The 115343-nt window shown below is 35.7% G+C and carries 112 protein-coding genes, 8 tRNA genes, 2 rRNA genes, 3 pseudogenes and 1 riboswitch (2 of these 126 running past the window's edge); of the genes and pseudogenes, 27 read left to right on the top strand and 98 right to left on the bottom strand.

The features are described from left to right. The 11 genes from NKG37_RS07900 to NKG37_RS07850 all read right to left on the bottom strand — a co-directional run. Positions 1-936, bottom strand: partial view of a hybrid sensor histidine kinase/response regulator gene (locus tag NKG37_RS07900; RefSeq protein ID WP_169187679.1) — the start only. It extends 1770 nt beyond the left edge of the window; the window shows 936 of its 2706 coding nt (coding positions 1-936); it begins with the start codon at positions 934-936; its stop codon lies off the left edge, out of view. Positions 937-1341: 405 nt separating this feature from the next. Next, positions 1342-1947 carry a precorrin-2 dehydrogenase/sirohydrochlorin ferrochelatase family protein gene (locus tag NKG37_RS07895; protein ID WP_040342651.1) on the bottom strand — a complete coding sequence of 202 codons (606 nt, stop codon included), beginning with the start codon at positions 1945-1947 and terminating at the stop codon, positions 1342-1344. Further along, complete coding sequence (locus tag NKG37_RS07890) at positions 1928-2695, bottom strand: sirohydrochlorin chelatase (RefSeq protein WP_224427561.1); 768 nt, start codon at positions 2693-2695, stop codon at positions 1928-1930. Before NKG37_RS07890 ends, NKG37_RS07895 begins: the two co-directional genes overlap by 20 nt. Further along, positions 2695-3465: a uroporphyrinogen-III C-methyltransferase gene (cobA, locus tag NKG37_RS07885; RefSeq protein WP_016201374.1), complete on the bottom strand. Its 771-nt coding sequence runs from the start codon at positions 3463-3465 to the stop codon at positions 2695-2697. The genes NKG37_RS07890 and cobA overlap by 1 nt, the downstream gene beginning before the upstream one ends. Positions 3466-3583: 118 nt before the next feature. Continuing rightward, a complete protein-coding gene (gene cysC / locus NKG37_RS07880; RefSeq protein WP_101729100.1) occupies positions 3584-4189 on the bottom strand; it encodes an adenylyl-sulfate kinase in 606 nt (201 codons plus the stop codon). A gap of 14 nt (positions 4190-4203) precedes the next feature. Continuing rightward, entirely contained in the window at positions 4204-5352 is a 1149-nt protein-coding gene (sat, locus tag NKG37_RS07875) for a sulfate adenylyltransferase (protein ID WP_016201376.1), read from the bottom strand. A 64-nt stretch (positions 5353-5416) separates the two neighbouring features. Beyond that, positions 5417-6493 carry a sulfate permease gene (locus NKG37_RS07870; RefSeq protein ID WP_016201377.1) on the bottom strand — a complete coding sequence of 359 codons (1077 nt, stop codon included), beginning with the start codon at positions 6491-6493 and terminating at the stop codon, positions 5417-5419. A 19-nt stretch (positions 6494-6512) separates the two neighbouring features. Next, complete coding sequence (locus NKG37_RS07865) at positions 6513-7229, bottom strand: phosphoadenylyl-sulfate reductase (protein ID WP_016201378.1); 717 nt, start codon at positions 7227-7229, stop codon at positions 6513-6515. A gap of 230 nt (positions 7230-7459) precedes the next feature. After that, positions 7460-7606, bottom strand: a complete 147-nt coding sequence (locus NKG37_RS07860; RefSeq protein WP_016201379.1) for a YezD family protein — start codon at positions 7604-7606, stop codon at positions 7460-7462. Between the two features lie 187 nt (positions 7607-7793). Continuing rightward, a riboswitch (SAM riboswitch) is annotated at positions 7794-7900 on the bottom strand. Between the two features lie 225 nt (positions 7901-8125). Continuing rightward, positions 8126-8713 carry an ECF transporter S component gene (locus NKG37_RS07855; protein ID WP_224427563.1) on the bottom strand — a complete coding sequence of 196 codons (588 nt, stop codon included), beginning with the start codon at positions 8711-8713 and terminating at the stop codon, positions 8126-8128. A gap of 187 nt (positions 8714-8900) precedes the next feature. Continuing rightward, entirely contained in the window at positions 8901-9794 is an 894-nt protein-coding gene (locus NKG37_RS07850; RefSeq protein ID WP_016201381.1) for a LysR family transcriptional regulator, read from the bottom strand. A gap of 742 nt (positions 9795-10536) precedes the next feature. Here NKG37_RS07850 and NKG37_RS07845 point away from each other — a divergent pair. Then, on the top strand, positions 10537-12360 hold the full coding sequence (locus NKG37_RS07845; protein ID WP_016201382.1) for an assimilatory sulfite reductase (NADPH) flavoprotein subunit: 1824 nt from the start codon (positions 10537-10539) through the stop codon (positions 12358-12360). A 31-nt stretch (positions 12361-12391) separates the two neighbouring features. Next, positions 12392-14116, top strand: a complete 1725-nt coding sequence (cysI, locus tag NKG37_RS07840) for an assimilatory sulfite reductase (NADPH) hemoprotein subunit (RefSeq protein WP_169187674.1) — start codon at positions 12392-12394, stop codon at positions 14114-14116. On the opposite strand, the gene NKG37_RS07835 is transcribed toward cysI, so the two are convergent. After that, entirely contained in the window at positions 14033-14596 is a 564-nt protein-coding gene (locus tag NKG37_RS07835) for a hypothetical protein (protein WP_254416048.1), read from the bottom strand. The two genes, cysI and NKG37_RS07835, sit on opposite strands and share 84 nt — an antisense overlap. A gap of 346 nt (positions 14597-14942) precedes the next feature. On the opposite strand from NKG37_RS07835, the gene NKG37_RS07830 reads away from it, so the two are divergent. Further along, positions 14943-15563: a cupin domain-containing protein gene (locus NKG37_RS07830; RefSeq protein WP_101729105.1), complete on the top strand. Its 621-nt coding sequence runs from the start codon at positions 14943-14945 to the stop codon at positions 15561-15563. Between the two features lie 22 nt (positions 15564-15585). Next, entirely contained in the window at positions 15586-16482 is an 897-nt protein-coding gene (locus NKG37_RS07825; protein ID WP_101729106.1) for an SDR family oxidoreductase, read from the top strand. Positions 16483-16536: 54 nt separating this feature from the next. On the opposite strand, the gene NKG37_RS07820 is transcribed toward NKG37_RS07825, so the two are convergent. The 4 genes from NKG37_RS07820 to NKG37_RS07805 all read right to left on the bottom strand — a co-directional run bounded on the left by NKG37_RS07820 (position 16537) and on the right by NKG37_RS07805 (position 22090). Then, positions 16537-18582, bottom strand: coding sequence for a beta-galactosidase (locus NKG37_RS07820; protein WP_302183214.1), 2046 nt, complete (start codon positions 18580-18582; stop codon positions 16537-16539). An 18-nt stretch (positions 18583-18600) separates the two neighbouring features. After that, entirely contained in the window at positions 18601-19461 is an 861-nt protein-coding gene (locus NKG37_RS07815) for a galactooligosaccharide ABC transporter permease GanQ (protein WP_254416047.1), read from the bottom strand. Position 19462: 1 nt separating this feature from the next. Next, positions 19463-20752: a sugar ABC transporter permease gene (locus tag NKG37_RS07810; RefSeq protein ID WP_169187670.1), complete on the bottom strand. Its 1290-nt coding sequence runs from the start codon at positions 20750-20752 to the stop codon at positions 19463-19465. A 69-nt stretch (positions 20753-20821) separates the two neighbouring features. Continuing rightward, positions 20822-22090, bottom strand: coding sequence for a galactooligosaccharide ABC transporter substrate-binding protein GanS (locus NKG37_RS07805; RefSeq protein WP_169187669.1), 1269 nt, complete (start codon positions 22088-22090; stop codon positions 20822-20824). Positions 22091-22367: 277 nt separating this feature from the next. Here NKG37_RS07805 and NKG37_RS07800 point away from each other — a divergent pair, with 277 nt between their 5' ends. Beyond that, complete coding sequence (locus NKG37_RS07800; protein WP_016201390.1) at positions 22368-23360, top strand: LacI family DNA-binding transcriptional regulator; 993 nt, start codon at positions 22368-22370, stop codon at positions 23358-23360. Positions 23361-23560: 200 nt separating this feature from the next. Beyond that, a complete protein-coding gene (locus NKG37_RS26265; protein ID WP_367976419.1) occupies positions 23561-24055 on the top strand; it encodes a CBO0543 family protein in 495 nt (164 codons plus the stop codon). Here NKG37_RS26265 and NKG37_RS07795 read toward each other — a convergent pair. From NKG37_RS07795 to NKG37_RS07775, 5 genes are all read right to left on the bottom strand, one after another. Next, a complete protein-coding gene (locus NKG37_RS07795; RefSeq protein WP_040342661.1) occupies positions 24052-24759 on the bottom strand; it encodes a YjjG family noncanonical pyrimidine nucleotidase in 708 nt (235 codons plus the stop codon). The two genes, NKG37_RS26265 and NKG37_RS07795, sit on opposite strands and share 4 nt — an antisense overlap. 84 nt (positions 24760-24843) lie before the next feature. Continuing rightward, the gene (locus tag NKG37_RS07790; protein ID WP_169187668.1) at positions 24844-25320 is read right to left on the bottom strand and encodes a DMT family transporter; all 477 of its coding nucleotides are present in this window, start codon (positions 25318-25320) and stop codon (positions 24844-24846) included. A gap of 5 nt (positions 25321-25325) precedes the next feature. Then, positions 25326-26039 (bottom strand): Crp/Fnr family transcriptional regulator, encoded by a 714-nt coding sequence (locus NKG37_RS07785; RefSeq protein ID WP_101729110.1) that lies wholly within the window; start codon positions 26037-26039, stop codon positions 25326-25328. A 12-nt stretch (positions 26040-26051) separates the two neighbouring features. Next, positions 26052-26477, bottom strand: coding sequence for a DMT family transporter (locus NKG37_RS07780; protein WP_016201395.1), 426 nt, complete (start codon positions 26475-26477; stop codon positions 26052-26054). A gap of 173 nt (positions 26478-26650) precedes the next feature. Beyond that, positions 26651-27292: an FMN-dependent NADH-azoreductase gene (locus NKG37_RS07775; RefSeq protein WP_101729111.1), complete on the bottom strand. Its 642-nt coding sequence runs from the start codon at positions 27290-27292 to the stop codon at positions 26651-26653. A gap of 195 nt (positions 27293-27487) precedes the next feature. On the opposite strand from NKG37_RS07775, the gene NKG37_RS07770 reads away from it, so the two are divergent. Then, entirely contained in the window at positions 27488-27943 is a 456-nt protein-coding gene (locus NKG37_RS07770) for a GNAT family N-acetyltransferase (protein WP_169189587.1), read from the top strand. A gap of 125 nt (positions 27944-28068) precedes the next feature. Here NKG37_RS07770 and NKG37_RS07765 read toward each other — a convergent pair whose 3' ends face one another. The 5 genes from NKG37_RS07765 to NKG37_RS07745 all read right to left on the bottom strand — a co-directional run bounded on the left by NKG37_RS07765 (position 28069) and on the right by NKG37_RS07745 (position 31354). Then, complete coding sequence (locus tag NKG37_RS07765) at positions 28069-28434, bottom strand: YybH family protein (RefSeq protein ID WP_224427568.1); 366 nt, start codon at positions 28432-28434, stop codon at positions 28069-28071. A gap of 61 nt (positions 28435-28495) precedes the next feature. Next, positions 28496-29002: a GNAT family N-acetyltransferase gene (locus tag NKG37_RS07760; RefSeq protein ID WP_169187666.1), complete on the bottom strand. Its 507-nt coding sequence runs from the start codon at positions 29000-29002 to the stop codon at positions 28496-28498. Positions 29003-29126: 124 nt separating this feature from the next. Then, positions 29127-29609: a GNAT family N-acetyltransferase gene (locus NKG37_RS07755; protein ID WP_254416046.1), complete on the bottom strand. Its 483-nt coding sequence runs from the start codon at positions 29607-29609 to the stop codon at positions 29127-29129. Between the two features lie 166 nt (positions 29610-29775). Further along, positions 29776-30282, bottom strand: a complete 507-nt coding sequence (locus NKG37_RS07750; protein ID WP_169187664.1) for a GNAT family N-acetyltransferase — start codon at positions 30280-30282, stop codon at positions 29776-29778. A 166-nt stretch (positions 30283-30448) separates the two neighbouring features. Next, complete coding sequence (locus NKG37_RS07745; RefSeq protein ID WP_169187663.1) at positions 30449-31354, bottom strand: NAD(P)/FAD-dependent oxidoreductase; 906 nt, start codon at positions 31352-31354, stop codon at positions 30449-30451. A gap of 293 nt (positions 31355-31647) precedes the next feature. On the opposite strand from NKG37_RS07745, the gene NKG37_RS07740 reads away from it, so the two are divergent. Further along, positions 31648-32175: a sigma-70 family RNA polymerase sigma factor gene (locus NKG37_RS07740; protein WP_169187662.1), complete on the top strand. Its 528-nt coding sequence runs from the start codon at positions 31648-31650 to the stop codon at positions 32173-32175. Beyond that, positions 32165-33292, top strand: a complete 1128-nt coding sequence (locus NKG37_RS07735; RefSeq protein ID WP_224427570.1) for a hypothetical protein — start codon at positions 32165-32167, stop codon at positions 33290-33292. The genes NKG37_RS07740 and NKG37_RS07735 overlap by 11 nt, the downstream gene beginning before the upstream one ends. A gap of 70 nt (positions 33293-33362) precedes the next feature. Here the strand turns inward: NKG37_RS07735 and hflX are convergent, their stop codons facing one another. Further along, positions 33363-34619, bottom strand: a complete 1257-nt coding sequence (hflX, locus tag NKG37_RS07730) for a GTPase HflX (RefSeq protein ID WP_254416045.1) — start codon at positions 34617-34619, stop codon at positions 33363-33365. A 470-nt stretch (positions 34620-35089) separates the two neighbouring features. On the opposite strand from hflX, the gene NKG37_RS07725 reads away from it, so the two are divergent. Next, on the top strand, positions 35090-35449 hold the full coding sequence (locus tag NKG37_RS07725) for a MerR family transcriptional regulator (protein WP_224428284.1): 360 nt from the start codon (positions 35090-35092) through the stop codon (positions 35447-35449). Continuing rightward, positions 35449-36411 (top strand): SDR family NAD(P)-dependent oxidoreductase, encoded by a 963-nt coding sequence (locus NKG37_RS07720; RefSeq protein ID WP_212121812.1) that lies wholly within the window; start codon positions 35449-35451, stop codon positions 36409-36411. Before NKG37_RS07725 ends, NKG37_RS07720 begins: the two co-directional genes overlap by 1 nt. A gap of 218 nt (positions 36412-36629) precedes the next feature. Here the strand turns inward: NKG37_RS07720 and NKG37_RS07715 are convergent, their stop codons facing one another. Next, a complete protein-coding gene (locus NKG37_RS07715; RefSeq protein ID WP_205835557.1) occupies positions 36630-36851 on the bottom strand; it encodes a nucleoside triphosphate pyrophosphohydrolase family protein in 222 nt (73 codons plus the stop codon). Between the two features lie 16 nt (positions 36852-36867). Then, a complete protein-coding gene (locus tag NKG37_RS07710) occupies positions 36868-37467 on the bottom strand; it encodes a DNA-3-methyladenine glycosylase I (RefSeq protein ID WP_224428285.1) in 600 nt (199 codons plus the stop codon). Between the two features lie 406 nt (positions 37468-37873). Here NKG37_RS07710 and NKG37_RS07705 point away from each other — a divergent pair, with 406 nt between their 5' ends. Together NKG37_RS07705 and NKG37_RS07700 are read left to right on the top strand one after the other, a co-directional pair. After that, on the top strand, positions 37874-38788 hold the full coding sequence (locus tag NKG37_RS07705) for a helix-turn-helix transcriptional regulator (protein ID WP_254416044.1): 915 nt from the start codon (positions 37874-37876) through the stop codon (positions 38786-38788). Positions 38789-38876: 88 nt separating this feature from the next. Beyond that, the gene (locus tag NKG37_RS07700) at positions 38877-39215 is read left to right on the top strand and encodes a Cif family virulence factor (protein WP_169187656.1); all 339 of its coding nucleotides are present in this window, start codon (positions 38877-38879) and stop codon (positions 39213-39215) included. 59 nt (positions 39216-39274) lie between these two features. On the opposite strand, the gene brnQ is transcribed toward NKG37_RS07700, so the two are convergent. From brnQ to NKG37_RS07685, 3 genes are all read right to left on the bottom strand, one after another. Further along, on the bottom strand, positions 39275-40603 hold the full coding sequence (gene brnQ / locus NKG37_RS07695; protein ID WP_169187655.1) for a branched-chain amino acid transport system II carrier protein: 1329 nt from the start codon (positions 40601-40603) through the stop codon (positions 39275-39277). A 101-nt stretch (positions 40604-40704) separates the two neighbouring features. Continuing rightward, positions 40705-41250, bottom strand: a complete 546-nt coding sequence (locus NKG37_RS07690) for a GNAT family N-acetyltransferase (RefSeq protein ID WP_016201427.1) — start codon at positions 41248-41250, stop codon at positions 40705-40707. Beyond that, complete coding sequence (locus NKG37_RS07685) at positions 41247-41735, bottom strand: GNAT family N-acetyltransferase (protein ID WP_101729121.1); 489 nt, start codon at positions 41733-41735, stop codon at positions 41247-41249. Before NKG37_RS07685 ends, NKG37_RS07690 begins: the two co-directional genes overlap by 4 nt. 118 nt (positions 41736-41853) lie before the next feature. Between NKG37_RS07685 and NKG37_RS07680 the strand changes: the two genes are divergently transcribed. Next, positions 41854-42330, top strand: coding sequence for a DsrE/DsrF/DrsH-like family protein (locus NKG37_RS07680; RefSeq protein WP_016201429.1), 477 nt, complete (start codon positions 41854-41856; stop codon positions 42328-42330). A 76-nt stretch (positions 42331-42406) separates the two neighbouring features. Here the strand turns inward: NKG37_RS07680 and NKG37_RS07675 are convergent, their stop codons facing one another. Further along, positions 42407-43276, bottom strand: coding sequence for an aminoglycoside 6-adenylyltransferase (locus NKG37_RS07675; protein ID WP_169187654.1), 870 nt, complete (start codon positions 43274-43276; stop codon positions 42407-42409). Positions 43277-43528: 252 nt separating this feature from the next. Next, positions 43529-45103, bottom strand: a complete 1575-nt coding sequence (locus NKG37_RS07670) for a DNA translocase FtsK 4TM domain-containing protein (RefSeq protein WP_101729123.1) — start codon at positions 45101-45103, stop codon at positions 43529-43531. Positions 45104-45473: 370 nt separating this feature from the next. Between NKG37_RS07670 and scfA the strand changes: the two genes are divergently transcribed. Further along, complete coding sequence (gene scfA / locus NKG37_RS07665; protein WP_016201432.1) at positions 45474-45623, top strand: six-cysteine ranthipeptide SCIFF; 150 nt, start codon at positions 45474-45476, stop codon at positions 45621-45623. Positions 45624-45748: 125 nt separating this feature from the next. Then, complete coding sequence (gene scfB, locus NKG37_RS07660) at positions 45749-47158, top strand: thioether cross-link-forming SCIFF peptide maturase (RefSeq protein WP_169187653.1); 1410 nt, start codon at positions 45749-45751, stop codon at positions 47156-47158. Positions 47159-47229: 71 nt separating this feature from the next. Here scfB and NKG37_RS07655 read toward each other — a convergent pair whose 3' ends face one another. From NKG37_RS07655 to NKG37_RS07615, 9 genes and pseudogenes are all read right to left on the bottom strand, one after another. After that, positions 47230-48033, bottom strand: a complete 804-nt coding sequence (locus tag NKG37_RS07655; RefSeq protein WP_016201434.1) for an ABC transporter ATP-binding protein — start codon at positions 48031-48033, stop codon at positions 47230-47232. Then, positions 48033-49064, bottom strand: a complete 1032-nt coding sequence (locus NKG37_RS07650) for a FecCD family ABC transporter permease (protein WP_040342676.1) — start codon at positions 49062-49064, stop codon at positions 48033-48035. Before NKG37_RS07650 ends, NKG37_RS07655 begins: the two co-directional genes overlap by 1 nt. After that, positions 49061-50095 carry a FecCD family ABC transporter permease gene (locus tag NKG37_RS07645; RefSeq protein ID WP_016201436.1) on the bottom strand — a complete coding sequence of 345 codons (1035 nt, stop codon included), beginning with the start codon at positions 50093-50095 and terminating at the stop codon, positions 49061-49063. The genes NKG37_RS07650 and NKG37_RS07645 overlap by 4 nt, the downstream gene beginning before the upstream one ends. Next, complete coding sequence (locus NKG37_RS07640) at positions 50096-51145, bottom strand: iron-siderophore ABC transporter substrate-binding protein (RefSeq protein WP_101729126.1); 1050 nt, start codon at positions 51143-51145, stop codon at positions 50096-50098. It abuts the gene before it with no gap. 42 nt (positions 51146-51187) lie between these two features. Continuing rightward, positions 51188-51655, bottom strand: coding sequence for a hypothetical protein (locus NKG37_RS07635; protein ID WP_016201438.1), 468 nt, complete (start codon positions 51653-51655; stop codon positions 51188-51190). Positions 51656-51701: 46 nt separating this feature from the next. Next, positions 51702-51875, bottom strand: a pseudogene (locus NKG37_RS07630) (DUF3885 domain-containing protein); the annotation flags it as partial. An 804-nt stretch (positions 51876-52679) separates the two neighbouring features. Next, positions 52680-53234 carry a CBO0543 family protein gene (locus NKG37_RS07625; RefSeq protein ID WP_224428577.1) on the bottom strand — a complete coding sequence of 185 codons (555 nt, stop codon included), beginning with the start codon at positions 53232-53234 and terminating at the stop codon, positions 52680-52682. A gap of 208 nt (positions 53235-53442) precedes the next feature. Next, on the bottom strand, positions 53443-54960 hold the full coding sequence (locus NKG37_RS07620) for an SIR2 family NAD-dependent protein deacylase (protein WP_254416043.1): 1518 nt from the start codon (positions 54958-54960) through the stop codon (positions 53443-53445). A 128-nt stretch (positions 54961-55088) separates the two neighbouring features. Then, on the bottom strand, positions 55089-55979 hold the full coding sequence (locus NKG37_RS07615) for a PDDEXK family nuclease (RefSeq protein ID WP_254416042.1): 891 nt from the start codon (positions 55977-55979) through the stop codon (positions 55089-55091). 260 nt (positions 55980-56239) lie between these two features. Between NKG37_RS07615 and NKG37_RS07610 the strand changes: the two genes are divergently transcribed. After that, on the top strand, positions 56240-56665 hold the full coding sequence (locus NKG37_RS07610; protein WP_224428460.1) for an SRPBCC family protein: 426 nt from the start codon (positions 56240-56242) through the stop codon (positions 56663-56665). A gap of 219 nt (positions 56666-56884) precedes the next feature. On the opposite strand, the gene NKG37_RS07605 is transcribed toward NKG37_RS07610, so the two are convergent. The 6 genes from NKG37_RS07605 to NKG37_RS07580 all read right to left on the bottom strand — a co-directional run bounded on the left by NKG37_RS07605 (position 56885) and on the right by NKG37_RS07580 (position 64664). Further along, positions 56885-58477: a UvrD-helicase domain-containing protein gene (locus tag NKG37_RS07605; protein ID WP_224428461.1), complete on the bottom strand. Its 1593-nt coding sequence runs from the start codon at positions 58475-58477 to the stop codon at positions 56885-56887. Further along, positions 58458-60383 (bottom strand): ATP-dependent nuclease, encoded by a 1926-nt coding sequence (locus tag NKG37_RS07600; RefSeq protein ID WP_254416041.1) that lies wholly within the window; start codon positions 60381-60383, stop codon positions 58458-58460. Before NKG37_RS07600 ends, NKG37_RS07605 begins: the two co-directional genes overlap by 20 nt. A 146-nt stretch (positions 60384-60529) precedes the next feature. Next, complete coding sequence (locus NKG37_RS07595; protein WP_224428463.1) at positions 60530-61213, bottom strand: hypothetical protein; 684 nt, start codon at positions 61211-61213, stop codon at positions 60530-60532. Between the two features lie 50 nt (positions 61214-61263). After that, positions 61264-62100 (bottom strand): hypothetical protein, encoded by an 837-nt coding sequence (locus NKG37_RS07590; RefSeq protein ID WP_169187650.1) that lies wholly within the window; start codon positions 62098-62100, stop codon positions 61264-61266. Between the two features lie 217 nt (positions 62101-62317). Continuing rightward, positions 62318-63160 (bottom strand): type II restriction endonuclease, encoded by an 843-nt coding sequence (locus NKG37_RS07585; protein WP_254416040.1) that lies wholly within the window; start codon positions 63158-63160, stop codon positions 62318-62320. Positions 63161-63317: 157 nt separating this feature from the next. After that, on the bottom strand, positions 63318-64664 hold the full coding sequence (locus NKG37_RS07580; RefSeq protein WP_254416383.1) for a DDE-type integrase/transposase/recombinase: 1347 nt from the start codon (positions 64662-64664) through the stop codon (positions 63318-63320). A gap of 251 nt (positions 64665-64915) precedes the next feature. Between NKG37_RS07580 and NKG37_RS07575 the strand changes: the two genes are divergently transcribed. Next, entirely contained in the window at positions 64916-66232 is a 1317-nt protein-coding gene (locus tag NKG37_RS07575) for an ISLre2 family transposase (RefSeq protein WP_254415264.1), read from the top strand. Between the two features lie 295 nt (positions 66233-66527). Here the strand turns inward: NKG37_RS07575 and NKG37_RS07570 are convergent, their stop codons facing one another. Together NKG37_RS07570 and dcm are read right to left on the bottom strand one after the other, a co-directional pair. After that, positions 66528-66986 (bottom strand): EcoRII N-terminal effector-binding domain-containing protein, encoded by a 459-nt coding sequence (locus NKG37_RS07570; protein WP_169187648.1) that lies wholly within the window; start codon positions 66984-66986, stop codon positions 66528-66530. Next, positions 66973-67959 carry a DNA (cytosine-5-)-methyltransferase gene (gene dcm / locus NKG37_RS07565; RefSeq protein WP_107921316.1) on the bottom strand — a complete coding sequence of 329 codons (987 nt, stop codon included), beginning with the start codon at positions 67957-67959 and terminating at the stop codon, positions 66973-66975. The genes NKG37_RS07570 and dcm overlap by 14 nt, the downstream gene beginning before the upstream one ends. Before the next feature lie 118 nt (positions 67960-68077). Here dcm and NKG37_RS07560 point away from each other — a divergent pair, with 118 nt between their 5' ends. Further along, on the top strand, positions 68078-68377 hold the full coding sequence (locus NKG37_RS07560; RefSeq protein WP_254416039.1) for a hypothetical protein: 300 nt from the start codon (positions 68078-68080) through the stop codon (positions 68375-68377). 207 nt (positions 68378-68584) lie between these two features. Here NKG37_RS07560 and NKG37_RS07555 read toward each other — a convergent pair whose 3' ends face one another. Next, complete coding sequence (locus NKG37_RS07555; protein ID WP_169187647.1) at positions 68585-68908, bottom strand: hypothetical protein; 324 nt, start codon at positions 68906-68908, stop codon at positions 68585-68587. Positions 68909-69492: 584 nt separating this feature from the next. On the opposite strand from NKG37_RS07555, the gene NKG37_RS07550 reads away from it, so the two are divergent. Then, on the top strand, positions 69493-70899 hold the full coding sequence (locus NKG37_RS07550; protein WP_254416038.1) for a PAS domain S-box protein: 1407 nt from the start codon (positions 69493-69495) through the stop codon (positions 70897-70899). Between the two features lie 165 nt (positions 70900-71064). On the opposite strand, the gene NKG37_RS07545 is transcribed toward NKG37_RS07550, so the two are convergent. From NKG37_RS07545 to NKG37_RS07535, 3 genes are all read right to left on the bottom strand, one after another. After that, the gene (locus NKG37_RS07545; protein WP_098798126.1) at positions 71065-71616 is read right to left on the bottom strand and encodes a CBO0543 family protein; all 552 of its coding nucleotides are present in this window, start codon (positions 71614-71616) and stop codon (positions 71065-71067) included. Positions 71617-71707: 91 nt separating this feature from the next. Next, on the bottom strand, positions 71708-72721 hold the full coding sequence (locus NKG37_RS07540; RefSeq protein ID WP_098798127.1) for a DUF3231 family protein: 1014 nt from the start codon (positions 72719-72721) through the stop codon (positions 71708-71710). Positions 72722-72981: 260 nt separating this feature from the next. After that, the gene (locus NKG37_RS07535) at positions 72982-73302 is read right to left on the bottom strand and encodes a helix-turn-helix domain-containing protein (protein ID WP_098798128.1); all 321 of its coding nucleotides are present in this window, start codon (positions 73300-73302) and stop codon (positions 72982-72984) included. A gap of 370 nt (positions 73303-73672) precedes the next feature. On the opposite strand from NKG37_RS07535, the gene NKG37_RS07530 reads away from it, so the two are divergent. After that, positions 73673-74248, top strand: a complete 576-nt coding sequence (locus tag NKG37_RS07530) for a CBO0543 family protein (protein ID WP_169187645.1) — start codon at positions 73673-73675, stop codon at positions 74246-74248. Between the two features lie 109 nt (positions 74249-74357). Here NKG37_RS07530 and NKG37_RS07525 read toward each other — a convergent pair whose 3' ends face one another. From NKG37_RS07525 to NKG37_RS07500, 6 genes are all read right to left on the bottom strand, one after another. After that, the gene (locus NKG37_RS07525; protein ID WP_169187644.1) at positions 74358-74828 is read right to left on the bottom strand and encodes a hypothetical protein; all 471 of its coding nucleotides are present in this window, start codon (positions 74826-74828) and stop codon (positions 74358-74360) included. Positions 74829-74844: 16 nt separating this feature from the next. Continuing rightward, positions 74845-75057 (bottom strand): DUF3231 family protein, encoded by a 213-nt coding sequence (locus tag NKG37_RS07520; protein WP_254416037.1) that lies wholly within the window; start codon positions 75055-75057, stop codon positions 74845-74847. Between the two features lie 4 nt (positions 75058-75061). Then, positions 75062-75856 (bottom strand): DUF3231 family protein, encoded by a 795-nt coding sequence (locus tag NKG37_RS07515; protein ID WP_254416036.1) that lies wholly within the window; start codon positions 75854-75856, stop codon positions 75062-75064. Between the two features lie 219 nt (positions 75857-76075). Continuing rightward, positions 76076-77191: an IS4 family transposase gene (locus tag NKG37_RS07510; RefSeq protein WP_254416035.1), complete on the bottom strand. Its 1116-nt coding sequence runs from the start codon at positions 77189-77191 to the stop codon at positions 76076-76078. Positions 77192-77393: 202 nt separating this feature from the next. Then, a complete protein-coding gene (locus tag NKG37_RS07505) occupies positions 77394-78251 on the bottom strand; it encodes an STAS domain-containing protein (RefSeq protein WP_169187643.1) in 858 nt (285 codons plus the stop codon). Between the two features lie 241 nt (positions 78252-78492). Next, the gene (locus tag NKG37_RS07500) at positions 78493-78798 is read right to left on the bottom strand and encodes a hypothetical protein (RefSeq protein WP_169187642.1); all 306 of its coding nucleotides are present in this window, start codon (positions 78796-78798) and stop codon (positions 78493-78495) included. A 346-nt stretch (positions 78799-79144) separates the two neighbouring features. Here NKG37_RS07500 and NKG37_RS26035 point away from each other — a divergent pair, with 346 nt between their 5' ends. Further along, positions 79145-79969, top strand: coding sequence for a methyl-accepting chemotaxis protein (locus NKG37_RS26035; RefSeq protein WP_302183213.1), 825 nt, complete (start codon positions 79145-79147; stop codon positions 79967-79969). A 119-nt stretch (positions 79970-80088) separates the two neighbouring features. Here NKG37_RS26035 and NKG37_RS07485 read toward each other — a convergent pair whose 3' ends face one another. The 10 genes from NKG37_RS07485 to NKG37_RS07440 all read right to left on the bottom strand — a co-directional run bounded on the left by NKG37_RS07485 (position 80089) and on the right by NKG37_RS07440 (position 85838). Further along, a complete protein-coding gene (locus NKG37_RS07485; RefSeq protein ID WP_169187640.1) occupies positions 80089-80454 on the bottom strand; it encodes a hypothetical protein in 366 nt (121 codons plus the stop codon). Positions 80455-80722: 268 nt separating this feature from the next. Then, positions 80723-81016, bottom strand: coding sequence for a hypothetical protein (locus tag NKG37_RS07480; protein WP_169187639.1), 294 nt, complete (start codon positions 81014-81016; stop codon positions 80723-80725). Positions 81017-81169: 153 nt separating this feature from the next. Next, positions 81170-81403: a hypothetical protein gene (locus NKG37_RS07475; protein WP_169187638.1), complete on the bottom strand. Its 234-nt coding sequence runs from the start codon at positions 81401-81403 to the stop codon at positions 81170-81172. A gap of 129 nt (positions 81404-81532) precedes the next feature. Then, positions 81533-81838 (bottom strand): hypothetical protein, encoded by a 306-nt coding sequence (locus NKG37_RS07470; protein ID WP_169187637.1) that lies wholly within the window; start codon positions 81836-81838, stop codon positions 81533-81535. A 122-nt stretch (positions 81839-81960) separates the two neighbouring features. Continuing rightward, positions 81961-82398 carry a hypothetical protein gene (locus tag NKG37_RS07465; RefSeq protein ID WP_169187636.1) on the bottom strand — a complete coding sequence of 146 codons (438 nt, stop codon included), beginning with the start codon at positions 82396-82398 and terminating at the stop codon, positions 81961-81963. 41 nt (positions 82399-82439) lie between these two features. Beyond that, the gene (locus tag NKG37_RS07460) at positions 82440-82955 is read right to left on the bottom strand and encodes a hypothetical protein (protein WP_224428551.1); all 516 of its coding nucleotides are present in this window, start codon (positions 82953-82955) and stop codon (positions 82440-82442) included. A gap of 94 nt (positions 82956-83049) precedes the next feature. Next, a complete protein-coding gene (locus NKG37_RS07455) occupies positions 83050-83571 on the bottom strand; it encodes a hypothetical protein (protein ID WP_169187633.1) in 522 nt (173 codons plus the stop codon). A gap of 719 nt (positions 83572-84290) precedes the next feature. Beyond that, positions 84291-84554: a hypothetical protein gene (locus NKG37_RS07450; RefSeq protein WP_254416034.1), complete on the bottom strand. Its 264-nt coding sequence runs from the start codon at positions 84552-84554 to the stop codon at positions 84291-84293. Between the two features lie 677 nt (positions 84555-85231). After that, positions 85232-85483 carry a hypothetical protein gene (locus NKG37_RS07445; protein WP_169187631.1) on the bottom strand — a complete coding sequence of 84 codons (252 nt, stop codon included), beginning with the start codon at positions 85481-85483 and terminating at the stop codon, positions 85232-85234. A 91-nt stretch (positions 85484-85574) separates the two neighbouring features. Continuing rightward, positions 85575-85838: a hypothetical protein gene (locus tag NKG37_RS07440; protein WP_254416033.1), complete on the bottom strand. Its 264-nt coding sequence runs from the start codon at positions 85836-85838 to the stop codon at positions 85575-85577. A 221-nt stretch (positions 85839-86059) separates the two neighbouring features. On the opposite strand from NKG37_RS07440, the pseudogene NKG37_RS07435 reads away from it, so the two are divergent. After that, positions 86060-87621: pseudogene (locus NKG37_RS07435) on the top strand (IS3 family transposase). A gap of 130 nt (positions 87622-87751) precedes the next feature. Here NKG37_RS07435 and NKG37_RS07430 read toward each other — a convergent pair. From NKG37_RS07430 to NKG37_RS07420, 3 genes are all read right to left on the bottom strand, one after another. Continuing rightward, positions 87752-88075, bottom strand: a complete 324-nt coding sequence (locus NKG37_RS07430; protein WP_224428346.1) for a hypothetical protein — start codon at positions 88073-88075, stop codon at positions 87752-87754. Positions 88076-88233: 158 nt separating this feature from the next. After that, positions 88234-89133, bottom strand: a complete 900-nt coding sequence (locus NKG37_RS07425) for a tyrosine-type recombinase/integrase (RefSeq protein WP_224428345.1) — start codon at positions 89131-89133, stop codon at positions 88234-88236. Between the two features lie 423 nt (positions 89134-89556). Beyond that, positions 89557-90021 carry a hypothetical protein gene (locus NKG37_RS07420; RefSeq protein ID WP_169187628.1) on the bottom strand — a complete coding sequence of 155 codons (465 nt, stop codon included), beginning with the start codon at positions 90019-90021 and terminating at the stop codon, positions 89557-89559. Positions 90022-90286: 265 nt separating this feature from the next. Here NKG37_RS07420 and NKG37_RS07415 point away from each other — a divergent pair, with 265 nt between their 5' ends. Beyond that, positions 90287-91729, top strand: a complete 1443-nt coding sequence (locus NKG37_RS07415; protein WP_169187627.1) for a TOTE conflict system archaeo-eukaryotic primase domain-containing protein — start codon at positions 90287-90289, stop codon at positions 91727-91729. 349 nt (positions 91730-92078) lie between these two features. Here the strand turns inward: NKG37_RS07415 and NKG37_RS07410 are convergent, their stop codons facing one another. Next, positions 92079-92537 (bottom strand): hypothetical protein, encoded by a 459-nt coding sequence (locus tag NKG37_RS07410; protein WP_169187626.1) that lies wholly within the window; start codon positions 92535-92537, stop codon positions 92079-92081. Positions 92538-92817: 280 nt separating this feature from the next. Between NKG37_RS07410 and NKG37_RS07405 the strand changes: the two genes are divergently transcribed. Both NKG37_RS07405 and NKG37_RS07400 read left to right on the top strand, forming a co-directional pair. Beyond that, positions 92818-93042, top strand: coding sequence for a hypothetical protein (locus NKG37_RS07405; protein WP_169187625.1), 225 nt, complete (start codon positions 92818-92820; stop codon positions 93040-93042). A gap of 114 nt (positions 93043-93156) precedes the next feature. Continuing rightward, complete coding sequence (locus NKG37_RS07400; RefSeq protein WP_169187624.1) at positions 93157-93510, top strand: hypothetical protein; 354 nt, start codon at positions 93157-93159, stop codon at positions 93508-93510. A 160-nt stretch (positions 93511-93670) separates the two neighbouring features. Here the strand turns inward: NKG37_RS07400 and NKG37_RS07395 are convergent, their stop codons facing one another. Genes NKG37_RS07395 through NKG37_RS07380 form a run of 4 tightly spaced genes read right to left on the bottom strand, consistent with a single transcriptional unit; the run spans position 93671 to position 100231 of the window. Beyond that, a complete protein-coding gene (locus NKG37_RS07395) occupies positions 93671-95578 on the bottom strand; it encodes a TnsD family Tn7-like transposition protein (RefSeq protein ID WP_169187623.1) in 1908 nt (635 codons plus the stop codon). A gap of 6 nt (positions 95579-95584) precedes the next feature. Next, positions 95585-97237, bottom strand: a complete 1653-nt coding sequence (locus NKG37_RS07390; RefSeq protein WP_169187622.1) for an ATP-binding protein — start codon at positions 97235-97237, stop codon at positions 95585-95587. Continuing rightward, complete coding sequence (locus NKG37_RS07385) at positions 97230-99389, bottom strand: Mu transposase C-terminal domain-containing protein (RefSeq protein ID WP_224428342.1); 2160 nt, start codon at positions 99387-99389, stop codon at positions 97230-97232. The genes NKG37_RS07390 and NKG37_RS07385 overlap by 8 nt, the downstream gene beginning before the upstream one ends. Next, complete coding sequence (locus NKG37_RS07380) at positions 99380-100231, bottom strand: TnsA endonuclease C-terminal domain-containing protein (RefSeq protein ID WP_169187620.1); 852 nt, start codon at positions 100229-100231, stop codon at positions 99380-99382. The genes NKG37_RS07385 and NKG37_RS07380 overlap by 10 nt, the downstream gene beginning before the upstream one ends. A gap of 543 nt (positions 100232-100774) precedes the next feature. Between NKG37_RS07380 and NKG37_RS07375 the strand changes: the two are divergent. Further along, a pseudogene (locus NKG37_RS07375) lies at positions 100775-101139 on the top strand (YnfA family protein). 661 nt (positions 101140-101800) lie between these two features. Here NKG37_RS07375 and NKG37_RS07370 read toward each other — a convergent pair. The 19 genes from NKG37_RS07370 to NKG37_RS07280 form a co-directional block, all read right to left on the bottom strand. Further along, positions 101801-102172, bottom strand: a complete 372-nt coding sequence (locus tag NKG37_RS07370) for a hypothetical protein (RefSeq protein ID WP_169187619.1) — start codon at positions 102170-102172, stop codon at positions 101801-101803. A 948-nt stretch (positions 102173-103120) separates the two neighbouring features. Next, a complete protein-coding gene (glmS, locus tag NKG37_RS07365; protein WP_101729169.1) occupies positions 103121-104923 on the bottom strand; it encodes a glutamine--fructose-6-phosphate transaminase (isomerizing) in 1803 nt (600 codons plus the stop codon). A gap of 92 nt (positions 104924-105015) precedes the next feature. Further along, positions 105016-105261: a hypothetical protein gene (locus NKG37_RS07360; protein WP_169187609.1), complete on the bottom strand. Its 246-nt coding sequence runs from the start codon at positions 105259-105261 to the stop codon at positions 105016-105018. Positions 105262-105575: 314 nt separating this feature from the next. Then, positions 105576-106928, bottom strand: a complete 1353-nt coding sequence (glmM, locus tag NKG37_RS07355) for a phosphoglucosamine mutase (protein ID WP_254416032.1) — start codon at positions 106926-106928, stop codon at positions 105576-105578. 42 nt (positions 106929-106970) lie between these two features. Continuing rightward, complete coding sequence (locus NKG37_RS07350) at positions 106971-108293, bottom strand: CdaR family protein (protein ID WP_254416031.1); 1323 nt, start codon at positions 108291-108293, stop codon at positions 106971-106973. Continuing rightward, positions 108286-109110, bottom strand: coding sequence for a diadenylate cyclase CdaA (cdaA, locus tag NKG37_RS07345; RefSeq protein ID WP_101729171.1), 825 nt, complete (start codon positions 109108-109110; stop codon positions 108286-108288). The genes NKG37_RS07350 and cdaA overlap by 8 nt, the downstream gene beginning before the upstream one ends. A gap of 304 nt (positions 109111-109414) precedes the next feature. Beyond that, the gene (locus tag NKG37_RS07340) at positions 109415-110065 is read right to left on the bottom strand and encodes an anti-sigma factor family protein (RefSeq protein WP_254416030.1); all 651 of its coding nucleotides are present in this window, start codon (positions 110063-110065) and stop codon (positions 109415-109417) included. Positions 110066-110084: 19 nt separating this feature from the next. Further along, on the bottom strand, positions 110085-110648 hold the full coding sequence (gene sigW, locus NKG37_RS07335; RefSeq protein ID WP_016201458.1) for an RNA polymerase sigma factor SigW: 564 nt from the start codon (positions 110646-110648) through the stop codon (positions 110085-110087). A gap of 596 nt (positions 110649-111244) precedes the next feature. After that, positions 111245-112141 (bottom strand): arginase, encoded by an 897-nt coding sequence (gene rocF, locus NKG37_RS07330; protein ID WP_254416029.1) that lies wholly within the window; start codon positions 112139-112141, stop codon positions 111245-111247. Between the two features lie 230 nt (positions 112142-112371). Beyond that, positions 112372-112444 (bottom strand) — tRNA-Lys (locus NKG37_RS07325). A gap of 2 nt (positions 112445-112446) precedes the next feature. Next, positions 112447-112521, bottom strand: a tRNA-Gln gene (locus NKG37_RS07320). A gap of 44 nt (positions 112522-112565) precedes the next feature. Next, positions 112566-112649, bottom strand: a tRNA-Tyr gene (locus NKG37_RS07315). A gap of 29 nt (positions 112650-112678) precedes the next feature. Next, positions 112679-112754: transfer RNA gene (locus NKG37_RS07310), tRNA-Thr, on the bottom strand. 28 nt (positions 112755-112782) lie between these two features. Further along, positions 112783-112858 (bottom strand) — tRNA-Val (locus NKG37_RS07305). A 4-nt stretch (positions 112859-112862) separates the two neighbouring features. Continuing rightward, positions 112863-112937: transfer RNA gene (locus NKG37_RS07300), tRNA-Glu, on the bottom strand. A gap of 17 nt (positions 112938-112954) precedes the next feature. Beyond that, positions 112955-113027, bottom strand: a tRNA-Thr gene (locus tag NKG37_RS07295). 28 nt (positions 113028-113055) lie between these two features. Continuing rightward, a tRNA-Asn gene (locus NKG37_RS07290) sits at positions 113056-113130 on the bottom strand. 11 nt (positions 113131-113141) lie between these two features. Next, positions 113142-113258, bottom strand: a 5S ribosomal RNA gene (gene rrf / locus NKG37_RS07285). 271 nt (positions 113259-113529) lie between these two features. Next, a 23S ribosomal RNA gene (locus NKG37_RS07280) occupies positions 113530-115343 on the bottom strand; it runs 1123 nt beyond the window's last position.

Here is a 115343-nt window from a genome sequence, read left to right as displayed (position 1 = left end):
ATAAAAGATACCATATTGGGCACCAACTGCTGGTGTTATTTTGCTAATAAAGTAGTCTGCAAGAGATTCCATTGTTTCTGCCATAGAAAAATTCGTTGTAATTTCTGCCAATTGTGAATCAAGCCAACTTTTCTCTTCTGCCTTTGCACGGCTTTCTATTTCATCCTGAGAATAATTTTCTAAAGTTGTTACCATTTCATTAAAGGCACGGGAAATTTCTCCTATTTCATCCTTTGACGCAACCTTTAATCGTGGGAATTTTATACCTTTTTTGTAGGATATACCAGACATAACAGTAGTAACTTGGCGCAAATTTTTCGTTAATCCTCTAATTAAATAGATAGCTAGCGCTATACTGCATACGACCCCGACAATAATATAAATATACGTCATCAGTACAACGATATCATATGTTTTTTTCGAATTTTCTAGGTCATCCTGCATTTCTTGAATCTGTACTGTATAAAGGGAACTGGCAATTTGCAGTAATCTATTTTTTTCATCATTTTCTCTGACCCAAAAATTTGTATTCATTTTTTTATTTTCAGCTTCTATTATCTGTTGCCCTTTTTCTTCAAATGGTTCGTAAAGGATTTCAAATTTTATTAAAAGATCCTGCGCCTCTTCTCTTTTATCATTCTCTGTTAAAAAATTATGTGCTTTGTTTATTTCCTTTCTTGTATCTTCCATATGTCTCATCGTTATATCATTGAGCGTTTTAGAAGATTGGGAGGACAATTCATAAAGTTGCCTGCTTAAATTATTCACTTCATTCTTTAATGTATAAGCAGCATTTATTCTTTCAGTTTTGTCATGGACAAGTAGATGCATTTTGTCATTTTGCTGTCGAAGCATACTCAGGAGTACAATAATTAGAATGGTGATTAAAATAAAGATAATTCCTAAACCAAAATAAAGCTTTGTACTAAATCTCATGTATCCTCCTATCAATCTACAGTTTAAAAGGCGAAGCTTGGAAGATTATTTTTTTATAAAGTGAAACTTCCTTCAGTGGGGTTCCTTCCTCCCCCACTGATGGTTAGTTGAACCAATCGGACCTTTACGGACAGTTGATCTCCCACTTCTCTTCCTCGCATACTCATAAGCTTGAGGGGAGTCTTACTGTCCGTTAAGAGTGGGAAAAACAATGAAGACTTTTTAAAGTTATGTAAATAATGCCATTATAAGAAAATTATATGTTAAATAAGGAAATGACACAATATGATAAATGGATGAAACTAGGAGTAACAGAGATGGAGAACAACATAATACTTGGAGACAAAAAGTAATTTTTATAAAGGGTACTAAAGTATTAAAAAACTCCTAAACCTGGTTATCTGTTTAAAGGTTTAGGAGTTTTTCATAATAAATATGTCTTAAAGTTGCCGATTCTTTATAAGCATCATCTAATATCTCTCCTAAGATAGCATCAGAAACTTCCGGAGAAAGTGACTTTTTCTTTATAAGAGTACGAACCTCAAATAAAAAATCAATATACGCAATATAATTATCATCATACGTATGCTGCCATTCTTCCTTTATCTTCTTTGCGAGTTTCGGACTTGCCCCATTAGTGGAAACAGTTAAATGAAGACGCCCCTTTTTAAAGCTAGCAGGAAGCTGACAATTTCCTTCTTCATAGGAGGAAGCATCATTAACCAAACTAATTGATTTAAGTTGTTGGGAGATACGACGATTTTCTTGCGAGTCATTAGTTGCTGCAACGGTTAGAAAGGCTTCGGCAAAATCCTCTTCCATTCCTTTTCTTCTAACCAACTTTATTTCTCCGTTTTTTGAAAGTTCTTCTATTTCACTACAAACTTCAGGGCTAATCACTGTTACACTTGCCCCTTCCGCAAGAAGCATTCTTACCTTTCGATAAGCAATCTTGCCACCACCTACTACTACACAATATTTATCCTTTATATCAACTAGTAATGATAGCATATTCGTTACCAACACTCATTTCTTCTATTCTTTCTTTTAAAATCTCTGCAATGAATGGATCATAGCCTAAATAAGGAGCCAACACGTATTCCTTATCAATACTGTTCATTTCTTTGATTGTCTTTTCCATTGATTTCATTAAAATCCCCGTAAAAAGAAGATAGGGAATCACTAATATATGGCGGTAGGAAGAATGTTCTGCCATTTGAAGCGCTTCTTCAAAGCTAGGTTGTGCTGCTGTTAAATAACAATCTTGTACATCAATCCGATCTACTTGTTTTTCGATTAAAGATGCGATTTTACCTAAATCCCGTTTCACATCTGGATCACTACTGCCACGCCCAACAAGAACGACATGGATCTTTTCATCGTTTTTTTTGTAAAGGGAATTATTTCTGATTTTATCTGACACAATTTCAACCATTTGAGGATGAACACCAATCGGCCTGCCATATTGTATGTGGACGTGCGGATATTCCAATGAAAGCTTTTCTAATACTTCTGGAATATCCTTTTTAGCATGGGCCGCTGTAAGCAGCAGAACCGGTATAATACGAATAGTAGTAGCACCTTTTTCTACGCAATTTCGAAATCCTTCTTCTATGGAAGGTTCCGACAACTCTAAGAAAGAATATTCTTGTATGCCTTGAAATTCATTTGTCTCCATACACTTCTTAACAAATGAGATAGCCTGCTCGCTTGCCTCTTTTACTCTGCTTCCATGACATATATATAATACTGCTTCCATTAAACTACCTCTTTCGGAATGGTTTCTCCGAAGCTTTCCTCAAACCATTGGATTTTCTCTCTCATTTTTACTACTTCGCCAATCACAATCATACATGGATTTTCAATCTTCCCTGTTTCTGCATCCTCTATTACATGATACAAGTCCGTTATAATTGTTTTTTGTTTAAAGGTTGTTCCCCAATTAATTAATGCAACTGGTGTAGTGCTATTTTTTCCAAAAGACAGAAGCTTTGACTGAATATATGGTAGATTTTTCACTCCCATATAGATGGCCAGAGTATCAATTTGAGAAAGTGCCTCCCATTTAATATGGTCTTCCTCTCCATTTTTCATATGTCCTGTTACAAACGCAAACGAAGATCCATAGTTACGATGAGTCACCGGGATACCTGCATAACTTGGCGCAGCAATGCCTGCAGTAATGCCTGGGACTATTTCAAAAGGGATCTGATTTTTTGCTAATTCTTCGGCTTCTTCTCCACCTCTTCCAAATACAAAAGGATCACCGCCTTTTAGCCTTGTTACGATTTTGCCCTTTTTGGCATGTTTGACCAAGGTTTGATTGATCAACTCTTGCTTCATGGCATGATGATGCGGCAGCTTACCGCAATAAATCAGTTCAGCTTTGGGTCTGGCATATTCTAATAACTCTCGATTTACTAAGCGATCATATAAAATAACATCTGCATTTTTGATACATTTTAGTCCTTTTACCGTTATTAAATCTGGATCTCCTGGTCCTGCACCTACTAGGTATACCTTCCCCATTTTATCCACCCTTCTTGTTGTTTCTTTATAGGATCAATTAAAAAAGTGGGGAAAGGAAATAACGATGAACGGAAAGTAATTATCTTGACTTTCGCCCAAGTTTCTCCTTTTCCCTACATTAAGAGATATAATAACCTTTTCCTTTTAAATATTGTACGATTTGTTCCACACACTCTTCAATAGAATGTTTTTCGGTATCCACTATTATTTCTGGATGAGCCGGTTCCTCATACGGAGAACTAATCCCTGTAAATTCTTTAATGATTCCTTTTCTTGCCTTCTCATATAATCCCTTTGGATCTCGAGCCTCACAAGCCTCTATCGAACACTTTATATATACTTCAATAAACTCATTATCTTCTAATAAAGCCCTTACTCTATCACGATCTTCTTGAAATGGAGAAATGAAGGCAGTTAATACTACTTGGCCACTGTCTACAAACAGCTTGCTGACTTCTCCTATTCTTCTGATATTTTCTTTACGATCCTCATCTGAGAATCCTAAGTCTTTATTAATTCCAAAACGAATATTATCTCCATCTAACACATAGCTATTTGTTTGTTCTTCAAATAATCTTTTGGCAACAGCATTCGCAACCGTTGATTTTCCGGAACCAGATAACCCAGTAAACCATAATACATAGCTGTGATGCTTGTTTCTTTCTCTTCTTTCCTTCTTTGTTACAGCATGGTCATGCCATGTAATATTTGCACTTTGGCTCAAAAGTTCTCTCTCCTTTAAGAATGAATTTCTTGTTTCTGCAATCCTTTGATCAACACTTCCACTACTTCTTTACGGCTAAATGTACTTGGTGGAATCTCTCCATTTCTTAAAAGTTCACGAACCTTCGTACCAGATAAAATTTCATGATGCTCACTGCCATGTGGACAAGTCTTTGTGGAAGCCATGTTTTCGCATTTCTTACAATAGAAACTATGTTCAAAGAATAATAGATTAATTCCTAGCTCTTCTTGTGTAAATTGATCGAAAATTCTTTGGGCGTCATAGGTTCCATAGTAACTTCCGACACCAGCATGATCACGACCTACAATAAAATGAGTACAGCCATAATTCTTTCTAACCATGGCATGGAACACTGCCTCTCTCGGCCCTGCATAACGCATAGCTGCTGGGAATACTGCTAGGAAGACACGATCCTCTGGATAGTAATTTTTTAATAGTACTTGATAACTTTCCATACGTACATCGGCTGGAATATCATCCGCTTTTGTTTCTCCTACCAATGGGTTTAAAAATAAACCATCCACTATTTCAAGGGCTGATTTTTGGATATATTCATGGGCACGATGAACAGGATTTCTTGTTTGGAATCCGACTACTGTCTTCCACCCTTTTTCTGCAAACACTGCTCTCGTTTCCGCCGGGTCTAAGTAAAAGCTACTAAAATCTGTTTTTTCTACTTTCTTTAAAAGATTAATTGGGCCGCCAAGATAAATATTTCCCCGGTCATACATTTTCTTGACACCAGGATGTGCTAAATCATCGGTACGATAAACGGAAACAGCCTCTTTATTTTTATCAGGAATATAAATATCCTCCACTGTAAGTACACCATACACTTCTCCTTGATGTACTAATTTTACGGTTTCGTGAAGTTCAATAGTTTCTGATTGTTCTTTTGAAATAGGCAATGTAATAGGAATACTCCACACTTCTCCAGTTGACAAGTGCATGTTATCTACCACTGCTTCATAATCTTTTTGTGATAAAAATCCTGTTAGTGGGCTATACGCTCCGTTGCCAATCAACTCCAAATCACTAAGTGCAATAGTGTCTATTTCTAGTTCTGCCGTGAGTTTAGATACATCAAAATTAGGGTTGTATAAATTAATTAATTTTCCACCATGTGGTTGGCTTAGTGACATTTTTAGCACACCTTTCTTTTTTCGACTATTTTAGTAGTTAACTTTTTTTACTAAGTTATTAATTTTAAATACCGCCACCGTCTTCATAAATAGTACTGTTATCTTCACGAATGGTTTTCATTAAACTTATAATTCCAAGTGTAGCAATACATACACTAAGAATGATAAGAACACTATAGATATCTGCTTTAATAAATAATTGAACCAAGCTATACGAAATAACTAGTGATAAAATTGGAGAAACAAGCCATACCTTAAATATTCTTAACACCAATTTCTTTTTCAGTATCTCATATCCATTCTTAGAAACACCTATTCCTATAATTGCAGAGCTAGTTACTTGTGTTAACGGAACTGGTATTCCAAAGATAGACGCAATCATTACTAATGTTGCACCGGTTCCTGAGATTAATCCTCCTTCAAGCTTGCTAAATTGAACAATTTTCTTTCCATTTGTCTGTAATACTCTACCACCTAAGAAAAAGGCGCCAATTGCAATAAAGAATCCTCCAATAACTACTCCTGTATTCATCGATATGAGATTGGCACCAACTAATGGGCCAATAGAGTTTGCAACATTGTTCATTCCTGCTGAGAATGCTTCAAAGCACCCAATGATAATGACAAAAATCGATAAATATTTTTCATTGTTTGGATTGCGGATCCATTCATTTTGATCCTCTAGCTTCCTTATATATTTCCCAGCACCTAAGGCGATAAAAAAAGAAACAATAGGAACTAAAATCCAAAAGAAAACAATCCATAAAATATTAGCAATATACAAACTTTTGAAGGCCACACCTACTCCTACTACACTACCAACTGTAATTTCACTTGTTGATAGGGGAATCCCCATTATATTAGCAATAAATAAGGAGAGAGCCGCTGATGATAAAATGATTAAGACGATTTTGGCATCAAGGATATCACTTGGAATGAGCCCTTCCCCAACCGTTTTTACTACTTCGCTTCCTCCAATAACAGCGCCTAGAAAAATGGCAACCCCACATATGAGAAGAGCAACTCTTTTTTTAGGAATGGCGCCAGATCCATATGCAACACCAAGACTTGCTGCTGCACCACTCGCGCCAATGTTCATTGCAAAAAACAATGACATAATACCTGCTAAAATAACGATCATATCCCTATACCTCTACTCCTTATTGTAAGTGTAACCCACATTCTGTTTTGCCTTTTCCTGTCCATCTTCCAGATCGTAAATCATCCATATTAATGGCAGGCTGTGTACATGTCCTGCAGCCAATGCTAGGATATCCCTTATCGTGAAGAATATTGTAATCTAAAGAATTCTTATGGGCATATCTCCAAACATCTTTCCATGTCCAATGAATAAGCGGACAAACTTTAACGGACTTGAATTTATTATCTTTATTAAAATATTGCGTATTTTTTCTTGATTCGGATTGTTCTCTTCGAAGGCCTGATATCCAAGCAATCGGTTCAGACAATACTTCATTTAAAGGAATAACTTTACGAATCTCACAGCATTTATTTGGATTTGATAACCAAAGTTCATCTCCATATTGAGCAGCTTGTTCTTCCAATGTAATCGCTGGTTTTTTCATTTCAATTTGCAAATCTGGATACCGTGTTTTTACTTTTTCAATTAATTTATATGTTTCATCAAAATGTACATCTGTGTCTAAAAAGACAATATGTGCATCTTTTTTTATTTTGGAAATTAAATCGATTAGGACAATTCCTTCTATTCCAAAACTACATGCATAGACAATATCATCTTCGTACGTATCATAAGCCCACTTTAAAACCTCTAAGGCTCCCTTTGTTTCCGTTTCACTTGAAAAGTCAACAGGAGGATACGTATCAATAGTTTCATAAGTTAATAATGGACTCATAAAAAAACCCTCCAATCTTATTAGAAAAACGTTAATACCTATTTAAGCAAGGGCAAAAGCCGCTAGTCCCTTTTACCAAACACTAGTTCAACTATCACGGATTATGTGACAATTAACACAAAAAGGCAGCTTTAACCCACTTTCTCAGTTAAAGTTGCCTCTAGTTTTCTAGTCAGCCTCTTTATAAAACGCCTTAATCAGAATATTCCCTCATAACAGGCTACTACCACTTATTTTCCTAAGCGTATTTTTTCATTTTTTTCAATTTGGATTATTTTCCCGTCTTGTATCACTAATGTGACAGATCCAAATTTCATGGTTTTTAGAATTGCCTCTAATTGAGTTTTCACTTTGTCTAGCTGATTTGTTTCCCCCACCAACAAATCCCTCCTTAAGAAAGGTGAAATCTTTATAAAACCTTTTGAATAGCCCTTATGCCAGACATTTTTTGATATCCAATACTCTTACCAAATGGCTGTTTGAATTTTTAGCGTTTAGAAATAGACAAACCCAAAAGATAAAGAAATCCTTCCCATTCGGAAAGATTGTAGGTACTTATTCCTTACCTTATCTTTCAAAATGGTTATCCATTTTGTTGGATTTAGCACCTTGCCTGTGAGCAGGTTGCCGGACTTCTTTGGGCCAATTCCCTCAGTCTCTCTTGATAAGCATCGTTATTTTCTAAATTTTATCATAATTGTTATTATTGTCAATAAGTTTTACTAGTTGTTTAGTCGGAATTATTTTTGGTATCTCCTAGTATTTAAGAAGGGAGATACTCTCTCTCATTATATAAAATAAGATTTTACTAGTGCATGACCAAACTTAAAAATGACCCTTTTTCTTTTGCAAAAATAGCTGATTAGCACTAGGCTACATCAGCTATTTTCCATTTCTTATTTCTTTCTTATTTTTAATAATGGCTTGGCAATGATTGGCGTTAAAATACCTGATAAAATCGCTTCTGGGACCCCATTTGTACCAACAACGGCCAAGATTGCGGGTAGAAGTTTTTCTACATTCACTCCAATAGCATTTGCATAAGGTTCTCTTACAAATAAATAGACAAAGCCAAGCACAAGAATAGTATTGGTTAAGGACCCAATAACACCAGATATACTCATTGCTAAAGTCTCATTCATTCTGTCTTTCAGTACTTTATAAAATAAGATTCCTGCTACAACTCCAATCATTACTCTTGGAAAAACAGATATCAATGGATTTGTGAAAATTATCGGTGCTAGGGCACTTGTTGGAAAAGTGAATGCGCGAATAAACGTGATAACTCCCCATACTCCTCCGATAATCGCGCCATCTAATGCTCCTAAAACAATCGCCGCGATAATAACGGTAACCGGAATGATTGTTAAGCTTAGTGCAGGAGTCGGGATATATCCTAATATCGGAACGAAAGTTTGAATAATTATAATTGCTGAAAGCAGTCCTAGTAGAACCAAGCGAGTTGTTTTATTTTTTTTCTTCATCTGCGAGTAGTTCTCCTTATTAGAAAAAGGAAGGTTCATCACTTTTTCTTCTATATAATAAAATTCCTTTGTTATCATACTACAAACGCTAGTCATTTTTCTATGATTATAGAAGGAATTTCTGCTTTTTCCTTTATAGGATGGAACTAATTACTTCCAGTTATACATTTCACCTAGACAATGTTACTTACTCTGTATAAGGAAATGTCGCTTTAAGAGTTTCCATAAATGTAAGAACATTTTGCTTCTCCTTCATAATTGGAGCAAATAGATAGGATAATCTTCTTGTAAAACGAGTATTTACTACTGGGATAATACACAGGTTCCCATTCTTTACATCTCTTTCTATTACACTTTTGGATAAAAGAGATAAGCCATACCCATTAATAATGGTTTCCTTAATTCCTTGATTACTGCTAATTGTCAAAAATGATTTTGCTCTTAGTCCATTGGAACGAATAACATGATTCAAGTATTCCCTTGTCCCCGATCCGACCTCTCTTGTAATCCATGCTTGATCATGGAGTTCTGAAATCGAAACTTGCTCTCGCTTTGCTAGCGGGTGATGGACAGATGCAACAATAAATAACTCATCCTCCATAAAAGGCACAACCTGCAATTCCTTATTGTTTGTCTGTCCTTCAATTAAGCCAATATCTACTTCATACAATCTTACCGCTTCCACAATTTCCTCCGTATTCCCAATCGTTGCTTGTATTTGCAACTCAGGATGCTGCTGTTGCAAATCAAGTAATAAAGAAGGGAGTATATATTCACCAATTGTAAAGCTCGCACCTATTTTAAGCTCCCCTTTTATCGCATGATGGTGCTCTGTAATATGCTGTCTTGTCTGCTCATATAAGCGTATCATCTGAACCGCACAATCATATAGCATTTGACCTGTTGGGGTTACCTTTAGATACTTGGGTGAGCGGTCCAGTAATTTTGTTTGAAATTCTTTTTCGAGATTTTTTATATGCAAACTAACACTTGGCTGTGACATCAGCAACATTTCTGCTGTCTTTGTAAAATTTTTCACTTCAACAAGTGTTACAAATGTTTTTAAGGCATCATACTGCATGATTTTTTCCTCCATATGGTTTAACTAGTTTAGATGAGTTGTTACTTCCGCTTTTTTGAATGAGAAGGATAGTAGCCAATTATTAAAATTACTAATAGTTGCAATTATTTATATGTATTTTACTAATTCCTTTATTTGCAGTAAAGTACAATTAGAATACGTATCATATGAGGATGGTTTAGGCGTTTTTCTTTGTGCTTGGCTTGGTTTTGGCGTTTTAACGTCTTGTCGCCTATCCAACTTTCAGTCACTAGTTAGATAAATCTACTATTAGATGGTGATTCTAAAAGACATCTATCCAATCCTTAGCTTTTGGAATAGATGAAAGGCTTTTAGAAAAGGCTTTTTTCTAAAGGATTGTTGTTTTATCAATCGAAAAAAAAGAATTAGTTGGAAAAATGGAGCAGCCGAAATACACGAAGAGGCCACGGGGATTAGCGAGACAGCCTGAGACCCCGGAGGCGAAGCTGAGGAGGCTCAGAGCGAGCCCCACGGAAAGCGAAGTGTATTCCGGCTACGGGTAATCGCAACAAACTTTACGAAAACAACCTTAGAAAAACATTATTCCACTGCTTGTTCCAAATAGTAACAGGCTTCTTTTGTTTTTCTAATCCGATTTGTCTGATAGGATTAATAAATATACAGTGACAATCCTCCCTTTTCATTATAAAATGAATCTCAAGAATTATCTTACTAATCAAACAATGCCAAGAAACGTTATTATCTATGCGAGGTGAAAGTGTTGCAGCTTCAAGTAATAAACAGCCCATTTAATCAAGAACAAACTGAATTATTAAACAGCCTATTACCAACTTTAACAGAATCACAAAAAATTTGGCTAAGTGGCTATTTATCTGCTTCCACGACAACAGTGGCAACAGCAGAATTACCTAACTTAACAACTGAAATAACAGAACAAAAGGCAGCAAAGCCAATTACCAAAGACATTACAATTCTTTTTGGTTCTCAAACAGGCAATGCACAAAATCTTTCCAAAAATCATGGTAACCGTTTAAAAGAAAACGGATTTAATGTTACTGTGCAATCAATGAGTGACTTTAAGCCTAATAATCTTAAAAAAATACAAAATCTTCTTATTATTGTTAGTACACATGGCGAAGGTGACCCGCCAGATACAGCAATAGCATTCCACGAATTTCTACATGGAAAACGCGCACCAAAGCTAGAGGGTCTCCAGTACTCCGTATTGGCGCTTGGCGATAGTTCTTATGAGTTCTTTTGTGAAACAGGCAAACAATTTGATAAGCGTTTAGAGGAATTAGGCGGAATCAGACTTTACCCACGTGTAGATTGCGATCTTGATTATGATGAACCGGCAAATGAGTGGTTTGAAGGTGTAGTAAGTGGCTTAAATCTCCAATCGAAGTCAACAGTCACCAATACAGTAAATACAGCACCAACATCTGTCCAAGATTCTGGCTACTCCCGCACCAATCCGTATTATGCTGAAGTACTTGATGTCATTAATTTGAATGGTCGCGGTTCAAATAAAGAAACATTCCATGTTGAACTTTCTCTTGAGGATTCTGGAATTTCCTACGAACCAGGCGATAGCCTTGGAATATTTCCAAACAATGATCCAGAGCTGGTCGACCTTTTAATAAAAGAGCTAGACTTCTCACCAACAGAAAGTGTAACGATCAATAAACAAGGTGAAGTGCTCGCTTTTCGTGAAGCTCTATTAACCTACTACGAAATTACCGTTTTAACAAAGCCACTATTACAAAAGTTTTCCGCAATAACAGCTAATAAGTCTTTAGCTGCATTGCTAGGTAAAGGAAACGAGGAAAAATTAAAAGATTATATGAATGGTCGAGACTTATTAGATCTTATCCGTGAGTTTGGTCCATTAGACACAAATGCTCAAACATTTGTATCCTTGCTTCGTAAGCTGCCTACTCGGCTTTATTCGATTGCCAGTAGCTACAAAGCAAATCCTGATGAAGCACATTTAACAATCGGGGCAGTTCGTTACCACGCAAACGGAAGAGATCGCAATGGCGTTTGTTCGGTTCAAATAGCAGAACGTATCCAGCCAGGTGATAAGCTGCCTATCTATATCCAAAACAATGAAAATTTCAAACTTCCTGAAAATCCAGAAACACCTATTATTATGGTCGGACCTGGAACAGGCGTTGCCCCATTCCGTTCTTTTATGCAAGAAAGAGAGGAAATTGGTGCACAAGGAAAATCGTGGCTATTTTTTGGAGACCAGCATTTCGTAACAGACTTTCTCTATCAAACAGAATGGCAAAATTGGCTTAAGGATGGCGTGTTAACGAAATTGAATATCGCTTTTTCTCGAGATAAAGCAGAAAAGGTTTACGTTCAGCATCGTATGCTTGAACATAGCAAAGAGCTATTTGAATGGCTAGAGGACGGGGCAGTTCTCTATATTTGTGGAGATGAAAAGCATATGGCACATGATGTACATCAAACACTTCTTGCTATTATTCAAAAAGAAGGCCAAATGTCTTTAGAAAAAGCGGAAGAATATGTAGCAGCTATGATTCAAAACAAGCGTTATCAACGTGACGTTTATTAATTAATTTTTACAGGAAAGGAGTTTTCTATAAATGGCTAAACAAGTATTAAAAGCACCAGATGGATCACCAAGTGATGTGGAACGAATTAAAGAAGAAAGTAATTATTTACGTGGCACATTAAAAGAATCCATGGAAGAAGAAATAAGCTCTGGTATTTCAGAAGATGATAACCGTTTAATGAAATTCCATGGCAGTTATTTGCAGGATGACCGTGATATTCGCAATGAAAGAGCTAAACAAAAGCTAGAGCCTGCCTACCAATTTATGCTCCGTGTTCGAACTCCAGGTGGAGTAGCAACACCTGCTCAATGGTTGACAATGGATGATTTAGCTCAAAAATATGGAAATCATACATTAAAATTAACCACACGCCAAGCTTTCCAAATGCATGGCATTTTAAAATGGAATATGAAACAAACTATTCAAGATATTCATCAATCCTTGCTTGATACAATTGCTGCTTGTGGAGACGTAAACCGTAATGTTATGTGTAACCCAAATCCGTATCAATCAGAGTTACATAGTGAGGTTTATGAATGGTCTCAAAAATTAAGTGATCATTTATTACCTCGTACACGCGCTTATCATGAACTTTGGTTAGATCAGGAAAAAGTTGCTTTCTCTCCAACAGTGGAGGAAACTGAAGTAGAGCCAATGTACGGAAAACTTTACTTGCCTAGAAAATTTAAAATTGGTATTGCCGTTCCTCCTTCCAATGATATTGATGTTTTTTCTCAGGATCTTGGGTTTATTGCTATTACAGAAGATCAAAAATTAGTTGGATTCAATGTAGCAATCGGCGGTGGGATGGGAATGACTCATGGAGACAAAGCAACTTACCCTCAGCTTGCAAAAGTGATTGGGTATTGTACTCCAGAGCAAATTCTTGAGATTGCTGAAAAAGTAATTACGATCCAACGTGATTACGGTAATCGTTCTGTTCGTAAAAATGCTCGTTTCAAATATACCGTGGATCGCCTTGGTTTAGAGAATGTAGTAGAAGAACTAGAAAATCGATTAGGTTGGAAGCTACAAGAAGCAAGAGAATTCCGCTTCGATCATAATGGAGATCGCTATGGCTGGGAAAAAGGCATCAAGGGAAAATGGCATTTCACTTTATTTGTGGAAGGCGGTCGTATTAAAGATTATGAAAACTATCCTTTAATGACCGGATTACGTGAAATTGCTAAAGTACACACTGGAGATTTCCGATTAACTGCCAATCAAAACCTGGTTATCGCTAATGTTTCAAGCCGTAATAAAAAGAAAATTGCTAATTTAATAGAACAATACGGCATAATGGATGGAAAGCTTTTCTCTGCTCTACGCCGTAATTCAATCGCTTGTGTATCACTACCAACTTGCGGACTAGCCATGGCCGAAGCAGAGCGATATTTACCAGTATTAATTGATAAGATTGAGAAAATTATTGATGAAAATGGATTGCGCGAAGAAGAGATTACCATTCGTATGACTGGCTGTCCTAACGGCTGTGCCCGCCATGCTTTAGGAGAAATTGGTTTTATCGGGAAAGGTCCCGGAAAATACAATATGTATTTAGGAGCTGCCTTTAATGGAAGTCGCTTAAGCAAACTCTATCGCGAAAATGTTGGCGAGGAAGAAATCCTTTCAGAGCTCCGTGTGCTGCTCCCTCGTTATGCAAAAGAACGCCTAGAACATGAACATTTTGGAGATTTTGTCATACGCGCTGGCGTTGTTAAAGAAGTAACAGATGGAACTAATTTTCACGATTGATTGTTGAATAGTTGACACCACTTTAATCATTTTTGATTGGGTGGTGTTTTTTTGGATTGAGGTTGGTGGTGGGGTATCGTTATGTTTGGCTGGTTTGGCTGATATTTTCATTGTTTGGCTGATTTCCTTGCTGCTTTGGCTGATATTTTCGATGTTTGGCTGATTTCTTTGCTGCTTTGGCTGATATTTTCGGAGTTTGGCTGATTTCCTTGCTGCTTTGGCTGATATTTTCGATGTTTGGCTGATTTCCTTGCTGCTTTGGCTGATATTTTCGATGTTTGGCTGATTTCCTTGCTGCTTTGGCTGATATTTTCGATGTTTGGCTGATTTCCTTGCTGCTTTGGCTGATATTTTCGATGTTTGGCTGATTTCCTTGCTGCTTTGGCTGATATTTTCGATGTTTGGCTGATTTCCTTGTTGCTTTGGCTGATATTTTCGATGTTTGGCTGATTTCCCCACCGCTTTGGCTGATATTTTCATTGTTTGGCTGATTTCCCCACCGCTTTGGCTGATATTTTCATTGTTTGGCTGATTTCCCCACCGCTTTGGCTGATATTTTCATTGTTTGGCTGATTTCCCCACCGCTTTGGCTGATATTTTCATTGTTTTGCTGATTTCCCCACCGCTTTGGCTGATATTTTCATTGTTTTGCTGATTTCCCACCGCTTTGCCTGATATATCTATATTTTCATGAGATTTTCCACCATTGCATTTCAGTCCACTATAAAACAAACTAATTTTCCACTCATAGGCCAACCTAATTTTGTATATATTTAAGCTTGTAATACATGAAAAATTCTCTACTAAACAACTAGGAGGCTACATTATGTCTGTTAATCCAGCTTCTCCTTCCTTTCAGCTCTTTGGCGATTCAACTCAGTCTGTGAATTATAAAAGGGATTCCTATAATTACATTACACAATTATTTTCTGATCAATTACCAGCTATACATACTGGGTTATTCAATGTGCATCTAAATCAAGGAATCATCGTACAGCCGCACTGGCATACAAATGTAAATGAACTTGTTTTTGTCATTAGCGGGGAAGTAATAACATCTGTCTTCAATCCTTTTACGCAAAGTATTATGACTTATCATGTAAAACCAGGGCAGGCTTCTCAGTTCCCTAAAGGATGGTTTCACTGGATTGTTGCATTGAGAAACAATACTCATTTTCTTACTATTTTTGATCAACCAACACCGGATATTGTTTATGGCTCTGATTTTCTCCGCTTTTTGCCTAAAGAGATTGCTAACAGAGCTTATTGTGTAAATGAAGCGGCTTATGCAAATGCGATTGCACCTATTAATCAATCCACTATTCTTGGACCACCACTAAACTGTAATCAACATGGCGGCACAATGAACCATCCACACCATGTCACGCAGCCTTCACCTACTACCCATCCTTATATTGATCTCTCCCCTCCGCCTACCCCTTATTAAATGTGATTTGGAGGTTAACACCGTGACGAAGAAAAAATATTATGGATCGGAAACAAAATGTGAAGAGATGAAATGGACTTTTCCGCCTCAACACCAAACAAGACAGCCTGGCTTTGAATACCTTATGGAACCCCTTCCCATTTTTGATAATCCCAATTATATTGGAACAGGTAAATTAAAAGGTCGTACCGCTATTATATCCGGGGGAGATAGTGGCATCGGAAGAGCGGTGGCAGTGGCCTTTGCAAAAGAGGGGGCAAATATCGTTATCTCTTATTACGATGAGCATACAGATGCAGAAACAACGAAACAGGCAATCGAGCATTACGGCAGTTCATGCTTGCTTATTCCAGGAGACTTACGAAGAAAAGAACACTGTGAATTCATTGTGCAAAAAACGTTAGAGGCGTTTGGAAAAATCAATATTCTAGTAAATAATGTAGCTGTCCAATTTTTACAAGAGGACTTAATGTCAATAACAGATGAACAATGGGAATTGACCTTTGATGTTAACATTCATTCCTATTTCCATTTAACAAAAGCCACCTTACCTCATTTAAAAAAAGGAGCTAGCATTGTCAACACGACGTCAGTTGTTGCCTATATCGGTGCAAGTAAAATGATCGATTACGCAACTACAAAAGGTGCGATTGTTAGCTATACAAGAGCACTCGCTAATAATCTTGTAAGCGAAGAAATTCGAGTTAATGCGGTGGCTCCAGGTCCATTTTGGACACCAATCCAGCCTGCAACCAAACCTGCCGAAAGTATTGCCATTTTAGGTACGGATGTACCAATGAAGCGCGCTGGCCAGCCATATGAAATCGCCCCGGTATATGTGCTACTTGCCTCCGATGACGGTTCTTATATCACAGGGCAAACAATTCATGTAAACGGTGGTGCGATGGTTGCTACTTAGGAACTAGCAAAAAGGACGACAGTACTTCCCTGTCGTCCCTTCATCATCAGCAAATTACTTTTCTTTTCTCAATACCATTACTTCATAAGGGGAAAGCTCTACATGCTCATCTATTGTTTCCTGTGTAAGCAAATCATAGAAGGATTCCTTTAACATAATGGTTTGCTTTTGTTCGGTAAAATTCATCACAAAGAAGTAATAGTAATCGTCTGATTCTCTTGTTTGAACAGACACACCTTCTTCATGCAAAATGTTAGTTTCTGTATGAAGCTTTACTTCCTGTTGAATTTCTTCATAGAGATCGTCTAAAAAGGACTGTTCTGTTCTAGCCCCTATAAAATAAGTTTTTCCTTTACCATAGCTGTTTTTTACAACTGCAGGATTTCCTTGATAAAAGTCTTCCATATAAGTTGCTAAAACATCTGCTTCCTTATTTTCAAAAATAGTACAGTAATCCTTTATTTCATATTGCTTTCCATTATAAATAAGCGCATTTCGATCTTTTGGATAAAGTGTATCTGTTTCTTTTACTTCCATGCCAAATATACGTTTTAATGGGGCTGGCCACCCTGATAGATGTGCAAGATCCGTATCATCGACAAGACCACTAATATAAGAACTTACTAATGTCCCTCCATTAAAAACATAGCTTTCTAATTTAGAAATAGTCTCGTCAGACATCATATAAAGCATTGGAGCAATAACTAAATCATAGGAAGCAAGCTCTTGATTTAATGTAACTATATCGACACTAATATCCTTTTTCCAAAAACTTTGATAATGCTTTTGCAACGTTTGAGGATATTGCTTTGTTGAATCGGAGAATCCTTGTGCATCGTTTAAAGCCCAGTTATTTTCCCAATCATATACAATTGCTACTCTTGCTTGTTTATGCGTTCCCTTTACTTCAGCAATCTTCTCTAAAGCTCCACCAACTGCTGAAACCTCTTGAAAGACTCGATTCGTTTCACTATTATCATGATCCACTACTGCCCCGTGAAATTTCTCAGAGGATCCTCTTGATTTTCTCCATTGAAAATACAGAACACTGTCTGAACCATGTGCAATAAATTGCATGGAGGATAGCAAATGCATACCAGGTCTCTTCGTTTTATTCACATCATGCCAGTTGACGCCACTTGGTGTACTTTCCATAATGAGAAAAGGCTGTTGTTTTAAAGAGCGATACAAATCATTGATAAAACCAACTTTTGCAGCTAAGTCCTTTGTTTCCTCCCAATCATTGTGCCAAGCAGGATAGCAATCCCAACTAACAATATCCACATGCTTTGCAAACTCACTATAATTCAAACTTTGAAAGGGTATTAAATCATGCGTGTCTGCCATAAAGTTTGTTGTAATAGGGAGAGATGGAGAGATTTCCCTTAATGGCACTATTTCATGCTTGTAAAAATCAATTGTTTGGTCAGTGACAAAACGCTTCCAATCTAAATTCAATCCATGTACCATACTCTCTCCAATAGAAGAAGGCGATTCAATTTCCGACCACTCAGTAATCGTATGGCTCCAAAACGGTCCCCACCAAGCATGATTTAGTTTTTCCAATGTTTCATACTTATCTTTTAACCAGCTGCGGAAGTTCGCTTGGCAAAAATCACAATGACAGTCACCACTAAATTCATTAGAAATATGCCACATTAGTAATGCAGGATGATTTCCATAACGTTCTGCTAGTTTTCTATTAATGATGGCAACTTTTTCTCGATAAATGGGAGAAGAAAAGCAATGGTTATGACGTCCCCCCTGCAACATTTTCGTACGCTTCTCAGAAGTTCTTAATACCTCTGGATATTTTTTCGACATCCATGCTGGTCTTGCCCCACTTGGTGTTGCCAAAATTACTCTTCCGCCCATTTTGTGAATAGCATCGATTCTTTCATCGAGCCAACCAAACTGAAATTCACCTTCTGTTGGTTCAAGTGCACTCCACGCAAATACGCCCAATGTGAATGTATTTGTTTTGGCTTGTTTCATCAGTCGTAAATCATCTTTCAGTATTTCTGGATAATCGAGCCATTGATCCGGATTGTAATCCCCACCGTGTAACAAGCGATTATCTGCTACTGTTCTAAATGTCATCTTTTTGCCCTCCGATACTTATCCTTTTGTTCCACCCGCTGTTAATCCAGATACGAAATGTTTCTGTAAAGCTACAAATACAATTGCAACAGGAATACTAATGAGAATAGCCCCTGCCGCAAAGGTTGTATAGCTTGCTCCCATTTTATCGCTGACTAATTTATAGAGCCCTATTGGAAGTGTATAGTACTCTGGATTTCTCAAGATTACCGACGATATCGCAAAATCACCCAATGGAGCAGTAAATCCGTTCATCGCAACTACTGCCAGCATCGGCCGAGATAAAGGCATGAGTATTCTCCAAAAAATCCTTGTGTTGCTAGCACCATCAATCTTCGCACTCTCGTCCAAATCCAATGGGATGGAATCAATATATCCCTTCATTAAATACGTATTCATTGGTATTTGACCGCCGACATAAATGAATATTAACAACCAGTGACTATTGATTAATCCAAGCATTTGCGCTAAAACAAAAATCGCGATTAAAGCGGAAAACTGTGGAATCATCTGTAATAACAAAAATAGCATGAGACCATTTTTTCTTCCCTTAAATCGGAAACGGGAGAAAGCGTAAGCTGTATAGGATACACATAAGATGGAAAAAACCATCGTTAGAATACTAATTTTCATGGAATTCATATACCATTTTCCATAATATAGAGTACCTTCCTGTTGGAATAGGTCTTTATAATGACCTATCGTTGGATTATCAGGGACAATACGCGTACTCACCAAGCTATTTCCAGGATTAAAGCTTGCACCAATGGTCCAGACTAACGGATAAATGATAGCAGCACATACAAAAAGTAAAAGAAGGTAAGTCAGCGTCATTCGAATCGTCCGCTGTTTTTTGATACTGACTATTTTTTTCGTCATCTTATTTTACCTCCTTAAACGAATTCGTTCTTCTGAATTGCCATAAAGCAATGCTAATAACAAAAATACTTAGTAGAATCGTTAATGCAGCAGCAAGCGCATATTGACTGTTCTGCATCGTTAATTTATATATCCAAGAAACTAAAATATCTGTACCGCCTGCAGTGGAGCCTGGAACTGCTGGCCCTCCAGCATTAAACAAATATATAATATTGAAGTTATTAAAATTGAACGTGTATTGCGTAATGATAATTGGTGCCATTGCATATAAAATTAACGGCAAGGTGATATTCTTAAATTTTTGAATAGGCGATGCTCCGTCAATAGTAGCTGCTTCATACAAATCATCTGAAATAGATTGAAGTACCCCTGTTGTTACAATAAATATATATGGGAACCCTAGCCAGCCTTGAATAAGCAACAATGCAAGTCGCGTCCAATTCGGACTTGTTAGCCAAGGGATGGCATCTATTCCAAGGAATGCCAAGATAGAATTGTTAATTGCTCCAAAACTATCATTAAACATTCCAGCAAAAACTAAAATCGTAACAAATCCAGGAACTGCCCATGGCAATACTAAAATGGTCCGAAAGAATTTTTTAAAGCGTAATTCCTTCTGGTGAACGACCACTGCTAAGAATATCCCAATTGCTACTTGAAGCGTTGAGGCGATTAATGTCCAAATTAATGTCCATCCTAATACATCAAAAAAAGTAGCACGCCATATATCAACGGTAAATATTTTCTTAAATGTCTCCAGCCCTACCCAATCCACTAAGTTAGCTGGTGCTGAGTGATATAAATCGTAATTAGTAAACGCAAGGGCAAAACAAAATAGAATAGGAAAAATAACGGAGAAAACAAGTAAAATAAAGGCTGGACTTGTAATGATATATGGATAGCCTTCTGCCAAAAGAACTTGATACTGCTCTTTTATAGAAGGAATATCAAAGCCTTCTTCTCTCCTCTTTCCGATCGCATAAGCATCTTTTATATTAAAGTAGTAAAATGCTAATCCGAAAAAAATTACAATTAAAGCGATGATCCCTTCTGCCAGCAAGAAGATCGAATTATCCCGGGGTACTTGTTCACCAAGTGTAACAATCCCCCAAAGCCCCATATTAAATAAATCCTTAAAAACAATAATAAATGCGATAGAAAAGACAAGGAAGAATGCTCCCTTACCCCACTGCTTATTATAAAACTGTCCTAATCCTGGAATAATGGATAATAACGCAGCCTTTTTCGCAAACTTTGTATCCTTATCAACTGTATTTGCCTGGAAGCTCATACCTAAACTTCACCTCTCTCCTTTTAAAAGGGACGAGTAATTTTTCGTACTGTCCCTTCTTGTCTCAAGTTAGTTTCCACTATTCGCAGCAATAGAACCTTTAATTGTTTCTACTGCCGTAGTTAGAGCTTCTTCTGGTTTTGCTTTTCCAGTAGCAATCGTTTGAAGTGCAGAGTCAACAGGTTGCCAAACTGCATCCATTGCTGTAATGCCTGGTGTTAGTTGAGAATATTGAGATTGATTGGCTACCGCCTTCGCATTTTCACTTTCTGTTACAGCTGGATCCTCTGCCAATGCTTTCACTGCTGGGACCTCTTTCGTAATTTCATAACGTGTTTTCGAATTTTCTTCATTCGCTAAAAACTTTACTAACTCTTCCGCTAACTCAGCGTTTTTGCTATATGTGCTTACGTTATAGCTTTTAACTCCGATAAAGGAGCCCATATGCTCTCCATTCGCTAACATTGGAAGTTCCGTTACCCCGTAATTGATGCCTGCTTTTGCATATGGTTCTAAATTCCATGGTCCAGAAATAACTGCCGCTGCTTTTCCTTCTGTAAATAGAGAGTCTAGAACGTTAATACCTTGCTCACCGATAATGCCTGATGGGAATAATCCGTCTTTATAGAATTTAGAAATATATTCTGCTCCATCGATAGCTCCATCGTTCGCTAAGCCAATATCCTCTGGATTATAAGTGCCAGAACTATCCTGCCCGAATACATAACCGCCATATCCGCTTAAAACACCATTTGCATAATAGATTTGATCCCATAATGCCAATAATCCATAATTACCGTCCTTTGTTACACTTTTAGAGAACTCGTACCATTCTTCGGTGGTTTTAGGCAATTGGTCTTCACTCACTAAGTCCTTGTTATAGTATAAAATGGTTGTTTCTACTGCTTTAGGAAGCCCGTATACTTTACCATCTACAATTTGAGAATCCATCGCTGCCTCTGTATACGATGCCTTAAGGGTATCATCCACTGTGATTTCTTTTAAAATCCCTTCTGTGACAGCTGTTCCAATTTGATCAGCGGGAATCGTAATAACATCAGCACCTGTGCCTGCAGGACCGTCTAATCGTAAATCCTCTAATTGATCTGCATATGCTTTTTCTTCCACTTTAATTTTCACATTATTTTCTTCTTCAAATTTTTTAATTGCATCTGCAATCCCATCGGATTTACTTTGATCTTCCCATACAAGGAGATCATATCCATTATTATTTTTCTTGGAAGATGTATCGTTATTTGTTTCACCAGACGGTCCACAACCTGCTAGTGCCAAAGCTAAAGAACTACTCAAAAGTATTGTTGTCAGCCTTTTTTTCATCTTTTTTTCCACCCTTTGCTTTAATATTTTCCTGAAAACGTTTTCTAACAAAAGGATACTACACATCTATTTCTTTGTAAATATATTTAGTAACATTTTTTATTTAATAAGTAACGATTCAACACCAAATAAATTTAACCTTCTTATAAAAACCAATCAATCACTTTACTTACCATAGAACAACCGAAGGAAAACAATTTACTAAAAAACATTACTAATTTATTAGTAAATAGCTTATAATGAAAGTATTGTAGAACAGTGCTTTTAGGAGGTTTACATGGTCACCATTAAAGATATTGCAAAAAAAGCAGGTTTTTCTCCATCGACCGTTTCAAGATTATTGAACAATGATTCAACACTTTCCATTTCTCCAGAAACTAAGAAGAGAATTTTAGATACGGCGCTTGAATTAGGCTATGAAAGAAAAAGTATTCAACCATTAATAGAAAAAGTAGCACTCCTTTACTGGATCACGGAAAAAGAGGAGCTAGAAGATGTTTATTTTAAACAAATGCGATTGGAATTGGAGAAAAATGCTCTTAATCATAATATAGAGTTGCATTTGTTTAAACACGAAGATGGCGTCAAAAGTATTCCTAATGATATATCCGGCTTTATTGCTGTAGGTGCATTTTCAACAGAAGAGATACAAAAACTAAGAAAGAAAACAAAAAGGGGGGTTTTCATTGATACAAACCCCGTTCCAGATTTATATGATGCTGTTCTGCCGGATACAGTAAGAATTACAAAAAAGGCAATTGATTACTTTATTGAAAAAGGACATCAAAAAATCGGATTTATCGGGGGAACATACCACAACCCTGATACAAATGAGGATGAAATGGATATTCGGGAAATTACTTTTCGTACATATATACAGGATTTAGGATTACATGATGAAAAGTACATATTTGGCGAAAGGCATTTCTCTGTAAACGATGGCTATACTGTTACGAAAAAAGTAATTAACGACTTAAAAGAAGAGTTACCGACTGCCTTTTTTATTGCTTCAGATCCGATTGCAGTTGGAAGTCTCCAAGCTTTTAATGAATATAATATATCGATTCCAAACAGAGTTAGTATCATAAGTGTTAATAATATTAGTGTCGCAAAGTATGTATCACCCCCTTTGACTACCTTTCATATTGATATACCTGAACTTTGCAAGACAGGGGTTTCCTTGCTTTTGGAGCAAATCTTAGATCAGCGAAAAATACCAAAGACCGTTTTGCTTCAATCGGAATTAATTGAACGAAAAAGCGCATTATAAAGAAACCTTCCATAAGTGGGGGTTTTACCTTATCCCCCATAATGGTTAGTTACTCTTATCGGACCTTTACGGATTAAGAGTAAGCTAAAAAGACAAAAAAAGCATCTATTCGGATGCTTTTTTTCATATTTTCTTGCTATCTGGGTAAGATAATAAAATCCTATCACGACCAGAAGGAAGGATAATTTGCAACTAGACGGGTGATTATAGTGGAACGGAAGATATTAAGATTTCTCTTATTTTTGGGAATTGGGCTTTTACCAGTTATTTTTAGAAAAAAACCAGTAAAGGATTGGTTTCTGGTTTTCTTTTTTAAAGGCTATGTGTCCAGCTTTATTGATAGTATTGTTACTACTGAAAAATGGCTTAATTTCCCTGTTCGATTTCTCCCCAAAAATTTTCAAATCAATATTTTATTTGATTATCTGTTATTCCCAATCACTTGCGTCGCTTTTAATCAAATAAGTTATCATTCCAAAATACCTGGAATTATACTCAAATCCTTTTACTTTAGTATTCCAATGACTATCTTGGAAGCTCTGTTCGAAAGATACACAAATTTAATAAAATATAAAAAGGGCTGGCATTGGTATCATACTTTGTTGACAGAAACATGTACTTTCTTACTTTCCAGAACTTGTCTTGGCATTATTCAAAAATTTGATAAGGAAGACAAAAAACAATCGATCCATTAATGGTCCGATTGTTTTTCTCGTTCAAGAAGAACGAGCAGCTCTTGAAGACTTGTGATTTCGTATGTTGGTTGCACATCTAAATTATTTTCCTTTTTCAATGGATTGACCCAGCATGTATCAATTCCTGCATTGTAACCGCCTTGTATATCGGCGCTTAATGAATCACCAATAATTAAAGTAGACTCTTTGTTGATCTGTGGAATTCGCTCAAAGCAATAATCAAAGAACTCCTTCATTGGCTTTTGATAGCCAGTGTCTTCTGAGACAAATACTGCTTTAAAATATGGGTATAGTCCAGAGGATTTTAAACGCTTCTCTTGCGTTTTAGATATACCATTGGTCACAATATATAAATCAAAATGATTTGAAATCTTTCGTATTAGATTAAGCGCTCCATCTAGTAACTGACTTCCTTCTCCTAAATACGCACGATAGCTTTGCTGTAATAAAACGCCGTCTACTTTCTTGCCCAGCTTTTCAAAGAAGAGCGTAAATCTTGTATTGACTACCTCATCACGCGTAATTTCTCCTCCTTCAAACGCCTTCCATAGACCTTGATTTAGCTCTTGATACTGCTTTTTCCATTCATCACTGTATGATATCCCTTGTTCCTGTAGCAATAAGCGAAAAGCTTGATCTTCTGCAGCTACAAAGTCTAATAAGGTATCATCCACATCAAAAAGCAAAGTTTGATAGTACTTTATGTTCCTTTTTTCCTTAGTTGCTGGAGTCGTATTTAGCATTGTCTCTCCCTTATTATTCAATAATCCCTGCATAAAAATCCTCTCCTATCTTTTCACCAGTTCTTTCACTGGCTGTTTCTTCTCTGATGTTCCACCCATTTTAAAAACAAGGATTCCACCGATAATGACCAATACTCCAATTAACTGCTTTGAAGTAAATGGAACTTTATCTAATCCCAATAAACCGAAGGAATCAAACAGCAAAGCAAAAATAAGCTGAGAAGATAAGGAGATCGAAACAGCATATGTTGCCCCCAAATGTCTAATCCCCTTTGTCATACAAACAACAACACCGACCCCGATAATTCCACTAAACCAGTACCATGTCTGCATATTTTCTAAATGAAAAAGTCCTGTTCCTTCCGTAATAAAGCCCAGAATAAAAGACGCAATAAACCCTAACGCTAACACAAGCGTTGTAGTAGCCCAAAGGCCCGCCTTCTGATTTACTCGATTATTAAATATATTTTGCAACCCAACAAGACTACCGCTAATAAAAGCAATAAGTAAGCCATAAATCATATTTTTTATTCACCCAATCCTTCTTCATAAATACTTTTACCAGCTAAATTTGTTAAACCATCACGATTTTTCACCACAATAAACCCTTTTTTCCGTTCAATCAAGCCATCCTGACAAAATTGCTGTATCACTCTGTTTAAATGACGGTAACTAGTACCAATTAGATTGGCTGTATCTTTTAGGTTAATCTTATTACGCTCCGTATCATATAATGGATCCTCCTTATCAAAGGAAACAGACAATAAATAACTAGCCAATCTTACTTCGACTGGATAAAATAAATTGAAGCGCATCGAACTTGATTTGATATAAAACTTCTTCGTGATAATATCCAACAAAAACTGTAAAAAGGGTGCATAATCGCTCACATATTGTTTTAAATGTCGTTTATGAACACCGATCATCATTACGTCTGTTATAGCTTCCACTGTATTAAGAATATCCGTATCTCTTATATATTCCACGTCGCCTACCATTTCCAATGGCGTTTTAAAAGAAAGGATTAATGTTTTTCCTTCCGCTGTAGTTGTATATATTTTAATTTTCCCATCCACCAAAATATAAATATATTCAGCCGTCTGCCCTTGTGTACAAATAAACTCCCCTTGTTTAAAGGCATAAAGGTGTAAATGCTCTTTCAACTTCTCAGGAAAAATTGCTTCTAATTGAAATGTGCGAATATATTCTTCTACCTGTTCCAGATTACCAATTACTTTCATGAATGGTTCTCCTTACATTTTTAATAAAAGAACACCTATTATCATCATACCAATGCCAATAAACTGCGGAGCCTTCATTTGCTTTTTTTCTAATCCGAACCAGCCATTGCTATCTATTATAAAGGTCATAAATAGCTGTGCAATTAAAGCCGTTGAGATTGTTAATGTAGCGCCCACTAAATGCATCGCTGTAATCGTACTAAAAATAATAACTGATGCAAAAGATCCTCCAGCCAAATACAGCGGCTTTACTTGTTTATATTTTGAAAAGGTTTCTTCTTTAACAAGCAATAAGATTAAAAAGGCAAGTACAAACCCGGTAAATTGTGTAATTGCAGCTGCCTGCCATGAACCAATATCTTGGCTAATTCTTGCATTTGCCACTCCTTGTAGAGTAATAAATGCACCACCCATAAATGCAAATAAAATACCTCTCATTTGTTCGACCCCTTGTTATTTAATTTCCTTTTTAAAGATAATCGAATTCTAAAAATAGGAAAAGGACATATGTCCTAAATATGCCCTTTTCCTAGTATAATCTTTTTTCCATAAAAAAACCCATCTGAAAAATAAATTTCAGACAGAGTTTAGCTTGCTATCTTATCTATTAATTAAACAGTTTGTGCTACTAATTTAGTTCCAGCAGCAGTTACTTTTTGTAGACCTTCTTCAATGATAGAAGCAGCTTTATCAGGCATTGCATTATGACCTTCGATAATCACTTCGTCAATGATTTCCATTCCGAATACGCCGCCAAATACAGCACGCATATAGTTAACTGCCATTTCAGATGAAGCAGCTTCTGGAGTAGAATAAATGCCACCACGAGCATTTAAAAGAATTGCTTTTTTATCTGTCATTAATTGGATCATGTTACCCTCTGCATCAAATTTAAATGCAAAGCCTGCAGCATATACATAATCAATAAATGTTTGTAATTTAGCTGGAATAGTTAAGTTCCAAAGTGGGAATGCAAAAACTACTACATCAGCAGCTGTTAAAGCATCCATCGCTTTTTGTTTAGCAGCTAATAAGCGTTGTTCGATATCTGTTAATTCTTCTCCGCTTTGTACTTTACCAAAAGCATCAAATAATTCTTGACCAAAGTAAGGAGTATCTTCTGCATATACATCATATACATTTACATTAAGGTTTTCAGCACCTTTAATAGACTCCATAAACGTTTCATACATTTTGCTTGATACAGCTTCAGAAGCTGGACGATTGTTTGCTTTTACTACTAAGATATTCATTTTATTTCATTTTCCTTTCCCTATTTCAAATTGAAATCTAATGTGAATATAATAACAAAAAAAATACCTCAAAGGCAAACATTTTTAACTAAAGATATTTCCATTAAATATTTCCAATTAAAATGCACATAATTCATTCCACTGGAACAAGTAAAAAAGTAGAATAGTATTAAATAAATAGAAAGGTTGATGGGGATGAAAATTATTATCGATCATGTTACATCAAAAGAAGTTATTGCTTTATTAGAAGATCATTTACATAGCATGACCCTCCACTCACCGCCTGAAAGCATACATGCTCTTGATGTAGAAGGATTGAGAAAACCAGAAGTAACTTTTTGGAGTGCATGGGAAGACGGGGAGCTAACTGGCTGCGGTGCGTTAAAGGAACTTAATAACAAGCATGGAGAGATAAAATCGATGAAAACATCTCCTCATCACTTACGCAAGGGCGTAGCGAAAAAATTACTTGTCCATATTATCACAGAAGCCAAAAATCGTGGTTATAGCCGATTAAGTTTAGAGACAGGTTCCATGGATGCTTTCTTGCCTGCTAAAAGACTATATGAAAATTTAGGATTTCAGTATTGCGGCCCGTTTTCGGATTATGTGGAAGATCCGAATAGTGTGTTTATGACGTTGAAGTTATAACAGGGTGCCAGTTTTTTCAATCATAATCCGATGATTTTGTACTGAACATGAAGTCGGCCACTCAGTTTTTCTTCGAATCTTGATGAGACGATAGTAAACTGAGTGGTCCTCTTTTATCAATTTCATTAGATGCTACTCAAGTGTTCATGAATAATTTTCCAATTTCGTTCACTATCTTTTACAAAAACATTTGTTGCTCGTCCACTTCCTTTTATAAATTTCCCTTTAAAATATCCTTCATAATGATAATTGTAAATACATGTTGCCGAGTCATTCTCCACAACTAGCCACTGTACATCTGCGGCTGAATACTTTTCTTCCTTAATCGTATCCCATGCAATCTCAAAATATTTTTTTATTTCTTCCATACCTGTACATGTTTTATCTGTAAACCAATATACCGCTTTTGGATGTAATAATCGTTCAACATTTTCGAAGTTATGAGTGTTTGTCGCGTCAATATATTGTTTTAATAGATTAATAGGGCTCATTTTAAAATAACTTCCCCTTTCTGCTTTTTATTTTCGGTATATTTTCTGAGATGTAGCTAACTTATTCAGTAAAATTCTTATTCGCACTTCTTCTTTCCATCAATACAACATCTCTCCAAACTCCATCTAACTTGCCAATTTTCTCACGCATACCAACTTCTCTAAATCCGCAGCTTTTATGAAGCTGGATGCTTGCAATATTTTCTGGAAATATACCTGATTGCAGTGTCCAATAACCACTTGATTCAGAATGTTCGATTAATTTGACCAATAAAAATTTCCCATATCCTTTTCGCTGATAATCTGGGTGCAAATAAAGACTATGCTCGCCTACCCCTTGATATACACTGCGATTTGATACTTTGCTGATAGCAGTCCAACCGATTACTCTATCTGCGTCTTCATCCAGTAGAACAAAGCTGGATGATAAATCTTTACTGCTGCTCCACTTCTCCCAAGTTGGAACACTCGTCTCAAATGTTGCCTGCTTTGATTGAATCCCCAACCTATAAATATTCGCTACCTCTTCCCAATGATCCTCCGAAATCTGCCTAAGCTTTACGTTCATCCTCTCTTTCCTCCTTAATCTCACACCAGTCTCCTTGCTTTTTTCCTACTTCTTCTATCATAATAGTTAATTTATTGCATATTGTAATTATTTAATTTTGACTGCTTAAATCGGAACAGGCCTTTTACAATTCTCTGCTAAAAATAATTAGTTCTCCTTTTGGCCCCATTACTCTTCTTCCATTATCATCAAATCCTGCTTTATGGTATACGTATTGGGCTCGAGTATTTTTCACATTTACAGCCAAGATTACTTCCTTTTTAGCTGGAAATTGTTCTTTCACAAAAGGGATTAATTGCTCCATTGATTCCCTTCCAATTCCCTGCCCCTGATAAGAATGCTGAATAGAATAAGCCCGCATTAAAATCGCCCCTTTATTCTCACTATAATCTTTTACTCCGTCCCAGCCATGAAGGACAAAAAAGCCAGCAACCATACCATCTTTTAAGATAACGACCGGATGGCGATCCTCTTCCACTAAACATTTCTCTAGAGCATCAAGAGGTGTACTCGTATAATATAATTGTTCCTCTGATAAAAGGTAATTTTCCAGCTCTGGTTTATATTTTTCTTCATAAAATGCTAATGCGATAGACAAGTTTCTCACCTCAAATTTTTTGTAGCTTATCCGATAACTTCTTTACAAGTACTATTTCATCTCTAATAGAAATTCCGTCATTTCCATGGAAAGGTATCTATCTCAGGGCTTCCCCACTGAGATTGAAAAAATAGCTGTACTTTTTCACAATTGGTTTCGTTAATAGAGGTCATATTCATATTAGTTCCTTCTCCATACAAAGGTATTTGCGATGTCCTTCCGGCTTAGATTTATAGAAAATCTCTCCTCTTTCCACATAGTCACGCTTTTTATATAAATTTAAAGCTTGAAGGTTTCCTGAAAATGAATCTAATCGGATGCTATCATATCCTTGGGCAAGGGCATATTCTTCCATATATTGTACAAACGTAGAACCGATCCCTTTTCCTTGATAACTGGGATCAATCATGAAAGAATGAATAATCAAAGGCTTATTTCGCTTCCACTGAATAACCTCCCACTCCCCTGTTTGCCATTCATTTAATACAACATGTCCAACTATCCTGTCTTCTTTTAATAAAACGAATAATACTTTATTATCTATGCACACTTGAAAATATTCAATATTTGGATATTGATCGTCCCACTGAAAGATATTTTGCTTTATTAAATTTTCTCTACATTTTAAATAAATCTCATTAACTTCCTCTAACATATAGGCACTTGCCATGATAAATCGCATTTTCATTCCACCTCTTGCCGTTTATATTACTTGAATCTATTCTACCATTACAGTTCTTCTAAGCGATGTTTTTTCTAAACTAGTAGGGAATCATGGGGACGGTTCTTGTGCTTCCCTTTTCTCTACTAGAAAGAATAGAAGCACAAGAACCACCCCTTTAATTCCTTTAAAATCGTTCCAGCATTAAGTCTGTATTCACCGCTATAGCAGTCTTACTTCCATCTGCAGCGGACAGGAGAATAGAGGATGAAGCTACCTTTTCCACTTCTCCTGCCACATAAATATTTTTGACTGTTGTGCGGCCGGATCCATCCGTTACTATTGCCCCATTAGGATGAACTTCTAATCCAAGGTGTTCCACAAACTGATTGGAACGGTAATAAGAGGGAACAACAAAACCACCAGTTCGTGCCATTTTCCTTCCTGATCTAAACTCGATTTGTTGAAGGAATCCATTTTCTCCAATTATGCCTTTTATCGGTTCTGTGATAATTGGGATATTTCGCTTTTGAAAAGCCCCCTTAGTCTCTGCTGAAACAGCTGCTCCATTAGTTGTTATCACTAAATCCTTTGACCAATTATAAACTAATTTCCCCATATGTAAGATTTGCGCTTCGGTATGGACAATGAGAATAAGGGCTTGATCCCTTAGTTCCCACCCATCACAGTACGGACAACTAAATAGGCTTTTTCCATAATATTGTCTCACATTTGGAATCGGGATTACCTCTTGAACTCCAGTTGCTAAAATGATTTTCTCCGTTAAGTATTCTTCGTGATTCTTTGTTTTAACAAGAAAAGCTCCTCCTGCTTTTACCTTTTCGATTTTCGTTATTGTAGCTCTATGGTAAGAAATACTTGGGTATTTCATCAGATCATTTATACCTAAATCTTTAAACATTTGAGGACTTATCCCATCTCTCGTAAGAAAACCATGTGATTCATGGGTTACTCTATTCCTGTTCGTCCCATCATCAAATACAGCAACCGTTCTTCTTGCCCTCCCTAACATAAGCGCCGCACTCATTCCCGCTGGACCAGCCCCTATAACCACACAATCATAAACATTCATCTCAATTGGCCCCCTTTTTGCTTCCATTTAAATTATATGAACATTGTTTACTTTGTAGTGCTAGAATAAAGTGAAACTTCCATCAGTGGGGATTTTCCTTCCTCCCCCACTGATGGTTAGTTGAACCAATCGGACCTTTACGGACAGTTGATCTCCCACCTATCTTCCTCGTATACTCATAAGCTTGAGGGGAGAGTCTTACTGCCTGTTAAGAGTGGGATAAAATTTTTATAAAATAGAAACCGTTCTTCTGTTTGCTTTGTCTAAACAATAGGTAGAAAGGAGAGGGAAATGTGGAAAAGCATGAAAGAGATAAATTGCTCACAAACGCGATGGATGTATATGGCCATTATTTAACCCGACTTGCCTATGCCCTTGTGAAAGACAAAGAAAAAGCAGAGGACATTGTGCAAGAAGTATTTATCCGTTATTACTTACATCTCGAACAATTTGAGGGTCGATCTAGTGTTAAAACGTATTTATATCGTATGACTGTAAATGAGTGCCGAAATTATTTTAAAAGCTGGGCCTTTCGAAAAATAGAAGTTTCCAAGCTTGCTAGCACTTTTCTAATCTATAAGGAGACACCAGAAGAAGCCTATTTAAAACAAGAAGATAAGCATTATCTTGCCGCATTGCTTAATAAACTTCCAGCTAAATACAAGGAAGTCATATGGTTATATTACTATGCTGAATTATCTATAAAAGAAATTAGCGAGATATTAAACTGTTCCAGCAACACTGTTAAAACAAGACTAGCGAGAGGACGGAAAAAAGCGCAATTAACCATAAGTGAGGAGGAAATAGATCGTGCCAAATAACATTAAACAATTATTAGATGAATCAATCCCAGCTGATATCACCCTTTCCGAAGAAAATAAACAAAGAATTTTACGAAAAGCAAATCAGCAGTTACAAAGTACCATTCATCCGAAAAAACGATTATTTCGTCCCATATTCAGCACACTTGCCATTATTAGCCTTCTCATTATTTTAATTGGTCCGTCGCTATCCAATTGGTTTTCAACAAGATCTTCTTTTAATTTACCATTGGAAAAAGTAACTATTCCAAATGGTGATTATTCTTCTTTCATTCATTCTATCTTTATAAAAGATACAAACGAATTAATTTACGCAGATAAAAAAACGATATATTCTTATTCCCTTACGTCTCACTCACGGGAAGTACTTATTGAGTCTAGTGAGAATATTGATATTTATACACTGGCTGCAAATAAAAATTGGCTTATTTGGGGAGAAAAAAACAATAATATCTATATTTTAAATCGAGAGACAACATTGCAGAAAGAACAGAAAAAGACCGTTCTGGGGGATATTCAACTCCAAGAGGATATGTTAATTTATAATGATGCTTCGGGTTATAAGCAGTTAAATTTAATAACAATGGAGGAAACTAACCTTCATGATTTCACCGGAATAGGCAGAAACAGCAAAGCCGGTTTATATGATAATTTACTTGTTATACCTGAACAGTTTAAATCAAATAACGGAAATACAACTGAATTTTACGTCTATGATCTAACCACTCTAAAACAAATTGGAAAATATGGAGCTCCTTATAAAGCGGCAGAAAATGTTATCTTAATGAACAATAAAATATATGCTGCATTTTCAAATGAGGATGAAAATTCACCTATTTTAGGCTATATCGATCTCACCGATGGCACTTTTCACAAAATAGAGACTCCCCCCTTTAATAATTATGCAGTATATAAAAATTACCTTGCACTAAGTATAGTGGACAAAAATACCGATACAGTAAAACTATATCGATTAGAGAATGAAAATTTGGAGGAACTTCCCACTTTCAATAAAATAAAAGAACGCTTAGTCATGCCCCGCTTCACCGATGATGGAGCCTTAATAGTAAACGGAGAGTCAGCAGATTTTTCGATGTATATACAGGATGTAGAATGAAAGCAGAGGGACGGTTCTTTCGCTTCCCTTTTCAAAATAGCGGAAGCAGTAGAACCGTCCCTCTGCGCACTTACATTACGTATTCCCTATAGCGGTTATAGTCTTCTTCTTTGCATTCGATAGATAGATATACTCCCTCGTTTTTGTATTCGGTTGAAAGGATATTTGCCCTTTCTTTTAAATAAGACAGGATATTTCCTTTATCGTAAGGGATGTTCATTTCGCAGGAAATATATTGTTTAAAAACATTTTCCGTAATAACTCCAATCAATTCATCTATTCCCATTTGTTTTTTTGCAGAAAGGTATACTGTATCTATTCCTGCCATTGAAACTTCTTCCATTACTAAATCGACTTTATTAAAAGCATAAATAGTAGGGATATTTTCTGCCCCTAGCTCTTTTAATGTTTGCTTGGTTACGTTTATTTGCTCCTTATAATTCGGATTGGAGAAGTCTACGACATGAATGAGTAAATCAGCTTCAGCCACTTCCTCTAAGGTAGATCGAAATGCTTTTACTAATTGGTGTGGCAATTTACTGATGAATCCAACAGTATCTGTTAATAAAAAGGACTTATTATTTGGCAATGTTATATTTCGCACAGATGTTTCCAATGTTGCAAACAACATATTCTTTTCAAAAACCTTTTTTTCTGTCGCAGCGTGAAATTTTTCAATCAGCACATTCATTAAAGTAGATTTACCAGCGTTCGTATAGCCAACTAGTGCTATACTTGGCATTTCTTTCTTTTTCCGCATTTTCCGTTGATTCTTACGTTGGACAACAAGCGTATCCAATTCTTTATGCAGACGACTGATTCTGTCCTCAATACGTCTTCGATCCAACTCTAGCTTTGTTTCCCCAGACCCTCTATTTATTAGTCCAGATCCACCGCCTTGGCGTCCTAATGATTCGCCTAAACCCGCTAATCGAGGTAGCATATACTGCAATTTTGCAATTTCAACCTGTAGCATAGCTTCTTTTGTCTTCGCTCTTTGAGCAAAAATATCTAAAATTAATACCGTTCTGTCAATGATTTTACAATTTGTAGCTTCTTCCAAATTTCGAACTTGTGATGGAGACAACTCATCATTAAAAAGAACTGTTTGCACATCCTTTTCAGCAAGTAAAGCTGTTAATTCCTGAAGCTTCCCTTTTCCAATATAATGGGCAGAATGAACCCGATCCAACTTCTGTGTTACTTCCCCAACTACCTCTATATCACAAGCCTCAGCTAATTGAGCTAGCTCTTCCATCGAATTCGAAAAATCTTCTTTCTGATCATAATGAACGCCTACTATTATCGCCTTTTGTCTTTCTGCCATTTACTATTCCTCCATTCTGTTCATAAAAAAACACACAGGTGGCCGCCTGCGTGTTAAGTAATCGGAAGAAGGAAAAGGAATAACATTTATCCAGAAAAAACCCTAAATTCATAAAAATTGGGTATCTAGAGAAAAATATTATTCAATTTTAATAAATAAAAAGAGAGCACATTTCTCTCCCTTTTTACACCACATCATTATTAATAACGTTAATGAAAGGTTAAATTAAAAATAGGCAGACTAATCCCGATTACTCTACACACAGGCAGAGCCTTTAAGTACTATAAAATTAGTTACATAAAGTATAAAATCGAGATAGAATTCCACATCTTAAAGCAACCCTCCATTCATCTAATTAATTTTATTATACCATAAATGGAAATGATTAGGAAGCAGTAAAACCGTCCCCACGCTTCCCCTTGACATAAAGTTAACTTCATGTTGTATCGTCTAAAATACGAGGTGAGAAAATGTATCAAGTATCAGAAGTTGCTAAGCTTGTTGGCTTATCGATTCCTACTATTCGTTATTATGAAAAATTGGGACTCATTGATGCCCCCATGAAAAATGACAGAGGCTACAAAGTATATGATGACAATATCGTTCAATATTTAGGATTTATTGTTAATTTAAAAGATACCGATATGCCGTTGGAACAAATTAAAAAGTATGTAGATGCTTATAAAGAAAACGATAACCAGCAATGTTATAGTATTTTACAGGAACATGCAGAAAAAATGAAAGCGGAATTAGCCAAACGCCAGCAAATTTTAGAAAAGGTGCAATACAAAATTTCTCCCTTTAGTACCCTCAAAGGTGGCGGAAAATAATGCAACAACCATTACTAACAGGAAATTCAGCAAGAACAACGACAGATGAAGTAATTGAAAATATAGATTTAACAGGTAAAACGGTCATTATTACTGGTGGAGCAGCTGGCCTTGGTTTAGAAACAACGAAAACATTAGCAAATGCCGGGGCAACAATTGTTATTCCAGTAAGAAATCCAGGTAAGGCTAAACTTTCTTTAGCTGGAATTCCAAATATTGAGCTTTATCCTGCTTCATTTGATTTAAGCAACAGGGATTCCATAAACTCATTCAGCCAATGGTTCAAAAAAAATCATCAAAAATTAGAGATACTAATTAATAGTGCCGGAATCATGGCTACTCCTCTATCCTATGATAGCTTGGGAAATGAACTACAAATAGCAACAAATTATTTAGGCCATTACTTTTTAACAAAAGCGTTGCTTCCCGAACTAAAGCAAGCGAATGGAGCGAGAGTTGTCCATTTAACCTCAAGAGCACACTGGTTTTCTCCTTTTCATTTTGAGGACCCTAACTTTACACACACGCCTTATGATAAGTGGGTGGCTTATGGACAATCCAAAACAGCTGTTTCATTATTTAGCGTAGCTCTTGATGAACTGTATAAAAAAGACAATATCCGCTCCTTCGCGGTACATCCAGGAAGTATCGTTACAAACCTTTCTCATAATTTAACAGATGAAGAATTGTCCGCAATGGGAGCAATCAATAAAAACGGAGAACGTGGTTACGATAGCTATAACAATGAACATAAAACAATAAAAGAAGGTGCCGCAACCATTGTTTGGTGTGCAACAAGCCCACAATTAGCAGGATATGGCGGGGTTTATTGCGAAAATGGAGATTTAGCTCCTTTAGCCACAGACGATAGTAATCAAAATCGAGTCGGCGTCAAACCTTGGGCTATAGATAAAGGAACTGCACTTAAGTTATGGGAAGAAACTCCTCATTTATTTAAGTGATCATAGGGACGGTTCTTTCGCTTCCCTTGATCGTTTTTCTTAGTATGTGAACAAAAAAAGCGAGGGATCAGTAGAACCGTCCCTCTGCTTCCTTCCTCCGCTTCCTTTATGCTCTTTGTAAGGTTTGTATCGAGCTTGGTTATAAAAGCTTGGTATTCTTTTGTTATATCAATATCTAGATGATTACTTAATACCATAATCCACCGGACAACTTGTGCTTAAGTTCTTCCTTTTCGTCTCCAGCATACCCCCATGTACCACTGCTTGCCATCACTAAAGCGTCCTAGTACACCAACATCTGTTGAAAACCCGAGCATATCTTCTTGCATTGTCCATTTCCTTCCAATACTTAACTGTTCCATCTGGTTATATAAACCACGGATATATTTTGCTTGCTCCAGCGCTTCAGTAAAATCTATTTCCTTGCTCTCTTTATTCATAACGATCCCTTTGATTTCAATTATTAAGGGAATCAGTAGAGCCGTCCCCATGCTTCCCTTTATTCCCATGAAAAGCACAACTAGTAATGTGATCGTTGACTACCCCAATTGCTTGCAGATAGGAATAGATGGTTACAGGACCGACGAATTTGAAGCCCCTTTTTTTCAAATCTTTGCTGACTTTTTTTGAAAGATCGGTTTCTGCCGGGATTTGGCTATCATACTGCCAGTTTGATATGATTGGTTTTCCGTCTACATAGGACCATAAAAATTTTGCAAAACTGCCGTATTCTCGTTGAATTTCCATAATTGCTATTGCATTGCTTTTAACTGACTTAATCTTTAACAGATGTTTAACAACTTCCGTATTGGTTCGGATATTTTCCATTTCTATTTCTGTCAGGTTCGCACAGTACTTTAAATCGAAATGATGAAAAGCCTTCCTATATGCCTCGCGCTTTTTTAATACAATAGACCAAGATAATCCAGCCTGTGCTCCTTCAAGTACTAGCATTTCAAACAAATATTGATCATTATTACTTGGAACACACCACTCTTTATCATGATATTCTCGCATCAAATCACTCGAATTTGCCCATGCACATCTAGTTTCCATCTATTTCCCCATCCTCTTTCCATGAAATCATCAAATAGTAATATAAATTTAGTATAAACTAATTAACCTGACAACATCATGTCATCTTCTGATTCCTCTTCTCCTTTCTTTGAATAATGAAAAGGGGGTACATTCGTTTGGAGACAATCTTCTTTTCTTACAGCAAGAACGATTTTTCCCCCTTTTCTGAAAGCAATTGCTATAGCTTTCTCAATTCCGCTGGAAGCTCCTGTGATAATTATAATTTCGCCTTTATTTGATCCTTCCTATCTACTCACTATATTTTACTTACCTTTCAAATATAGTGAGTATAATATGACTACAGCGTGTCATATTTATAAAACATTTTTAACTGAATTAATAACATTGATAAGGAGAGGACTTTTTACACATGAAAATAAGTAGATTGTTTCAAATTGTATATATCTTACTAGAAAAAAAATCCATAACGGCAAACGAATTAGCCGAAAAGTTCGAAGTTTCTGTTCGAACGATTTACCGCGACATTGAAACACTTACTGAATCAGGTATCCCTATCTATACGACCCAAGGTAAAGGCGGAGGAATTACCTTGATGGACCAGTTTATATTGAACAAGTCACTTCTTTTAGAAAAAGAACAAGATGAAATCTTATTTTCCCTCCAAAGTCTATCTGTTACAAATTATCCAGAAATAGATGAGATCTTAACGAAACTGAGTCATGTATTTAAAAAAAGTGATACAAAATGGATTGAAGTAGATTTTTCATCCTGGGGAAGTGACACAAAAGAAAAGGAATATTTTTCTCTATTTAAACAAGCTATATTAGATCGTCAAATAATCTCTTTTCACTATATAAATTCAAATGGAGACAAAGGCTTCCGACGAGTTCTCCCTACGAAATTATTATTTAAGGACAAATCATGGTATTTAGAAGCCTTCTGTTTAGATAAAGCAGCTTCTCGAATTTTTAAGATTAATCGTATGTCAAAAATAGAAGTAACAGATGATCATTTAGAACAAATGGATAACGTTGAAACTCTTTCGTTTTCTCCCCCATTCCACGATGACCATCAAGAACGAGCCGATTTAGTTCTAAGAGTTAGCCCTGAGGTTAGCTATCGTATATTTGACGAATTCGATGAAGAACATATTACAATCGAGAAAGATGGATTTTATCACATAACAATCTCTCATATGAAAGGAGAATGGCTGTACAGCTATCTCTTATCCTACGGGAACTATTTAGAGGTTATTGAGCCTACAGACATAAGGAAAGAATTAAAGAATAGAATCCAACAAATGCTCAATCTATATTCAAATACAAAATCCAACTCTTAATATGACATAATGTTGTCAGGTATTGGGGGTTAAAGTAGACCATGTACACAAAGCAAAATACTATTTTGAAAAGTGAGGTTTCAACACTATGGATAAACTTCCCCAAATCATATCTGACTATATCAATGTGTCAAATAACTACGATACTCAAGGATACTTAGCAACATTTTCTGAGGATGCTATTATCAAGGAAGACTCATTAGGAAAAGCGCTCGTTGGAAAAAAGGAAATTCAGCATTACTTTGAAACATACTTCATCAATTACCAAACACAAACAAAAGTATTAACATATACCACATCTGAAAATATTATCGACATGAAAGTCTTATTCACAGGTAATTTCCCAGGTGAAGAAATTAACGGGCTATTTAAATTCACCCTTAACTCCTCTGGATTTATTGCAAATTTAGAAGCTGATTTAGAATAAGCAGAGGACGGTTCTTCCGCCCCCCAAAAAGGGAAGCAGGCGAACCGCCCCTCTGCGTCCTATTTATGAATAAAATACCCAATCACTGCACCGACAAGTGCGGGTACTATCCAGCCTAATCCTAGATCGTAAAATGGGAGTATGTTCTCGTAAAATGCCCCAATCTGATTAAAGAACATAAGCTTAGCTTCTGGCATACTCTTAACAAGTGCCTGATAACCATCCAGTATACTTACAAAAAACGTTAATACCATCGCCATTAAGTACACACTCTGCTTTCCTTTGAATAATGGAGAAACAAGTGCAAGTACGATAAGCACAATTGCTAAAGGATATAAAAACATAAGCACAGGTACAGCAAATTGAATAATTTTGTTTAAGCCTAGATTTGCAAATAAGAAAGAAACTGCACATAGGATAAACACAAAGCTTTTATAGCTAATCTTCGGAAATGCTTCATGAAAAAATTCACTACAAGACGTTATCAGTCCTATGCTTGTTTTTAAACATGCAAGTACAATAATAATTGCGAGCAAAATTCCACCGAAAGATCCAAAATAGTGTTTAGCAACAGCTGCAAAGATGAGCCCGCCATTTTCAAACATTCCCACAGCTTGTACACTTGAAGACCCCATATATGTGATAAATCCGTAAATCAGCATCATTAACAACATAGCAAATATTCCTGATTTCCATGTCGTTTTAGCAATACTTTTTACATCACTAATCCCTTTCGCTTTAATTGCATTAATAACAACAATCCCAAAAGCAAGAGATGCTAGAGCATCCATCGTATTGTATCCTTCTTTAAACCCTGTCATAAAAGCATTATTTAGATAAGTTCCTTGCGGCTCTTGAAAACTCCCCATTGGACGAACAAGGCTTATAATTATTAATAGAAATAAAAACAGTAAAAAAGCAGGCGTTAAATATTTTCCTATCACATCCATAATTTTTGCTGGATTTAATGAAAAATAGTAAACCAGTAAAAAGAAAAGAAAACTAAAAATAGCCAAAAATAGAGCGATATGTCCATCCCCTACATATGGTTCAATCCCTACAGCAAATGGAACCGTTGCTGTGCGTGGAATAGCAAAAAATGGGCCAATCGTTAAGTAAAGAAAGAGAGAAAATAGAAAGCCGAATACTGGATGAACCCGATTCGAAAGCTCACGTACCCCATTACTCCCTGATAATCCAATTGCTAATATCCCGAGAAACGGAAGGCCAATTGCCGTAACTAAAAAACCAGCTAGCGCAAGCCAGAAATTTGTTCCAGCAAGCTGTCCAAGCTGAATAGGAAAAATTAAATTGCCTGCTCCAAAAAACATACCGAAAAGCATCGTCCCAATTAGAGCATACGTTGATAAAGAAATTCTTGATTGCATAGTTCTAATACTCCTTCATAAAAATGCATATAAATTAGATAATACGGGAATCATCAAAAGTTCTCAACCACTTTTTAATGAATATTCTAAAAACAACCTTCTTATTTCCTAACTTCCCGTATACTTAACTTCCAAATCATATGGTCATACCCTATATCCCAATAATCCTTAAAGATATAGTCAGGAGTTCCAAACTTCTTTTTCCAAACAAGCTGTGCATGAACATAACCGCTATCTAAGCAGAATGCCTCTACTCCTCTTTTATCCATCTCCTTATAAATTTCCTTCAATAGAAGACTTCCAATGCCTCTTTGTTGATAGTGTGGGTGTACAAATATCGTACCTACTTCCTTTACATCTTTTAATTGATCGTTGGTACATTGACAAATAAGCGCACTAGAAGGACCGAATTCAATTGTACCAATTATTAAATCCTCTAGTTTAGCAATTAAAAAATACCGTTCCTCCCCGTTGCTTTCCAAATCGATTGCAAGATAACGTTTCTTCGTTTCTATTTCGGCAAGTAAATCCCCCGTTTGATCTTTTATCCCTTCTTTCTGAAAGGTATCCGTTATTACAAGCTTGAAAAAATCATGCAATAAATCAACATCGTCTATTGTTGGTCTTTTAATTGTAATAGGTATCATCTTAGTTCCTTCTTCAAAATCTCTCCTGGTAAGCCATCCATCTCCCCCACCCAATCTGAAGAAAAGCCTTTATTCATTAATATTTTTCTCGAAGCCTTGTTAGCCGGATCTATAATGGCTTTTATAACCCTTACATTTGTTTGCTCCATTAATGACATTAATATCCCCGCAATCGTACTGCCATATCCCTTTCCCCATTGTTCTGGCAAAAGCATATAGCCAAGTTCTGCCTCATCAGACTTTTGTTCGTCTAAAGTCAAATGCCCAAGCCCAATAAACACTTCTGTTTCTGGTTGAAAAAAGGCATATGACCCAAAGACATGATCCCTTTCATTGCGAGTTACTAACTTCTCGAAGTTCGCTTTTGCTTCTTCTAATGGAATGGCTCGCTCTGTAATCTGTGCCATCACTCGTTTATCAGATACTAGCTGAAAATATAACTCAAAATCATTTACAGTAAATTTTCGATACAACATCCTAATCATCCCCTTAATAGTTTATTCATCTTCCGTTCCGGAATTATGACAATCTAGTGAAGTCCGCATATCAAACATCATTTTAAAAAAAGCTAAGGATATTCTAAAACAAAGAAGGGATTATTCAATGGAAAAAAGATTAAATTTGTTAATGTTCAGTGGTGATTATGATAAAGCAATGGCTGGTTTAATCTTGGCCAATAGTGCCCGGGAAATAAATATCGAAGTAACAATGTTTTTCACCTTTTGGGGGCTCTTATTGCTTAGAGACCCAGAAAAAATCGATATGGAAGGCAAGTCACTCTATGAAAAAATGTTTAGTACTCTCACTCCCAAAGACATTGAGCAACTTCCTTTATCTAAAATGAATTATGCTGGTCTAGGTAAAGCAATGATGAAAGAAATGCTTGAAGATGAAGATGCCCCGCCATTGATAGCCTTCTTAAAAGGTGCACGAAAGAAACAAGTAAAGTTTCTTGCCTGCAAACTATCTGTTGATATACTCGGATTTAAGCAAGAAGAGTTTTATCCAGAAGTCGAAATTGTCGATGCCAAGGTCTATCTGGAGGATGCTTTGAAATCAGATATTCAGCTTTTTATTTAAAAATTAAGACACCCATTACTACGCGAGTGAAAAGGGCGGTTAATCTGCTGATGCAAAAGAACCGCCCAAAAAACCCTTAATATATCTCTGTTGCATTAGGATGCAACGTACGGACATGTTTTAAATAGCTTTTCACCTTTTCTGCCTCTTTTATTGAATAACGATAACTCAACTGCTTTCCGACTTCTAATCCTGTTTCCTCAAATAATGCTGTCATCGAAAATAACGCTTCCCAGACTTGATTATACTCTCCACTCGGGTAGGTATCCATGAGTTTCTGCCACGTTTGCTCATCCATATATCGCTTTAAATACTTACTGTTTTTACCTACACTAAGTGAAAAATCTGTTTCGATGCCAGCCTTCCATTCCAGCATTTTTAACAGCATCGCTCTTACAATATTCATATGGTCAATCGCATAAAGGATCTCTTGTCTCCATAACCCTTTGACTACATAGGTAGAGACCCACCAAAATTCATTAAAGCAATCAGCAAACTGTTCGGCTGTCGGCTTTTTTACCCAATAATCCTTATCTGTACTAGGTGGCACATAAGGAAGACTACCATCTTTATCGAACAAAACAATTGTCAGTCCATCCTCTTGACAGTATTTCTCCTTCTCTTCAATTGGAATAAGCATTAAATCTATCCGATTGCCATCTGTAAATAACATAAGATAGGTGAATCTTCCACCAAGCTCTGCTGGAAAAAGCGAGAAATCTTCTGGTGTTTGCATGATGATTTTTTCACCAAAAACATCAATCCAATCTGGTTCAGCCAAAAATGACTGCATATCATCTACTATATAAACAATATCGAAATCTTGAAAAGCATCTTTCGGTACATTCAGATTTGTTCTTGAGCCATTCATACAAACAGCTCTCACTCTATTATCCTCATTCGCTACTTTTAACACTAAATCTAGCATCTGTTGCTCTGTTCGCATCTTATCTCCTCCAATTATGTTTAATCGTTTTTTTCTAATAATTGGCGGCACACGAATCCAAATAGTATCTTGTTATATAAAGTGAAACTTCCATCAGTGGTGGTTTTCCCTCCTCCCCCACTGATAGTTAGTTGAACCAATCGGACCTTTACGGACAGTTGAGCTCCTACCTTTCTTCCTTGAGAGAGGAGTATTACTGTCCGTTAAGAGTGGGATAAAATGTTCTAAAAGGTTCACCGGCAATTGCTCCTTCTAATAAATAATATATGGTCCAAATAATATAGTTAACAAAATAATATGTACCCCAACAAAATAGATAATCCTCGGAGCACCTATCCATTCATTCACTCTTTTTGTCATTATAGCTAAGAAATAAGCAATAACCGCAATTAAAAAGAGGTAGAAATAGGTACTCCCCGTAAATGTTAAATACCCAGGCGCACTTGATAAAATATTGGGCACAAAGAAACGATCCTTAAATAGGACAGCTGCAATTAAATAGACCCCGATACCTGTATGAAAAATCCAAGGTCGATCATAATCTACTGTTCTACTAAAAAATACATACATAAATAGGACAAATAAAATTGGCCATATTAACCAAATGAAGGAAAGCGCAAAGGCAAAGAAGGAAGTCGAAATCATTCCAAATGTCTTTCCAAATGCCTGTAACCAATCTTCAGATGTATGTTTAATTTGTTTGTTTATCTTTGCCAGCTCATTGGAAGAAACATAAACTTTATTGCCAGCTCCATCAAGATCCATCCACGCAACTGTATCCTCATTTAACCATTGAGGAATAGTGGAAATAGCAGCTGTGTTACTGCGTCGTTCTGACTTTGTTTTACCTTCCTCACCTATTTCCGCTTCATAAATATTGAAGCCCTTTTTCTCATTATATTTTGTTTCTGTAAAACCATTCGCCTTAAATAAAAGACGTGGCTTTCCATCTCTATATGTAAAAGCAATATCCGAAATTTCCGTTAACTTGCCGCTTTCTATCGCAGGATCCTCAAACTTTAATTCATACTGTTCAGGTTGTTGTCCTTTTGTTATATCAATTTCAGCAAAATAGTTGAAATACTCTGGTTTTCCTTGCGTTAATTCCAGTTCTTCCTGAAGCAATAATGCCAGCTTTTGCTCCTCAAAAGTAAAGGAAATATTATTCACTATTTTGCCAGGATCGACCTTTACTTTTGTGTTATATAAACGATTGATCTTCCCATTTTCAATACGATATAAAGTGAGATCTACATTACCTTTTGCCTTTGCAAATAACAGAAGGTGAATACCATCCTCCTTTTCCTCTATCGATACCTTTTCTTTCTCTAAATCAATCGCCATTATTTCCGATGATTTTTTTGTTTCAGGATTTAATTGAAAAAGCTTGTTTTCTTTTACATAAAGAATGGTCGTCCGTAACGGAAAGAACGCCTCTACATCTGCAACCAATTGCGTCTTATCTTGGTCAAAAATATTTTTATAGTCAAAATAAATAAGCTGATTATTTCCCTGATATATTTGCGTCCATTTGTCTACAGGTATATCATAATTCTTCTCTTCCGCTATCTGAAACTCCTTGTTCATGGTCACGGTATGCAATTTATTTTCCTGAAAAAAGGAGAACAAGTAATGACCATCCTTTGTTTCTATTATTGCTGGTAATTTATTTACTTGAGATTTCCCAACTAATAATCCTCTACTCCAATCTGGTTCTGGTTGTGCTGTAACCTTAGAAAAATTTTCGACAAATAATAAAAACAGTCCTAATAAAATCAGCACAACTGGTATGATCCAATATAGTTTTTGTAGTATCCAGGTCTTCATCCTACTCCCCCATGCTGTTTCAAATTAATTCTCATTGTATTGCGAATAAAATAATAATAGCATATTTTCTGACAAAATATGCTATATTATTTTATCCATTAGAGGGGTTTTCCTTCCTCCCCACTGATGGTTAGCTGACAATCTGACCTTTACGGATAGTTGATCTCCCACCTATCTTCCTCGTATACTCATAAGCTTGAGGAGGGAATCTTGCTGTCCGTTAAGAGTGGGATAAATCGACAATAGCTGAGCTTCTCATGATTTGACGACCTAATCAGGTCTTGTTAAAATACAGGATGTAAAAGTTTGTGAATAAATTCACAATAATAACTTTTGCATCATTAATATGTTAGAAAGAAGGTGCAAATAAATGAAGAGAATTATTACATTAAGCACTCGTAAACTTAATGATACCGTAAAATATGGTGGCTGTGGGGAATGCCAAACTTCCTGCCAATCAGCTTGCAAAACTTCTTGTGGAATTGCTAATCAAAAATGCGAGAACCCTTGGAACCGATAGACTGCCCATTGTCTACCAAGAACTACCTTTATTCAATGGGGAATATCTCATTCCCCATTGGTTGAAATCCGAATATCACCGTGAAAATTAAACTAACTACATAAGCAAAAGGAGCTTATTTTCAAATGATTCATCAGTATAAACTTAATGGATACAATATTGTGATGGATACTTATAGTGGTTCGGTTCATGTTGTTGATGATCTTGCCTATGAAATCATTGCTCTTTATGAGACGACATCTACTAAAGATATTATTGATGGCCTACTTAACAAGTATACCGCTGACCCTACCATCTCAGAAAAAGCAATTTTCGAGACAATCGAGGATATAGAACACTTAAAAACTACAGGGCAGCTGTTTACAGAGGATGAATATAGAGATTTATCTATCCATTTAAAAAAGCGACGTACATACGTAAAGGCACTCTGCCTCAATGTTGCCCACACTTGTAATTTATCCTGTGATTACTGTTTCGCGAGCCAAGGGAAATACAATGGAGAAAGAGCCCTCATGAGCTACCAAGTTGGAAAAAGTGCCATTGATTTTCTTTTAGAGAATTCTGGGCACCATCGAAATCTTGATATTGATTTCTTCGGCGGAGAACCACTGATGGCATGGAAAGTCGTAAAAGATATTGTCCATTACGCTAGGAGTAAAGAAGCAGAATATCATAAAAAGTTCCGTTTTACCTTTACAACCAATGGCATGTTATTGAATGATGAAGTGACTGACTTTTTAAATAAGGAAATGGATAATGTTGTGCTTAGCCTGGATGGAAGAAAAGAAGTTCATGATCATCTCCGAAAAACGGTTAATAACAAAGGGAGCTATGATTATATCATCCCGAAATTTAAGCGCTTTGTTGAAAAACGTGGGGATAAAGAATACTATATTCGCGGAACTTATACCCATAACAATCTTGATTTCACCAATGATATTTTTCATATAGCAGATCTTGGATTTGATAAACTATCGATGGAACCAGTTATTTGTGATTCATCAGAACCTTATGCATTAACAGAAGCAGACCTTCCGGAAATTTACCATCAATATGAAGTGCTAGCTAAAGAAATGCTAAACCTCGGAAAAAATGGAAACAGCTTTACCTTTTACCATTATATGCTGGATCTTTCTGAAGGCCCTTGCATTCAAAAAAGAATATCTGGCTGTGGTTCTGGAACCGAGTATTTAGCTGTCACTCCATGGGGAGAACTCTTTCCTTGTCATCAGTTTGTTGGTGATAAAGAATTTAGTATGGGCAATGTATGGGCTGGCATCACCAAGCCGGAACTGCAATGTCAGTTTAAAGAAAATAATTGTTATTCAAAGGAAGAATGTCAAAAGTGCTGGGCAAAGCTTTACTGTAGTGGAGGCTGCCCTGCAAACACACTACATGCAACTGGTTCTTTACAAGGCACGCATGACTTTAGTTGCGATATTTTCCGTAAACGAGTCGAATGTTCCATGATGGTGAAAGTTGCTGAAACGCTGCGAGCAATGGAAGAATCAGAATATGCATTAACAGAAGAATAATCCATATTAATTCTGCCTCTATTTCTATAGAGGCAGGCTTTATATCCATTAACTATCTAAATCTTATTCTACTAAACATTAACATGGTATCTTCCTCGAGGCACAACTAAAGGAGTACCTGAAACAGGATCATTAATCACCGTGCAATTAAGACCAAAAATATCTTTTACCAATGTACTTGTAATAATATCTACCGGTTTTCCTTCTCCAACAAGTTTACCTTTCTCAAGTGCAAAAATATAATCTGCATAACGGGCGGACAGGTTAATATCATGGAGAACCATCACAATGGTCGTACCATATTTGCGATTAAGGTCTGTTAGCAAATCTAATATTTCTATTTGATACGTTATATCTAGAAACGTTGTCGGCTCATCAAGAAATAGAATATCCGTTTGTTGCGCTAAAGCCATTGCAATCCAAACACGTTGCCTTTGGCCACCTGATAGCTCATCGATATCACGATTAGCAAATTCTGTTATCTTCATAATTTCCATTGCTTCCGCAACTGCTTCATAATCTTTCTTGGACCAACCACTAAATAAGGCCTGATGAGGAAAACGCCCACGACCAACTAAATCTGCTACTGTTATTCCTTCTGGCACAATAGGAGATTGAGGTAAAATACCGAGAATCCGTGCTAATTGCTTTGGTGGAAATTTGCTAATCGATTTTCCGTCCAGTGTTATGTTACCAGACGAAGATTTAATAAGATTCGATAGCGTTTTTAAGAGAGTGGATTTTCCACAACCGTTTGCTCCAATAATAACACTGATTTTATTACTCGGAATTTCAAGCTCAATGTCTTGTAATATCATTTTATTTTCATAGCCAGATGTTAACTTTTCAGCTCGAAATTCATGTATCTTTTCCATTACAATTCTTCCCTTCGATTCATTCGAATTAATAGCATAATTAAGTACGGAGCACCTAGAATACCAGTAATAACACCTACTGGATATCTAGCAACGAACGCAAACTGGCCAATAAGATCCGATGCTAAAACTAAAATGATCCCCACAAGACCTGCTGGAATAACACTAGAAAAACCAATACCAACTAGTCTTTTGGCGATAGGTCCAGAAAGGAAAGCAACAAATGCAATGGGTCCTGTTGTAGCAGTAGCCAGCGCAATAATAAGTACAGAGCTGATTATCAATATTAGCCTTGTCCTATCTGTATGAATTCCAAGGGAAGTTGCAGTTTGCTCACCAAGTTCTAACATATCTAATCGCTTGCCAAGTAAGATGATAATTGGAGCAAAGAGAAGGACAGCAATAATAAGTGGATAAACATTCTCCATTTTAGCTCCATTTAAACTACCACTTAACCATCTCATGGCTGTAGGTACATCATGATGTTGGCCGATAAGCAATAGATAGGATATTACCGCATTGAGCATTGCTTGTATTCCAATTCCTATTAATATTAATCTACCAATCGAAAAAGAAGAACCTTTTGACAATAGAAAAATAACAATTACTGTGACTAGTCCGCCGATAATAGAGGCAATCGAAACAAAAGTACTACTTGCATGAAGCACAATGATGCAAAATACAGCAGCAGCACTTGAACCAGTTGTTATTCCGATAACATTTGGGTTTGCTAACGGATTACGAAGCATCGTTTGAAACACATATCCAGAGATACCAAATGCAAAGCCAGCAAAAACACCTGCAACCATTCTTGGAAAACGGATGGTTCCCACTGCAAAGGAGGCTCCTTTTACTTGCTCACCTAGTAAAACACTGATTACATCTGAAACAGGATATATAGTGTTTCCTAACATAAGCATCGTCCAGCATAGCGCAAAAGAAATAATTGCTAGGAGGCAAGTCACAAGTATAAAACGACGACGTCTTTTTAATCTACCTACCATAATAAGATTCATTGATTCATTCATCATAACGTACGCATTTTCGCTTTCATAGTTATTAAGATTAAAATAGGAGCACCAATAAAAGCAGTAACTACTCCCACTTCAAGTTCACCAGGACTTCCGATGATTCGGCCACATACATCTGAAATAGTTAATATAATAGCTCCTGCTACAGCGGACATCGGAATAATGTAGCGCAAATCAGGACCAATAATGAGACGAATCACATGGGTTGCAAGTAATCCAATAAAACCAATTGGGCCTGCTAGTGCTGTTGCCGCACCACATAATAGTACTCCTCCAAATGCTGCGATAAGTCTAAGTGTACCAGTACGTACACCTAATCCTGTAGCAACTTCATCCCCTAACGCTAAAGCATTTAGGGCTGGAGCGGAAAACAAGGCTATTAGAATACCGACGATAAGAAAAGGAATAAAAATAGAGATAGAGTTCCAATTTCCAGAACCAACGCTGCCTACCTGCCAAAATCTAAATTGATCCATCACATTTGAGCGCGGGATCATAATTGCCATTACAAGAGAGGATAATGCTGCACTTGTCGCCGCCCCAGCTAAAACGAGTTTAAGGGGGGTGGCACCGCCACTCCCCATCGAACCAATTCCGAATACAAAAATGGCAGTTAAGATTGCTCCTGCTAATGCAAACCAAATGTATTGACTAGCAGTACCAATATGAAAAAAGGATATTCCACAAACGACGAATAGTGCCGCACCTGTGTTTACTCCTAATATGCTAGGATCTGCAATAGGGTTACGTGTGACGGACTGCATAAGAGCCCCAGAAACTCCTAATGCAGCACCACACATAAGACTAAAAACAGTTCTAGCAATTCTTTGGCGAACAACATTTGCTCCGTGTGACTGGACATCAGGATGGAATAAACCATCCATTATTTCGTTCCATCCAACAGTACGAGACCCAAAAGCAAGAGACACCAATATACTTATACCGAGTAAGACAATTGAAAGTATTAATACGCTAATAAATCTTCTCGGAATTACTAACTGCTTATTTTTTAAAACGGATGTATGTTCCATTTATTTCACTTTGCTTACAGCTTCTGAGAGTAAAGTTAAGTACTCATCGATAGAGTATTCAATAGAAAGTGTACTTGGAGTTCCTGCTGCTGCAAGTGGAGTATTATCCTCAATAATAACAACAGATCCTCTCTCTACAGCAGGAATCTTTCCATAAATCGGATCAGCCTGTAAAGCAGCAAGTGTTTGATCATTTCCATATGATACAAAAATATCTACATCGTTTAGTATATCTGCATTTTCAGCACTTACTTCCAAATAGAAGCTAGTTGGATCAGTAATTTGACTTGTAATACTTTCCGGATATTCCATTCCTAATTCTGTCAAGAATTCACCACGTGGATCTGCTGGTGTGTAGATGTAAAACTTAGATAAATCAGCACCATTGACACTTACAAATGCTGCTTTTTTCCCCTTAATTCCAGGGTGTGCACTTGCTTTATCTGCAATTAATTTTTCTGTATCCGCAATAAGCTGTTTTCCTTCTTCTTCCATACCCATTCCCATAGAATTGTATGTTACTTGTTCACGCCAAGTTGCTACCCAAGGATTTTCTTGATAAGCAACAACTGGAGCAATTTCACTTAATGTATCATATTCTTCTTGCGTAATACCTGAATATGCTGCAAGAATAACATCTGGATTAGAATCAGCAATCGCTTCAAAGTCTAAACCATCTGTATCTTGAAAAATATTCGGATTTGTTTCCCCTAATTCTTCTATTTTCGCTTTCGTCCAAGGTAACATACCGCTTTCATCTTGCACTCCGTAGTTTGCTGCTGAGAAACCTACAGGTACAACCCCAAGAGCAAGTGCAACATCATGATTGGACCATGCAATAGTAGCAACACGTTCAGGCTTCTCCTCAATTACTGTCTCACCAAACGCATGTTTGATAGTTATTGGATATTGAGAATCTGTATTTGAATCATCTGATTTTGTTTCATCTGATTTAGGTGTTGACTGACTTGAACAACCCGCTAATAAAAGGATTGCTACAATTGAGAATAATAAAATATGAATAAATGGCTTTCTTTGTTTTTTAAACATATGTATGTCCCTCTTTTTCTATTTTTATAATGATTATCATTCTCAATTATAATACTTGTTTTTTATTTTTCTGTCAATTACAAAATAAATGATGACATTTAATAATCCCTTTCGTTCTAATCCTGGATTAAGAAATCGACCAGCACATAGGAAGATAAGAATAATAAAACCAACAAGTGATATAACTCCTAGTTTACTTGATGCGGATTCATAGATAATAAACTGATCATCTACAAATATACTTTCCTTAAAATCTTGATAACTTACATGTAAATAGACCAATAAAGGGAGGATAAAAAAGAAAAATAGATAAATGAATATCCATCGCTTTCCTCGATGTTTAAATTCAGACTTTGACGTTTTCATTATTTGGCCACTGATATAGAGAGGAAGACTAATAACCCATAACAGTATATTGGCAAAAATAATATCCTCTTGAAAGTTTAAAGCACTGCTAAGAGCAAGTACCAAACTAATAATAATGATTACTATACCACCAATTTTTCTCATACGACTCCCCCTTGTTTTCGTAAGTGCTGATTATTCGTCGAAATAATTACTTAAACTGTTTTTCTACTTTTTCTAGACAGCATTCATCCACCAAATCCCTGTATTTGTAATAGATCGGACGTAATGTTTCTATGTCTCTTGCGATAACTTCACACCCTCTATCATCAAAAATATAAAGGATAATACTTTTTGTGACATTAATAAAAAATATATCTGGATATATTCCAGACTGTAGACAAACTCCTGAATTTTAAAATAAAAGTTTGTATATAGTATATTTATTAGTCCCTTTGAATGGGATGTTGCTTTCCGCTCCAGGGGTTCGCTTTCCGTGGGGCTCGCGCTGAGCCGCTTCGGCTTACAGCCTGCAGGGTCTCAGCTGTCTCGCTAATCCCACAGGAGTCTCACCCCTTCCACTACAAGCAACGCATAAAAATTCTATTTAACTTTTTAAAAATCATTTTGTCGACAAACTGAAATATATCTGGATATATTCTTTTAATTTCATTACTTCTACCCCCTCTGTTTGGCGTGTTTGTCAAGGGCGATTGCGTGGCTTCACCACCCAATCACTGGAAGAGATCAGTGAGTTTTCATAGAACTTTTGACACTACCATTATCCATTTCTTTTAACGACTCTTTTTAAGAACCGTCTGACCTTTTATAAATGTTTATCCCTTCCAAAGTGCCACCTCAAATTGTTATTTAATAAAAGTATAGCGTGAATCTATTCATCTTCAAGGATTTATGCGGTCGTGGACTATATAAGTGAATCGGTTAGTATTAAATATTGGAAACCTTAGGGGGACTCGTTTAAGTAATAAATAAACCAAAAAGCCAAATAGTCTTTATAACTATCTGGCTTTTTGGTTTACATATAAAGGAGTACACAAAAGATTTTAGACTGTCTAACGTATTTTTAAATAATCAGGAATATCTTAGGGGAATGATTAATCCTGACACAGTTTAATTCCATTTCATCTTTTAGATTCCTTGTTTTTATTAACATAACCTTTAACTATTTTTAGACTGTATCAGAGAATGATTTTCTTTTCGTCAGCCAATCTGCAAAAATGAAGATAAGAGCATATATTGGGAGCGAATATGTATATTTCCATCCAGTTAAAACGTAAAAGCCTGCCCATACAAAAATAGGTTCACCGATATATGCGACCAGTGCTCCATAAAACAATCCTTTCTTCCATGCTGAAATATGGGGCTTTGTCTGAATTAAAAACATGATTGTTACAGGTAACATACAAAAATTAAAAGGAAGCCATGCAGGAAAAGAAGGAGTAAGTTTACCCGTATAATACCATAACCCCATTGCTACACCTATGTAGTCCAAACACAGCGAAATTAAAATTACTAATATGCCTGCATATAATAGACGATTGGTACTATCCTTTTTTCTATAGAAAATCCAGAATACCCATGCTCCTACTGATAATATAACTGACAGCCACCAATCCCATTGGAGAAATGTCTCATCCAACCAAAGCCGACCATAATTTTCATGGAGTTGATGAAAACTTTCGAACAAGTCCTCTACTTCATTCATTTTCTTCCCTTTATCCACATACCTCAGCCCTTCGTTGCAATTTACCATATTATTGTTCATTAATATCCATTAAAAAATTCAAGATATATGCAAAGATATGTATACAAATAAGCGGTACAAAAATAAAATCGCATTGGTTTTAATTTCCATGCGGTTTTCATGCGGAGATTACATTTAACTACTTTCTTGGTTGGTGACTACGTATTCTCTTTTGGGCTCGGTGAACTTATTCTTCATATGGCTTGCCAAAGGATTTCGGTAATGAGTTCATCATTCTTGAAAGAATGTCACTGCTATCCATACTTTTCCCCATTAATGGATGTCCTAACTGATTAAGTCTTTGCTGCCTTTTTATCGGATTCTCATAGATCGTTTGCCCTTTCCAAGCCTCATCAATCCAATGTTTGATAAAACTTTGGGTTTTATGGTCAAATTCATTAAAATCTCGACTGTAATCCATCCAAGTACTGACATGGCTCCTAAAGGTATCCGTTATTGGTCTTTCCCATGAAAATAACTTTTCTATCGCAAACGCTACAGCACCTATATAAGTTTCCTTAGGCATTCCCTTTACATGCATATATAGTTGACCAAATGGTCCACTACCCTTCTTTCTAGCATTTGCTGTAGTCATTAATAAAACCAATACCCCAAAAAGGTTTTCTACTTTTGAGAAATTCAAATGGGAACCAGCGGCATTTAAATAATCTGATTCTTCAGTGCTAGAACACTTTTGAGCAAGCGTTTCAAACATTTCGAGGACTTTTTCTTCAAAATCTATTGGAATCAGTGAAGAATCCATAATAGCCCGAAATTTTTGGCATCCCTGCATAAAACCTTCCTCATTAATGACCTGTTTAAGGGCTTGTATTTCTAATGGTGAAACAACTTTTTGCGTTTGAGGCACATTAGGTGTAAAAATGCTTTTAATTTCCTTATCTGTTTTTTTAATCAGTGTTTGTGTTACAAATTCATTTAAAAATTTTTCGAATGCTTCTTGGTTACTTCTACTTTCAGGGAATTCCTTCATGGGGTCAATTAACTTGATACCATACTGCTTACAATGCTCCTCTAATTCATCACTATACTCCCAAGCAAGCATATATGAAACAGGCATATTCCCTCTGAAGACTACTTCAATTTCCTTTAAAATTTCCTGTATATTTTTATCCCGAAGGCTATACCCTATAAAAAATAGCCGTTTTGCAAGAAGGTCAGACCTTAATCTAATGTTCAGAAAATGGTCAACTGATCCCATTCTGTTTTCATAATCACCTGCTGTAAACACTATTGAATCCGGAACGTATAAATCCCCATGGAATTTAATAAAAAATCTATCACCGGGCATAGAATTTGCTAAATCCGATAAGGTTGTTATTACTTTTAAATCTCGGCCATATTTCTCAAAACATTTTTCCATTATATTGTCCTGATTAGTAGTATAAAGCACCCCTACTCCAAGACTCATCATTGCTAAGTGTGCGAAACCTAATGAATCAGAAAAATCCTCTATTAACAATTTTGTTCTTAAATATTCGCAAAATCTTTCTTTAGAAAAAGTATCTACATATTGCTGAGCCACAACTAAATGGTCCTGTTCATCAGTAGATAGTTCTTCTGCCAATCCGTCCCTTATCGTATCCCAATCAACTTTCAAATGTGGAACTGAACACCCAGCCCCTAAGAAGGGAACCAATTTATGTTTGGCTGCCAAATCAGCCAATTCATTTATTATTTTATCCATAATTATTTCACCCTTGTTATTAATCAGAAAATGGCAAAAGTAAGCAAGATTGTGTTTCCTGCTTACTTTTCTGTTAATCAATTGTTAAGAAGTCATGAATACTATCGAAACAGGCCTTTATATTCCTGTTAATTTGTGTTCCTGTCATTACATTCAATTGAAAACCATACTTTGTGGCAATTTGCCCTTTTAATTGCATCTTTACTTCGCTGTTCAACTGTTTTATGGTACTCATGACCATCCAATTCTACAAATAACATTTTTTGTTTACACCAATTTAATATTTGAAAATCGAATCTAATATTAGTTGAATTTGTATCGTGCATTCTTCTTTCTTTATCTGGTATATCAGATAATTTTAAATAATAATGCCCATTGCATTGTTCAGCCCAAAAAAATGACCTTGTTCCACAGACCTCTGGAATAATGGCTGGAAAAGAAGTGTCCTTTTTATAATAATTATCAAGCCAATATTGATAAAACATTTTTTCAATCGGGCTTGTCGATAATGATTCCAAAACAGTGGGCAAATCTGTATCATAGCCTGCCAATTCAGTATTTACATGTTCAACCGTCCAAGGAATCAGTGACTCCCCTTCAACAATTTCAGTTTTTTTATAGTTATGGCTACCTTTATATAGTCCATAGTTTATATCGAAGAAAAGATCCTCATTCCACCGATACCCTAATCTTACTCTATCGATTAACGGACCTTTTTTTCTTGCTAATTTGAAGTTCTTTTCATATTTCTTTTGGAACCTCGACAGTATAAACTCCTCTGCATCTTCTGAAACCATCCAGAGTTCCTCTTCTTTATTTAGAAAGGAATAAACCCCATTTTTATAAGATTGTTTCCCATACCATCCCTTTTTATGAAAAGACCTTAAGTATTCTATAAAATCATGATACATTTGTTCAGGTGTCCATATAAGATGGTCCCTTACATAAGTATCCATATATTTTCCCAAAACGCCGTTTATATACCATTTCTGTTCTTGACTAAAATCCTGATATTCCATTCCTTCCCTCCACTTTTAAAGTATTGCTTTCCATCCTATTTATCATATCAATTGCGTATTTGGCAATTAAAATATGTTGTATATATCAGTTTCAAAATCCGATGCTAATTATAAGGTTTGTGGAATGAAAGAAATGGATTACAAGGGTGGTAAAAATGAAGATGTAGCGTAACTTTTAGAAATCATCTACAATATAGTCATGCATCTTTTGTGAACAAATCGCTTAAAAAATATTCATATTAAGTGAGGCGGGAAATTAAATGGAAACATCTAAAAAAATAACAGTAGAAACAACAGTTCAAGCACCCATAGAAAAGGTATGGAAATATTGGACAGAGCCAACTCATATAACAAAATGGAGCAGTGCTTCTGATGACTGGCACACACCATTTGCTGAGAATGATTTAAGAGCAGGTGGGAAATTCCATTCAAGAATGGAAGCCAAAGAAGGCAGTTTTGGTTTCGATTTTGGTGGAATATATGATGAAGTAAAATTACACGAGGTTATTGCTTATACACTGGGTGATGGAAGAAAAGTTATAATCACTTTTAAAGGTCATGAAAACGAAACCCAAGTAATTGAAACTTTTGATGCTGAAACTACGAATCCAATTGAGTTACAACAACAAGGATGGCAGGCGATTCTAGATAATTTCAAAAAATATTCAGAGCAAACAACCATTTAAAAAAGCAATGAAGAGATACTCTAATTATCACTTTTATAAGTCACCAAAATAAATTAGTGGCGAGTATCTGTGGTTATGATAATTCAATAACCACGATACTACCATTTTTATTTTTATGATTATCGCTAAACCTTTTTACCATAAAAAAACGCTTAGTTTACTAAATTTATCTAAGCGTTTTGATTTAGTCCTTACTAGTGGCAAGAGTCTGAATACAGATTATAATGTCTGAAGTGTATTTTGGACTTGTTCTTCTGATGGTGAATAATGGTTAACATTAAATTTATTAAGCAATTTCTGTGTTGATTCGCTAATAAGGGTAAGACACGCAATACAAAGAAACTCTTTCGGTCTACTGAATGCTACATATCCCAATCTGCATTTATCCTGTTGATCGAGAAGCCTTTTCTCCTTGTCATCTTCCAGCCACATTAATAGTTCCTTTTCATTTTTTGCGATAACTAGTGCTGCATCGGCCTGTAGACCTTTTGATTTATGGATTGTAAGAAAAGAATCGTGGTATTCCTCTAATTCTTTAGACAAATCCTCATTATCGGGAATCGTCCTATTTGAGAGTTCGTCTACTAATCTTTTTGTTCTTTCTTTTATATTGAACTTAACTTCCTCGTCTGTTTCTTGCCTCTTGCGATTAAATGTAGACTCTACAAAGTCTGCAAAATCTTCCAAATCGAAGTTTATATTGTAATTAATCTCATAAAACAATAAAAGACATTTCTTCCTTAGTTCAATTTCTTCCAATTCTAACGTTTGAGGTAACTGATCCTTTTTTATATTATAAAAAGCCGACAAAAACTCAAAAACACATGTGAACAACGGCAAATTTTCTTTCGATTTGTGGCTGAAGTCTACTTTTCTATAATTTTTGTAAACTTTATTTTCATGCGCTAAAAAAAATCTTGTTTTAGGAACCACTTTACAATAACTTTTATTTACGCATAAATTGTTAAAATCAGATATAATCGTCTTTAATTTAGTTGATGGAATGAACATGACTGGATTCTTAGAGGTACTCTCTTTATTTGCCCATTCTTGTTGAATACTGGAATGAAAATGATTAATAAAATTCACAATTGTTTCGCTCGATCTGTAATTGCAATTTAACTTACTAATGGAATAAACTTTTTTATTTTGCAATGCATCTATTGGGTGCAAAGGAACTTTCTTAGCCCCTGTGGAGCCTTTCCTTTTTCGGGGCTTGTTCCTAAAATTCATTATGCGTTGTTCTGGGTCACCAACTAGTATGACTTCAGAATTCTTCCCCTTTCTTAAGGTATCAAAAATTTCAAACTGGGTATTTGTAGAGTCCTGAAACTCATCTACAAATAGATACCTTATTCTGTTGCAAAAACGCTTTTTTACTTCCTCGTTCTCCAGTATTTTTTTCGAAAGAGTAACTATATAATCGTAGGTCAGAACTCCTTTCTCAGAAAGTCGATTAACTATCATATTTTTCTCGACAAATGGATTTTTTGAAGAGTTATTAACCTTAATTTCATAATCTGTAATAATCAGTTCATTTGGAACTAGTCTTAAAACCTTCCCATAGGGTTTTATTAGGAACTTAATAAGGAAACTATGTATTGTTCCTACAAAAATATTTGGTTGAATTGATACCTTTTTTTGTAACCTCTCTAAAATCTCATTTGTGGCAGAATTCGTATAGGTTATAACTGCCAAATACTTATCATTCGGTAATTCATTTGCCTTTTGAATTATTTGCTTTACTAACTCTGTGGTTTTACCTGATCCAGCAGCAGCAATTATCAACGAATTATTTAGTTTTCTCTTCATTTTCTTCCCCCATAATAAACTTGAAGATAGAAACTATATAATCAGGAATTTTAAAGCCTGTACTATCTTTTAATAGTTCTTCATGTAAAGCAAATGCAAAATCAGATTTATCATTTTCTATGTTTTCGAAGTAAGTCTTCATGTCAATCTGTTTTGTCCAATTCTTCTCTACTTCTTTATATTTTATAGGGTGAAGTTGTTTAAAAACCCTTAACAACAACTCCCTTCCCTTGCCCTTATCATTATACTTTATTATCTCTTTTTCAAATGTGTCATCGTTGATTTCAATGGCAATTACATCCTTATTAACCTTATAGTGCTCTTTTAGTTTTTCAGCCCGTTTTTCCGTTTTCTTTCCCGCATCTTTATCGGTTAGTACACCACACTTAATAAAGTATCCGTTTTTTATTATTTCTAGAAAATGCTTAAAAGCAACCCCATTAACATTGATTATGTTAGAGCCAATACTTTCTAACGTTTTCTTTTGGTGCATTTCAAAGAATAATGGAACCAATATTTGCTCAGATATTCCCTCAACAAGGATAAGTCTCCTTGCATAAAACATAGATGAATTTGTTGCATCTAGATATTTTTTCAAATACTTAATATGGTCTTGTCCTTCTTTTTTATCTGAAAAACCATCAAGGATATAATGATACTTTATCTGTACCTTATCTTTGTAAAGAATAACTAGGTTATTTAAATCAATTGAGGTAGTTATATTAGTGGAGTGAGATGTAATGATAATCTGGGTATCCTTCTTCTTTTCCTCTTTATCATCCTTCTTTTTATCCTCTTTGCTCCCAATACTATTAACCTTACTTAAATTTTTCGCCAGATGTGTTTGTAAATGTGGGTGTAAATGTGCCTCAGGCTCTTCTATCCCAATAACTCTAAACGCTAATTTTGTCTTATCATCCGCCTGAGACGCTAGATGCGAGAGTACAAGAGAAATAAATAATAAATTATTCTTACCCAATCCATTTCTTTCAATTGAAACAGGATTCTCTCCATACACAATACTTAATTTCTTTAATATTTCATTAACCTCTGGAGAAGAGAAATTAAAGTCAATACTGTTTAATTCCGATGGGTTAGATAAAGAAACCCTGTCTAAATATGTAGTTAGTTCCCTCTTAATAGAATCTAATTTTTTATTTTCTTTTAATTTCTGATTTAATTCCCCAAGAATTGATTGGACCTCAATAAAATCATTTGCATAATTTTTATTTAAAATACGATATAATAATTTATATTCCCCGTTTGCTACTAGTTCCTTTTTTGCATCACGTAGAGCGTCTAAAACCTCTAATTTTAACATTTTTAAGAAGTATGGGTCACATTTATTAGTAGGGTTATTTCCACCAAAAATTACATATTCATATTGATCGATAGGGAATTCAACATGATTATATAATTCTTCTTTTTTCACCTTACCTTCACTTAATAGTTCCCTCAAATTGGCAACTTGCCTTTCAATCCATTCTTGTCTTTTAAAACCAGCCCTAGGTTTAAACCAATAAGTTAATTTGGCCTTAGTAAATGTCTTTTCATAAAACCAATCCCCTACAACAGCAAGTTGATCATCGTCTAATTCATCTAATATTAATTCGACCTTAACTTCAGGAAACTTCATTTCAGAATCATCAATGGTTTCTTCGTCAATAACTCTTACAATGGATTTTTTAAAGTTCTCTTTTGTTTTTGAATTTATATCATCAATGTCTAAAAACCTTTTCTTGAACATAGTGATATCCTGACTTAAGACCAAACCTATGCAATCAATAAGATTTGACTTCCCTATATTATTCTCTCCAATAATAGCAGTAAATGGTTTCAGCGGAATCGTAAATTTCTCTTCACCAAAATTTCTATAGTTCTTTACACTCAACTTTGAAATATACACGACTAAACTCCTTAAAACTTATTTAATAATGCCTATATTAGAATTCTACAAGAAATGACAAAAAACCTTCATTCCATAAATATACACCCTTTACCTTCCATAAAAAAGAACAGCAGGCTTCCCTGCTGCCAGTTATAGTTTGGTTGTCATTTTACATATTTACTTAAAATCTCTGTAAAAGGATTATAGCCTGTTACAATAGTGATTATTGAACTAATCAAACCAATTACTATAACGAGGAAATTTATGATTTTTACAATTATATTATTTGAAATCCTATAATACGTGCCGTACTTAATTAGTCCAGTCCAGTATAATAAGAGAATAGGCAGATGCACAAAAAACTGAACCCCTTCTCTTAACCATACAAAGGGGTTCTTTGCTTGCCCCTTTAACTTTTCGATATTATTTTCTACAACACCTATATATCTTAACAAGACATCGTCAATCATAGAAAGATAATTATGCATTATGCTATTTTGAAGACTATTAAATCCTCGAATTGGACTTCTTGCTTCATCCCTCAAAGTAGGTAAAGCGTTAATTATTATTTGATATGTTCTATACTGAATACCAGAAAAAGGTGGAATGAATCCTCTTGCAATCCCTAGTTCTCCAACCTTATCCTGCATTTTTGGTGCTTTCATGGTTAACCATTCATATAACTGATAGTTCTCTTTTTCAATTAATAGACTATTACCATATTCACGAAATTTATTAAGATACTCATAGGCTTCCCTTTGATTATTTACTTCCTTTATTGAATTACGGATTATTAAACTAAACCCTAACAAAGATAATCCAATTATTGTAAAAATGTAGTATAGCAAGTTTTTCACCCCGATGAGTAACTAAAAGTAATTAAAATAAGTTAATTAGATTAGTTGCTATTAGATTTATATACTCTACGATTAATATACAATCTTGTAAGGTCATTGATCTCTACATAAATTTTACCTGATTGAACCCACTTGAGTTCTCCGAATACTATAGCGGGCACACCATTTTTCCAATTCCCCTTAATTTTACCCATACTTAACCAAAATCTTTTTTTGACCTGTTCATTTAACTTAATGCTGAAACTATTATAGGGATATTTCTTATCAGAATTTAGCCATATTTCGTTATCCGAACTTTGAAGATATCCCCAAAAGAAACCTTGAACACCATTTTGTTGTTTAGTAACTCCATCCCAAGAACTGACCATTTTTTCAAGAGGAATTATCTTATTATCTATTTCCAATGAAAATCCTTGCTTATCAAGATTATTATTTATAGCACAGTCTAATATCCTTTTAAGCGTCCATGTTTTCTGTACAGTTTTTGTCGGATCTTTATCATAAATATTTTTACTATCACCTGTTTTTCCAAAAACATCAGATTCTTCGTTATCATCTCCAGCAAGAGAAGCGTTACTAAAGTAATCCTTAAACAAGATTCCTATATCATTTGTATCTGCCTCTCTTTTATTTTGAGATACTCTGTTCTCCTTTTTATTTGAAGAAGTATTCGACTTCTTTAAATTACAGTCTATATCATGCTTTGCTGAAAAACAGGGTTCCTTACCATCTACTGATTTTTTTCGAAACCAAGCATCTTTTCCACATTCTCTACAAATAATTAAACCCTTTAATTCTAGTTGTTTTTCTTCAGACATATTTTGAACTTGATAAGCCGAATAAATTTGTCCTGTTTTCTTATGCTTAACTACGTCCATACCTAATCTCTCCAAATATCAATTAATAGCGGTTGCGGTTGAGGAAGAATCTTTGCATTTCTAACTATGACTCTATTAAGATTATACCATTACCCGATTTATAAGAAACTCAATAATGAGTCCTTACTACAACTTAGTTCATACACTAACTTTGATTACAGGCCTATTCTAACCCTAATTTTACCCCTGTTTAAGACAAAAAGACCCGAAGGGTCTATTATAAAGAATATTTTTCTTCTGCATAGTGAATAAATTTTTCAACGGTCCATAATCTATTCTGATATTTTGCTGGATATAATGAGTGGTAGGGCTTAGGTACAACTAACGTAACTTTTTCATCTGCCATTTCATCTAACTGGTTAGGGGATATTCCCTGTTGAAGTGTCAATAAGTGTTTCTCATCGATTCTGTTCGCTTCGTTCAGAATCTGTCTCCATCTATCCTTACAAGTAGTTTTCGCACCTAGAAAAATTAAGTCGCTATCAAGGAATGACTTATCAGCATAGGCTGCATTTGATGGAAGTAAGAAATCAGGCTTTTTATTACCTTCAGACCGACCGGGATGGCTAAACGGAATACGATAAGAAGAAAATAAGAAATCAACATGATGTTCCAAAGACTTTCCTGCTCTACTCTTTCTTCGATTTAAGGCACTACTAGCAAACGCAATTAGTGGATCAATATCATCATAGGATAAATTATTTTTATACAAATTTCTTTCAATTGCTCTAAATACACTGTATTCAGTCTTTACCCACTCAAGAATCATAGTATCGGGTGGAAAACTTTTCTTTTTATATACATGGTAATGTATTTGTCTGGCTAATTCTGCAAGTTTAATTGTTTCAGGGAAGTCCTCAAACACATAGACTACTTCTTCTATTTCCTTTTCTAACTTTTTAGATAAATCTATGTCCTTAACTTTTCCCCCATTGTAAACCGCGTTATTGTCCATAAGGGAGGTAGTGTCAAAAGATTTATGAAAACTACCTAAAGGGTTAGTTTCTCTCCTATTTACTGGATGGAGATGCGCCGCAATCGCTCTTGACAAACACGCCAATGGTTTGAGGATTGTTTAACAAGGGCGAAGGGAACAAAAGAAGGCATACCAAATAAGCCCTTGGTTGTTTCCATTTTAAACCATTGGCAAGTTCGGTTTGTCAAGAGTTCGCTCCGCCGATTGCTGAATTAGCTTAAGGGCTCAGCTAAACAAAAAGTTAGGCTTGTCTTTGTTCTACTATCCATTGTTGTGCTAATCCAATGAGCTTTGTCCAACGTGCTGGCATTGTTGGAAGCCCCTTGAGTTCTGGATTCACTACGGGCACTTTTCCTTCTAAGGCGGCATGCGGACGCAAAAAGTTAAAGTAGGCCGTAAATAAGGTGACGTATGAAATGGAACCATGTTCAGAGCCGAATCCATGAGTGGAGCGATAACTGCCCTTAAAGGTGCGGTTAAGTCTCTCAATTATTTGTTTCAGTGGTCTATATTCGGTCGAAACAGGGTCCTCATTGGTTAATCCAATGACCTGCTTCACATCGAATGAAATCCCATGTTGAGCGAAGAAATGTTGGGCTAAAAGATAGATTGGATTCCCGTCTACCACAAAGGTCAGATTTTCTGGAATCTCTTTCATCTTGATTAAGACCTCATCAATTGCTCGAATGGCTGTTGCTGTGTCTCGATTAGGCGACACCGGATACGAAAGAATAATCTTTTTCACGGCGTCAAAAAAGAAAAATAAATAATGCCATCGACCGTTTACTCTGATATACGTTTCATCACCGCAGAATTGGTCTGAAAGTTCATAGGGATAGTGATCCACATAAGGTTTAAGTAATAAAGCTACGCTATTTTCGTAGTTCAATACAGTCTGATGTGAAATCATCACTCCGTGTACGTCCTGCATAATCGCAGCTGTTTTACGGGCCGAAAGGCCATAGTTTACATGATAGGTTAGGATCAATCCTAATGTATGTGGGGATGCATAAATCTTTGATAAGTCCACGGCCGGCAGTTCTGGTGATTCCTTGGATAACGGCTGGAAATCGATATAAAACTGACGGAAAATGTATCTTAATTTAAATGCTTGAGGGTCCTTTTTGAACCTTTTCTTTTCTTTTGAAGTCATCCCATTGAGCTTCTTTTGATAATAAGAACAGTCATTGTTCTTGCACTTAAACACGTGAAAATCTTTTCTTTCTTTTATTTTCTCGAGAGTCTTGGAACAATGAGGACACTTCAGGATGGCCTCCTTAGAGTAACGGTTCTTTTCACTGAAAAGTTCTGTACACACCTTGCATTGATACTGACCTTTATCTCCATTGTTGGCATAAAGATAATCCGATGGAGCACCACACTTTGGACAGTTCATGGCTTTAGGTACGGAAACTTTTGCATTCTTACGCCTTTGAACAGGTTTAAGTGGTTTCCCGTTCTTCTCTAGATATTCACTAAGAAGAACTCGATAATCAAGCTGTTCCAGAACTTCAATGACCGGAAGGTCGTCCACTTGAAGTTTTCGATATGGTTTATTTACTGGCTGTTCAGTAGGCTTATCAAACATACTCTTACCAATCAATAAAGTAAGCAATGTTCGAATTAGTTGTTCGTATGAGTAAAATGTTTGTGGGAGAATAAATATCCTTTTTGTCTAGTTGGGGGACGAGTCCCCCAACTAGACAAAAAGGCCACCAAGCGAAAGCGCGGTAGCTGGAAAAAATTAAGTATTAAAAAAGAGAGCTTCCTTTTGTAAAGTAGAGTTTGACTAGAAAACTACGAAAAGGAGAGGCTCTCATGAATCAATGTAACATAAAAATGCCATCATTAAAAGAATTGGAAAAAACTTTATTTCGAACACTACAAATGACGTTTCAAGAAATCCTTATTCAAACGTTAGAAAATTGGGATCAAGAGATTGCCAAGCAACGAGACAAAAGAAGATTTGCTTTACGAGATAAACGAGAAATACGATTAGATACAGCGTTTGGAGCTGTGGAGCTGAAGCGTAATTATTATTTCGATCGTGTAACCAAAAAATATATTTGTCTGTTAGATCATTATTTACAGTTTCAAGGGAATAAAGGGTTTAGTCCACTATTAGAAGAATGGGGGCTAGAATTAGCGACAAATGGTTCCTCCTATCGAAAGGCGGTGGAAACGTTCGAACAATTTTTAGGCTATTCGGCGATGAGCCACGAAGCATTACGGCAACATCTTCTTCAAACAAGCGTACTTCCCGCTAAGGAAAAACGTCCTTTTCAAAAGGTGTTGTTTGTCGAAGTAGATGGATTATATGTGAAGAGTCAAGAAAAGAAAAAGCGTGGATGGGAGTTGAAATTCGCCGCTGTACATGAGGGATGGAAAGAAAACGGAAAGCGAATCAGGCTCCGAAATAAAAGGCATTTTCTTTATGAAGGAAAAGAACCCTTTTGGGAAGCCTTTGAAACGTTCTTACAGAATCATTATGCGTATGATCCTACCCAAACCTTGCTTATTATTAATGGTGATGGAGCAGGCTGGATAACGGCATGTCGGGAGTATTTTCGGGAACGCGCCTTTTTCACCATGGACCGTTTTCATGTCGCTCGTTCGATGAAGCAACTAATGAAGAGCCATCCTCGATACCGCTACATGAAAAGAGCGTTAAAAAACTACCAGGTAGAAACATTACTTCTAGAGTTGAATAGCGCAGTAGGAACAATGGATACACCAGAAGAAGAAGAAAAACTAGCACATTTCCTCGGCTTTTTAACGCATCATCAGGAAACCATAAAAGATTACCGTAGTTGGTTACAGGAAAAAGGTGTGGACACGACAGCGTATCGTCCAATGGGAAGTGCAGAGGCGATGATGAATCAATTAGCCAAACGATTAAAGAATGGAAGAGCATGGAGCAAAAAAGGGGTCATGAGCATGGCGCGCTTGTGGATTGGATTGAAGGATGACCTATCCATCCAAACGATATATGGGAAATGGGAAAAAGCCACGGAAAAATCAAAGAAAGAGCATCGAGCGAAAAGAAAAATACCCACAAAATTAGTAACAGAAACCGTGCGTCAGAACATGCCATACTTAAATCAAGCGATTGGAAAACCCGTTCACTTTGCCTTACAGGGATTAAAAGGTTTTTAAAAAATGAGAGAATCAACAGTTGGAAGAACAAAACCAATTGGAAAGCGGATACAAACTTAGAGGTTTTACTTTATAAAAAAGGGAGCTAAAAAAACTCCCACAAAAACTTGACTCAATCTAGTTGTTCTTGATAGTTTATAAAAGTTAATAAATAGGTTATAATTTGAGGGTACAAATTGTCACTTCCTTTTCTAGGTTGTTGAGAGTGTCGTAACCTCAATTATCCTTAGAATTCAGGGGGTGGCAATTTTTTTGCTTATAAAGCCCTCTCAGATAGGATTTAATAACCTATTTACTATAAAAGTTTTGACAATACGATAAGGGACAGGGAGAAGGAATCTATGAATTTTTCAATCTCATCTTCAGTATCTAAAATATAGACTTTGAAGTTCTCTTGATCCATCGGCATGAAGATAATCAAGTTACCCACTTGTTCTGCTTTCTCAAATGGTGAATTGGTCCAAAAACGAGTAATACGGTATTCGTTTCTTGTCCCTCTGCCATAATATATTACACGGCTTTCATATGGATAATATCCGTCAAGGTGAACTTTAATGTATTTGTCTTTGTTTTCTCCTTTTACACCTTTTTCTTCAAAGAAGATATTCCATGCTTGTTTTGCAATGTAAAGCCCTACTTGATGGGCACCTGTTAGATCTACATCATTTGCAGATATGAATTTACAATAAAAGCGACCAATAGACTTGGCCGCCTCAATTGCATTCGTGAGTTTTTCTGACTCATTTTGTTGCATACTCGACTCGACCCTCTTCCACGACTTGTAGTATTTCTTCACGCTCAATTGCTTGTACCATCTTTTCAGCAATCAGCCGAACAACAGGTACTGCAACGCTATTACCGAACTGTTTGTAAGCAGCAGTGTTACTTACTACAATCTTAAACGTTTCTGGAAACCCTTGCAAGCGCGCACATTCGCGTGGGGTCAGTCTTCTTGGATTTTTTCCCTCTCCTTGAGGAATGAGAATCTCACTTCCATCCTTATAGTATCTTGCACTTAAAGTTCTACTGTAAGAGTTTAGATCAGCAAGGCCGTAGCCAAATCCATTTCCCTTTTTTGCATGTTTTTCTTTATATGCTTGAAGATAATCCCAAAGTTTATCCGATAAGGTGTATTTTTCGTCTACATCTTCCTCTAGAATTGTTTGTAGAGAAGGACCTTCTTTAGGAACCTGAGGAAATTCAAATTTCAAAGGCTTTTTAAAGCCTACAATATAAATACGTTCACGGTTCTGCGGTACTAGTCCTTTCGCATTTAATACCTCTGAATAAACTGTATAACCTAGTTCTTCTAATACATTAATTATTACCTTAAATGTTTTACCCTTATCGTGACTTCTTAAATTCTTTACATTTTCCAGTAGAAAGGCTTGAGGCTGTTTTTCTTTTATTATTCGAGCAATATCAAAAAATAGAGTCCCTTGTGTCTCGTCTAAAAAACCATGCTGCCGTCCTAATGATTGCTTCTTAGAAACTCCTGCAATACTAAACGGTTGACATGGAAAACCTGCAAGCAATATATCATGATCAGGAATTTCTTTTTCATTTACACTTCTAATATCACCAACTGGTTTTTCACCGAAATTTGCTTCATATGTTTCCTGAGCCTTCACGTCCCACTCACAACTAAAAACACAATGTCCATAGGGTTCAAAGGCAGTTCTAATACCTCCGATACCAGCAAACAAGTCAATAAATCTATATAACATATTCCTCACCTCCGAACACTTGTCCTAATGGGATAATTATAACAAAGTTTGTAGTTCTTTTGTTGATTTTCATGCTATAATATTTAAGTTACTTTTTTACAATACCCTCTAGAACGAGGTGAAACAAGTGGCAAATGTATTTATTTATTATAATTCAGATCAAAGCGAAAGTACCGAACAGGCGGTTCATCGTGTCAACGAATTGATACACAATTTAGAGATCCACCATGTAATTTTAGGAGTGTTTTTAGATTTCTTTAATCAAAGCACCGAACTAATGGAATTACTCAACTCTCCTCTTTCAGAAATTGATTACATATTTACAAATAAACCTATTGTTAACGAATTTGATAAAGAATTAATAATTCAACTTTCAAGAACTGAAAAGTTTGAAATAAGATATTTTGATGAAATGTAGCATAATAATTTTTAGCAAAAAAAAGAATTACCACTGGACTGATTCCAAGAAGCAATTCTTTTTTGTTTCATTAGAAGGACCCTTCAATTAAGGTATTGATATTCTCACTAGTCACCTTTTATTTCACTGAAGGTTTTAACATTGTAATAGTTCCATACCCATCTTCCACTTGATATTATAACTAGAAAGGTTTATAAAGTTCCTTTTTTAAATAACATTTAATAAATAATCAACCTCAATGGCTACATCTGAATGGATGTCCTGCTTTAAAATTGAAAATTCCAAATTATAAGAGCGGCATAGCCTTGAGAAATACTTGAAATTCTCCCAACTCCCTAATTCTTTAAAGTCATAAAGAATCACTCTACTAAAAGTAGTACGATCAATAAACTTGAAAAATGATTCTAGTAACCCAATATCATCCAATAGATACATACTTGATTTCTTATTAAAATATTTTGCATGGTCTTCCAATGCATCAGCAATATAATGGTAGTCACCAAAGTCAAAAGTAATCCCCAGATAACGCATACTATCACCCCAGTTTGTTATTTAATGAAAGTATAGCGCGAATCTAATCATCTTCAAGCATTACTATTTTCTCTTATGAAATGAAATAAATTATAGATTGGATTTTTGGCTTTTTACCACCGACTGAAAAGACCAAACAGTTGAATAACTGTCTGGCCTTATTCAATAATATAGGCATACACAAGAAAGCGGTCTAAAACCAAAGAGGCTATCTGGAAAGCCCTAAGGGGAAAGGGGTTTTCCTGACACTGTATATTTCCTTATTCCCTTTTAAATCCCTTGTATTTTTGAAAATATTTTTCAATCTCTTTTCTCTTTTATTCAACCTCTCATCAATAGACTGTCCAAAAATAAGACTCATATCTTTATCCGGAGTAGCATTGATGGTTAACATATCCTTACACTATATTCAGCAGCCAATAAATTACCCTTCCCCCATAATAAAGATTCCAACAATAAAGGACTAATTCAATGAAGGCTAGAAATCCTTGAAAGTTGGAAAAAGAGGAATAAACTAGAATTAACAAAAAAGAAGCCTATAGTTTGTTTTTTGTTAAAAATAATATTTAAATGGGGGTAAAATTATGCAAGAAAATGAACTTAAACATGGATCAATTTTCACACATGCTTTTAATTTTTCAATGATAGGCACTGCGGTAGTTGATCCAATCGGACGAATCTTAAAGGTAAACCCGTCTTTAAGTCACATATTAGGATTTACCGAAAATGAATTAATCTCCTTAACTTTACGGGACATTACGTTTTCGGAGGATTTTGTAAAACTTGATGATTATATATCTCAACTCTTATTGGGAAAGATATCTTCTCATCAAATAGAAACAAGGCTTTTACATAAGCATAATTATGGGATTTGGACTTTATTAAGTATCTCATTAGTTCAAAGTAATGAAGGAAATCCCTTGTACTTGATCATTCAAGTGCAGAATATAACAGAACGAAAGAAAGTAGAGGAAAGATACTTTAACTTTATTGAACGGTCATCAGAGGCCATGATTATTATAAGCAACAGGAAGATACAATACATAAACGAAACAGGGTTAAAATTTTTGAATATTTCAGAGAAGGAAGAAATAATAGGTAAATCAGTTATTGATTTTATTCATCCAGATAAACGTAACATTTCCGTGAACTATATTAATAGAGTAGAAGCGGGAGAGACCATTTATCGTATAGAAGAAATTTTCGGTAGAGTTGACGGCAAATTTATTAATGTAGAGTTTACAGCATTCCCGGTTTATAACGGTGAGAAAAATGATATGCATGTCATCATGAAGGATATTAGTGAAAAAAAGAAAACAGAACAGTTCCTTTTAAATTCTGAAAAGTTAAATGTAGCAGGACAATTGGCTGCAGGAATTGCGCACGAGGTTAGAAATCCTTTAACAGCAATAAAAGGGTTTCTTCAAATAATGGATAGGGAATCGATTGGGAGTAAAATGTACTTCGATGTTCTTTTGTCGGAGGTTAACCGTATAGAATTAGTTTTAACTGAATTACTCCTGCTATCTAAACCACAGAACACTAAACATAAATTTATTAATCTTGAAAGTATCATAGAACAGGTTATCTCTCTGATGAGTACCCAAGCCATCTTACATAATATCGAAATAAAAAAAGAGATTAATACGGATACGTGTATGATCAGTTGTGACGAAAATCAATTAAAGCAGGTCTTCATTAACTTTATCAAAAATTCTATTGAAGCAATGCCTAATGGTGGACCTATTTATATTAAGGTTTTCAAAAGAGACAACGATAGTATATTAATTCACATAATTGACCGAGGGAGTGGTATACCAGCAGAAATTCTGAAAAGGATTTGGGAGCCTTTCTTTACCACTAAGGAAAAGGGAACGGGCTTGGGAATGATGATATGCAATAATATCATTGAAAACCATAATGGAAAGTTACAAATATCAAGTTCTCCTAATGGAACGACTATTGGTATTATCCTTCCTCTTAATAAATAAAAATGTTTTGATTACTGTTTTCCTTTTTTAAAATTTAATAAATGAAATGTTTCTTACTCAAACAATAACCGTGCAGTAGTGGCATATTTTGATATCTACGCACGGTTATTTTTAAGTTCACTCATATTTATTTTCTTAAGTTAGGTAAATGGTAGATGAATCGTGCTATTTTTCCCTTGTTTCTATTCTATGTATCGTGTCTACAAGCCACTTTATGAACACTGATAATAAAAAATAAATTGGAAAAGAATAAACTGATTTCCAAGCATATGGTTTATAAATATTCATAAAAATTGCAAGCGGCTCAAGTATAAAAGCAAAAGTTAAAGCCATTAGTAAAGAAATTAAAATATACGTTTTCCATACTCTAAAACGTTGATATAACATCATGAATACCAAGGAAATTATAATATCTATACAAATTATTCTTGAACCCCAAGGTAAAACCATTTTTGGATAATCCCAAAGGTGCAACTCTGAACCTAAAACGTCTAGGAAAATAACTATAGATAAAGTCAGAAATCCATGCAAAACTATATTTCTTAACCTTGAACGATCAACAAATTTCCACCATAAGTATCCAATTACGAAAGTACTTATAAGGAGAAACCACCATTGAAAAGAATAAAGTACCTCTTCCCTCCAATAGTCCAACCTCAAATGGCTAAGTGTTTTTTGCGCCTTTTCAAGTTCACTAAATCTTACTGAATCCTTCATTATTTCACTCTCTCTTTAAATCATAAATATACTTACCACTATCCCAAAAGAGGGCACCTTAAGTATCGGTGCCCAAAGATTAGAAGTGTTTTTAACTTTTTCTCTTTGCCAATTCATCCCGATCAATCGCCTGTGGGGGTTGTTCAAACCAACCATTTTCAAACATAATCTTTGTTCCTTCTTCTGAATATTTCCCAATTTCGAATGAGAGACGAGCGTAATGCGTTGCTAAGTCATGTCTTGGGCTAGTCGCTATGCTTGCTCCATAATATCCCATACCAATTCCATTTAAAGCAGTTGTTTGGAACATCATAAGTTTATCTGAAAATGGGGAAACAGTAGAATCTGTAACTTCGCTATCCCATGTCATGGGAACTGGTAGATCTTCTTCCCTTAAAATCGAGCCAAAGATTTCAACATGTTTGGAAGCAATTTCTTTCCCATGTACCATATATTGTCTAACTTCTTTTGAATTTGCAACTTGGCTGAATCCTAATAATGTTGCAACACCCAGAGCATTTCGTTGAATATTGTTAAATAAGTTTGAAATCTCTAATGCAAGTAAAGGTCTTCTCTCTCCTAACCATCCGGCAAGAAAACTTTTGCTTTTAACAAAATCAACTTCTTTTGGTGTAGGTATATAAGGTGGACGAATATAAAGACCTTTTGACAGTAATAAGTTTGTTGTCATTTTGTGAAGTTCTATAAATTCGGTAAGACATTCAGAAAAATAAGCCAAAATATCAGCACGTGTTACAGTCGGTAAAGCAATACTGTACGCATTTAGTCCTAACTGGCTCATTTGATACACATATTTTAAAAAGTATGTATCAGAATACAGTCTTGGGGCATTTATGTTTATATCCTCATCAGTAAAACCTTGAGGAATCGGGAAATTCTCAACTGTAAAGATGGAAGTTAGTTTTTCTAAATGCGATTCAGATAATTCGAATGTTTGCTCCAAGATTGGACGAATTTCTTTATCTTCTACCTTTTCTAAAAAGTACTTCAAAACACATACAGCCAAACTATCGTTTATATATGCCCCCCAAAGTTGGGACATTTCTGCAGAGGTAAGCCTAATGTTATTTTCATTAAATTGCACTTCAATACCTCCCTATAACTAAAATCTCCGTATATATTATCTTAAAACGAACAAGAATTATTCCGAAAAAAACATGATAATACTAAACATCAGGGAACAAGATAGGTAGAAGAAACCAGAAATAAAAATGCAGAGTATCAAAAACAATCGGAATGATCATTGTGTTACTCTTCCATAATTTTCTTTACCCCAACAAAATATTCATTATCTTTTGTCTAATTCATTTAATCTCTTATCCCCTAGAAAACAACTCCCCACTATTAATGGTCTTTTTTCCACTTTCTAAACTCCAAAAATTCTCTGAATTGCTCTTTAGTCATCCCAGAATTTATTGCATCTCTGAGTAGTACCTTCCATTCTAATTCCATTTCATTGGTGAGAGACTCTTCTGGTTGTAATAATGTTTCAACCGGTATCTCCAATACATTTGATATTTTCGCCAGAAAGTGAATTGAGGGATTTAATTGAATACCCCTTTCAAGGGAACTGATATATGATTTGGCTACACCTGCTTGTTCTGCTAATTCAGACAATGTTATATTTTTGGCTAGCCGATACTTCTTTATCTGTTTACCAATCATCTTTACAACACCAATCTTCTATATAATTAAAATACCATTATAATTATACAAAAAGATTCTAATAATTATGGATATAATATTTGAGGTATTAACTATACCCATGTTGTCGAATATGTTATAGTACCTTTCAAAGAATTCCTATATAGAGAAAAGACAGCATGAATATACATAATTAAGATCAGATATTGTTTTTTGAAAGGGAAAAAGAATTCGAATGAGCAATTGGCTCCATTCGAATTCTTTTATTTTCTGTATATTTAATTGTTTCTATCTTTATATCCCTTTTTACCCTGTAAATATAATTCCTTTAGGTATCAAATTTAATCCTAAAAGGAAAAATAACACTATATTCCATGGTAAGGAGAAGAAAATGGACTTTAATCAAAAGGAACATATAGAAAAAACACAACTTGAACAATCAGATGCATGGTATGAATACTGGCAACAATACTCGGATTGGAGTACATGGGAATTTTGGGTAAACTTAGGGTTTCTTGTAGTCCCGTTAATACTACTTTATATCTTAATTGATAAGAAAAAAGCGCTTTTATTAGGGTTCTTTGGTTATAATGTACATGTATGGTTTACTTATATAGACGCTTTTGGGGGAAGTAAAGCCTTGTGGTTTTATCCATATAAGGTTTTACCTATTCTTCCTGTAAATTTCGCTCTAGACGTTTCTTTGATTCCTGTAGTATATATGTTGGTTTATCAATGGACCTTAAACCACGGGAAAAACTATTATTTATATATCACGGGACTTTGCGTGATTTTATCTTTTATTTTCAAACCACTAATGACTACTTTCGGTTTTTTTAAATTAAATGAAGGCGCTAATTATTTTCATCTTTTCTTGGGATATCTTCTGATTGCGATAATATCCAAATTAATAACTAACATTTTTATTTTTATGGAGAGGAGGTCTAAACTAAAAAGTACTGCTTAAATTATTGAATCAGCACATATTTTTTGTTATAAATACCATCTTCATCTAAATTAACCCGGTATCCACCGGGTATTTTAATGTACGGAAATTCATCATATTCATTTGTTAGTTACTCAAAAATGTTAATTAAAAATCCCCTAATAACTAGCCCCACACATAAACCTATTCCTAAAAAGATAATAGGTAACCATATTGGTCCCATCAATACCCCAAAAATTTTAAATGTTGAGGAATAGATTAAGCCTACCGTTATAAAATATGCAGCAAACACAATGGGTATAAAAGAGAAAGGTGATTTCCCACCTCCTGAATCTTTATAAGCATCCCAAATAGCAAACATATAAAGACATGGATAAAACATAAGCCATTGATAATTTGTTACCTCTATTGCTTGTTTTATTTCCCCATGGAAACTGTATATTATTGCTAAATTGAAATTCGCCTGTACATTAACCAATATTTCTAAAGCAATTAATAGAACACCCTTGAGGTACTTTCCATTTAAGATTTGTCCAAAACCTGGTAAGGCAATACTCCATAAGAGTTTTTCTACTTTATTTTTATTGTTTGTTTTCTCCATTTATCATTTTCCTAACCTACTTTGCCAAGTCTTTTCTTTGTGGTGCTTGTGGTGGATATTCCATCCAGCCATTTTTAATCATTAAGTTTGCTCCGTCGTCAGAAAAATGGGCGAGTTCACCCATTAAACGGGTATAATGAACGCCTAAATCATGTCTAGGACTCGTCGACATAGCAATTCCATATTGACCGATTCCAGACCCAATAAGTGCGCTAATGTGATACATCATGAGTTTATCTGAAAAAGGGGCTATCTTGGAATCGGTAACTTCGGAAGTAAGTAGTAATGCCCCCCCCACCAGAAAGATAATCGTCATGTAATATTGAGGTAAAAATTTCAAGTTGCTTTCCTGCAATTTCTCTTCCTCTTTCAAAGTACTTTCGAACCTCTTTTGACTTTGCAACCTGACTAAATCCTGTAATAATAGCCTGTAGTAAAGCGTTACGTTTGGCGTTATAAACTAGATTCGCTATTTCAATACCTAGTAGCGATCTCCGATCCCCGAACCAACCTGCCAAGAAACTTTGCTTCTTTACAAACTCAATTTGCTCTGGTTTCGCAATATGAGGAGCACGCACATAAATACCTTTTTCTTTCGCTAACTCCTTTGCACTGTTATGCAGGTCTTGTGTTTCATTTAAACATTCGTTGTAATATTCGATTATATCCGTTCTTTCTGCAAGTGATACGGCCAAACCATATGAGGTCAATCCAAAGTTTGCCATATTCGTCATATATTCAAGGTAAAGTTTATCCGAAAAAAGACGCGGGGCGTCAAGATTCACGTCATGTTCAGTAAACCCTTGTGGAACTGGATAGTTTTCATTATTAAAGATTTTAGTTACTTTCTTAACGTGTGCCTTTGATATTTCTAAAGCATATCCCAATACCGAACGAATTTGTTCATCTTCACAATTTGCCAAAAAATATTCTATTCCGCATATTGCCATTGAGTCATTTTGGTAAGAAATCCAAAGTTGGGAAATTTCTGAGGCTGTTAATTCTACATTATGGTCATTTTGATCCATTATTGTTAATCCCTTCCATTATTAGTTTCCACACAATCTATCCGAATATTTTCGAGTTATATAAAGCGATTCACTAGTGTTGCATAAATTTTGTTAGAATATTCAGTTTAAATATGTCCCCTGTTAAGAGCCAAAAAAGTAAATACCCAACTAAAGGTGGATCCATCCATTTGGAAATTTTTTTACAATTAGACTTAAGAGACGACGACAATTTGTTTATTAAGGAATGGTTTTTCCTTCAATCTTTCGAAGCCAAATATGTGCTGGTTTCCACAAAGCTGCCCGTAAATATCGGCTAATTTGTAGGGTTTTTCGTTTACTTTTTGTCTCGATTTGTGCGAGAACATGCAGGCAAAAAACAATAAGTGCGATAAACACTTGATTCTGAATTGCCCATTCGCTTTGGCCGTAAAACTTTTTGATATGGAGATGTTGTTTAATCCATTTGAAAAATAACTCAATCGCCCAGCGTGATTTATACATCTTTGAGATTTCTTCAGCACTTAAATCAAAACGATTTGTGATTAAATGAAGCTCATTTCCTTTTGAATCAATCACTTTTAGAAGACGAAAGTAATTTTCGGCACGGTTTTGCGTCGTACCAATCAACACCATTTGATCCGACAAAACAGATGTATTCTCGGGTAGTTTAAAATCGTAAACCTCCCGTATGACTGCGTTTTTTCGCAGCCTAGAAAGGAAAAAGTAGCCGTCATCTGTCATCCGATCAAAGCGTTCGTAGTCTAAGTAACCACGGTCAAACACATACATACATTCCTTGTCATCAACCATTACTTCAAGCTGACCGCGGTCATGTTCTTTGGCCGTTGTCATAATGGCCTTTTCGGGATAGGATATACCTTTTTCCATAAACACAAGGCGTAAGTGCAATTTAACACCCGCTTTTGTTTTGCGGAATTTTGCCCATTTATGATTAGTCAAATTGAGAGGCAATGTGCTTGAATCAATGATTTTTAATGGCATCACAAGTTTCGTGTTGTGCGTTTTGGTATGAATTTGTGAAACTAAATCAAGGAAAAGCTTTTGGAATAAGTCTGGATTCATGCCATTTAAACGGCGTGAGAGTTGGGAAATACTGATAGAATCAAGATCAATGCCCTTTTGCAGTTGATCATCGAAAAGACAATCGCTCAGCGCATGCAGACTTTCGACTTCTTCTAGCTGCGCAAAAAGTAATAATTTTAGAAATGACTCTGTCGTTAGTTTTTTCGTATAGAAATCTAATTTCAACGTTTTCACGTTTTCTTCAAATAATTGAAGATTTATTGGTGAAAACCATTGTCCAAATGAAGTTTTTCGTGTAATCTTGTCCATGAGATTGGTCCTTTTTTAGTGGATTTGGACGGGTTACCACCTGACTTATCCATTATAAAGGACTTTTTCTATGCATAAAATAATAAAAGTGAACATTTCGAGTATTTTTAATAGTGAAATTAAATTAATGCAACACTAGTGAATACTTATACATTTATGTAAAAGGTGCCTGATACCTTCTTTTTTTTAAAAGTTTCTTTTTTCACATTTGCCTACTTACTATCGATTTTTCAGTCTTAAATGTAATTGCCTGTGAAAGGGTTGATTTTGTGATAATGTTGTTAAAGGAGAGCCCTAGTTGTACAGCAGTTTGTGCAATTTCTGGTCTTATGCCCGATATGATTGTCGTCACTCCTATAAGTCTTAGAGCCTCTATCAAATGAAAAATTCTTTGTGCTACGAGGGTATCAACCATTACTACACCTGATAAATCTATAAATAGGTCAGTGATACCTTTATCAGCACATTGATTTAATGTGCTTTCAATAATGAATTTTGCTCTTGCAGTATCAATATCCCCAACTAATGGTAATAAAGCCATGTCATTATTTAAAGTAATAATAGGCGAACTTAATTCATTAATCATTTCTTGTTGTGCTTCCAATTGGCTACTTGAATATTTGTGAGTCTCTTCCGAAAATTGAAGTATCGCAAAATCAAAAGCATCAATGATCATTTCATTCCACTTTTCTATTTGATTATCAATATCCCCTTCATTTTCAGAGACAAATTCTTCAATAAATTCAAGATACTGTTTCCTAACCCTTATGAATTCTCTAATAATAAAATGTATTGGAGTGTTTAAATGCTCTTTGTCCCTTGCGACCTTTTGAACCCAAGTATTAAACTTTTGGAGCATTAGTGCATCTTCTTCAATGAAGATCTCACATAAATTTAAATGAAATTCAAAATTCTGTTCTTTTAATGTTTTTATTACTTTTGGATCTGAAGATGAATAAACTCCTGTAGGATCGTTTTTATCTAAAGAGTTATACCATTCTTCTGTTAATTGGGACGCTTTGTTTAATAAAAAAGCATGTAATTCATTATTTTTCCCCATATTATCCCCCCATTAAAAACTGTCAGTAATTAATTTTATTATAATATCCTTTATCCATTCTTCCCATATTTTCCAATCCACTTTAATACTTTATGAAACTGACAATTTAGTATTCCGTTGGATAGGCTCAATTATATATGGGATAATATTCGCCTTTTAACGAATAAATCCTACGATTTCAATAATTTCTTTATTCCACTAATTTCAAAAAAAAGCAAGCATTAATAGATAATGCTCGCTGTTATTTCACCTGATATACAAAGCGGTATATCGCCTTATATACCTCATTAATCATCTTTCTTTCTAAAAAGTACTCTGGGATTATTGTTCTGACAAAATACATGAGAAGATTATTTTGACAAAATCGTTTAGCCAAAATATCGCGTTGTTCCCTTAAAGATATATCTTCTGTAAGAATAACCGCATATTTTTGATCCCTTTCACGTTGTTGATCCAATTTAACCACAGCGACATAATAATTGTCACATTCAGCCAAAACCATTCTTTCATCAGTATGTATAAAACTTGGCTCTTTTCTTAAGTCCATTTCCTATCCTTCTTTCGTATAGATATTTTATAGTCATCTTCCACTCAGGCAGTTAATAACCTTGTTTTTTTAAATAAAAAATAGCAGGATTTTAGTCTTATTACGGGTAACATCAGGAAGATAACAGCATATTTGCAACGAAAAGCATTTTGATGGAAATCTTATAAGATATTATGAATCGATTATTTGAAGTCACTTTACTGTATATCAATAGGCATTACTCTATTGCTATGGGTATTGATTCTTTTTCAACTTATTAAGATATTTATTTTAAAAAAGTTTCATATAGGTATAAACAACTATTATAATTAAACTAAAAATATTTCTAATAGAGGGGTATATACCTATGGCCATTTCTTCAAGTATTAATATAAGCACTCAAATTTTAGATAAAACATCTATTTTAGCCGCACAAGAGTCAAATCTAGCCATGATAGAATTTAATTTAAATAGAGAAGTTATTTGGGTAAATGAAAATTTCTCAAAAACTTTGGGATATACAGTTAATGAAATGAAAAATATGCAACATAAACAATTTTGTACTGTTGAATTCAGAAACAGCAGAGAATATGAAGAATTATGGGAAAACCTTGGAAAAGGGGAAAAGTTTCAACAAAAGATTCAAAGGATCGGTAAAGCAGGCAATTTACTTTGGTTAGAAGCCACCTATATTCCAATTTTAAATGAGGAGGGAAAAGTTGATGCTGTTCTTAAAATAGCAACCGATATTACAGAACGTGAAAATAACACGATAAAAATCATTTCTCAATTAAAGGATATGCCAATAGAATTAGTAAATATGGTTGTTGAAAATTCTAAAGAAAAACTCCATGCAGTTGAATCACTAAAGAAACAGACTGATTTAATAACTGAAATAACTAAAATCATACGCAATATTTCTACACAAACGAATGTGTTGGCATTAAATGCTGCTATCGAAGCAGCGCGTGTGGGAGAGCATGGACGAGGTTTTAAAGTTGTGGCTGATGAAGTACGAAAATTGGCTGGCAATGTTGATGATGCCATTAAAAATGTGAATACGAATGTAGAAAATATTACAAGAGAAGTAGAAAAGGTTAGCAAAATAACAGATGACTTACAAAAAGTAATCTTAGTAACCCAATACAGATTTAACAAGGTTATAGAAGAATTTGAAGGTGTTGCTAGATAAGGACAGAAAGGGTTTTCAGCCCTTTTTTGTTTTTCAGAAGGACCTTATCACTATAAATCTGTATTTTCCAGAGGTTACCCTTGTTTTTAAAATAAAAAACAGTAGGATTTAACCTACTGTCACTTAACTAATTCTGGGTCAAGTTCAACTAGATGTTGAATAAAGTCAAATAATAATTCCTTATCTAAGATATACTCTTTTACAACCGGAAGTATATTCCTAGTCAGATAGTCAAAGTTCTGATAAACATGGTGGAAGCATAGAACATTGAACGCCTTTGTCTCCATTGTATTTTTATCTACAAGTTTATGTTCTTGCTTAAAAATGTAGATAAAATAACTATAATCTTCATTATTGTAACTACTAATTGACTTCAAATTTTCAAACCTTGCGACGATAAAAACATATTCACAGTCACGAAATTCAAAATGGTCTCGTGGTTTAAACTCTTTTATTTGTCTATTGGTCATGTCCTGTTCTTTCATAAATACAGCCTCCCGTTTTCTTAAGTAAAGTACCTTATACTATTAAATTATACGCACATATGTTCGAACCTTCTTTTAGCATAAATTAAAAAGGGTACATTTGCTAGGAAAACGGTACAAGTAGAATCCAAAAAGACACACTATCAATTGAGAAAACCTGATACAACAGGAATTAAACCATTTTACTATTTATATCGATTATGATAATAGTAGATATCATACCAAAAAAAGAAAAATAAAAAGAGCGGCAGAAACCACTCCATTATCACTAATCTTCCCAGTGTTCTTCTTCTGTTGGGCGTATTGACCTATCATAAAAGTTCAATGCTGCCCTAAGACTACCCCAATAATCTGGAGTATTAAAAGAAGGGCAATACTCAATAATTTGTTGATATAAACGTTCCAACTCAAAGTCTTCAATTGCTGCATGAACTGATTCCTTCGCTCCGAGTTCTTTCTCAAATTCATTAATGATGGTTAAATCATCCAATTTATAGTCGCTTCTTAAATCTTCAATAAATGAACCGATTATAATTCTATATAAATGATTTTCAAAGTCCATATAATTACCTCTTCCTCTAAAAATATCGAAAAACTACTGGGCTAATCTCCAGTGGGTGGCTGTTTTTCTTCACTCTTCCTCTGTGTGCTTGTTCTCACCGGAAGGTTCAGTATAAAACCGTCTTAATATGAAAAGAAATTCTTATAATGAATTTTAAATCTTAACTGTTGTAACCTCTATAAGATATGGACAATTAATCTCTCTTATTAAATCTTTCATTTTTTTTATGTTATTCGCATTTGTCAGATACATAGTCATAGAAATGTTATCTAATATCTTTCTCATTTCGTTGGGATCGTCTTCTTTCTGATGATACAATTCTACGTTGTAATTTCTCCCAAAAATCTCTAAGCAACAAATAGTTGAAATGTTTGTTTTCTTTTTCATTAAATAATCCTCCCCTAGTTCAAACTTACCTCTTATTATCTTTACGATTTAGTGCTGGGGCACGATAGTCATTCTTCATATTCAATTTGAGCGAATGCCCATTACTATCTGCCCCGTAGTGGACTATGCTTATTTGATACTTTGTTGGTATTTTCTACTTGTAGGGTACCAACTTACCCTTCTTGCCCATCCATTTTCATAGGCTAAATCTAACCTTTCTTCAATTGTTTCAATAACCTTATTCCAAGTTTCATCATCAACCTCACTATAATCCCATTTCCATGCTCCAAAAATCTTAAATATTGGCTCTTTTTCACTAGTAATACCTGTTCCTTTTAAGACCTTTTTAAGAACCCGATTTGGTCTTGGAGCCAGTGGATCACAGTCAATTAAAATGAATTTTTCTGGTTCCCTTGTTTCTTCTATCTCCGTCATAATTTCAGCATCTCCTTCTGATATCAATTTTTTAAGTTGATTAATTTCATAACATCCCAATTCATATTTTTGCTCTCCGGTTTTCTACTTATCGTTATTTTTCTAACAAACTAGACAATTTTTCATATCGAATTTACTTTTCTCTCTGCAGTTAACACTTCGGTTTTAATTAAATAGTCCACTGCATTAGGAAATTTTACTGTTGCTGTTTTTGCTTCTTCTATCCAGAGTTCTTTTAATAATTTTGGTTTAATTAGATAATCCCCTTCAATGACTCTAAATGTGACATCCTTTCTTATGAAAGAATTAAGAATCTTAGGATTTGCAGCCAGTGCAGGTGATATTATCAATACGGTTGACTTTCTCTTCAGTTTAGAAAAGTACTTTTCTAGACTGCCATTTTCGAAAGTTGAAACACCACAAGCATTTTTTAGATTAAGGTTATGTTTGTCAGCAAAGCCGAATGCAATTGTCGCATACATTAAGAACTCCATATTTGCTTCCACCCTGTTCCCTTTAATAGATTCAGGTAATAATGTGAAAAAAGTTTCGTTTTCCATGAAATATCATCTCCTTAAATAGTTTTGTATGGTCCCTCTTATCAATAGGCAGACACGTTTATACCATTAGTAGACTCAAAATGATTTATCAAATCATTCGACATCTTCGCAGCCTTTTCATTATGAATCAATGCCTTTCTATACCCAGAACTTAATAGTTTCCATTTACTTTTACCTGATCTGGCTACATTATGTCGGTTGGATCTCATTTCGTCGTTAGAAATCTCCTCAATGCGATATTTTGTTTTGCTACTATTAACATCTATCAAAATAAAGTGAAAGCCCTCTTCGATGAACAAATTGATAATATCCTTCTTAAATATTGAACGATCCTGAACGGCAATCGTGTCGATGTTTTGCTTTCTTAATAAACTGATAAAGTATTGAGCAACTGATGGATTACTCTTATAAGAAAGGTACTCAGCGACTTCAAGACCTCTAACATTTTCTAGTAAAGTGCTTAATACTTGCTGTTTCAAATCTAAGTCTATGCTGTCATCCCTTTCTGAACTTAAGTGAACCATATAACCAACCTTATTAACTGCATTTTTTTGCATAGTAATCTCCTCCATAGATATCAAATAATTTGAATTAATAAATTTAGTACTTCACTGTAAGGGAAATTTATCTGGTTATCCCTTCAAAACATTTTTAGGAAGCCATGTTCTCAGTAATATATTCCCAAATGCTTTCCAGTGATTTGTATTTGTACATGGTTTCATTAACTAACTGATTAAATTCATTAACCGTCCAAACTGGATCAATAGTAGAAAGATACTTATACACTATTTCTTTTGTGCCATTTGGTGTAGCCAGAATATCAACTATTTTATTTCTCTCGTTCACTAAACAATAGGTCACTTTATCTTGATCTAGTAGATGCAACAAATCATTTTTTTGCATTGTTTTATCAAACCAATGATGGTAGATTCTGTTTTTTGATTGTCCAAACTTTACTAAGTAGATAAAACCTGTGGCCTTTGTGTTATATTCCAAACTTCCTCTAATATCAACAAAAGGGGAGTCCGCTAATAGTTTCAACTTATACTCGTAATCTTTGATTATAAAAACCGTTTCAGTGGCATTTGTCACAGCGTTATATTGTACACCTGCATACATTAAACCCCGTGTCATTTTCTTAAAAACATCTTTCATTTTTACTCTTTGTTTCATAGTGATGTCTCCTTTGTCTTTTATTGGGTCATTCTTTACTAACATCAATTGGCCGTTAAGCATTTCCTGTTAATTCATCAAGAATCTCGATCAACTTATACTTACCTTTTGAAGATAAGTGACCAAAACAGAATTGAACCTCACCAGCATATTCTTCGCAAAGTAAAACCAAGTCTCGTCTCTTTGTATATTCGGAATATTCCGTCTTTTAATATTAGATTAATACTTAATTTGTACTCTACTCCTTGTAGATTGCACATATTTTATTCAATGATTCAGATATGTAAACTTGGGACGGTATGAAAAATCAGCATAAAAAAATCTCCTCCTTTTTATCACATATTGGAAAGAACAAAAATAAACAGACATATACTTAGGTTGCGCATAACAAACATTGCCTTATAAGGCATGTAGATGCACAGTGATTATGAGCCTAGGTCATCATTGTAAACTAAACTCATCATCTTATTTACTTAAGGTATATTTAGTATATTTGTTGTTACCTTCCCTTTTAGTGATAAAAAGAAAGAGATATATATAATATAAATTAACTATTAAAATTGAAATTGAAATTGAAATTGAAATTGAAATCATATAATGTATATTGCGTATTATTATAGTACAACAGAATTTTCTTCCTGTAAAGGACCAATTTGGTTTTTTTAAAAATTTATTTTGCTTTTATAGGATACTTTTCTATTTAATTAATGAAGAGACTATTAAACAATGCCGTATTCTATATTATGCCTTTTACAAGCCTCTTTAAACCTTTGATAATATTTAATGTCTATATGACTATTATTACTAAGTAGCATTATCTGGTCTACTTGGTTCCTGTTAATATTCGTTAATAGCAATTCTAGTATACTTAAGTCAGCCATTAAACACATTACTCTTTGGTTATTTTTAAATCCAACATCTATTGGTAGCCCCAACAAATTATCAAACTCCCGATTTAAATGAAGTTCGAAGTACCCAAACACATTAAATCCCTCACTCTTAAACTAATCTCATGTACTCGTATAGGTTAAGAAAATGAAATACTGTGTATCCAACTACAAACGATGAAGGAATGCTAAGTAAAAAAAGTCTTAATTGCCATTTTTCAGCCTTTGCTTCTCCTTGTTTCAAGATTATAGGTATATACTTTACACAAATGATCATTAAGAACCACAGAAAACCTACAACGCAAAAATAACTGGACAAGTAGTCTAAGTAGTACATTTTTATCTTCTCCTATCAAACTAATATGAAGTTTTACTTTGTATTTTATACAAATATTGTAACGCGTATTTGTTTTTATTTCCGCTAATGGAAAAGAGGAAAGGACCCTAGGTGACCTTTCCTCAAAGTGTATTCTATATATTCGGTATATTCTTCATATATTATATTACGTTTACTTGATTCGGTAAACGCTCCAGATTCGGTCATTTCAGACATTTTCGGCTTAAAAATAGGCAAAATAATTAAATGTTAACCATTTTCTATTTTATTAGCCCACTAGATTTTTTTCATTTATTTCAATCATTTTATTTCATTCTGTAGCCATTTTTTTCGGATGAAAAAAATCATTTTTTTCACCTATGCTTTTTTCAGATTCTCGGTTTTGACTGTAACTAATCATTATGAATGATTATAAAAGTTATAATCATAAAAACTATTAATTTTCATTATAATGATTAAATGTTAACTCCCCATGTACCAAATAATATAAAACGTGTTTTAAATCCCCTTTGGCTGCTTCTTCAGATACAAACCTTCCACCATGAATAAGTTCAAATGTTTCTTCTTCGAATATTTCTGCAAATATCGAATAAAAGTAAATGCCATCTTTTTCTTGCATCTCAAAAATAGCAAATCGGTATTTATGACCTTGTAACTCAACATCTTTTTGCAATATATATTGTTCCATAAACAATCCCCTCCTTTCTATATATCCCTTATAGAAAGAAGGGGTACATCCTTTTAATATATCAATAGTCTTAATTAATCCTTATATAAATTTATCTAGATACTGCTTGTACTATATGTTTTTCAACTTCAACAATAGTTCCCTTTTCTTTATCTATTGTTAGGAGTTTTCCATCAATATCATATTGTATACTAGTTCTTAAGTTCGGCTCTTCCTCTTTTAACAAATCTAAACATCTTAAAGTAGAAACAAGTTGATTTTTACAGACTTCTATAAAGTTCTCAGTGGACATCCCATTGACTGAATATATTTTAGAGTGTTCCACTCCTGTGTAGTAACCTGTTAGTTCTTGCATAAGAGTATTAGAAAAATATTGAGCACATTCAGAATTGATCTCTTTCCAAGTATCCAGTTTAGTATGAACAACAACATGACCTTTGGAAGACCTGTCAATCGTAACTCCTCCACTAGTAATATAATGTCTTAGTTTCTCCTTTAGATTAACCCCCTCTGTTAGGATAGATGTCGTAGGGAACTTTAGTGTATAGTTTAAATCATACACGGAGGTTGATCGACATGAAAAGTAATAATGGTAAACGTTATACAAAGGAAGAGAAAGCATCAATTATTAAGAGAATGATGCCCCCCACTAATGAATCGGTTGGCCAATTAAGTGAAGAGTTGGGCATTACTGAACCCACGCTTTACAAGTGGAGAAAAGAGGCTAGATCATCTGGAAACCCCACACCCGGAGATGGACAAAGTTCTGAACACTGGAGCAGTGAAGATAAGTTTCTCATAGTTATGGAAACATACTCAATGAATGGTGCGGAGCTAGCGGAGTATTGTCGAAAAAAGGGACTTTATAAAGAACAGATTGACGCATGGCGAGATTCATGCCTTAATGCAAATGGGCGAGAATCTAGTCAAACAAAGCAGTTAAATCAAGAATTAAAAGAGGAGAAAAAGCGAGGAAAGGCATTAGAGAAAGATTTGCGTAAAAAAGAAAAAGCATTGGCAGAAGCTGCAGCCTTATTACTATTAAGAAAAAAGGCCCAAGCGATCTGGGGGGACCAAGAGGACGAATGATCAGCCCGTCAGATCGCGCACTAGCAGTAGAACTCATCCAAGAAGCAAACCAAAATGGTGCGCGATTAGCCCCGGCGTGTAAAGAATTGAACATTAGCGTTCGCACCTATGAACGCTGGATTTCAGAAGGTGGAATCAAGGAGGATCAACGCCCTATTGCGTTACGTCCAGAGCCAAAAAATAAATTAACGATAGAGGAAAAACAAGAGATACTGGAGGTTGTTAAAAAAGAGGAATTTGTAGACCTACCGCCTACTCAAATCGTGCCAAAATTAGCAGATCAATGCATTTATATCGCCTCCGAATCTAGCTTTTATAGAGTTCTTCGTGAGCATAAAATGCAAAATCATCGGGGAAGAAGCAAAAAGCCCGAGGGTAGATTACCAGAAAGTCATTTAGCAGTAGCCCCAAACCAGGTATGGACATGGGATATAACGTGGTTAAAAGGGCCGGTGAAAGGCTTGTTTTATCGACTCTACTTAATTATCGATATTTTTAGTAGAAAAATCGTAGGTTGGGAGATTTGGGAGTCAGAGGAGGCAAAACACGCTGAAGATTTAATGAAGAAGACGATTATTAGTGAAAAAATCCAAGGTAAACCACTCGTTTTACATTCCGATAATGGCAGTCCCATGAAAGCCGCAACATTTCAGGTATTACTTGAAAAATTAGGGATCCAAAGCTCTTATTCAAGACCAAGAGTAAGTAATGACAATCCCTATTCTGAAGCAATGTTTCGGACTCTGAAATATCGACCTGAATTCCCGTACAGAGGCTTTGAAACACTTGAGGCTGCACGTGAATGGGCATTAAGATTTGTGAATTGGTATAACTGTATACATTTACACAGTGGTATAAATTTTGTGACGCCAGAACAATGCCACACAGGTGCGCATATTGGGATACTGAAAAAGCGCAAAGAAGTTTATGAACTAGCGAAACAAAAGCATCCAGAACGTTGGACGCGCTCAACTAGAGACTGGAGTGCACATGATTCAGTGGCTTTAAACCCAATAAAGGACAAGATAGAAAAGGATGGAACAAAATAGCCCCACTGCGACTGAGCTTGAACTACCCATTCCCTTCTCATCAAAGAACAGAATGAATTCTGTTCTTTGATGAGAAGGCCACCAAGCAAAGCGCGGTAGTTACCCTTACGTTCTTACACTAGTAAACAAGTTAAATGCGACAACTATCTTGACAAACACCGTTAATCTGTTTACCATTTAGAAGATAGTACTGAGAAAAAACATAAATAAATGAGTTCATATAAATTTCACTATTAATTAGATAAATCAAATTCTTTTTTATCGTTTCTTCTCTTTTCTTCTTTTCATTAACCTCATTTATTGTATGTTCAATTGTCTTATTTGAAGTCTTAGAGAGACTTCCTGTTAAAACTACATATATAATAGTGACTATAACCAGCGTTAAATTAATTAACACTGATAAAGCACCAGTATTATTGTTTAGAAAATCAAATAGGCTCACAATACCATTCATGTTACTTAAACTTCCTCCTCTTCAACAATTGATATCTTCAGGTTCTTTTTCTTATATGATATACGTTTAAATCTACTATAAGGTTCTATTTTTTGGAATGCTAAACATAAAAAAATAGGGACGTTTCTCCCTTTTTGGTCAAATGAGTTATCGGTTGATTAAAATTCTGTTTTCTTTAAAGCAGTCTGAAGTTCTTTTATTGACGGTGTAACATAAATACGTGTGGTATCCATTGAGGAATGCCCGGCCAATTCCGCAATACTTTGAAGACCTACACCACTATTTGCAAGTTGCTTACAATATGTGTGTCTTAGTGAATGGGGCGTAATTTCTATCCCAAGTTGATTGCTATACTTTTTCAGAATATGCTGCGCTGCTCTAGCACTTAATCGATTACTTTTACTACTGATCAAAATGTAATCTGAATCCTTTTCTCTTTTTTCTAGCCACATTTGAATATGTGCTTTTGTTTTTTCTGTTAAAGGAACTACTCTGTGTTTATCACCTTTACCGATCACATTTATTATACCGTTGCGAAAAGAAACGGAGGACTTAGTTAAGGAACATGCCTCATCAATCCTTAGACCAAGATTTACAAGAAGGATGACTAGTGTTTCATGTAATAATCCCTTTTGAAAGTTACTGTGTTTTGTCAATTCTATTGCATGTAATAATCGCCCCACCTCTTGTCTCGTTAACCAACGAATGGTATTCTGTTTTTGGACCTTTTTAATTGTAATCTCATCACTTAAGTTTACTGGTGAGAATTTGGATTCAACTAAAAAATCAGCCCACTTCTTAATTGCTACTAGTCTTCGGTTAATAGTTGCTGGAGATAAAGAAGAATCCAATTTAATCTCACGCTCGAAATCTTTTATGTCAGTTTTCGTTATGGCATGAACCATGATCGGATTAGAGTGTATATCAGACAACCAACTCTCCAAGAAGTGTAAATCCTGTACATAACTTTTAATGGTATTACTGCTTCTGTTTTTTTCAATTAAATAGTTTTTAAATCCTTCAATCGCTTGGGAAAAAGTTACCGAATTGATTTCCATTAAGAGGACCCTCCTACGCTATGTTATACGACAAAAATTGAGTAATGATTATATATGTTATGCGACGAAAAAATATAGCCGAAACCATAGGTTCTGTCGCATAAGACATATTATCTGACAAAACTTATTTGGTCGTATTATAGCGCGTTTGGAACCCTTTGCCAGCACCTTCTCATTTTTAATAGTGAAATATTTCAAATTATACTATTAATACTTTGTACCGTTTACTCCCGAATGTAGTTTAGTTGCTCCTCAGTAACTTTATATTCGTCACACCCACAACCGAAATTCAAATATAGATTGTATGTACCATCACTGTTGAGATATGCACTTTTATTTTGTGCCTGCCGATACATCCCCCTTACTGCTTCTATGTCCGTATTTGATAAAAGTTCCATTTCAATTCACCTCCACTTGTTAACTTCAGAAGAATTTTATATAGTAATTAAAACTTATATCCTTCACTTCTTTTAGTCCATATCTTTCTACTAACTTATTATGCTTTAATTCTGCTAGTTGTAATTCATCTTCGTTAAAAAAGGACTTTAAGTCAGTTCTTTGAATTTTATAAAGAGCGGTTAAGGAGACTTTTTCCAATCTTTCTATTATCTCTTCGTTATTTATCCCTTCAGGGTATTCTGCTTCGATTTCAGAGTAGTAATTTTTTAATCTAGATTGTGCATCATCAATCATTTCTTCAACTTTTTCAAATAGAAGATTAATTGCCTCAATCTTGCTTTCTGCTAAATAATCGTCTGTATATGAATGACCATCTGTCCGGTCGATTATGTAATTACCGTCTTCCCCCTTATAAAAGCCTACGAACTCCATTTGATTACCTACACCTACATTAAATAAATTATCCATTTCATCTTTGATTTGATTCATTTCTCATCCTCTCCTTTCATTTTTGCCAATTTGAATGGCTTACAATTGTTATAACATAAAAAGAAAAATACGAGGTCAGTATGTTAAGAGATAATTGTGGCGGATTTTTGTGAAAATATGAAAAACATTATTACACATGATATTCTTATAAAAAACCTATTAAAAGAATAGTAAAGAATAATAATTAAGTACTTGTGTGCAATTTATTTCATCTATATTAAAAATATTTACATTGTGATATTGATTTTAGGAAGGAAGTGTTTTTATGAACGATATAGATCAAGTTATTGAAAAGATGAAGCAGTTGTTTATTACGGTTAGATACAAATATATCAAACTTAACGAAGATGGTAGTTACCATACATTCAATATATATAATAACGACAAACATGTAAGACTTAATGATGGATTTTTGAAATCCCATATACTGCAACAAAGCACTTACGGCATTTTTTGCAGGAAAACACATACAAAATTTGTCACTTTCGATGTGGATGTTCCAGTTATACCAGAGGCTAAAAAAGTAGTATTGGCTCTCTATGAATCTTTAAACACACTCGGAATACCTTCAGACAAAATTTTCACTAGTTGGAGCGGTACAAAGGGATATCACGTTGACATTTATTTTTCAGAGGAAATCCCTTACAACTCAATGAAAGTACTTTTTAATGCAGCAGTTTCAACAGCATATAACTTATTAGATGGAAAAATAAATGGGAAAATTGAACTTCGACCAACACCTACTCAAGGGTTGAAACTTCCTCTCAGCATTAATTACAAAAATAAGGATAAAAGGATTAATATCTGCTGGTATGTAGACGTGCAAAATAATTTTACTACTATCCAATCGTTAGATTACTTCTTAAATATTGAACCCATATGCGTTGATATCGTAAATGATTTAATATCGGATTTACAAGAAGATGAAGAGGAGTCACCAATTAGCAAAAGTGATACTAAAAAAATTGAGGGTAATGCTAATGCGAATTTTGATTTATCGGAGGAAACACTAAAATCACTAGCAGATTTGTATGAAAATGGCCTGAGAAAACCAAGTACTAGAAATGAAGTTACTTGTAAATTAGCGGTGTATTTTAATACATTAAGGGAAAACAAACATGATTGTGAACAAAAATTAAGAATTTGGATGAAGGGTCAGAATAGAGCATTTTATAAAACCCCACTTGAAGAATGTTATAAAGAAATAACTAGAATTGTTAATTTAGTTTATAAAAAAAACGTTGTGCTTACCAAAGGAGTAACAAAGATAGTTATATCCAGAAGTGAAATGCTAACATTATATCAGTATCCTAAAAAATTCCATAAAACGATTTTTACTTTGTTTATTCACTTAAAACGATTTGCAGATTTAAACAATGAGTTTTTTATGACTTATGAACAAATTGCATTGGCTGCGAAATGTTCTGTTAAAACTGCCATTAACCATATTAAATTACTTGAGCAAGACAATATAATTAGGGTAACAAGATCACCAATATATTTAAGAGGAAACAAACCTGAAAGCCATCCAAATATTTATGAACTCAATCTTAATTGGCTAAATGCAGACAAGGAAGTTTCCATTAGTGTGGGAGCAGATAATGTGAAGTCCTATCATGATATAAGAATTAAACTCATTTTAGAGTTATTCCCTAATAATGAATGGTGGAATATCGGTGAGTTATTGAATAAAGCACTAGAAAAATAATCTAAAGAATAATAATTAAGTACTTGTATGTAAATTATTTTAATCATATTAATTCATATCGACTATGTGTAATTGTCTTACAATACTAAAACAAAAAAGCGTGTATTACTAGATGTAGTTTTCACGCTTTTTTCGTCTTTATTCTTCAAAAAGAAAGGAATACCCCAAAATTTACAGCAAAGGAGAGGTTTCATAGAAAAAACACAAATAATATGTATGCCCTTCAAGTAAAGGATCACTGATTAAATTCCACATATATCTTCCCATACCTTTATTTTTAATAATATAGTTCCGTATCTCTCCTTCAAATTTTTGAACATTAGGTACGGCAATTCCCAAAAAAGGTAATCTAGTAACCGACTTTTGTTTTAAATTTCACCTCCAAATTCCCCTCTTTTTCCCTTTTTACCTTAATATAGCCCTTCAAGATGCTAAACCAAATCCACCCACCAGTTAAAAGAAATACTGGTATATATAGCGAAAGGTAAAAATCTTTTTTGAAAAAGTAAATTGCCATTCCTGCAACTATATATGCAATCACCTTACCAACAAACATAGCCACATAATGTACTTTATTGATTGCTTCGTAATCATTTCCTATGTCTAAATAGAAGTATGTAAATGCTCTATCAAAAAATGCTCCACCAAGTGCTAATAAAAACATTGAAAATAAAAAATAATCCATGATAGAAAACTCTAAGTATTTTACCGATAGTGGGTAAAAGAAGATCGTGAACAATATAGAATAGAACAACCCCATAATGAAAAAGGACAATCGATATAAGCACTTTGTAATAACGTGCAACATACTAGGGCTCCTTCCTAAACACTATTTGGAATTATCTGTATACTATTATACATAACAATCACTTATAAAGCAGCGTTGAAGCGGGTGATAATCTTTTTTATGACATTAAAAAACAAGGATTTTACTCCTTGTTTTGAACCCATAGGTTTTATTATAATCCATGCGTTTTTAATCTACTTGTCTTATTCAATTAAAGCATCGTTAAAAACAAAAACATAAGGTATATATTGTGAAAATGTATCAAAGACTAAAAAAATAAATTTTGACAAGGGTGATACATTTGGAACAAGAAGAAAAATTGAAAACTGCTACAACTGCAATGACGAGTGATTTCAAGGTGCAAATTTTTGGAGATGCTGAGAAAACGACTGATACTGTGGTTGCTAGGGATGCTGTTGAAAATATTATAAATGATTGGAACGCTATGTCTAAAAAGGCGGCTAATCTTACAATTAAACAGTACGGTCCTCCAAACGAAGCAACTCAAAGCAGGTTAATTTGGTAGAACAATGGACCTTGGAAACGTACCATTGTTTATCGTGATGAAATTCCACATGATTTCCCACAGCCTCATACCGATGTTATTGAGAACTATATTAACTACTCTGTCCCACCTGAAATGTTTAGTGAACTTGCTAAATTTGATGGTAGTGTCATTGTCGAAAGAACAAGAGGTGAAATTTCATCTCGATGTGATATGGAAGCGGCTAATATCCTTGCCCTTAATATGATGAATGATATTGTAACAGGTAAGTTAATTGCTGAAGAAGCCCGCGATAAATACTGTGAGGTGACTTCTGCTTTTATGATGAATAGACCAGCACCTTATGCTGAGAAACTTCAATTCGATGTATCACAAAAAGAAAAGTATGATACGGACGTTGTAATGATTGCTGATGAAATGGTAGAACAGGCCATAGAAAAGGTTAATGATATGGTTGACGATAGTATAGGTAATAACAGGCTTCATTGATAATTGTTTATTCTCTAAAAACTGTCTTTCCAGACAGTTTTTTATTATACCAAACTTCTGTTGTCTTCAGTATGTTTTTCCACCCTGTTGATAACTTGTGGATAAAATAAAAAAGGCTAGGTTTTTTTAAACCTAACCATTTTAAGGTAGAAATTATTGATTATTTATCCACACATGGGTACAGGTCATTCTCTTTAGCAACTAATTTTATTGCTTCTTCCTGAAGTTCCTTCTGGAAGTTTTCCCTGATTCCAGCCTTTCGATAAATTCTCCATAAAGACAAATCCTGTCCCTCTTCCCGTAACTCTTGAACTGCCCATTGTAACCGTCTAACTTGAAAGTCTCTAATACCTTCAGTATGCTCCACCATGTATTCTTTTGTCTTTGGCAGTTTATCAAGATGTTTTTCTAATAACGGTCTAATGCCTAGCATACTCCCTATTGAACTTACCGTAATCCGTTTAGGTTTTCCGTCAATAGACAACATTTCAGTAATTGCTACTTTTACAATTTCCAAAATTCCCTCGTCCCTATCCCCCCAGTTAACCCTGTGACTATCATGTATTGTTGATTTTAACCTAGGGGAGTTCTGATTAAGCCAGTCCCTGTCATTTCGGTACAACCATGTAAAAACTCTATTGTTAACTTGACGTAATTCCGTTTTACTCTTAATTGGGTACTGTTTTCTCAAATTTAACCAATCTCGTCTGTTTTTTTCTTTATTATTAATAACAGAGCATTGCTCAATGGTATTCGTACGTTTTTTTTCTTCCTGACCCCTTTTTGTCCAGTATGTCTTTAAACCTAACTTCTTAGCATATTTTTTGACTGTGGCTGGGTCTACCTGCAATTGCCGGGCTGTATCTCTTAAACTAAATCTTTTATTAGTCAATTCTTCTAATTTAGTTTCCCACACAGACCCGAAGTTCTTTACCTTTGTTAATTTGTATCTGTCCTTTTCTTCATGATCAGGGCCTGTTCTGAGGTAAACATAACCGCAATCACACCTAAAGAGCCCTATCGGACCTTTACTTTCAGCCCCATACTCTATTTCTATATCAGTAATAACAGGTCTAAGATAATGGTCAGCAACAGGATTTAAACAAGGCCACGGTTTATCCCCAAACGGTTTATATTCGATTTTCTTGTTGAAAAGGTCTGAAATTGAAATTCCGAGAAACCGTATAAATAATAGGTGTCTTATAGGATGGCTTGTTCTATTTTTTCTCCAAAGCATATCACTCAACCAATTATTATTATTACCGATATCTGATTGCAGTTTCTCCAGAAATCCATGTTCATAAAAGTCTAAGAAAGAATTTAATAATTCTTTTTGCTTTATTTTACCGTTTACATTTGCAAAACCAAGTTCTTTTAATTTACTTAAATACTGCACTCTAAACCAATCCGAACGTTTGTTTTTCATCTTATTATTTAAAAGGAACTCAATATCTTCTGCAATATTGATTGCCTTTTCCATGATATTATCAGAATACTGTAAATCCGAGGTATTTATTCTGCAATTTTCAATAGTGGCTAATCTATAATCATGTTTGTTATAACCTCTAATAGAAACTTGACTATCATACAGTGGCATCTTATGCTCTAGACAAACAAGAACTCCCGGTATTTGATGGATTCTATGCCAATACAATTCCCCAAGATTATATAAATCTTCTTCAACACATTGAGGACAAAATTTAAAGTACTGATACAACTTAATTGAACTTGCCATCAAACCAATTTTATTATATATACTACCCCCTTTATCCCCAATCATAGATTCTTTAACCTTAGTAGCATGTTCAGAAGGCAGGAAGGCGGAATAGAATGGATATAGGGTATGATTTGTAATTAAATATTCGGGTGTATAATGATGCCCCACAGGAAGGTTTTCCATTATACGGCTGATATGAGAAGGCAAATCCATTATTGCTGTGATACTGTCCGTACCGTATATATCCTTTTGTGTGGCTTTGTTACTGACATTTCCACTACGAATATGGTATCTAGCCAAAACGCTGTATAAAAGTTCGTCTTTATATGGTACAGGGAAGAAGGTCATCATTTCACATCATCCTGTCTGACCAAAATCGCTTTCATGACTTTTAATAAACCCACCATTACAAAGCACTTCATAGGCTGTCTTATTTTCTTTTCGTCCTTCAATAACCAAGTGTCTTATATCATTCTCTACAGAAGATTCCTCTTCCTTTCGCTTTTTCTTTCGTTTATTTGATGTGGACATTTCCTGAATGGCTTTCACAACAAGTTCATTGATATCCAAATTCCCCTCTTTTTCAACAATTGCCTCTACAACTTTTTGAACCTCATTTGGTTCAAAATCCAATTCTAAAAGTTTCAAAATTGCTTTTTCTTTTATGGATATACTCATTTCTTGTTCTTTTTTCCTTTGCGTTCTTTTCATGGCCTCCATTTTCATTTGTAAATCAACAGTAGCCCTTTCCCTTTCCATAAACCCTAAAAAGTCTACGTCTACTGTACTGATATCCTCGAACTTGGCAATCTTACTTATGTTACCTGATTTCAAAGCCTGAATCATTGGCTTAACTAGTTGTAAATGCTTATTAGCCACCTGACTAATTGATTCTGGAGTTATTTCTTCCCTTTGCGTCATAATGGCCTCAATTTGAGCCATTACGTAGAGTTTTACTGCGATATCAATAATACCTTGGCTTTCTTCATACAGGATATTTTTAAAATCATCTGTTAAAGGAATCTGCTTCTTTGTCCATTGATATCCCCAAAGTGCATTAATCAATAAATCCCAGTTTTGGTTGTTTTTCAACCTATCCCAAATCATATCTCCTTGGCCACTGCCCCGTCTGGCCTGTCTAAATTCACTTTGCAAAATAGATAAGCCTGCTGGCGTTCCGACTAAAATAACTGGAACTCCAATTGTATTAACTAGCGTTACAAAGAAGTTCAGCATTTTTTGATCCCCACCGCTTTTGGCCTTACTTAAATGCTGAATCTCGTCTATAATTAAAACACCCAATCCTGTGTTTCTTGCTATTTGAGACATAATCACCAACATATCATTTATCGTTTTTCTACCTAGCCCAAACTTTTTGTGATATTCTGTCCCCAGTAAATCGTCTACCTTACGGAAAAATTCTAAGGCAAGTCCTCTCAAGGAAGAATCAAATGGACAATCAAGTTTAAGCCATACAAGTTGATACATACTGAATTTTATTTCGTTATAATCTTTATGAACAATAACTTGAGGATATAAAGATAAAATTCTATTTATAGCCGTTGTTTTCCCCATACCACTAACACCGATTATCGTAAATCCTGCTGCAGTTGTTCTAAAAACACTGTTGTTGCTTAATTCATTGTTCAATCCGTTGATATTTCGATGTCCTTCCTGTAAACTCTGCGCATATCCGGCTCTGAAGGGGTTTCTTGCCAAATATCCTTGACGAATTACTCTGGAAATTCTGCTTTCCAAATCCAAGTGTATCCATAACGGCTGAAAGCATTGAAATAATCTCTGTACTAAATGAATACGGTATTGTTTATCTAGCATTCTTTCTTTTGAATTGTATTCGGCATATATAGCCATTTTTTCAATGGCTTCTTCTGTAGAGAGAATAGAAGGAAGTGCTTCAATAAAAGGATTCTTCCTATATTCTTCGATAACCTGTTCACTATAATCTGCTTCAATAGCATTGCAACCATTTGGAATAATAACCCTATTCATCTATCTTATTTAAAGCCTCCTTCTGCTTTCTCAATAACAAATCAAACCCTGTATCCCCCATAAATTCTTTACTTTCAGATAGATTAAAAGGAACAACTTTAGAGTTTTCTATATTACTTCTATCTAACTCAAAGGCCTCTTCTTCACGTTGAATCATTTTTTCAACAGCACGGTTTTGACGAATATTCCCAATCCTGCTCCTTTTACTGATTACATCCGTTTGTTCTTGAGATGTTTCCTGTTTAGCCTGCTTTACAATTTCTTCAATTTCAGTGTTTAAATCAACTTTTTCCTGTATTGTTTTCTCCTTATATTGCTTTTCTTTTACTTTTTCGTATTCTAACAAGTAATCAATTTCTTCAACTACCTTGCCTCTATAACGCTGTTGATGTTCCAATAAAAAACATTTATCAAAACTCAAGCCATTTTCATCCCGTATATAGATATAGTCCATATTTCTTGGATCATAACTTATATCAATTTTCCAAGTGCCCCTGTTCCGTGCCTGTTCAAACCATCTGTCCTTTAGGGACTGTTTTGAACCATAAAGCAATCCTTTAAACGCAATTCCCTTTGCAGTTACCGTAGCCTTGCCCGTAGGCATGAGATTGAGTTTAACAATATCTTCCGAAGCATGACGTAACTTTCCAGATTTGTTGTTTATCCCCCATTCCCAAAGCCGTATTGGAATGGACTCTATTCCATCCTCCACCATCATTTCTTCACGTTGATAGTTTGTAAGATAGTGGTGATTATTATGGTATAATACACATTTGATAATAACTTGAGTAAACTGGTAAATATCCAATTGTGCTTCCAAACGGTAATCCCGGTCCCCACGTTCTTTAATTGGCTTAACAGCACCCGGCAGAAATGCCTTTGTTCTTGAATTGGTTACCCGAAAATGTTGTTCAATTATTCCTTTTAAATCTGCTCTATAAGAAGGCGTATTCAGAATTCTTATTCCGAAATTATTAATTAGGGGATCAACTTTACTTCCCTCTAATTCTCCTCGATCAGCCAAGATGGATTCAGGAAGATGTTCAACAGGCCATTCATGTTTTTCAATCTCAATTCCGAAGTCACGACAAAAATTAACTTTATCAGAAGCAGCGTTGGCTAAAGCCATCATTGCACCGGCCCACGATGGACCCTCTAAGCCAATATATAGACCAACTATCATTCTGCTATAAACATCCATAACAGAATAAATTACAGGTCGTCCAATTATCCATTCACGATTAAACCTTGATAACAGATACAAATCTCCAACAGTTGCGTCAATCTGATAAATTGCTCCGGGCCCTAATGCTTCTGTTGTTGACTCCCCAATAATTGCTCTATGGTTTTGCTCATACTTTTTTCGGCCTTTTCTTTGGCTGATTTCTTTCTTGATGTCTCTTTGCTTTTCAAACCAATATCTAAATTGATTTAGTGTTGGTAATTCTCCATAAGTTTTAATTACGGGTATTTCCACATTTCCTTTCACTTTACTATCTAGACTAAAATGCTCCTTTAACATTAATTCATAGGTCAGTGCTAAGGATTTTTCGGCAGAGGAGAGATAATGTTTGTTTATAGCAGACCTAAAAATTCTTTTGATATTTTCGTCTATATTTATTCCTTCGCCTGTTATCTGTCCATGCTTTCTTGGTCTTCCTCTTTTTACCTCACTAGCCTTCTTTTCCTTACCCTTCCCTCCACACAAGTAATAGTCAGGTAAAAGGGCATTTTTTGTTTTACCACGCTGCCAATACTTCTTTAGATAGCGAATAACAGTGCTTTCATGAATATTGTGGGCTTCACACCTTTTTAGAATTAATTTTCTTCTTTCTTCTGAGTGGTAAACAAATGGTTCCAATTTCACAATATCCTTTATGATTTCCCATGCATTGTCACGTAAGGATAAATGTTTTTCAGAAATATTGTTTTCATTTATTAGTCGACTGAAAGGGTCTTTTTCAACAAGGACAATACTACCATTGTTAAACCCTTCTTCAACTTCTGAAATACTCTTTTCATAGGGCAAAGCGGTAGAGTAAACATTGAAAAAATACCCATAATTATGTGCTTTATTAAGCCATAATACCCTTTCTATTACTTTCTCGTTTTCTGACGAAGTATAGGAAATCAGATTATTTACTACAAACATCTTCTCCTTGCCTCCTCATGTGTAATTCGTGGTTTTACTTCAATTGTCGAATTGGAAAGATTTAAGTCAATTTGCTTTGTCATATCTATCCCAATCTGTTTTGAAGCAATTAAAAACTTAAACACAAACAACCCTGTTCCCGAATCATAGTTGAATTCTTTGTCAAAGTCGGCAGTAACCTTTCTAATGGACTGCTTGGTATCTATTAACCTTTCTATTAAAGAGTTACTTAAGTAAATTAGTTCATCTTGCGTAAAACCCCTTTCAACATATGAATATAAACATGAATGTACCCATTCAATATTTTTGGTAAAAACAGTTGAAATTTCTTTTTGGGTAACGATTCCCCAGTCAATACCTTTTCCCGTCCAATATCGGCGCTCAATCTCCAATCTTTCCAAAGTCTTTTTCTTCTCAAGTTCGGAAGCCATTTTTATACTTCTTGCCAAATACAAATTATCACCATTTGCTTTCTTTATCGTGATTAAAAAATTGGTGCTTAAAGTATACGCATATCCACTTTCTTTATCTGTAAATAGTTTAAAATCTAAGTCCTTTTTTTGTTGTACAGTATCCTCAAGGTCCAATAGGGGGAAGTGCTCCCGTATGTCCGTAACTGTATCTTCCCATTCCAACATATAAAAATAGCGAGCCTGCAAATCAGAAAATAGGTGATGTATTCTTCCACTCTTCCATCCTAGTATTCGTGATACTCTCCCCATAGAAGGAAAATCCTGAATAGTTAACCACGGTTTATATTCTTTACCTACTCCCTGTCCTCGCCCCTCATTAACAAAACGGTTATACTTATTCTCATTCCAAGAATGGTTACGTTTAGACATAATCTACTTCCTCTACAATCATGAATATTCTAGGATACTATATTCCTAGTAAATTAAGTAACTCGATTCTAACGGGCCGGTTTGGTACATGCAATATCTTGAGCAATCTTTTTTATGATTTTAAGCGAACATTATTCTTATTCTTTTCTTTCCTAAGTTATTTATTGCAAATAAGATTTTGTAACTATGTTAATTTAGAAAAAAGTTTGCAGAAACTAGAAAACACATTCACCCCTTGCCACATCTAACCTCACAACCATTATCCAAGTTATTCCATGAGAATAAAGTCTGCACAAAGATTTGCCTGTTTTCGGCCGAAAATAACCAAAAAAAGTAAAGAGATAATAATAAAGTTTGCTGAAACATAAAGGAGAGATCGCCAAACAAAGGGAGTGACCTAAACCTCATGATGGCACCTTACGGTGACACCTTTACCACAACCGATTCTTGCCTTCTGGTGATTCTATGGTAGTGCAGTTCTTTACTACTTTTGGGATACAGTATAATTACCATGTTAATTAAGTTATCAAGGGTGAGCATTAAATGATTTATGCAATTGTATTATTTATATTTGCTGGATTTGCAGAGATTGGTGGAGGTTATCTTATTTGGCTATGGTTAAGAGAAGGTAAGCCATTTTATTGGGGGATCTCGGAGGAGTAGCCTTGGCGTTATATGGTGTTATTGCCACATTTCAAACATTTCCATCATTCGGCAGAGTATATGCTGCCTATGGAGGAGTATTTATTGTTCTTTCTGTATTCTGGGGATGGGGTATTGATAAACAAACACCTGATTTATACGATTGGATAGGTGCTGGTATATGTTTGGTGGGTGTTTCAGTAATGTTATTTGCACCTCGCCAATATAAGAGGTATCGAAGATACGTTTCCTACTCGATAGTCTAATCAATCAGCCTCATACATAGTACCTTACGGTTTGGTTTCCCATATACCACCGTCATTCCCATACTCACCACGTGACCTATACCTAATTATTTATTTTTATTTATTTCTTTATGGGCGAGTGCTTCTGTTGAAGCCTGTTATACGTTGCTGGACGTGGACTTCCCTTGAAAGTGGAGGGACTATTATACCTTACGGTTTCGCCTGTACCACCACCATTCCCATACTTACAACGTGACCTATGCCTAATTATTTATATATTTATTTATTTTTTTATTGGCGAGTGCTTCTGTCTGAAGCGTGTTACACGTTACTGGACGTGGGCTCCCCCTCGATTGGGTTGGTTCCAATGCTCCCTTCGGAGTGACATGGGAACTTCCCTTGTGCTGTACTTATGCAGGGATTACCTCACCTCCCCCGTAAGGGTAACCCTGATCCACGCAGAGAACCTCGTACGACCACGATTTTATATAAAAAAGCCCTGTGAATATATCCATACTCTGGATACACTCAGGGGCTTTGTGTAGACTTTTTTCTTTTAAAACAGACTTTTCCCATACATCAAACTTCATTTTGGTTTGACACTAGTAGGCCAAACCTTTATTTCTCAAAAACTAATATAAATATTTATTGAGAAAAAAAGACAGTAGGGTATTCCCTACTGTTATTCTCCACTTGCTTCTTGGTGGAGCGGGTCTTCACTTTGGTATTCTAATTCTTGCACAAGCATACAAATCTTAAAGATTTTCTCACTCTCCAAGATATATTCACTTAATATCGGTTCAATGACTAACATTAAATGGTGATAATCGTAGAATGTTTGTTGGTGACATAAAACATTGATATTCCCCACATGCGCTGTATTTTTACCGACAAAATCCTTCTCTGTACGGGTGATATATAAGAAATACATATAATCTTTATCCGTGTGAGTGACCCAATTAAAGCGGGGATGCCTACCTATCGTAATAACATAATCATTATGATAGGCTTTTATATAATCCGGGCTTTTCTTTTTGCCTTTTCCCTTTATCATTTGTTTATCCTCCCTATTTCTTAGTAAAATATATTCATATATTTAATTAAACAAACATATGTTCCTTCCTTGTTTTCTAACAAAATAAAAGTTGGACCAACATTGAACCAGTCAAACCCTTGGCATTATTAGAATGAGCCAGTTGAACTAATAACTTCGCTATTAAAAGAGATTGTTTTTGTTAAACAAAAAAACCACTTATTATCGTAGGTACGTTCCCGATTATTTAGTCTAATCCTTCAGCCTCGTACATAGCCGTCTTGCCCCTACTTCTCCTTCTTTTTTAAACTCAGTTACAAGAAGATTATAGGACACCTTACGTTTGTCCACCCGTCCTTTAGTTTGTCCCTAACTCACCCCCACCTTAACCCTCTACTATCCCTTGCACCACCTGACCTCACGCCTTTTCTTACAATTTCTCCTCGCATGGTTGTCTCAAAGCGCCTTGTGTGACTAGCCCTGATGGGCTAAAAAGAAAGAAGAATCGAGATTAAATCCGAAGATAAAATCCCAATTCCTTAAACCACCCGATATATATTGAGTCACCCTTACTTAGCCTAGGGTCGGACTGTTTATCGCCTGTACCCCATCATTCCTTTACTTCCGACATTACCTACATTTAACTTTCCTTTCATATATTTTATGGGGAACCGTACTGGGATCAGGTTACACGTGGAAATTCGTTAATTCGCTTGATTCCGGTGTTCTACACTGCAGGAAGACATAGGAATCCCTTGCGCTGCAATTCAGCAGTCATTACCCATATATTATGGAACCTTAAATGACCCCTCAATAGGATTACAGCGCTAAATTAAAAACCCCGTGAATACACCCATATTGGGTACAATCACGAGGCTTTTACAAACTTTTTTCTTCTTAAGCAGACTTTTTTCTCATTCTGCAAACTTTATTTTGATTTGACAACAACTTATTTTATTACAACCAAAATCACTCTACCGTAACACTCTTAGCCAAGTTACGAGGTTTATCTACATCACAGCCTCTATGGAGTGCTGCATAGTAAGCAATTAATTGTAATGGTACTACAGAGATAAGGGGTGTTAACAGATCGTGCACAGCTGGTACGATGTAGCGATCGTCTTCCATTTCTAGACCTTTCATGGAAATGATACATGGGTTTGCTCCGCGAGCCACTACCTCTTTTACGTTACCACGTATGCTTAAGTTAACACTTTCTTGTGTTGCTAATGCGATAATAGGTGTTCCATCTTCAATCAAAGCAATTGTTCCATGCTTTAATTCTCCACCTGCAAAACCTTCTGCTTGGATGTAAGAGATTTCTTTTAATTTTAATGCACCTTCAAGTACAACATAATAGTCAATACCACGTCCGATAAAGAAAGCGTTTCTTGATGTTTCAAGATACTCTTTAGCAATTGCTTCAAGCTCTTCCTTATCTTCAAAAATGACTTCCATAGCATTGGCAATAATGCCTAGTTCATGGATAAGATCAAAATCCACTTCATAGCCTTTACTTTTTGCTGTCACTTCTGCAAGAATAGATAATACAGCCATCTGTGAAGTATAAGCTTTCGTTGAAGCTACAGCAATTTCCGGACCTGCATATAATAATAAGGTATGGTCAGCTTCACGAGACAGTGTAGAGCCTGGCACATTTGTGATTGTTAAAGTTGGATAGCCCATTTCTTTTACTTGCACTAGTACTGCTCGGCTATCTGCTGTTTCTCCACTTTGTGTAATGAAGATGAACAAAGGTTTTTCTGAAAGCAACGGCATATTGTAGCCAAATTCACTAGCTACATGAACTTCAACTGGAATTTTTGCTAATTTCTCAATAAATTGCTTTCCAAGAAGACCAGCATGATATGATGTACCAGCAGCAATAATATAGAGACGATCTGCTGCGTTTACAGCATCAACGATAGCCGGATCAATTTTTAACTTACCATCTTTATCTTGGTATTCTTGAATGATTTTGCGAATAGCTAATGGCTGTTCGTCAATTTCTTTTAGCATATAATGAGGATATGTGCCTTTTTCAATATCACTAGCATCCAATTCAGCCGTATAAGCTTCCCGGGAAATAATTTCTCCCTCTAATGTCTCAATGGTTACCGCGTCTTTTGTCACGATTACAATTTCTTTATCTACTAATTCCACATATTGATCTGTTACTTGAAGCATAGCCATTGCGTCACTAGCAACGACATTGAAGCTTTCGCCTAAACCAATCAATAGTGGACTTTTATTTTTTGCCACATATATCATGTCTTTGTTTTGCTCATCTAATAAAGCAAAAGCATAAGACCCTTTTAATAATTTTAATGTTTGAACAAAAGCAGCCTTTACATCGCTTCCTGTCTCAACAAAATGTTCAATAAGTTGAACTACTACTTCTGTATCTGTATCACTTTTTAACGAAACGTCAGAAAGGTACTCTTTCTTTAGTAAGTCGTAGTTCTCAATTACTCCGTTATGAACAATGGTGAAACGTTCTGAAGCACTTTTATGTGGGTGAGCGTTCAATCTGCTTGGTACACCATGTGTTGCCCAGCGTGTATGACCAATTCCTGCAGGTGCAAACACATCTTCGTCCACAATATTACGAAGATCTGCAATTCTTCCTTTTTCTTTAAAAACTTGCACTCCTTCTCCATTGCTTAAAGCAATACCAGCTGAGTCATAGCCTCTATATTCAAGTTTTTCTAAACCTTTTAATAAAATCTCTTTCGCATCCTGGTTTCCAATATAACCAACAATTCCGCACATACTTCTTTTCCTCCGTTCTAAGGGAGCAAGAAGTCACTATTTAGGGAACAAACTTGCTCCCTTACCTCTGATTATTTTTTTCATAAATCATATTACTTTTCATTGTTAGATTTCCTACTTACCCATCCATTTTCTCCGGGAATAAGCATGTAAAAACGAAACAATGTAAAATGATACAACTTAAAAGAAATACTTATATTATTAGCATACCCTACTCTTTGTGCATTAAGTTGCCTTAATGTTTTAAAGTAGTACTTACGATTGGCTAACACAACCGGGAGGCATCCGCCGAAAAATCGATAAACCTCCTCCTCGTCAACTAGTTTCGTGTCGTCCATCACTAGTCCAGGCGCTTCATTTTCCTATTTCCACTCCTATCCTCCTTTTTCACATAATGGCTTTTTTCCAAAAGCAATTTAATCATACCCTACCTCGATTCCCCTCGTCAAATACATTCCTGTGACAAAACGGTAAATTTTATATTTCTCTAATTGCAGTAGGATATCCATCTGACACGAAAGCGGAAAATAAAATCATAATAGGGTGAAAAGCATTTAATTTCTTAAGTGCCCTTCACCCTAATAATGTATTCTATCGTGCTATATTTGTTCCTAATTGCATAGATATTAGTATAAGTTCCTTATGTTTAAGCTTACTCTTCTGGTAAACCCATTTCATTCTTAACTACTTCTGAAATAACATTTACATAGGCTTCACATAATTCCTCTGTTGGAGCCTCAGCCATAACGCGTACCAGCGGCTCTGTTCCAGAAGGACGAACTAAAATTCTTCCATTTCCGTTCATGTCCTGTTCCACTTTTGCAATAACTTCTTTAACCTTTTCATTATCTGTCACATGGAATTTATCTGTCACTTTAATATTTACCAACTTTTGCGGGAACTTTTTCATTTCCCCAGCAAGCTCTGATAATTTTTTCTTTGTAACTTTCATGATATTAACCAATTGCAATCCAGTTAAAAGTCCGTCACCTGTTGTATTGAAGTCAAGGAAGATAATATGACCTGACTGCTCTCCACCAAGGTTATAGCCATTATTACGCATTTCTTCGACTACATAACGGTCACCAACAGCAGTTGGAATACTAGTAATCTCATGTTGCTTTAATGCTTTATAAAAGCCTAAATTACTCATTACAGTAGATACAACCGTATTATTTTTCAATCTTCCCGTTTCTTTTAAATATTTTGCACAAATATACATAATTTGATCGCCATCCACGATATCACCATTTTCATCAATAGCTATCAGACGATCGCCATCACCATCAAATGCTAACCCAACATCTGCTTCTTTTTCTAGAACAAATTTAGCAAGTGTTTCTGGATGTGTTGAACCTACCCCATCATTAATATTTAAGCCATTTGGGGACGCACCCATTGTGGAAATATCCGCATCTAAATCTGCAAATAAATGCATCGCTAAGGAAGATGTTGCTCCATGTGCACAATCTAACGCAATATGAATACCAGCAAATTCTTCATCTACTGTTTGCTTTAGGAATTGCAGATATTTCTGGCCACCTTCGAAATAATCATCTACCTGACCAAGGTCAGCACCAGTCGGTCTTGGAAGATTATCTTCTTCTTTATCAATTAGTGCTTCTATTTCTAGCTCTTGCTCATCTGAAAGCTTAAAGCCATCTGGTCCAAAAAATTTAATTCCGTTATCTGCGACCGGGTTATGCGATGCAGAAATCATTACTCCCGCCTGTGCGCCTAGTGCCTTTGTCAAATAGGAAACACCAGGTGTAGAAATAACACCTAAGCGCATTACTTCTGCACCAATGGAAAGTAATCCTGCTACAAGCGCTCCTTCCAGCATATGGCCGGAAATACGAGTATCTCTTCCGATTAATACCTTTGGTCTATCGTGGTCTTTTGTTAGGACAAAACCACCATATCTTCCTAGCTTAAACGCTATTTCTGGTGTTAGTTCACTATTTGCCACACCTCGTACTCCGTCCGTACCGAAATATTTACCCATTTCTATATCGCTCCTTCTAACTAGTATAGATCACGTTTTATGTTAAGCCTCTTTATTTGTAATAGACACACTTGCTGTATCAATGGCAAGTTCCCAATCTATATCCGCTGGCCCATTTACTTTAATAGGTACTTCGTGCTCTCCATCATCCATTCCCGTTAAATCTATATAGAGATTAAAATCAGAGATACTCATTTCTCTTACCCTGTTTTGTTCTCCAGAAATCCGAAGACTTGTACTACTACTTCTTGGATTCTTAATGCTCGCTTCCAGACTACTATTTAGACCTTGAATATTAATTGGTATACTACTAATCATTCTTGTTTCTGTTTTTTCTGTAGCAGCAGTTTCCTCCGAATCCTGATTTTCTTGTGGATCCTCTTCCTGTTCTTCCTCTTGTTCCTCTTGTGCAACAGTTACTTTTACGGTTACCTTAACGAGCTCTGGATCGACAGACGTTACTCCATTAGATATGATAACTGGTAACGTCAATTCCTCATCTTTTTCAATCGTACTTAAATCCACTTCAACCCTTGTGCTTTCCACTTCTTTCAAAACATCTTCTGGTCCACTAATGGTTGCTTCCTTTTTATCTAACGTAATCGAATCAATGTTTATATTTGCAGGTGGTGTACCTTGTTCGACTATATTTATCGGTACTGTTTTACTCGTTCTTTTAACAGGAATATTCACTTCCACTGTCTCTGGTTCCACTTGCACATTTAATTTATTTAAACTACTATCCAACACAGAAACTTTTGCCTGCTGACTAACTGCCTCATTTGTATTTTCATTCAAATTAACATTTGCCTTTACATAGGCGATTTTTTCAATTTCGTCTTTTGCTCCTGTAACCTTCACTGTTTTTGGTTCAATCTTTGGTGTTCCAGCAGAATAGCCTTTCTCAATAGCATTACTACTAAATTCTGCTTCCACAGTAAATTCCTTTGTAACCTTTTCCTTCACTGTGACTTTTATCGTTTCAGGATCTATCGTCGCTTTTATTTTATCGGATAAATCCTTTATTTCTAGTGGAACAGTTTTACTACCTAAATCAGCATTTGCTAAATTAACATATACCTCAAAGTCTTTTTTTAGTTTAGCCTGCTGTATATGAACGGTTGGCCCTCTTAACGTTACAGTAACTGTTTTCGGTATACCTGTTACAACAACATTTTCCGTATCGTAATAAGCTGTTACCGGAATGTCCTCTAAAATAGCTGTTTCTGAATCACCAGGAACGTTCACATCTGTTGAACTTTCGTTGGGATCATATGCATAGGAAAAAAGTAAAAGGGCGAATGCGAGAGATAGTACTTTGGTAAACCAATTTTTGCCTATTACATTATTAAACAGTTTATTCATTTTTCTTCCCCTTCCAGCTCCACTTACTTGACGTGGTTTGTTTGGTAGAAGGTGTTATCAGGGCACTAGATAACATTTCTCTAAAAGCATCTAGTTTCAATTCTCTATGCAAATCACCATTCTTTGTAATAGAGATAGCCCCTGTTTCCTCTGAAACAACAACAGTTAAGCTATCCGTCACTTCGCTAATACCTAATGCTGCTCTATGCCTAGTTCCCAGCTCTTTTGAAATAAATGGACTTTCGGAAAGAGGAAGGTAACATGCGGCTGCAGCAATATTTGTTTTTTGTATAATGACAGCTCCATCATGTAGTGGCGTATTCGGAATAAAGATGTTAATTAATAGCTCTGCAGATATTTTTGAATCGAGAGCGATACCTGTTTCTATGTAATCACTCATCCCTGTCTCTCTTTCAATCGTAATTAAAGCTCCAATTCGTCGTTTAGCCATATAGTCTACTGCTTTTACAATTGATTCCACTAACTGTTCCTGAAGTTCATGTTCTTGAACTACTGAGCGTGAGAAGAATTTTCCTCGTCCCAGCTGCTCGAGAGCTCTTCTTAGTTCTCCCTGGAAAATAATAATAAGTGCTAATGCCCCCCACTGTATTACCTGCTGCATCATCCAGCCTAATGTTTGTAGTTGGAAATAGTCACTCAACATTTTAATAATCAAAATAACAAATATTCCATTCAATAACTGGACAGCCTTCGTCCCACGAATTATTGTGATAATTTTATATATGACATACCAAACAAGGATAATGTCTACTGTATTCGCTAAATATTTTAAAAAAGGGAAATCTGCAAACGACATTTTCCTTCCTCCAAAGTGTATATTTCAAAAGTTACTACTGCCTACTTAAAAATGACTTTTTCTATAAAGGTTCTTCCTATTAAATAAATAATGGAATGAAAAAAACCTACAATTATCATATTATAACACAATTCAAATTAATACAAAGAAAAGCATAACTAAGTATCTAGATTGTCCATATCATTAGTATATGTCCCATCATTGTATTTAGCCCTATTTTTACCCGAAAGAGAAATGAACTTACGATACTAGTAATATAAAAGTCCTATCGCTTTAGAAATACAAAGAACCCTGCAATTTATAATTAAATTGCAGGGAGGCTGTTTTTAACTTTCATGTCGTCATTACTAAACAACTCTGTAAAATCAGTTACAGTTTTCTTTATATGATACCACAGCCATTCAAACACTTCGTTCACTTCTTTTATTTCTCCAGTAACTTGACTGGCAGAAGCCATATACTTCTTTCCATTGATTACTGTTACATTGCCTTCAACTTGTCCTTCTATTTTAATATCACCATTTCGAACGATAATATCACCTTTTACTGTTTCTCCCTCAGGCACAATAGCTGTGTTATTTTCCACTAGTATATTGGGCTGCTTTGATACAGAGAATTGGTGATCTTGATTCCATGCTGACATTAAACTTGATACCATTAAGATAAGAAAAAGGGATGCAGCAGCAAGCATAGGGTGGTGCCGTAGCCATCGTTTCACTCTTACTCTTTTGGGCTCTTCTGGCAACCTGTCAAGTATATTCTCTGTAAAATTCATTGGCGCATGGATATGAGAAGTGCTTTGGACCAGTGCGATGGTTTTCTTCAATTCATGAAAATGTGTTGCACATTCTTCACACTGATCTAAATGCTGCTTCAATTCTTTTAGATTTTCTTCTTCTATTTCTTCATCAAGATATTGATGCATATAGGAAATAATCTTTGTTGAACAAGACATATTAATTTCACCTTCTTTATCAGACATACCGTAATTGTTTTCTCAACGCTTCTCTTCCCCTATGAATTCGCGTTTTCACTGTTCCTAAAGGAAGCTCCAGAATCTCACTTATCTCGTTTAAAGAAAGTTCTTCGATATACTTTAACACTATGACTGCTCGATACTTTTCAGGAAGTTTCGAAATTTCCCTTTGTATCATTGCTTGTAGTTCCATACTTTCCACATCTTCCTCAGGTAATTTCCCCTCTGATGGAATCTGCGAATACATATTTAGGCCATCTGTCCCTGGAACCTCTGCATCAAGATAATAATCTGGCTTCCTTTTTCTAATACGGTCAATGCATAGGTTTGTTGCAATTCGATATAACCATGTCGAAAACTTATATTCCATATTATATCGATGGATATTAACATATGCACGAATAAAAGCTTCTTGTGCTATATCCTCTGCCTCATGCCTATTGCCTAGCATCCGATAACAAATTTGAAACACTTTATCTTTATATAGTTCGATTATGTCACCAAATGCATTTTTATCCCCTTTTAAAACTTGTTGGATCCTTTTTTTTACTAATGCTTCCATCTATTTACCTCCGCTCTAGTGCGGCTAATCGATTTACGAATCGACAGCAGGAAAGGTTTCATTTTTTATTAAAGATTTTTTTATTATGTATTAAAAAATATTTATTTCCACTTACATGAAGTGAAAAATCTCCCTATTATGCACATCTGTCTTTTTTAGGATACTCATTCTTATTTTAACAAATAATGCCACATAATGTTTAAAATTTTTAGAATTGGTTATAAAAAAAGTAATAATATGCTAAAATCAAGTCAAGCACATTTGAATTTACTGAGGCTATATAAATGAAGAAATATTAAAAAACATATAGAGGGTGAAGTAAATGAGTGATAGAAAACTATTAAAAGACATTGAAGAACATCGTGAAATGATGATCTATTTGGCAAACAACACTTCTTTTTCACACTCCTAAGTTGTTGACATAAGCACAAAACTTGATTTGTTATTAAATAAATATGAAAAAAAATGTAGCGAATTATCGATTAAATAATAATAAAGGTAACTTTAATCCATACTCTCAACCCACTTATCATATGAACAGCAGCGCACATCCATGACTGCTTTTTAGATTTCGGATAAAGTTACCTTCTTAAAACTTATAATAATTTTTCCCCAAATAAAGAGCCCATCAATGCTACTGCTAACGATGCGGTTGTGTTTCTTTCATCTAATATCGGATTGACCTCCACGAATTCAGCAGAAGTAATAAGTCCTGATTCTGCTAACATTTCCATTGCTAAATGACTTTCTCTGTAACTTATTCCCCCGGGCACTGGGGTGCCAACACCCGGTGCGTCATTGGGATCTAGTCCATCCAAATCAAGAGATAAATGGACTCCATCGGTATGATCCTTTAAATATTCAATTGTTTCTTCCATTACTTTTGTCATTCCTAAGCGATCAATTTCATGCATCGTAAAAACTTTTATTCCCAATTCCTTTATAAGCTTACGCTCACCTTCATCTAAGGACCTTGCACCAATTATTACTACGTGCTCAGGTTTAATTTTAGGCGAAGTACCTAATAAATTGGTTAAAAGTTCATGGCCATATCCCAAACTAGCAGCAAGTGGCATCCCATGAATATTTCCAGATGGAGAGGTTTCTGCAGTATTTAAATCTCCGTGTGCATCATACCAAATGACCCCTAGATTTTTATAATGCTTAGAAACACCAGCTAGTGTTCCTATTGCTATGCTATGATCTCCACCTAATACAAGAGGAAAGGATTTGGATTGAATAATTTTATCTACCATTTCAGCAAGTCTTTGATTTTTTTCTGCTATCAAATGAAGATTTCTCAGATTGCTTTGTTCATCTATTATGGTTTCTGGTCTTCCAACTGAAATATCGCCCCAATCTTCAATAGAGGAAAATAACGTTGATAGTCTTTCAAATACTCCAGCATAACGTATAGCACTTGGTCCCATATCTACACCTCTACGCATTTGTCCAAGATCCATAGGCATTCCAATAATAGTTAGCTTCTTCATAAAAATCCTCCCCATCCTCTTGTCTCTATTTCCTTATATTGTACCTTTTTCTAAATCAATGACTCAACTCAACATTTTTATGTATATATATGCGAATATTCAAAAAAGACTTCGGAAATTAAAATAGCAAAAGAAGACGTAGGATACATGTATGCCAGTAGAAATATACTTTGAAAATAAATAAAAAGAACACAAAAAACCAAACACTTCAGTGTTTGGTTTAAATAATATGAGCCATGGAGGATTCGAACCTCCGACCCTCTAATTAAAAGTCAGATGCTCTACCGACTGAGCTAATGGCTCGATGGCTGGGCTAGCTGGATTCGAACCAACGAGTGACGGAGTCAAAGTCCGTTGCCTTACCGCTTGGCTATAGCCCAAAAATATAAAAAGGACATATATCTTAATATTGTCCAATGATAAATGGTGGAGGGGGACGGATTCGAACCGCCGAACCCGAAGGAGCGGATTTACAGTCCGCCGCGTTTAGCCACTTCGCTACCCCTCCGATATTCAAACTAATGACAATTAAAAAAGTGGTGCCGGCTAGAGGACTTGAACCCCCAACCTACTGATTACAAGTCAGTTGCTCTACCAATTGAGCTAAACCGGCGATAAATCTATATGCTTTTAAAAATTAATGGTGGAGGATGACGGGATCGAACCGCCGACCCTCTGCTTGTAAGGCAGATGCTCTCCCAGCTGAGCTAATCCTCCATAATGGTGACCCATACGGGATTCGAACCCGTGTTACCGCCGTGAAAGGGCGGTGTCTTAACCGCTTGACCAATGGGCCATATTTTCTTTTTCTTAAGCTTCCAACCGGGCTCGAACCGGTGACCTCTTCCTTACCATGGAAGTGCTCTACCTGCTGAGCTATGGAAGCACTTTGGCTAACATATGAACAAAAATAATGGCTCCGCAGGTAGGACTCGAACCTACGACCGTTCGGTTAACAGCCGAATGCTCTACCACTGAGCTACTGCGGAACAAATGGTATGCCTGGCGACGTCCTACTCTCACAGGGGGAGATCCCCCAACTACCATCGGCGCTGAGAAGCTTAACTTCCGTGTTCGGTATGGGAACGGGTGTGACCTTCTCGCTATCGCCACCAGACTATTTTTCTCAAGACATATATTATTATACATGTTTTCGAGATTTTTTCAAGTATAATTTAAAAAAATTATTCCCTGAAAACTAGATTATGAAGTAAAAGAAAGAAATAAGTAATCAATTGTCCAGCTCCAACGCCTATCGCCTATCAAACTTCCGATCTCCTCCCTACGATAAGTCAACATCAGTTCACTCTCGTTCACTGTGTTTCCTTTATCTCAGTCGAAACTCTTCCAGTTTGTACGCCGATAAACAGGCGTTTCCGCTTTTCTTTTTAGTTAAGTCCTCGATCTATTAGTATCAGTCAACTCCACATGTCGCCACGCTTCCATCTCTGACCTATCAACCTGATCATCTTTCAGGGATCTTACTAGCTTACGCTATGGGAAATCTCATCTTGAGGGGGGCTTCATGCTTAGATGCTTTCAGCACTTATCCCTTCCGCACATAGCTACCCAGCGATGCCTTTGGCAAGACAACTGGTACACCAGCGGTGCGTCCATCCCGGTCCTCTCGTACTAAGGACAGCTCCTCTCAAATTTCCTACGCCCACGACGGATAGGGACCGAACTGTCTCACGACGTTCTGAACCCAGCTCGCGTACCGCTTTAATGGGCGAACAGCCCAACCCTTGGGACCGACTACAGCCCCAGGATGCGATGAGCCGACATCGAGGTGCCAAACCTCCCCGTCGATGTGGACTCTTGGGGGAGATAAGCCTGTTATCCCCGGGGTAGCTTTTATCCGTTGAGCGATGGCCCTTCCATGCGGAACCACCGGATCACTAAGCCCGACTTTCGTCCCTGCTCGACTTGTAGGTCTCGCAGTCAAGCTCCCTTGTGCCTTTACACTCTACGAATGATTTCCAACCATTCTGAGGGAACCTTTGGGCGCCTCCGTTACTTTTTAGGAGGCGACCGCCCCAGTCAAACTGCCCACCTGACACTGTCTCCCACCCCGATCAGGGGTGCGGGTTAGAATGTCAATACAGCCAGGGTAGTATCCCACCAATGCCTCCACCGAAGCTGGCGCTCCGGCTTCCAAGGCTCCTACCTATCCTGTACAAGCTGTACCAAAATTCAATATCAGGCTGCAGTAAAGCTCCACGGGGTCTTTCCGTCCTGTCGCGGGTAACCTGCATCTTCACAGGTACTATAATTTCACCGAGTCTCTCGTTGAGACAGTGCCCAGATCGTTACACCTTTCGTGCGGGTCGGAACTTACCCGACAAGGAATTTCGCTACCTTAGGACCGTTATAGTTACGGCCGCCGTTTACTGGGGCTTCAATTCAGAGCTTCGTCTTACGACTAACCCCTCCTCTTAACCTTCCAGCACCGGGCAGGTGTCAGCCCCTATACTTCGCCTTGCGGCTTCGCAGAGACCTGTGTTTTTGCTAAACAGTCGCCTGGGCCTATTCACTGCGGCTCTCTCGGGCTTTAACACCCAAAAGAGCACCCCTTCTCCCGAAGTTACGGGGTCATTTTGCCGAGTTCCTTAACGAGAGTTCTCTCGCTCACCTTAGGATTCTCTCCTCGCCTACCTGTGTCGGTTTGCGGTACGGGCACCATAAATCTCGCTAGAGGCTTTTCTTGGCAGTGTGGAATCAGGAACTTCGGTACTATATTTCCCTCGCCGTCACAGCTCAGCTGACATGGTAATGGGATTTGCCTCATTACCGGCCTAACTGCTTGGACGTGCTAATCCAACAGCACGCTTACCCTATCCTCCTGCGTCCCCCCATTGCTCAAATGATTTAAAGGTGGTACAGGAATATCAACCTGTTGTCCATCGCCTACGCTTTTCAGCCTCGGCTTAGGTCCCGACTAACCCTGAGCGGACGAGCCTTCCTCAGGAAACCTTAGGCATTCGGTGGATGAGATTCTCACTCATCTTTCGCTACTCATACCGGCATTCTCACTTCTAAGCGCTCCACCAGTCCTTACGGTCTAGCTTCAACGCCCTTAGAACGCTCTCCTACCACTGACATCATTAGATGTCAATCCACAGCTTCGGTGATACGTTTAGCCCCGGTACATTTTCGGCGCAGAGTCACTCGACCAGTGAGCTATTACGCACTCTTTAAATGG

Origin of the sequence: Niallia sp. RD1, assembly GCF_024219955.1 — a bacterium.
In the GTDB taxonomy this organism is placed as follows: Bacteria; Bacillota; Bacilli; order Bacillales; family Cytobacillaceae; genus Niallia; species Niallia alba.
The sequence above is the reverse complement of the archived record's forward strand: the minus strand, read 5'-3'. Positions and strand labels throughout refer to the sequence as shown.

Coding starts and splice junctions, on each gene's coding strand:
- NKG37_RS07895 (WP_040342651.1), bottom strand. CDS start 1,947: ATGCTATCATTACTAGTTGATATAAAGGATAAATATTGTGTAGTAGTA.
- NKG37_RS07890 (WP_224427561.1), bottom strand. CDS start 2,695: ATGGAAGCAGTATTATATATATGTCATGGAAGCAGAGTAAAAGAGGCA.
- cobA (WP_016201374.1), bottom strand. CDS start 3,465: ATGGGGAAGGTATACCTAGTAGGTGCAGGACCAGGAGATCCAGATTTA.
- sat (WP_016201376.1), bottom strand. CDS start 5,352: ATGTCACTAAGCCAACCACATGGTGGAAAATTAATTAATTTATACAAC.
- NKG37_RS07870 (WP_016201377.1), bottom strand. CDS start 6,493: ATGATCGTTATTTTAGCAGGTATTATGTCATTGTTTTTTGCAATGAAC.
- NKG37_RS07865 (WP_016201378.1), bottom strand. CDS start 7,229: ATGAGTCCATTATTAACTTATGAAACTATTGATACGTATCCTCCTGTT.
- NKG37_RS07855 (WP_224427563.1), bottom strand. CDS start 8,713: ATGAAGAAAAAAAATAAAACAACTCGCTTGGTTCTACTAGGACTGCTT.
- NKG37_RS07850 (WP_016201381.1), bottom strand. CDS start 9,794: ATGCAGTATGATGCCTTAAAAACATTTGTAACACTTGTTGAAGTGAAA.
- cysI (WP_169187674.1), top strand. CDS start 12,392: ATGGCTAAACAAGTATTAAAAGCACCAGATGGATCACCAAGTGATGTG.
- NKG37_RS07835 (WP_254416048.1), bottom strand. CDS start 14,596: ATGAAAATATCAGCCAAAGCGGTGGGGAAATCAGCCAAACATCGAAAA.
- NKG37_RS07830 (WP_101729105.1), top strand. CDS start 14,943: ATGTCTGTTAATCCAGCTTCTCCTTCCTTTCAGCTCTTTGGCGATTCA.
- NKG37_RS07820 (WP_302183214.1), bottom strand. CDS start 18,582: ATGACATTTAGAACAGTAGCAGATAATCGCTTGTTACACGGTGGGGAT.
- NKG37_RS07815 (WP_254416047.1), bottom strand. CDS start 19,461: ATGACGAAAAAAATAGTCAGTATCAAAAAACAGCGGACGATTCGAATG.
- NKG37_RS07810 (WP_169187670.1), bottom strand. CDS start 20,752: ATGAGCTTCCAGGCAAATACAGTTGATAAGGATACAAAGTTTGCGAAA.
- NKG37_RS07805 (WP_169187669.1), bottom strand. CDS start 22,090: ATGAAAAAAAGGCTGACAACAATACTTTTGAGTAGTTCTTTAGCTTTG.
- NKG37_RS07800 (WP_016201390.1), top strand. CDS start 22,368: ATGGTCACCATTAAAGATATTGCAAAAAAAGCAGGTTTTTCTCCATCG.
- NKG37_RS07790 (WP_169187668.1), bottom strand. CDS start 25,320: ATGATTTATGGCTTACTTATTGCTTTTATTAGCGGTAGTCTTGTTGGG.
- NKG37_RS07785 (WP_101729110.1), bottom strand. CDS start 26,039: ATGAAAGTAATTGGTAATCTGGAACAGGTAGAAGAATATATTCGCACA.
- NKG37_RS07780 (WP_016201395.1), bottom strand. CDS start 26,477: ATGAGAGGTATTTTATTTGCATTTATGGGTGGTGCATTTATTACTCTA.
- NKG37_RS07775 (WP_101729111.1), bottom strand. CDS start 27,292: ATGAATATCTTAGTAGTAAAAGCAAACAATCGTCCAGCTTCTGAAGCT.
- NKG37_RS07770 (WP_169189587.1), top strand. CDS start 27,488: ATGAAAATTATTATCGATCATGTTACATCAAAAGAAGTTATTGCTTTA.
- NKG37_RS07765 (WP_224427568.1), bottom strand. CDS start 28,434: ATGAGCCCTATTAATCTATTAAAACAATATATTGACGCGACAAACACT.
- NKG37_RS07760 (WP_169187666.1), bottom strand. CDS start 29,002: ATGAACGTAAAGCTTAGGCAGATTTCGGAGGATCATTGGGAAGAGGTA.
- NKG37_RS07750 (WP_169187664.1), bottom strand. CDS start 30,282: ATGCGATTTATCATGGCAAGTGCCTATATGTTAGAGGAAGTTAATGAG.
- NKG37_RS07745 (WP_169187663.1), bottom strand. CDS start 31,354: ATGAATGTTTATGATTGTGTGGTTATAGGGGCTGGTCCAGCGGGAATG.
- hflX (WP_254416045.1), bottom strand. CDS start 34,619: ATGGCAGAAAGACAAAAGGCGATAATAGTAGGCGTTCATTATGATCAG.
- NKG37_RS07725 (WP_224428284.1), top strand. CDS start 35,090: ATGTATCAAGTATCAGAAGTTGCTAAGCTTGTTGGCTTATCGATTCCT.
- NKG37_RS07720 (WP_212121812.1), top strand. CDS start 35,449: ATGCAACAACCATTACTAACAGGAAATTCAGCAAGAACAACGACAGAT.
- NKG37_RS07715 (WP_205835557.1), bottom strand. CDS start 36,851: ATGAATAAAGAGAGCAAGGAAATAGATTTTACTGAAGCGCTGGAGCAA.
- NKG37_RS07710 (WP_224428285.1), bottom strand. CDS start 37,467: ATGGAAACTAGATGTGCATGGGCAAATTCGAGTGATTTGATGCGAGAA.
- NKG37_RS07700 (WP_169187656.1), top strand. CDS start 38,877: ATGGATAAACTTCCCCAAATCATATCTGACTATATCAATGTGTCAAAT.
- brnQ (WP_169187655.1), bottom strand. CDS start 40,603: ATGCAATCAAGAATTTCTTTATCAACGTATGCTCTAATTGGGACGATG.
- NKG37_RS07690 (WP_016201427.1), bottom strand. CDS start 41,250: ATGATACCTATTACAATTAAAAGACCAACAATAGACGATGTTGATTTA.
- NKG37_RS07685 (WP_101729121.1), bottom strand. CDS start 41,735: ATGATTAGGATGTTGTATCGAAAATTTACTGTAAATGATTTTGAGTTA.
- NKG37_RS07680 (WP_016201429.1), top strand. CDS start 41,854: ATGGAAAAAAGATTAAATTTGTTAATGTTCAGTGGTGATTATGATAAA.
- NKG37_RS07675 (WP_169187654.1), bottom strand. CDS start 43,276: ATGCGAACAGAGCAACAGATGCTAGATTTAGTGTTAAAAGTAGCGAAT.
- NKG37_RS07670 (WP_101729123.1), bottom strand. CDS start 45,103: ATGAAGACCTGGATACTACAAAAACTATATTGGATCATACCAGTTGTG.
- scfA (WP_016201432.1), top strand. CDS start 45,474: ATGAAGAGAATTATTACATTAAGCACTCGTAAACTTAATGATACCGTA.
- scfB (WP_169187653.1), top strand. CDS start 45,749: ATGATTCATCAGTATAAACTTAATGGATACAATATTGTGATGGATACT.
- NKG37_RS07655 (WP_016201434.1), bottom strand. CDS start 48,033: ATGGAAAAGATACATGAATTTCGAGCTGAAAAGTTAACATCTGGCTAT.
- NKG37_RS07650 (WP_040342676.1), bottom strand. CDS start 49,064: ATGATGAATGAATCAATGAATCTTATTATGGTAGGTAGATTAAAAAGA.
- NKG37_RS07645 (WP_016201436.1), bottom strand. CDS start 50,095: ATGGAACATACATCCGTTTTAAAAAATAAGCAGTTAGTAATTCCGAGA.
- NKG37_RS07640 (WP_101729126.1), bottom strand. CDS start 51,145: ATGTTTAAAAAACAAAGAAAGCCATTTATTCATATTTTATTATTCTCA.
- NKG37_RS07635 (WP_016201438.1), bottom strand. CDS start 51,655: ATGAGAAAAATTGGTGGTATAGTAATCATTATTATTAGTTTGGTACTT.
- NKG37_RS07620 (WP_254416043.1), bottom strand. CDS start 54,960: ATGGATAAAATAATAAATGAATTGGCTGATTTGGCAGCCAAACATAAA.
- NKG37_RS07615 (WP_254416042.1), bottom strand. CDS start 55,979: ATGGAATATCAGGATTTTAGTCAAGAACAGAAATGGTATATAAACGGC.
- NKG37_RS07610 (WP_224428460.1), top strand. CDS start 56,240: ATGGAAACATCTAAAAAAATAACAGTAGAAACAACAGTTCAAGCACCC.
- NKG37_RS07605 (WP_224428461.1), bottom strand. CDS start 58,477: ATGAAGAGAAAACTAAATAATTCGTTGATAATTGCTGCTGCTGGATCA.
- NKG37_RS07590 (WP_169187650.1), bottom strand. CDS start 62,100: ATGGACGTAGTTAAGCATAAGAAAACAGGACAAATTTATTCGGCTTAT.
- NKG37_RS07580 (WP_254416383.1), bottom strand. CDS start 64,664: ATGTTTGATAAGCCTACTGAACAGCCAGTAAATAAACCATATCGAAAA.
- NKG37_RS07575 (WP_254415264.1), top strand. CDS start 64,916: ATGCCATCATTAAAAGAATTGGAAAAAACTTTATTTCGAACACTACAA.
- NKG37_RS07570 (WP_169187648.1), bottom strand. CDS start 66,986: ATGCAACAAAATGAGTCAGAAAAACTCACGAATGCAATTGAGGCGGCC.
- dcm (WP_107921316.1), bottom strand. CDS start 67,959: ATGTTATATAGATTTATTGACTTGTTTGCTGGTATCGGAGGTATTAGA.
- NKG37_RS07555 (WP_169187647.1), bottom strand. CDS start 68,908: ATGCGTTATCTGGGGATTACTTTTGACTTTGGTGACTACCATTATATT.
- NKG37_RS07550 (WP_254416038.1), top strand. CDS start 69,493: ATGCAAGAAAATGAACTTAAACATGGATCAATTTTCACACATGCTTTT.
- NKG37_RS07545 (WP_098798126.1), bottom strand. CDS start 71,616: ATGAAGGATTCAGTAAGATTTAGTGAACTTGAAAAGGCGCAAAAAACA.
- NKG37_RS07535 (WP_098798128.1), bottom strand. CDS start 73,302: ATGATTGGTAAACAGATAAAGAAGTATCGGCTAGCCAAAAATATAACA.
- NKG37_RS07530 (WP_169187645.1), top strand. CDS start 73,673: ATGGACTTTAATCAAAAGGAACATATAGAAAAAACACAACTTGAACAA.
- NKG37_RS07525 (WP_169187644.1), bottom strand. CDS start 74,828: ATGGAGAAAACAAACAATAAAAATAAAGTAGAAAAACTCTTATGGAGT.
- NKG37_RS07520 (WP_254416037.1), bottom strand. CDS start 75,057: ATGATGTATCACATTAGCGCACTTATTGGGTCTGGAATCGGTCAATAT.
- NKG37_RS07515 (WP_254416036.1), bottom strand. CDS start 75,856: ATGGATCAAAATGACCATAATGTAGAATTAACAGCCTCAGAAATTTCC.
- NKG37_RS07510 (WP_254416035.1), bottom strand. CDS start 77,191: ATGGACAAGATTACACGAAAAACTTCATTTGGACAATGGTTTTCACCA.
- NKG37_RS07505 (WP_169187643.1), bottom strand. CDS start 78,251: ATGGGGAAAAATAATGAATTACATGCTTTTTTATTAAACAAAGCGTCC.
- NKG37_RS07500 (WP_169187642.1), bottom strand. CDS start 78,798: ATGGACTTAAGAAAAGAGCCAAGTTTTATACATACTGATGAAAGAATG.
- NKG37_RS26035 (WP_302183213.1), top strand. CDS start 79,145: ATGGCCATTTCTTCAAGTATTAATATAAGCACTCAAATTTTAGATAAA.
- NKG37_RS07485 (WP_169187640.1), bottom strand. CDS start 80,454: ATGAAAGAACAGGACATGACCAATAGACAAATAAAAGAGTTTAAACCA.
- NKG37_RS07480 (WP_169187639.1), bottom strand. CDS start 81,016: ATGGACTTTGAAAATCATTTATATAGAATTATAATCGGTTCATTTATT.
- NKG37_RS07475 (WP_169187638.1), bottom strand. CDS start 81,403: ATGAAAAAGAAAACAAACATTTCAACTATTTGTTGCTTAGAGATTTTT.
- NKG37_RS07470 (WP_169187637.1), bottom strand. CDS start 81,838: ATGACGGAGATAGAAGAAACAAGGGAACCAGAAAAATTCATTTTAATT.
- NKG37_RS07465 (WP_169187636.1), bottom strand. CDS start 82,398: ATGGAAAACGAAACTTTTTTCACATTATTACCTGAATCTATTAAAGGG.
- NKG37_RS07460 (WP_224428551.1), bottom strand. CDS start 82,955: ATGCAAAAAAATGCAGTTAATAAGGTTGGTTATATGGTTCACTTAAGT.
- NKG37_RS07455 (WP_169187633.1), bottom strand. CDS start 83,571: ATGAAACAAAGAGTAAAAATGAAAGATGTTTTTAAGAAAATGACACGG.
- NKG37_RS07445 (WP_169187631.1), bottom strand. CDS start 85,483: ATGGAACAATATATATTGCAAAAAGATGTTGAGTTACAAGGTCATAAA.
- NKG37_RS07440 (WP_254416033.1), bottom strand. CDS start 85,838: ATGCAAGAACTAACAGGTTACTACACAGGAGTGGAACACTCTAAAATA.
- NKG37_RS07430 (WP_224428346.1), bottom strand. CDS start 88,075: ATGAATGGTATTGTGAGCCTATTTGATTTTCTAAACAATAATACTGGT.
- NKG37_RS07425 (WP_224428345.1), bottom strand. CDS start 89,133: ATGGAAATCAATTCGGTAACTTTTTCCCAAGCGATTGAAGGATTTAAA.
- NKG37_RS07420 (WP_169187628.1), bottom strand. CDS start 90,021: ATGAATCAAATCAAAGATGAAATGGATAATTTATTTAATGTAGGTGTA.
- NKG37_RS07415 (WP_169187627.1), top strand. CDS start 90,287: ATGAACGATATAGATCAAGTTATTGAAAAGATGAAGCAGTTGTTTATT.
- NKG37_RS07410 (WP_169187626.1), bottom strand. CDS start 92,537: ATGTTGCACGTTATTACAAAGTGCTTATATCGATTGTCCTTTTTCATT.
- NKG37_RS07400 (WP_169187624.1), top strand. CDS start 93,157: ATGTTTAGTGAACTTGCTAAATTTGATGGTAGTGTCATTGTCGAAAGA.
- NKG37_RS07395 (WP_169187623.1), bottom strand. CDS start 95,578: ATGATGACCTTCTTCCCTGTACCATATAAAGACGAACTTTTATACAGC.
- NKG37_RS07390 (WP_169187622.1), bottom strand. CDS start 97,237: ATGAATAGGGTTATTATTCCAAATGGTTGCAATGCTATTGAAGCAGAT.
- NKG37_RS07385 (WP_224428342.1), bottom strand. CDS start 99,389: ATGTTTGTAGTAAATAATCTGATTTCCTATACTTCGTCAGAAAACGAG.
- NKG37_RS07380 (WP_169187620.1), bottom strand. CDS start 100,231: ATGTCTAAACGTAACCATTCTTGGAATGAGAATAAGTATAACCGTTTT.
- NKG37_RS07370 (WP_169187619.1), bottom strand. CDS start 102,172: ATGATAAAGGGAAAAGGCAAAAAGAAAAGCCCGGATTATATAAAAGCC.
- glmS (WP_101729169.1), bottom strand. CDS start 104,923: ATGTGCGGAATTGTTGGTTATATTGGAAACCAGGATGCGAAAGAGATT.
- NKG37_RS07360 (WP_169187609.1), bottom strand. CDS start 105,261: ATGGACGACACGAAACTAGTTGACGAGGAGGAGGTTTATCGATTTTTC.
- glmM (WP_254416032.1), bottom strand. CDS start 106,928: ATGGGTAAATATTTCGGTACGGACGGAGTACGAGGTGTGGCAAATAGT.
- NKG37_RS07350 (WP_254416031.1), bottom strand. CDS start 108,293: ATGAATAAACTGTTTAATAATGTAATAGGCAAAAATTGGTTTACCAAA.
- cdaA (WP_101729171.1), bottom strand. CDS start 109,110: ATGTCGTTTGCAGATTTCCCTTTTTTAAAATATTTAGCGAATACAGTA.
- NKG37_RS07340 (WP_254416030.1), bottom strand. CDS start 110,065: ATGTCTTGTTCAACAAAGATTATTTCCTATATGCATCAATATCTTGAT.
- sigW (WP_016201458.1), bottom strand. CDS start 110,648: ATGGAAGCATTAGTAAAAAAAAGGATCCAACAAGTTTTAAAAGGGGAT.
- rocF (WP_254416029.1), bottom strand. CDS start 112,141: ATGAAGAAGCTAACTATTATTGGAATGCCTATGGATCTTGGACAAATG.